A 115,343-nucleotide genomic window follows, 5' to 3' on the forward strand; every position below is an offset into this window, starting at 1 on the left:
GAAAGCACCAGAAGGTGAAGCGACCTTAATTTCTTGGTCAGATGCAGAAACCTATTTCCACGAGTTTGGTCACGCGCTGCATGCGCTTTCATCAAACGTGAAGTACCCAAGTTCAAACTCTGGTGTGCGCGACTACACTGAGTTCCAATCTCAGCTATTGGAGCGTTGGTTGGCAACGGACGAAGTGATCAATCGTTACTTAGTTCACTATAAAACAGGCAAACCTATGCCTAAAGCGCTAATCGAGAAAATCAAGAAGTCAGCAACCTTTAACCAAGGTTTCGCGACGACTGAATACCTTGGTTCGGCTATTATGGATATGCTTTTCCATACCACAGATCCTGACAAGATTGGCGACCCTGTTGCATTCGAAAAGTCTCAGTTAGGTGCGCTAGGCATGCCGGACGAGGTCGTGATGCGTCATCGTACGACTCACTTTGGTCACGTATTCTCAGGTGAAGGTTATTCAGCGGGTTACTACGGTTACCTGTGGGCTGAGGTATTAACTTCTGATGCAGCAGAAGCGTTTGCAGAAGCGCCAGGTGGCTTCTACGACAAAGACGTTGCACAGCGTTTAGTGGATTACCTATTCTCAGTTCGCAACTCAATGGATCCAGCAGAAGCGTATCGCAAGTTTAGAGGCCGTGACGCTGAAGTTGAAGCGCTTATGCGTGATAGAGGCTTTCCGGTAGAGAAGTAAAAAGTTTACTCTGCTATTTGGATAATAAAAAACCCCTGAACCAAGGGGTTTTTTATTAAGCTTTAGCTTTTGGATTTTGTGCCGTCACCAAATAGGGATTTAAGGCCATCGGCAAATTGCTTTATTTGTGCTTTCATTGAGCGCTTTACGCTAATTTCAATGCTACCCAAAATCATTCTACCGTGAACATAAATTCGTGGACGCTGTTTCACCTGCCCTGCAGATGCAAGCGTATTTCTAGTGTTTTCTACTGAACCCATAATATTACGAATATCGGTGACGACATCGACTGTGTCTGGTACGAAGATTTCATCACTGCCTAAAATGCAATCTATATAAATATGTACTTCAGGGTGACTAAAAATTGCGTTGGTAAAATCTAGTTCCAAGCTGCCAAGGTAATTTTTTAGTTGGATCTCTTTAGGTACGATCCACTCGCCACTGCGATGGTTGGAACTAAGTATAGAGGTAATGCTTATCGCCTCAGCACCATCTACGCTTGAGGTAAATTTTGGACCCAAACGAGCGGCTTTTTCGCTGTGATATCTTGCATCCGACTTTAGCGGTAAATCAGCACTAAGTGCTGCAATTTGTTCTTGTTCGTTCAGGTCGTATGCTTTATCCAATCGTCTCTCGAATGCATCAGCCGAAAGCTCACCGTGGCTGTAATTTAGAATTAACTGGTCAATCACCTCTTCCCTAACGGATTCGAGAGGCCTATCTTTTAATGGTACAGACATATGGTTGGTTCCGTTCTCTTGATTTATGCTTATAGAAGCAACAACCAAGCCAACATTAAATCATTTATAAAACAAGTGGTTAGTGTTTTTTAATATCAACTTACTCTATTTATTTACTAATATTTAGTTGTACAAAATAGTATTTGGTCAAAATTACCACTATTAGATGGCAGGCAACGCAGTAGCGCAGGTGTAGTTTGATATTGTCAGTCACTTTGCTATGGTAGTAGGTGTTCGCAAAACAACCAAAGGAGATTAGTTATGGCGAAGAAAAGCGATGTCAAAGCGCTTAAAAAAGAGCTGAAAGCGCGTAAAGCAAAGATTGAAAAGCATGAAGCAAAAATCAAAAAGCTGAAAAAAGCGATTAAAAAGGCTTAAAAGCCAAGTAGCCCTAACGTAAAGGGATAAGCAAGTGAGCGGTAAATATACCGCTCTTTTTGCGATTAAATCGAAAGATGGCTATATAGCAACCAAGTTCCCACACAGATTAAGATCACCCCACCAAAGGTTTCAGCTCGACTACCAAGGAACTTTCCAGCCGAATGCCCAATCATCACACCAATTGTTACCATCATGGTGGTGGCAAGGCCAATGAGCGAAGCGGCGAGCCATATATTCACATCAACAAATGCGAGACTGACACCGACAGCCATTGCATCAATACTGGTACCAAACGCTGTGATAATGGTTTTTAACCAAGGTTGCTTTGCGTGCTGTGCTGGCGCATCGTCATTACCCTTAAGGCTCTCATAAATCATATGAGCGCCAAGTCCTAACAGTAAGATAAAGGCAATCCAGTGATCCCAAGCCTCGACATAGCCAGCTGCAGATTGTCCTATTAACCAGCCAATCAGCGGCGTACAGGCTTCAATAACACCAAAAATGAGGCCGATTTTTATGGCTTCGGTAAGCCGAGGTGATTTTAGGCTGGCGCCTTTACCGATTGCCGCGGCAAACGCATCGGTAGACATGGCGTATGCTAACAGTAGCAGGGTGACGAAATTCATTTACATTGCTCCGGTCGGGCGATTTGAGTCCACGACATATCCACACGCCCGACCACAGGCATGGATATATCGATGGTCTCGCCAACCGAGAGGTGTCCGCACCATGGCATTTTGGCCAATTATGTTGATACGAACTCTTCCGAGCATTGGAAGCAGGCTACTCCCCAACGAGTTGCGATAATATCAAGAATTGTTCTAAATAGAAATCTAAGTTTATAGCTAGCTCTACACGATATGGTGAATGAGTTGGCTCCATTTTTAGTTATTTATCTTATAGCAATACACTAAAGCAGCTCCCTTTTCCTAATTCAGAGGTTGCGCTGATCCGTATGGAAACGGTCACCACTTACTATGGTGATAACAGCTGCTAGCTTGCCTCTCCAAACACTCGATTTTTACCATTCTTTTTAGCTTCATATAGCGCGTTATCTGCTCTTTCTACTAACTCTTCAACAGTTTGATTGATATTATCCTCACTAAGTGAAGCGACACCAGCACTAACCGATACAGCTTTTAGTGGTGAAAGTTTATGTTCAATAGCGGTTTCGAAGAAGGTTTGTACCACTCTTTGCGCGATCTCTAAGGCGAAAGAATAGGGTGTGTTTGGCAGTAAGATGGCAAACTCTTCACCGCCGTACCTGTACAGCGCATCCATAGGTCGACGAATATGATTTTTGGCGGTGCTTACAAAAACCTTCAAGACATCATCACCCATCAAATGACCATATTCGTCGTTATAGAGCTTAAAATAATCAACATCCAACATTACGACACTAAGCGGGCTAATGGAGCGCTTTGCACCGCGATAGTGGCGCTCCAAGTCAGTATCAAATAATCTGCGATTAAACGCTTCAGTAAGCCCGTCAACGTATGAATACTCTCTAAGTTGATCGGCTTGCTTTTTATACTTTAGGTGGGTAAGTACGCGATTAAACAGCGTGCGTGCTACTATTGGTTTACTGATGAAATCGACCGCACCTGCATCCCAGCACATTTCTTGCTGATTTTCTTTAATGTTGGATGTCACAAATATGACAGGAATTCGGGCGGTTATTGGATCTTTTTGAAGCTCTGTACAAGCCTCTATACCCGTTATCCCTTCTAGCATCCAGTCCATTAGGATTAAATCTGGCAATGCAAGTTTTACATATTCCAAGGCCTTCTCAGCACTTTCAAAAGCGACGACTTTGCATATGTCTTCTAAACATGCGCATAGCACCTTTTGAGTGAGTGGCGAATCTTCTACGACTACTATGGTACAGTTATTTAGTTCTACTACATCTTCAAACATGCTATTGCCTTTATTCCTGTTTCAGGCTTAGATTGTGTGCTATGTCTTTATGTTTAAAAAGTCAAAGTGCACTTATGTTGCTATTAACAGGATTAATATTAGGTAAGTATCGCACTGTAAATAAAGCATCTGGCACGAATAATAGTGTAGACATTTTTGTGATGAAGCACACTTGTTATTTAACATTTCCATTACTTTTATCTTGAATAATATCGCTTTCCTACTATAGATCTTATTACCTGTTCCCAATGTAAATTCCTATGACAGACTCAACCCCACTTGAGAAAGCAGACAGATTTGTTGGTGATGATTCTCTTTCCGATTTAATTTTTGACAATATTCCGGACTACGCCTTTATCAAAGATGATCAGCTTAGGATCGTAAAAGCGAACAGTGCTTTTCGCTCCATGTATCCAGAAGAAGCCAGAGAGAAAATTATTGGCTACACCACACTTGACTCTTATCAACCAGAAGAAGTAGAAGAGTTTATCAAAGATGATAAAAAAGCCTTGGAAACAGGGTATGCAGAGTGTTTGGAGATTATCAATTTCCCAGATGGTGGCGTAAGAACATTATTTACTCGCAAAAAGCGATTCTATGATGCCAATGGCGCGACGTTTATTTTAGGACTTTCCAGTGACGTGACCGAAAGGGAGCATCTTGTCGCTCAATTAAAGCGCTCCAATGAAGCCTTAGACGAATTTGCTTATATTGCCTCTCACGATTTAAAAGCGCCACTCAATGCGATTTCCAAGTTGGTAACTTGGATTGATGAAGACTACGGCGATGAGTTACCCGAAGGCGCTAAGGAGAATTTTGATTTAATTCAACAACGTGTATCAAGAATGAGTAAATTGCTCCATGACTTGCTGATTTACTCTCGGGTAAATCGAAAGCATAGCGAAAACGAAACGTTTGAATTCAGCGAGTTTACAAAAGAGATATATGACTCTATTGATATTGAGGCGAAGCTGAAATTGGAATGCACTTCTTTAATTGTCACCTTACCAAAAACTGCACTTGAAGTAGTTACCCGCAATTTAATTAGCAACTCGCTTAAACACCACGACTGTGAAAATGGCTCACTAATAATCCACGTTAAAGAAAGCCCAGAAGAGTATGAAATACATTTTATTGACGATGGACCGGGGATCCCACCTGAGTATAGGGAGAAAGTATTTGAAATGTTCCAAACGCTTAAACCTAGAGATCAACAAGAAGGTAGTGGTATGGGTTTGGCAATCATTAAAAAAGTGCTCAATTTCTATGGCGGCTCGGTCGACATTGTGGATAGCAATGTTGGTACTGAGTTTGTGATCAAGTGGCCAAAAGTAGATACCAGAGTTAACCCAAATTAGGTATTCAGTTTATGCAAAATAATGATATTACAGTGCTGGTCGTCGAGGATGATGACATTGACTATATGACCGTAAAACGCAGTTTTGCAAAGCGTAAGATAATGAACCCTATGGTTCGGGCAATTGATGGCGTTGAAGCGTTAGAATTCTTACAGACTAAAAAAATAGAGTATCCATTTATTGTTCTATTAGATTTAAAAATGCCTCGCATGGGTGGGCTTGAGTTTTTAGGTAAGTTGAGGGATGACCCAGAGTTAAAAGATACGGTTGTGTTCGTACTCACCACTTCGAAAGATGAAGATGATATTCATCATAGTTATGAAAAAAACGTAGCAGGATATTTTTTAAAAGAAGAAGCAAGTAACTCAATGATGAGCCTTGTTGATATGTTGGATGGATATTGGCGAATTGTACAGTTTCCAACTAAGTAATGAGGTTGTAAATGAACATATTGCTCGTTGATGATGATGTGGTTGACCGAAAGATGATCCGCCGTTCCTTAGTGAAAGGCGGGATTGAACATCATTTGACAGAAGTTAGTACAGTAGAAGAAGGAATATTTGCGCTAGAAGAGCTTTGCTTCGACCTATTATTACTGGATTACAATATGCCGTCCAAAAATGGTGTGGACTTACTCATCGAACTTAAGCGTATTAACCATATTAAAGATTTAACCATAGTCATGATCAGCAATTCGCATTCTGAAGAGTTGGTTTTGAAATGTCTAGATTTGGGCGTACAGGACTTTCTACTCAAAGAAGAAGTCACCGCATCGCTCTTGAGCCGGTCTATTATCCAAGCAAGGAAACGCTTTGAGCTAGAAAGTCAACTGCATAAAAGCTACCTGCAAGTAAAGCAGATGGCTGAACGCGACTCATTGACGGGGTTGTATAATCGTTACTATTTTGAAGAAACCTGCCAGCGGCTGATGCAAGCCGATAAAAAGCGCTATAAGTGTGCAGGGATCCTTGTCGTTGATATCGTCGATTTTAAAAAGATAAACGACCGCTTTGGCCATGAAATCGCTGATCAACTTTTACTTGAACTAGGAGCAAGCTTTAAGAGGCATACCAAGCAAGAAGATATTGTCAGTCGTTTTGGTGGAGACGAGTTTGCTTGTTTGATGGTGTCTTGTGACAACCCGCTTCAAATTAAAATAGAAGCTGAAAAGCTTATCCGGTTACTAAGCCGAAGCTATTCAATCTATGAGTTGGACATCTACTGCCAAGTAAGAATGGGAATTTCTCTTTACCCACTTAATGGTAATAATGCTGATGACTTAATACGTTTTGCTGATATTGCACTATTTAGGGCTAAATCTTCCCAAAGTGCGATGGCGTGCATTTTCGAAGATAATATGCAGACTGAGTTCCAAATGAAGTATAACGTGGAGCAAGACTTAAGAGGAGCGATAGAGAGGCAAGAGTTAGAGTTGGCATTTCAGCCGATTGTCGATATTCAGCAGGCCAAAGTCGCGTCTCTCGAAGCGTTGATCCGATGGCCTACTGCAAAATACACAAGTAGTCCTCAAGAGTTTATTACAATAGCTGAAGAGTCAAAGCTCATAGAACCGTTGGGAAAGTGGATTATTGAGCACGCGATCACCACATTGAAGCAGATACAAACAAAGTGCGGATATCCTATTCGTTTAGCAATAAACCTGTCGCCATTACAGCTCGGAGACATTTCTCTACCAGCATTTATCAATGATTGTCTAAAACGAGTCGATATTGATGGTACTTTATTTACCTTTGAGCTAACAGAAACTGCGCTTTTGGATGAAAGTGAACGGGTAACATCAAGCCTAAGCCGCATCAAAGAACTAGGCTGCAAGATTGCGCTAGATGATTTTGGAACGGGCTATTCTTCAATATCACATTTGCTCAATTATCCAATTGATATTGTCAAAGTGGATAAATCGCTTACCGACAGAATTGATGTAGACGATAGAGGGAAAAGGATATTTAAGGGTTTGATTGATATGCTTAAGAGCCTACAATTGAGCATTGTTGTTGAAGGTGTTGAGAACTATCAGCAGTATTATGTGTGCAAAGAAGCACGAGTAGATAAAATTCAGGGGTATTACTTTTCGAGCCCTGTTTCCGAAAAGTCCGTAGTGAAAACGATAAAAGCGGTAAATAGAGAGCTCGCCAGAGAATTTAAAGCAACGTAGTAAAAAGATAAAGCCAGCAGTTACGGCCGGCTCCAGCAATGTTTGTATTAAGCGCCTGGACCACATTCCAAGCAGTGCTTGATAATATCCGGGCCAAACTTCAAGTTTGCATTTAGATTTCGCAGTGCCGTTCTTAGGCCTTCTTCTATCACTGGGTGGTAGAAAGGCATTTCGAGCATTTGTGGCACGGTCATCTTGTTTTGTAGCGCCCAAGCAAGTAAATGCGCCATATGCTCAGCAGCAGGGCCGACAAATTCGGCACCTAAGAATAATCCGGTGCCTTGCTCAGCGTAGACTCGCATATGGCCTTTGTTTTTTAACATCACGCGGCTGCGGCCTTGGTTTTCAAAGCTTACCTCTCCGATGGCAAAGCAGCCACAATTGCCATATTGCTTTTCCAACTCTTTATAACTTGCTCCAACCATGGCAATTTGTGGGTCGCTAAATACCGCCGCAAGCTTTGCACGGCGCAGTCCCACTCTCACATCGGGGAAGCGACCGGCATTTTCACCTGCAATCGTGCCTTGATCTGCGGCTTCATGTAGAAGCGGGATCTGGTTGCTGGCATCACCTGCAATAAAAATGGGGGCGTTACCTGAGCCATCAATACATTGCATGGTATGTGGGTCGGCTAGCGGTACGCCTCGGTCATCAAGCTCTAGCGTGGTATTTTCTAGCCCTAAGTTATCAACATTGGGCACACGACCTGTGGCTGCCAACACATAGTCAAACTGCTCGGTTTGCGGTTTCCCTTGTTTGTCAATGTAGGTAAGCTCGGCTTTGTCACCGACCTGTTTCATATCTGATACTTTGGCATCTGTGTCGAGGTAAAACTCATCACTGAACACAGTGGTAGCATAGTCTTTGACGATTGGATCGGTTAGTGGTCCAAGGCCACCGCCGACACCAAATACTTTGACCTTTACGCCAAGTCGGTGTAGCGCTTGACCTAGTTCTAAGCCAATCACGCCGGGGCCAAATACGGCCACTGAGTCGGGTAAATTGTCCCAGTCAAAAACGTTATCGTTAATGACTAAGCGGTCGCCAAAATTATTAAACACACCGGGGTAGCTAGGTCTTGAACCTGTAGCGATAACAAAACGTTTGGCTGTGATCTGAGTGTGGTCGTCCAACTGTACCGTATGGCTGTTGATAAATTTTGCACTGCCGCGTAGTTTATCTTGCTCAGGTAGTTCGTCGACAGCTTCGACGACAAAGCCAACGAAGCGATCTCGCTCATGCTTTACTCTCGCCATAACCGCTTTACCGTCAATTTCAGCGGGTTTTACATTAATACCAAATTTAGGTGCGACTTCAATTTGATGTGCAGCTTCAGCTGCGGCAATCAGTAACTTGCTCGGCATGCAGCCAACCCGAGCGCACGTTGTGCCGTATACGCCAGACTCAATCATCAGTACTTCTGAGGTATATTTTTTGGCATTTCTATAGGCGCTGAGACCTGCTGTTCCCGCACCAATCACGACTACGTCGGTGTTTATCTTTTTCATTTTTTGCTCCGAAATCAGAAAGTGTAAACCCCCATGACAGCCATTAGCTATTGTGTTTTGTTGTGTTGAGGGGGAACATTTTGACTTGGTGAGCAAGTTCACCAAGTCATGTTGTGGGGGATGAGTGATTAAGCGAAATATTCAGCTAAATCATCTGAACCACCGATGTGTTTACCACCGATAAATACCTGCGGCACGGTTTCGCGACCAGACAGCGCTTTAAGACTGGTTAGCGATGCTTGTTGACCAAGTACCAGCTCTTCATATGCCAGTCCTTTTTCTTTTAGCAAAGCTTTGGCTTTTTCACAGAATGGACAGCCAATCTTGCTAATAACGGTAACCGGCTCTGGTTTGATTTGGCGCGGGTTAATGTACTCCAGCATAGTATCTGCGTCTGATACCTCAAACGGGTCGCCAGGCTTTTCTGGTTCGATAAACATTTTGTCAATCACACCATCTTTTACCAGCATTGAATAACGCCAGCTGCGTTTGCCAAAACCTAAATCGTTTTTATCAACTAACATGCCCATGCCGTCAGTGAATTCGCCGTTACCGTCAGGTAGTAGTGTAATATTCTGCGCTTCTTGGTACTGTGCCCATGCGTTCATTACAAACGTATCATTAACGGATAAACACACGATTTCGTCGACACCATTTTGTTTAAATACGCTAGCAAGCTCGTTATAGCGCGGTAAGTGCGTTGACGAACAAGTTGGTGTAAAGGCACCAGGCAAAGAAAATACAACCACAGTTTTACCTTTAAAAATTTCATCGGTGGTGACGTGCTTCCACTCTTCATTTTCTCTAATTGGGAATGTAACCTGTGGTACGCGTTGACCTTCAATATTCTTTAACATTTTGCTTTCCTTCTTAAGTTGATGGAGCCATTATGCCGCGCGCATTTTGATTTGTATAATTGATAGTTAAGATTAAAGTGTTCAATAAAATTGATTGTTTTCAACTTCAAATATTTGTATTTTTTAACCTAGCCAATGCCGCTAAGTTGAGGTTAGTCAATTTTTACGGGAACAGGGAATATTTAGATGAAAGCAAACTTTGAATTAATGGCGGATTACAATCGCTGGATGAACGAAAGATTATATGAAGCTGTTTCGGGATTGAGCGTCACGGAATTACACCAAGATCGAGGGGCTTTTTTTGGATCCATTATGGGATCGTTAAACCATATTCTTGTTGCCGATATTATTTGGCTTAAGCGCTATACAGAGCATAGCCATCATGCTGAAGCACTGAATGCTGTAGCAACAATGCCTCTGCCGACAAAGCTTGATGCGATGCTGTATGAAGATTTTGCAGCGTTGAGACAGGCAAGGGCGGAAATGGATAAGGTGATTATTGAGTTTGCGAATGAAGTCACTGAGGAGGCGCTTGCAGCCGATTTACACTACAAAAACACACAAGGTAAAACCTTTTCTCGCAAGTTTGGTTTTCTAGTGCATCATTTATTCAATCATCAGACGCACCATAGAGGGCAAATAACGACATTACTCAGCCAGATTGGTATTGATATGGGAGAAACCGATCTATTAGCTCGGATCCCCACATCATTTGGTTAGTGCTCTGGCTGGTTTTACCGCTTCGTTATGTCTAGTGTTTTGTGCTAGCAGCAATGAGAAGGGTTGTAAAGCTAGACATTAGCTCTACAGGCCTTTAAAAACCGTGGTCGGTAAAGCCTGTTAAGAAGAATTTCACTCGCTAACTTTCACAATAACTCTGAATAGAGCTCCTCTAGCCACTCATGAAGGTCCTCTATGGAGTCAAAATCTTCGTCTGTTAGTTCTTCATACTCTGTTAGTGAAATAAGATTTAAGTCTATAGCCTCCCGAAGTTGGGCTCTGACTTTAATCAAGTCATAAGGGTAGTCTTCTCCAATGCCGACAGCTCTTCTCAAAATACTGGGGTCATAGCTTTCAACATGACAATAAGTTTTTAAAATGGTTCTTAAAGGATCTTCAAGTTTATTCATCGTATATTTACTTCTTTAGTTCAGGGTATAATGTGTGCAATTTAATGTTACCATCTTCTATTAGATATATAGCTTTGGCATTTCCGTTTGAAAAATCTGTAACCTCGTATCCAGTGGGGTTTTTCTTGGAACCTAGTCTAGTTATTCCCCGTACAGCACTTCTGTAGTTAGAGCCAAAAATATCTTCAAGTGGTATTTATGCGCTCCTCGTTTATTCCGTTGAAACAACGCTATTGAGCGAATCAAGAAAACGTCGGCCCACGTCACACTGACTCCTCAAACCACAAGCCGAATAGCGTAGTGGGAGGTGGGTTATCCGCCGAGAAGTTATGCTTTTCTGGTGTGGTGTTGACGTCGTCTAGGCGTTTTACCGTGGCTTGCATGCCTTCGATGGCAGCGTCTGGGAGCAGTAGGTCGTAGTGCCAACTGGTAGACATGTCATCAAGTGAATCGCGTAGGCCTTTGACGATGTTTTTAACTTCCGTGGCGGATTGTTTTCCTAGGTCTTGCCAGTTGATGTCTCTTAGGTATTTAACTGGGTCGCCTTTACCGACTTTTCTTTGGGTAAAAAGCCGCAGCACGGCAAGCGCAGCCGAGAGCGATTCTCCAGTATTTTTTAAGATAACCTTGCCCACGCCTTTGACTGCTGAGCCCACTACTGGCACTAAACCAATGCCGGTCAAGGTAAAGGCAAGCCAAGCGTCAGTGTCGTTGGCTTCATCATCGTCAGTCAGTAACATGACATTGGCAATGATATCTCGTAAATCCATGACTTGGTCGATAATTGGTATCATGGAAATCAAGGTACCTACCACGATTTGTGACGTAGAGGGGTTTTGATTAAAGTCGCCTTGCAGTGTGCCCCATAACCAATCACCTGCTTGGGTTGCAATGCCATTGGCTTCTATCAGTGGTGCAGTATTGCCGCTGCGTACCATTTCAGCCGCTCGCGCTGGGGTGATTTTTCCATACAGTGGATTTTTAGGGCGATTATCTTCTGGTAGGTAATCGCGTTTATCCTCACCATATTGCACGGTATATTGACCGGGCGGGGCATTCTCAATTTTTGCTTTACCGCTGTCGTCTAAGTTGCCGGTCAGCGTTGTGCCGTTTGCAAATCGAATGGTATAAGGCGCGCCCATAATTGGGCTGCCATCTTGATAGGTGTAAGACAACTCAATGGTACTGCTCGCCATGGTGGCAATGCCATCGGCGGCAAGTGAGAGTCGAGCATTCTCAGAAAGCGCTTGAATTTGCGGTACACTCGGCATCGTGGCGCTTTGTTTGCTGCCAATATCTTGCTCCATGCTACCGTCAAACACGGTCATGGCTTTGCCTTTTAAGGTCAGTAACTTGTCTGCAAAGATGTTGACGTTACCACTTGAGTCAATGCTGATTTCACTGCCACCATTGGCAAGGGTGAGGTTGCCAGAGCCACTGCCTTTAATCGTGATATTGCCTTGGCTTTGAATGAGTTGACTTCCAGCCGGGGCGGTGATGGTGAGATTGTTGTCTGCCTTGAGGTTGATATCACTTTGGATAACACTGCGATGGCTGCGACCGGCCTTAAGGGTGATATTTTGTGTGGCGCTGACGTCAATTTGGTTGGCGGTGACGTCTAGGTTGGTTGCTGCATCAGCAATCACCGACTTTTTACTATTTAGATGGGAAGGGTTGTAAAGCTAACTACTAGCTTTACAACTCAGTTAGAAAATTAGGAAACGTTAAAGCCTGCTAAGAAGTCAGTAAATGATGGAGCAAGTATATCTACATTTTCATAATCGGGATCGGCACCTTCATCAACTTGCTTATCTTTCCACCATATGAATACTCCTCCTTTCTGCGCGCCATCTACACCAATGCAAATAACATTACCAACACCATCATTACCAATAGGCAGTAGCTCTTCAGGAATCCTATCGCAATAAATAGAGAACATAGTTAACAAATCAAAGCTAGTATCATTTTTACCAATTCCAAATAAAACATTAATGTCAAAGTCAAAAAGTAATTCACCGTCAGAATTTTGTTTAGTAAACTGATTTTTAGTAGGCTGACCACCATTAAACTTTAGAAGAAAATCAACATATTCTTTGGGGAACTGAAGTTCAAGCTCATGACAGAGCTCTTGAATCTCAAGTAAGCTTGTTTTTGGATAACTGTTTTCAAAGTTCATTCTAATTTCCTAAAATGAGTAAGTATTTCGACCGCCAGAGTGACCTACTGTTGAGTGTAAGTCACTTGGAATTAATTGCAGCTTTGTGGAGTTCTCTACATGATGCCAGGTATGTGTCGACGGTTGCTTCCAAGCTGGATCTATATTTTCCATCAATTGATTCGCGTTTCTCATGTCCAGCTGTGAACCTGATGTTCCTCTACCAGATGTAGGGTCTGGGTTTAATTTTTTTATATCAACCTCTACAAGATAACCTTTATACTTCATAATATAAGGTCTGAAATCCGCAAAACCTTTTTCGGTAAAGTTAACACCATCAGGATACTTTTCAGCAAGCTCTTTTAATTTTAACTCTCTGATTTTCCTTTTTCTTGGCTGCATTGCATCTAGCCTTTGTTTCAAGATCGTATTTTTATGTATATCTAAACTGTAGTTTTGTCCTGCAAATTCTGCGTTCCGAGGGGGCTTTCCATCAATAAGTTGTAATTTATTGTCTTTACGGTTAGTTAATTTGGGTTTTGTTTTATCAGTTTGAGTTGTTCCAGCCCCCGGCAACTCATTCCCTTTTGGTGGCTCCAATTCATCGGCCTTGGCTTTGGTGGGCTTATCGGTAACGCCTCGAATTGGTGATTGGCCTTGATATTCATCCAGTGCTTTATTAACTCGCTGCCCGATTTCTTGGGCGGCTTGTTGCATATGCTGGTCGATTTTGGGGGTGACGTCGTCTAGGCGTTTTACCGTGGCTTGCATGCCTTCGATGGCGGCGTCTGGGAGCAGTAGGTCGTAGTGCCAACTGGTAGACATGTCATCGAGTGAATCGCGCAGGCCTTTGACGATGTTTTGAACTTCCGTGGCGGATTGTTTTCCTAGGTCTTGCCAGTTGATGTCTCTTAGGTATTTAACTGGGTCGCCTTTACCGAGCTTGCGTAAAACGGCAAGTGCAGCAGAGAGGGATTCTCCGGTATTTTTTAAGATAACCTTGCCTACGCCTTTGACTGCTGAGCCCACTACTGGCACTAAACCAATACCCGTTAGGGTAAAGGCAAGCCAAGCGTCGGTGTCGTTGGCTTCATCATCGTCGGTCAGTAACATGACATTGGCAATGATATCTCGTAAATCCATGACTTGGTCGATAATCGGTATCATGGAAATCAAGGTGCCTACCACGATTTGTGACGTGGAAGGGTTTTGATTAAAGTCGCCTTGTAGTGTGCCCCACAACCAATCACCTGCTTGGGTTGCAATGCCATTGGCTTCTATCAGTGGTGCGGTATTGCCGCTGCGTACCATTTCAGCCGCTCGCGCTGGGGTGATTTGTCCATACAGTGGATTTTTAGGGCGATTATCTTCTGGCAGGTAATCGCGTTTATCCTCACCATATTGCACGGTATATTGACCGGGCGGGGCATTCTCAATTTTTGCTTTACCGCTGTCGTCTAAGTTGCCGGTCAGCGTTGTGCCGTTTGCAAATCGAATGGTATAAGGCGCGCCCATAATTGGGCTGCCATCTTGATAGGTGTAAGACAACTCAATGGTACTGCTCGCCATGGTGGCAATGCCATCGGCGGCAAGTGAGAGTCGAGCATTCTCAGAAAGCGCTTGAATTTGCGGTACACTCGGCATCGTGGCGCTTTGTTTGCTGCCAATATCTTGCTCCATGCTACCGTCAAACACGGTCATGGCTTTGCCTTTTAAGGTCAGTAACTTGTCTGCAAAGATGTTGACGTTACCACTTGAGTCAATGCTGATTTCACTGCCACCATTGGCAAGGGTGAGGTTGCCAGAGCCACTGCCTTTAATCGTGATATTGCCTTGGCTTTGAATGAGTTGACTTCCAGCCGGGGCGGTGATGGTGAGATTGTTGTCTGCCTTGAGGTTGATATCACTTTGGATAACACTGCGATGGCTGCGACCGGCCTTAAGGGTGATATTTTGTGTGGCGCTGACGTCAATTTGGTTGGCGGTGACGTCTAGGTTGGTTGCTGCATCAGCAATCACCGACTTTTTACTCTCCAGTGCCAGTTGTTGTTTGGCGCTGGCAATAAAGGTTTTATTGGTGAGTAGTCGAATTGCGCTTTTAACACTGCCAAGTTGTATGTCTTTGGCTGCAAAAATGTTCATTGCGCCTAGTTGCGCAAGCCAGTGAATATAAGGCTGCTTTTTATCCCCATGTAACACCAAGTGTTGGTTGCCCGCTAAGGTTTGCAACACAATATGCGGGGTTTTTGGGGTGTCATCAAACATCAACAGGTTTTGGCCGCGAGAGCACAACACGTTTTGGGCGTTATTGGCGCTAGTAACAACAGATGGTTGCGTGTCATTAAGCGCAAACCCTAACAGGTAACTTTGGTCAGGGTCGTTGTTCATACAACCGATGAGCACATTACTGTCTGGCAGCAGTGGAAAGTGTAACCCTGTCGGTTGCTTTTGACCACGACAGGCATATTGTGTGAGGCGCTTTACCGATTCAGTCACCTGACTATCAAAATGTACTTGCGTGGCATATTGCCCTTGTGCATCTAAGTGAGGATTGGCCTTTGACCCCGACAGCGAGCGCACTGTGGCGGTAAACACCATCGGCTTGGGGCTATGCTCTGGGGGCGCGATACGTATTGGCTCACCCCGTGGTACACACACCGACTCGCTATGATGCGCAACTTGCTTAGGGTCATTGGCACTGCCTTGCTTATAAATCTGTTTACTGCGAATACAGGTATAATCGCCACCTTTTGCTGTGCCCAATTTACCATTTAACGAAAACGAATAACCGGCATTGGCTTCGGCTACGTTTCCTACCAGCGTGACTTCATTTTTACCTTGTTGATAGGCAAGCTCGAGATTGCCAGTGCGCTCAAATTGCTCAGCGGGATTTTGTGCAGCAGGCTCAAAATAGCTACGCTGGGCCGAGCTGACCGAGGTTGGTGGATGAGCATTCATATGCACTTGTGAGCCACCCATTTTAAAACGATGGCGGCTTTGGCACTGCGTAAACCCAACAAAGCCGGTTTCATGTTCGTGAACCAGACCATCTTTATCCGTTACCGACAGCAAGCCTCGCTCAATATAGGGGCTTGCAAGATTCCCCTCGGCAATCACTATCGACTCAATAAAGTCATGGCATTCAAACCAATAAATTAAGCCGTACTTTGCTAAGAGTCGGGTGAAAAAGGTGTAGTCGTTTTCTAGTGCTTGTACGCACTGCGGTAGCGTGGGTAAATCTTTAGTGACTCGCCATTTTATCCGGTCTTGTGAATAGCCGGCTTTTTGTATCAGCTTATTGAGGACAGACTGAACATTGGCTTGTACAAAGATTTGGCTTTTTTCAGTTTGCTTAAGTAACTCAAGGCGAGGCTTTAAGACCACCTCTGCACCACAGGTGTGCTCAGACACAAAACCAGATTGGATATCAAACAAAGTACCAGTGAAATATGTTGATATTGCGTCTGGTGACTCAATTTCAAACGTGAGCATATTGCCGACGAGTAATTCATCAGCCAGGTCAAATTGGGATTCTAGGTTCGCTTTGAGTAAAAAGCCGCTATTGATACAGGTCGTGAGCTCAAAATCGACGACATGTACAGGATGGTTAGTACCATACACCACAATCCTTGTTTGCATTTTTTATGTCCACTGTTGTTGGTTAAAGCCGTTCCACCAATACGCAGTACTACTTCCTAGTGTGCTGCGATTGGTTTTTATTTGCGCGCTATTGTTACATAAAAGGCAAGCATTTTTAACTCATTTTTTTATTTAGCATTCGAATGCTTATCTTTTGGCATAACGGGTGGTTTTTAAATCTCAAGCCAAATGAAACGGTGTCAGTTTGCCTTCCATGGCTCGTATCAAAGCGCATCCATGCGCTTCTCGTTCATTCTTTTTAAACGACGAAAAAGAACGAACCAAGAAAACGTCGCCCCAACATCACACTTAATCCTCAAATCCTAAGCCGACATAGTGCAACCGCCTTGTAAGGCACGTCCCTGTGCCAGACAAGACTTAGCCGACATCCTGTCGGCACATTGCATATCGACTGATGCTTTTCGGGTGTGATGGAGGGGGGAATAAGTTGTCTGTTAGCTGTCCACAAAGCCATCAGAAACATAGTTGTTTGCAAGCACCACAAAAACGATCGGTGTGAACTCCTAATTAACAGTCTAAATAGTTTTGTGGGAGGTGATTCACTCGCCGAACAGTTATATTTTCTGGTGTGGTATTGGCCGTGTGCACTAGTTTTTCTCTCAAAAGCAGCTAATTTTCCTGCAAGCACCAAACAAAACTATCAGCGCCTTGTATCTCCCTCATCACACCTGAAAGTAAATTGCCAATGAGTCATTTCAACGCATGGATGCGTGAAAAGCGGTGACAGGGCCAAGGATGGCCCTTACACCGTGGTGACGTTCATATTGGTAATTTACTTGAGGAGTCAGTGTGATGTTGGGAGTGCCTTTTCTTTTGCTACCTTTTCTTTGGGCAAGCAAAGAAAAGATAGTCGTAGCCCATGGATGGGCGTCGAAATCCGTCAGGAGGACATATTAGTCTTACCCTCCATGGCTCGTATCAAAGCGCATCCATGCGCTTCTCGTTCATTCTTTTTAAACGACGAAAAAGAACGAACCAAGAAAACGTCGCCCCAGCATCACACTTAATCCTCAAACCCTAAGCCGATATATAATACTAATTGCACTAAGTCTCCAATCAATTTGAAGGGTGAAATACCATATTAGCGTCGTTAAAAATTTCTCATTTAGAACAACTAAATAGCAAAATTTTTGCCTAGCTACTAAAGCTATTTCTCCGCTTCAAATTGCTCATTTACCTAATACAATTGGTATCGCAACCGTCTTGTAAGGCACGTCCATGATGCCAGACAAGGCTTGACCGACATCCTGTCGGCACATTGCATATCGACTTATGCTTTTCGGTTGTGATGGAGGGGGAATAAGTTGCTTGTGAGATCGTCTACGATTTTAGCGATTAAGCTGCTTTAAAGCATTGTAAAAGCTATCATCGCAGAATGCTTCCTAATTCACAGTGCAAATAGTGTTGTAGGAGATGTATGGACTCCTCCCCCTTAACGGGAGAGTACGGTATAAAGATATTGCAAAACACTTTTACCAAATAAGGAGTCCATACATGACACAGTCTAATTTAATTGCTATCGACTTGGCAAAAAACATTTTCCAAGTAGCACAGCTGAAAGGCAATAAACTCAAGTTTAATAAGCCAATGAAACGCGAACCTATGTTTGAGTTGCTAGCAAAAGCCGAGGGTTCAAAGGTCGTGATGGAAGCTTGCGGTAGCGCCCAGCATATTGCTCGCAAAGCGCTGTCGCTGGGGCATGATGTCATGTTGCTTCCCCCTAAGTTCGTTAAAGCGTTTAGGCAAGGCCAAAAAACCGATGCAAATGATGTACTCGCTATTGCCAGTGCAAGCCAAGCATATAACGTAAAGCCCTGTAAAATCATGACAGTTGAAGAGCAAACGTTGCAGTCATTGAGCCAAGCGAGAACCTTAGTAGATAAACAAAAGACTCAGCTTTCAAATCAAATACGTGGATTGCTATTAGAGTTTGGTATTGTTATTAATCAAGGCGATGCTGCGTTAACACAAGTCGTTCCAGATATTTTAGAAGATGCTGAAAATGCGCTCCCCATCGCATTAAAACAAGCACTCGCGGTGAGTTATGACCTATATAAAACACAATGCGACGCTAAAGCACAGCTACATAAACAAGTTGAAGCGATAACCAAGCAAAATGAGAGCTGCCAGCGTTTAATGGCATTAGAAGGTGTTGGCCCAATTACCGCGATAGAGCTGTTATCCTTTTTAGGCAATACCTCACAATTTAGTAATGCCAGAGGGGCGGCGGCATGTGCTGGTGTAACACCGACACAGCACTCATCAGGCGGAAAAGCCAAGATAGGCCATATCCCCAAAAGACGAGGCAATACATTAAGGAAAAACCTGTTTCTCGGTGCAAGAACGGTAGTCAGTAGGCTAAAACATAAAGAAGCGACCACAGAGAAAGAACGCTGGATAAAAAATCTACTCGCCAAGAAGAGTGTGAAATGTGTTGCCATTGCATTGGCCAACAAAACGGTTAGAACAGCCTATGCCTTACTTAAAAACGGCTCAACATACGAGCCAAAAATCTTAGCGGTGTAGCACTGAGTAACAGAAGAACAAATCAAGATAAATAGAACGTAAAAGCAGAAAGCATACTGAGATTACCCCCAGTATTGAACAAGCCAAGATAGAGCATTAAGCGGTGAGACCCACCCTTGAGAACCTGTTAAACCGCAGGTGTATACAAATACCGCGTGGGAGAGAAGGCACAAGGGCGCGAATACATCAAAGAGGCCGAGGTAGCACCTCATCAAGAGCCCGGATATAAGCACGCAATCACACCAATAATGCTAAAAATGGCTTGTACAATTGGAGGAGTCCATATAAGACGGTTTACCCGCCGAGAAGTTAAGTTTGTTGGGGGATGGGAGAGTGCCTTGTCATTAGGCACCAAAGAAGCCCATGGATGGGCGTCGACACTTGTCAGGAAGACGGGCTGACTTTACACATAGTCTCGAGTTAATGTTGAACTTTACTGACTGTGGAGCAATCGTATATTGCTCCACACTAGAATCATTCAGCAGGCCTAGTCATCTAGTTTTACGGCTCCAGCTATCCTATCTATTTTCACCGAGCCTGAGCCTGATTCGGTAATGGTCAAGGAACCGGCATTTACCACACGAATATTTCCAGCGCCGTCTTCTATTTGAACGTGGCCCTTCACTGCTTCGATATCCGTATTGCCTGAACCATCAACGATAGTGACATCGCCTTGGGCGTGACGAACTCGAATATTACCGGATTCATCATCGATTTTAATATTGCGTCCGCCTTCAACAACCAGTGAGCCAGAGCCATCGATGATATCTGCGTTGCCGCTAAAACCGCGAAGGGTTAGATCGCCAGACTCATCTTCTATTTTTATATCTGTGCCGCCAGCCACATTGATATTACCCGAGCCATCCTCCAACTCCAGTGTATCGACTAATCCCTTTATGGTTATGTCGCCAGAACCATCGTCGATAACAAGTTGCTGGACGTTAGTGATATGGATATTGCCACTGCCGTCATCAATTTCAGCACCTTGAATATCTTCCAACGTGATATTGCCAGAGCCATCATCTAGTTTGATAAAACCTTTGATATTTTTGATGGCTATATCCCCCGAACTGTCATCAAGTGTTAGCGCAAGTTGGCTTGGCATGGTGATGGTTAAGTCAATTCTAGGGCTATTATTGCGATACCATTGTACACCAGAACTTGTATCTGAGTCGGCCACCAATATGGCGGTATCACCTGATTTTTCCAGTGTAAGTTGGTAGTTTTCTGCTTCTGTGGTTAACACGGAGGCTTCCACTTGGATCTCTTGTTGATTGTCGTATCCAATGATCTGGATATTACCCGAGGTGGTATTTGCATCAAGTTTGCTGATGTCTGCAGCGTTGAGTTGCAAAGATTTATGGAGTGTTTTGGTTGCTGCTGCGCTTGGAGAGATATGCACAACACAGCCAGATAAAAGGCTAAGTGCAGCTAAACTGGTGAAGAGCTTTTTCATTGTTGTTATTTTCCATAGTGGTGATGACATGATGTTATCATCCAGCAATAGTTATACCAGAATGAAGATATAAAAAAATCAATAGATTAAGAAGGTAGCGAACTTTTGAGTGGTCAAAATAGCGAAATCAAATAGTGAGCTGAACCAAAAGTTTGCAGATATGACTGTCATGTGGTTGTAAATTCGACAATGTAGTCTGGCACTATTGTTTGTTTATTTTCCTAACAGTGCAATGAAAGACACGACCAAGCTACACGCTGTCAATCCGAAATCATTCGTTGATAGTCACTGTAAACCAGACGCAGCAGTCTTTTTAGGAGTTGGAAGTGCCGCCAGCGCTGCAACTCTCGGGTGCTCTGCCTGTGTATTGACCCATAAAGGCCTACCTTGGTTATTGATAGATTGTGGCTTTGATACGGTGTCGCGTTATAAAAAGCATTTTTCGTCATTACCCGATGCTGTGTTTATCACCCACCTTCATTATGACCATGTTAGTGGATTGGAGCAGCTTTACTTTCAGGCTGCATTGAGTCAGCACCAAATCACGTTATATGCCCCAGCAGAGTTAATCGTTGGGTTGTGTAATATGCTCGCGTACACCGGACTGAGCGAAGGGACTTGCGGCGTATGGCAGGTTTTCCGTTTATATCCAATTTCAGAAAGCTTTCTTCATCGTGGGCAACGTATACATAGTTATGCCGTTCGTCATCATGAGCCCAATAGCGCTTTTTCGTTACATCTCCCAGGTAGCTTGTTTTACAGTGGTGATACCAAAGCTATTCCTGAGCTGCTCCATCATCACGTCAGTAACGGCGAAGTTATTTTTCATGATTGCGGTCTTGCAAACAATCCCAGTCACTGCTCCCTTAATGAGTTGTTGATGAGCTATCGTGAAGACATCATTAAAAATATTTGGGTCTATCACTACCAGCATCAAGAAGATGTTGTGAAGTTCGAACGCGCAGGACTCAAAGCGGTGCTTGCTGAGCAGCCGATTGCGCTTTAATTTTGCGACTGAGAGGTTAAATAGGCTTTTAATTCTCGAACAAACTCGCTGCCGATCTCATGGTGTATCGCTTTTATTTTTTCGGCGCACTCAGTGGTGTTGTTATCAAGTGCCGAATACTCTAACGCCTGTAGATGTTCAGCTAGTACCTCTGCACCCACTGCTTTTGCGGAGGTTTTGAGGTAATGGGCTTCGTCTTTTAACGCTTGAAAGGCACGAGTTTGGTAAGCAGTTTTAATTTTTGCGCAACTAGATTTCGATTGTACTAGAAAGTCGGTGTAAAACTTTTTCGCCGTAGCAAAATCATCACCGATTAAATCGATAAGCACCTGAGGGTTGAGGGTTTTGCTCATTGTGTAAAGTCCATATCTAACCATTTACCTAAGGTGTTTTTAAGCTCTTGTAATCGCACCGGTTTGCTAACATAGTCATTCATGCCACTATCTAAACAAAGCTCTTTATCCCCTTTCATAGCAGCGCCTGTGACGGCAACAATAGGAATGGCGCTGCGCTCTTCTTTGGACTCAAATGCGCGAATTAACTTAGTTAATTCATAGCCATCTATCTCCGGCATATGGCAATCCGTCAACAAAAGCTGATATTGCTGGCTTTTATACATCGCCAAGGCCTCTTTGCCGTTATTGGCGATATCACAGGAAACTCCAAGTCTAGAAAGCTGTTTGACGATGAGTTTTTGGTTAAAGGGGTTGTCCTCGGCAAGGAGTATATGCTGCTTACCACTAGTATCCGATTCATCATCGGTAGGGCTAGATACTTTATCGTCTAGTGAAAGGAGCGCATCTAGTTCACTGAGATCGTTTAATTCACCTAAATCAGTCTCGTCACTTTGCTGACTTACTTTCAGCTTGCTCAATAATTGGCCGATAGCGTATTGAGTCTGCGGTGCAATTGGTTTTGGTGTGGTTAACGCTGTACTGTTCAAGTTAGCAAACGCCTTTTCATCAACAAATACTAACTCTGGAATAGGTGAGCGTATTTGCTCTGCAGAGGGGGCGGCTTGCGTTGTGACAGCACGAACAAGTGCAGTATCGTCAGTCTCTTTGATTTCACTGGGTGACTCGATGACTTTGATCTCATTGCAAAAATGCGTGCAGGCATTGTACAACTGAGTCAGCGCCAACGAACTCTGCCAAGGCGCATCACTTAACCAATAAAGCGTATTAAATATAATATTGGGTTGCTGCTGTGTTCTTGGACGCCAAATAGGAATGGTAATGGTGAAAGTTGAGCCTTCAGCGGATTTGCTTTTTAAGGCGACCTTGCCGCCCATTAAGTCAATAAGCTTGCCACATATTGCAAGCCCTAATCCGGTGCCGCCGTACTTTCTCGTGATAGAGCGTTCGGCTTGTGTAAAGGGGGTAAACAGTTTCTTTTGGACTTCTGGTGCAATGCCAATACCATTGTCTTCTATCTTAAATATCAAGTGAGATAAGGCTACGCCCTCGCACGCCCAGTGCACATTGATGGTGACTTTCGCACCGCCTTCTCTATCTGCAACGCTAAATTTGATGGCATTGCTGACAACGTTAAAGATAATTTGCCGCACTCTATTTTCATCGCCAATCACTTCTAGCGGTAGCTTTATGTCCTCATGCACCGTTAATTTTACTGATTTGTCGCGCGCGTGGGCTTCGAAGGTTTTGATAATGTTATTGAGCATTTTGGAAGGGGAGAATGGGTAGCTTTCAAGCTCCATTTTCCCTTGTTCAACTTTGGCTAAGTCTAAAATGTCGTTCAATATTGAGACTAAATTATTGGCTGAAATAGACGCAGTTTCTAAGAGTTCTTGGTTGTCTTCATCTAGATCTGAGAGCGCCATGAGATCTAAGGAGCCAATAATACCATTCATTGGGGTTCTGAGTTCATGGCTCATCATGGACAAAAAGTCTGATTTAGTGCGATTGGCCTGCTCGGCTTTAATAATCGCGGCTTCAAGATCGGCGGTGCGCTCTGCGACGCGTTGTTCTAACTCTTGATTAATGTGTTGGAGCTTTTTCTGGGCAATATATACATCGGTTTGATCGATAACAACACCATCAATACGTGCTGGCTGACCCTGTTCATCAAGTCCTACAACACCTTTGGCATACACTACAACAATGTCCTGGTCGTTAAGCAGGCCGCGATAGCGCTGTTCAAAGATTTTGCCTGAATTCAATGAGGCTTCTAGCGCTTGCGTAACACGTACTTTATCGTCGGGGTGAAGGCTTGCTTCCCAGAGGTGTAAATTGCCAATATCGTCTTCCGAAAGTTTAAAAATATCATTGGCCTGATGATCCCAATTCCAGATCCATTGATTCGCTACTCGTATTGCTCGCCAAGTACCTATTTTCCCCGCTTGCATCGCAAGTTCTTTACTTTCTTCTGCATCATGTAATGCGACTAACATATCTTTTTCGTGAGTACAGTCAGCTAAAATCCCATAAACACTGTGTGTGCGAATACAATACTTAACTTGTTCTCCCTTAAATTCAAACCAATGAATTGTTCCTCTAACCTCAAGTCGGAACTCAAAATGCAGCATAAGTCCTTGCTCAATATGGTGAGCGAGTAGCTCGGCAAATAGCGGCTGATCTTCTTGGTAAATCATGCTTTTTAAGGTGTCCCAGTCAAGCTCTGCTGAGGCCGGGAGACCTATCAGTGATTTGAACTTAGGAGAAAAATACGCAGTCTTGTTTAGGAGGTCGTAGCACCAAACACCTAGGTTTGCGCTGTTAACGGCGTGGCGCAAAATTCGAGTTTGTTCGTCTTCTAATGGATTTTGACAATAATAAGTAGAGAGCTCGGCAATATGTACAAATATTTCGTTACTGCGAACATCATAAAACGACAGCAAAAATTGTACGTTTGGTGATGTGCGCAACGACACTTGTATCAAAGAACCATCAGCAATCGTCTTTTGCTGTTCTTCTACGCATAAAGGAAAGATGAATAAGTCTTCAAGATGTTTATTGATGACGTTATCGACGGGAGCGAACAGTTTTTCCGCAACGGCGGTTGTGTGACTGACATACCACTCAGATGTAACAATCAAAATTGGCATACTGTCTTTTAGTGCTGTTAGCATCGTATCCCCCCATAATATCCTCATAAAACAATATAGCAGTTCATGATTAACTTGCTGGATTTGTGGTCAATCTAGAGAGGTTTAGGAGAATGTGTAAAGCTTGTAGATCGTAGAAGTTTGAGTCTAAGTACGGTATTCATGAGACCCACAGGCATACCGATGCGCACGGTAATACTGAACTGAGCGAATGGCTTAGAAAGAATCGGCTATAAACGATGACGGATTTCACGTTGAGACTAAGCGATTTGCTATATCAAGTCTATAAACTGTAATATGTCTTTGTACCCCAAAAAGGGTGATATGGTTAAAAATAATAAAAGGATTCCAAGTTGAAACGTTATTTATCAGTGGTCATCGCAGGCTCACTCAACGCACTTACGTATAGTGGCCAAGCTTATGCACAGCAAGACCTGACTAATGAGGAGAATATCACCGCGATTGTTGAGCAACAGGTAGCGGCCTATAACAAGCGAGATATAGATGCATTCGTCGCAACGTATCACGATGATGTAGAAATTCACTACTTTCCTGGTGGAATAGCGTATTCCGGGAAAGAAAAACTGAAGAAAACCTATACACAGCTTTTTAATAGGGTCACTTGCCTGAGCGCCAAAATAAGTAACAGAGAGATCCAAGGGCGCTTTGTTGTAGATACTGAGGTTATAGAGTTTTGTCTAATGCGTGATGGTGAGGAATATAAATCAAATTATAAAGCCATCGCGACCTATGAAGTCGTCGATGGATTGATTAAGAGAGTCTTATTCTTAAAAGAAAAATAGTCAGCAGTGTAAAGCAAGATTTTGCTTTCCTCTAACCGTACGAGTACCACATTACTCAGTGGATTACACCGCCTCTACATTGAGTCTTTCTGCGAGTAGCTGGCGCTGAGTATTTAACCCCCTGTAGTCTCTAAGTCCTGCGATAAGTGCCCTGATTAATACGGTATCGGGGTTTTTACTTTGTAGTTGAGCTTCCAATAGAGCGATTGTGTGGTCTACGATCTCACGCTTTTGTGGTGTGAGTTTTAGCTTCTGAGACTTTTCTTGGAGCTGTATAAAAGCTTGTTGGATTTTTTGTTCGTGGAGTTGTCGTTTTTTGGCTTCGATCTCTTTTTGGGACGGGAAGTCCTGCTCGGTTAATACCGGCAACAGTGCTTGATTTGGTAGCGCTGTACAAATTGAGTCCATACATGAGACTACCCAATTAACCAGCTTTTCAGTGTCGAAATCAATACCTTCGATCACGGGAAGCGAAAGGTAGTTAGCTATAATGCCATCAAGCGTCATCGCGAGATCGGTTTTCCATGGACGAACTTGCTCGCCATAGTTTTCAAGTAAAAAGCCTTCTTGTAGCGTAAGCCACGTTAAGCGAAACTCTTGATAGAACATGATCAAGTTATTTGAAAAGCTCAGTGACTCCTCCTGCAATAAGAGTTGAAACATCGCTTGGTACTGCTGTAAATCTTCGTGCTGGAAGCGGATTTGTTGTTTTAACTTGGCAATTGGAGTCAATTTATCACTTTCTAATATCGCTCTTATTTTATCCAGCAGATCCGCTGTTTGACTCTCAAAAACGGCTAATAGTAGTTCGTCTTTTGACTTAAAGTGTAAGTAGATAGCACCTTTCGAAATGCCCACCTTATCGGCGATAGTTTGCATGCTAAAGGCACTATCGCCCTCAGCTAAAAGTAACTGCTCCGCGCATGCTAGTATTAATTTCCGCTTATCAGACATAGCTCCTCCTGTTCACATTGCAGTATACAGTCAATTTAAAAATGACCAATAGGTCAATTTTAAATTGACTAAGTCCAAAAATAGGTCAATTATTATATTGTCTATTCAACGGGGACATAATAATTATGAACAATACATCATCTTTAATTCAACTAGTCAGGCGTACGCGGCCAAGTCGCCTATTACTATCAACTCTGGTTTTGTTTACACTGATCTCTAGTATTTTAGGTTTATTAGTGCCTTTGCAAACGAAAAATCTGCTGGAAGAACTTGGAGAAAATGGTCATTTTTCAAATGAACAGGTAGTCATATTAATTATGGTATTAGTATTTTCCGCTGTGCTAACAGGGTTGATGACTTATATCATGGGTAAAATTGGCAATGAGCAAAAGCTTAAATTACGCGGAGACCTTTTTCAGCACCTCATTCGTTTGCCTGTTTCTTTCTTTGATAACACAAGGGCTGGGGAGCCGGCGAATCGCATCGTAAAAGACACTGAAATTATTGAAAACCTAGTGAGTGAGCAGTCTGTATCTTTTATATCTGGTGTAGTTTCATTATTTGGTTCTTTTATTATTCTATGGTTTTTAGACTGGCAAATGACACTCGTGATGCTCAGTGCAGTTACGGTTAGTTTTCTGATTATCTTACCGTTTTCCGTAAGACTGACGGATCTGTCTAAGTCATTACAAGATACTGAAGCCTCTATGCTAGGAAGGTTAACCGAGCTGTTTGCTAATATCCGCTTAATAAGAGCACAAGGTGCAGAGAAAACAGAAGCTAAAAATAATAACAATGAATTGAAGTCACTCTATAAAACCGCAATGTCAGAACATACGCTCTTAGCTACCATGGGCGCATTGGTGAATTTAGTGATCATGGCTTCGATAGTGTTAGTACTAGGGTTTGGCGCATCAAGGGTTGCCAACGGTGCGATGACCCTAGGCGCTTTTGTTGCGTTTATTATGTTTTTACTGAACATTGTGTTGCCGATGGGGCAGTTAAGCATGGTGGTAGCCGCTTTTAATAAAGCAAAAGGAGCGGCCGTTCGTATTAATGAGATCTTAGCAACGACACCACCAAATGAAAGTGGTCATACGATTAGCCTGACTGATAAGTCAATTTATTTTCGCAATTTATCTTTTAGTTATGCTAATGATAAACCGGTATTTAAAAGCTTGAGCTGTGAATTCTTAAGTGGAAAAACGACCGCTATAGTTGGGCCATCAGGAGTTGGTAAGTCTACACTCTTTGCTTTGTTGCAGGGCTTTTATCAGGCGCAACGTGGTTACATTGAAATTGCTGGGCTTAATGTTGAAGAGTTAGACCGAGCCAATTTAAGAGCGCAAATTGGCTACGTTGCGCAAGAGAGCCCGCTGTTGTGCGGCACCTTATATGAAAACTTGGTCTACGGTGCTTTTAAGGCAATAGATGATGAACAATTACAGCATGCCATTACCACGGCCGATTTAGCAGAGTTTATAGCGACACTACCTGATGGGTTGAATACTCAAATTGGTGAGCGTGGCATTACTTTGTCTGGCGGACAAAGGCAACGAGTTGCATTAGCGCGAGCACTATTAAAAGACCCTGCATTGCTGCTGTTGGATGAAGCAACGGCAAGCCTTGATTCACAAAGTGAAGCAGCTATTCAAATTGCCCTGAAAAATGCAAAAAAAGGTCGTACTACAATTATCGCCGCGCATCGGCTCAGTACGGTTATGGATGCTGATAATATTATCGTCATTAACAAAGGTGAGATTGAGTCACAGGGAGATCATCAGTATTTGATGCAACACTCTTCGCTTTACCAAAGCTTAGTGAATAAACAGTTCAACCTTCAAGCTGCAAGCTAATAACTTTGGTTGAGGCCCGTTAGTTGGATAGGTGGAAAGTGAATGAACAGTAATGTCATTGGTAAAAGATTGAATTAGGGCCTGTTGACCTTTGCTGTTTGATTTTTGTTCTCCTGAGTGTGTTTTGGTCGCGACGCTCGACTTGCCGCCTAGTAATCTAGGCAAAAGTTGAGCAACAATGAACAAAGCGCACTCAGGTGAACCCAAAGGGCAGCGCTTGATTGGCATTTCTACTGTGTTATCGCCTGACTCACATAGAACAACTATGCTACGCAGGCTCTGCCTTGTATAAATACCAATCAAACTGCTGCAAAAACAAACTTGAAAGATAAACAGGCCCTAATACTTTTTGATGTTTTTTTGAAGTGATATAGCACTAAAAGTTTAGGTGTGATAAAAAGTAATCATATTTAACTAAGTGCTATTTTTGTTTTTGGTTAAAAAGGATTGGTTTTTAGGGAAGGCAAATTAATTTTCGTAGGTTTGTTTATGCCCCATAGAGCATCACACACAAGTTCGCATACCTCTATTCCGCTGATTGTAGCGCTAACAAGCGTGTTGTTATTACTGACTTTACTGAGCTTTCCAAGCAAGAGCAAACAGTCTGTAGAAACCAAAGTAACAATACTTAAGAGCGGCGCGATAAAGCATGATGCTCGCCAGACAGAATAAGAATGAAAAATTCTTATTTACCTAAAAGTATCTAATTCATACCATCACCTTACACTTTGTAACAGTTCAGAGTTCTTATATTTTATTTATTTAAAACAGATTGTTACTTTATTTTTATAGCGATATTATCAAATTTCCGCAGGCATTCAGCCCATCATCTCACCTCGATAATTTGCTTATTATTTCTAACTCGGTATAGTTTGACGTCGGTCAGAATAGTAATAATATTGCTCACGTTTATGGGCGCAGGACAAATTGGCCTTACTTCTCAGAGGCAGGTATGCAATTAATTCAGTTAAAGTCAGATGACCCACAAGTAGTCGCGGTGTTTTCTGAAATCGATAAGCTTATGAACAGCTTATATCCAATCGCAAGTGCACAGTCTTTATCAATAGAAGAAATTAACCAACCTAACGTGTATGCCGTTGGCTTACAAAATGAAGAGGGCATTGTAGCGTGCGGTGCGATTGTAAAGCAGTTTGATAAAACCTTATACGGTGAAATTAAACGCTTATACGTAAAACCTAGCTATCGAGGTAAAGGGCTTTCTAAACGTATTATGCAAATTTTGCTTCACTATGCGGGTGAAGCGCAGATCCCACTTATTCGGCTGGAAACCGGCTCTAAGCAAGCCAGTGCGATAAGTCTTTATGAGAGCTTGGGATTTGAGCGATGTGAACGCTTTGGTATGTACCGCGACAACCCGTTAAGTGTTTTTATGGCGTTATCACTAAAATCTTAATGTAGTAAAATAGGGGTTGTCAGTATCGGCCGAGATACTGGCAATTTCTGTCAGCACCATGGTGACTGGTTGGCTTTCTTGTTCTAAAACTAAACACTCCTGAGCGTCGACTATAGTCGTGTTTTTGCAGCTGCCACGCACAACTTCACCACCTTTCATCTCAATAGTAACCACTAGGCGTTTTAGGCACGCCAGCTCGATATAATCATACTGTTGGCAACTGATCATAGATAAGTTCTTATTTGAATAAAGCCACCTGCTTGTACAGATGGCTTTTCAAGCTTGGCTTATGCTTAAAGAGACTTAATTCCCATATTGTAAAGCGTAAAGCCATAAATATCGGCATACTGTTCAATCGTCTTGCTTATTGGTGTGCCTGCGCCGTGTCCGGCATTGGTTTCGATACGAATAAGCGTCGGATTCGGACCTGTGTGTTTGCTTTGTAGCTCAGCTGCAAACTTGTAAGAGTGTGCAGGTACTACGCGGTCGTCATGGTCACCTGTTGTGATCATGGTTGCTGGATAATCTACGCCAGCCTTTACGTTATGTACAGGTGAATAACCTTTCAGGTACTCAAACATCTCTTTGTTGTCTTCCGCTGTACCATAATCGTAAGCCCAGCCAGCTCCTGCAGTAAAAGTGTGGTAACGCAGCATATCAAGTACCCCAACCGCAGGTACAGCCACTTTGAATAAATCTGGACGTTGCAACATCGTTGCACCTACTAACAAACCACCGTTCGAACCACCGTTAATTGCAAGCTTTTCACTTGAAGTATAATTTTCAGATACTAAGTATTCGCCTGCAGCAATAAAGTCATCAAAGACGTTTTGTTTCTGCATTTGAGTACCTGCTTTGTGCCATTTTTTGCCATATTCGCCACCGCCACGTAAGTTTGCTACAGCATAAACACCACCTAGCTCCAACCACGCTGCACGTGTAGGGCTAAAGTAAGGCTTAAGACTGACATTAAACCCACCATAACCGTACAACAGAGTTGGGTTGTTACCATCCAGTTTCAGCCCTTTTTTATGGGTGATGATCATCGGTACGCGGGTGCCATCTTTCGAGGTGTAAAAAACCTGTTTAGACACGTAAGCATCTGAATCAAAATCTACTTTATCTGAGCTATATAATTCGCTGACGCCAGATTTTGCATCGAAAGCAAAGATAGATCTCGGGGTGTTGTAGTTAGTGAATGAGTAATAAAGTACTTTATCTTCTTCCTCACCGCTAAAGCCACTCACAGTGCCTACACCTGGAAGCGCAATGTCACGGATCAGTTTACCTTTGAAGTCATATTGTTTTACCAATGAAATTGCATCTTTGATGTAAGTCGCAAATAGGTAACCTGAACCTGTTGAAACCGATAGTACATTGTTGGTTTCTGGGATCACATCTTGCCAGTTTTTTGGTTGTGGCTGTTTCGCATTAACTTTAACGATACGACGGTTCGGCGCATCTAAGTTCGTGCTTAGGAACAATGTGTCGCCTTCACTGTGGATCACGCTGGTATCAGAGTTGGTATGATCTAAAATTGTTACCCAGTCACTATCTGGTTTGCTTAAGTCACGAATAAATAGCTTGTTACCTGAGGTAGATACCGCAGCAGAGATCACCAAATATTTTTTATCGTCTGTTACACCACCATAAACATAGCGGTGTTTTTGCGCATCAGTGGCACCAAAAATGACCTTGTCTTGAACTTGAGGTGTTCCAATCTTGTGGTAATACACCTTATGTTGGTCAGTTTTTGCAGAAAGTTCACTGCCTTTAGGTTTGTCATAGCTTGAGTAGTAAAAGCCTTCATTACCAAACCACGAAATACCACTAAACTTAACGTCTACCAGCGTTTCACCAACCTGCTCTTTTGTTTCGGCGTTAAGCACAATCACTTTACGCCAGTCACTTCCACCTTCGGAAATTTGATAAGCCACCAATGAGGCGTCTTTACTAAAACTTAATCCTGCAAGCGATGTTGTGCCATCGTCGCTCATGGTGTTTGGATCTAAAAATACCTCAGCCTCACCACCTTCTTTTTGGCGGTACAAAACACTTTGGTTTTGCAGCCCATCATTTTTGTAGAAATAGGTATAGTTGCCGTGTTTAAAAGGTTGAGAAACACGCTCGTAATCAAGTAGTTCGGTGAGGCGCTTTTCGATGTCTTTACGATATGGAATTTGCGATAAATATGCCTGTGTTGCCTCGTTTTGTGATTTTACCCACGCTGCGGTTTCTGCACTTTTATCGTCTTCTAACCAGCGATATGGATCCGCTACTTGCGTGCCAAAGTAGTTGTCTACAACGGTGCCTGTTTTAGTGATTGGATATTTCACAGATTGTGTCAATGCCGCATTATTGGATTGTTCATTTTCGGTATTAACACATCCGACAAGCGCAAGCGCTACGGCTCCAGCTAGTATCTTCTTTATCATGGTGGGGGTTCCTATTGGTTCTTATTAGCTACGATCTTGCCGCAGTTTCTTGCGCTTTACTCAGCAATAAAACTTTTTGGTGCGGCATTTTTTATTGAGCACTTCTCAGTGTTGGGCACTAGTCGTGCTACGAGAATAGTGTGGATTTTAGTGGAGTCGGTGTATTTGTCTACAAATTGTAGACAAATACACGAGTAAGAAGGTTAAATTGAAGTTGATTTGGCGTAATTATTATTGCCTTTGCATAAATATTGTTACTTCGGCCATCACAATACCAAACTTTTCGATATAAGAGCGGTTCATAAGGGTGGTTTGGTCAAAAGACCACATCCAATCATCAAAGTGTACTTCATAACTGGTATCATCAACGGGTAGGTCCATTCTATACTGCCAATTCATTGCATTGCCGAAGGTTTCGCCTGATGCTGAGTTGAGGATATCGTCGGCGCGGCCGGTATATTTATTGCCTGCAGCTTTTGTAATAGTCCAAACTCGCGTTTGAACCCCGTCGCCGAGCAAATAGTTGAAGGACTCATCTAAAATAAGTTCAGATTTGGTGTTAATAGAGCCCTTGATATCGACAGTAAACTGTTGAACTAAGTTGCCATCTCTGTCTTGGACTATTCCCCACGCTTTTACATCACCAACAAAAAACTCGTAGGGGTCAAATTGCGGTTTAAGTGTAGCGTACTTTTTACCGTCAATCCCGGAGCTGCAAGCCGACAATAAAAGTAAGGTGAGTACTGCAAGAGTGATGCGCATTGTTTTCTCCTTAGGCTTGAGGCCTCTTTGAGTGCTATTGCTTCTATTATGTCTTGTTGAACAAAGTATTGATGTTGAAATTGAGGGAAAAGGAGCATTAATTATTCTCATTTCAGGCCCAAAAGTTCAGCTCGCATGGCAGGTTCGGAGGTTTTTTCACCGAGCCAAATATTGAAAAAGCGGGTCGTAAATTCCGAATCTTTCACTTCGCCAATAAGCTTTTTATCTTGGTAAAACTGCGTAGTTCCCCCAGGTGTTCTTACGCCAAATAGCATTGTGCCTTTAGAGACATTGGGAAAAATTTTTTCCATTTCTGCCAGCCATCGCTCACCTTGACTTGAGTTAGTAAACCCTTGTTTCTCTATTTCTTTCAGTGATCGTTTTGCTATCTCTTTGCCGTCTAGCTCGCGTAAATATCTTAATGCCAACACAAAAGGCTGATCTTGAGAGTAGACTCCTTGGGGGGCATAAAGGCTGGCATCATAAACATCCCAAAACAAATAGGTCATTCGACTTGTTTTGCCGACTTGTTGAGGGTTTTCTATAAATTGATTTACAAGAGTACTGGTGCTTGCGAAACCCTGAGTGCTGAATAGCAACATCAAAAAGGCAAAGATGACCCTTTGCATACTAACCTCGTCCTATAATAAAAATCAGTTGGCTTGTTATACGAACGAGCTGGAGAGTTTGTTCACTTTGCTGCTGCCTGAAAGGTGCTGTCATCCCCCTTTACAATTTGTTAAGCTGACTAAAACCTACATACAGGAGCCATTATGAGCCTTTCAATTCGCCCAGCAGAAGTAGCTGATGCCGCGACGATACTGCACTTTATCAACGAACTTGCAATTTATGAGAAAGAGCCAGATGCCGTGCTCAATACCGTGGAAGAAATAGAACAGAAACTGTTTGGTAAAGAAGCCAGAGCACACAGCGTTATTTGTGAACTAGATGGCGAAGCAATCGGGTTTGCAGTGTATTTCTTTAATTATTCTACTTGGCTTGGCAAGCACGGTCTTTATCTTGAAGACTTATATGTATCACAAGATAAGCGCGGTGTTGGTGCAGGTAAAGGGATCATGAAATACCTCGCAAGACTTGCACTACAAAAGGATTGCGGTCGCTTTGAGTGGGTGGTACTTGACTGGAACAAACCATCAATCGACTTTTATGAAAGCATCGGTGCTAAAGCACAAAACGAGTGGATTATTTATCGCCTAACAGGACAGGAACTCATCGATTTTGCTGAGCAGGTATAGTGAAGTTTATTAGTCTGTTGGCTATACATTATTTGAAGAGAAACCCCCGATCTTTAACAATTGAGCCGAGTAAACATACGTAGAATTTGTACCCAATATTTTTGGTGAAAATTGCAATGGTGATTTTTGTTAATAGAAACAGTGACATATCTTTAGAGTGTTCCCCGTACGCACGGGGCTAAACCGCAATTAAGCCACCAGCCGATTACAAGGAATACGTGTTCCCCGTACGCACGGGGCTAAACCGACATTAAAGAGGTTGCGCCATCTGATGTGAAAGTGTTCCCCGTACGCACGGGGCTAAACCGGTGGTCGCGGAAAAGGCTGCGCCTGTAGTGCGGTGTTCCCCGTACGCACGGGGCTAAACCGTTACTTCAGCAATGATAAGAGTACACATTGGTGTGTTCCCCGTACGCACGGGGCTAAACCGCAATCATTAGCGCCATGAACTTAACCGCTATAGTGTTCCCCGTACGCACGGGGCTAAACCGGTAAACCCCATTCATTTAATACCACCCGAACAGTGTTCCCCGTACGCACGGGGCTAAACCGGGTTGTATATGACTCGCACCGAATTTGTAAACGTGTTCCCCGTACGCACGGGGCTAAACCGCGGGGTTATAATGATTGAAATCAACAAATTAGGTGTTCCCCGTACGCACGGGGCTAAACCGGCATTGATAAATAACAGGAATTAAATTTATTTGTGTTCCCCGTACGCACGGGGCTAAACCGGCGAAATCAGGGGGAATCGTTACAACATTTCTAGTGTTCCCCGTACGCACGGGGCTAAACCTTTTGATTGGTGTAAGCCCTAAGCTCCGTTGATGTGTTCCCCGTACGCACGGGGCTAAACCGTTCAAAAATAGGCGCTGGAGCTTGTTCTTTGGGTGTTCCCCGTACGCACGGGGCTAAACCGCAACTAAATCACGGTAGTTTGAATCCGTAACCGTGTTCCCCGTACGCACGGGGCTAAACCGCAACTAAATCACGGTAGTTTGAATCCGTAACCGTGTTCCCCGTACGCACGGGGCTAAACCGATGTTGTATTGTTGTTGATTTCTCGATATCTAGTGTTCCCCGTACGCACGGGGCTAAACCGCTACCAACGTTTACCGCGATTACGGCCAATGTGTGTTCCCCGTACGCACGGGGCTAAACCGCTTGTATGTTTTATGCCTATTACTTTACAGCGCGTGTTCCCCGTACGCACGGGGCTAAACCGCTTGACCATCATTGCTTATCACGATGGAGAGGGTGTTCCCCGTACGCACGGGGCTAAACCGTTATATTCAAACGGCTTGTGGCACTTGGCATGGTGTTCCCCGTACGCACGGGGCTAAACCGGTTATTGGGTTGGGAACATTTCCTGACACAGAGTGTTCCCCGTACGCACGGGGCTAAACCTAGAGGGGGCGACTGTATGGGTTGGTAACAACTGTGTTCCCCGTACGCACGGGGCTAAACCGGGCAACCCCTAACGCGTCCTGAATTAGCAAAGGTGTTCCCCGTACGCACGGGGCTAAACCGCATTCAGCCAAACTAGAAATAGGCGCATTTGTGTGTTCCCCGTACGCACGGGGCTAAACCGAATATATCGAGCCGCCCACGGCGGGTACTCGCGTGTTCCCCGTACGCACGGGGCTAAACCGGGTGGTTTATGACCAAAAGGCGTACGCTCATAGTGTTCCCCGTACGCACGGGGCTAAACCGTTACCCAGTGGCAACACCGCTGAGCTGTACACGTGTTCCCCGTACGCACGGGGCTAAACCGGTGCAGTTGCACATTGGCGGTTGGGCTGAGTAGTGTTCCCCGTACGCACGGGGCTAAACCGAATCTTGAGGCAACATATTCACTTTTGGTGAAGTGTTCCCCGTACGCACGGGGCTAAACCGGAAATTCTTTCCTGTGGCACTTGTAATAGATTGTGTTCCCCGTACGCACGGGGCTAAACCGAACTGCATTTCTTCTACGCTTGGTTGTTCAAAGTGTTCCCCGTACGCACGGGGCTAAACCGTGGAGTGAAATCGTTTTGCATACTGCTTTGCAGCGTGTTCCCCGTACGCACGGGGCTAAACCGCAACTAAATCACGGTAGTTTGAATCCGTAACCGTGTTCCCCGTACGCACGGGGCTAAACCGTGCACGACCTCTACAAATCCACAGCGACCAAAGTGTTCCCCGTACGCACGGGGCTAAACCGCGGTTTGCGTTGTAACTCTGCAAAATGTCAGGCGTGTTCCCCGTACGCACGGGGCTAAACCGCCGCCAGAACCAACACAAAAGGTAACACGAGAGTGTTCCCCGTACGCACGGGGCTAAACCGTCCAGTGCTCTCACAAATGCACGCTCTCAGTAGTGTTCCCCGTACACACGGGGCTAAACCGCAGCGTGGTAGCTCACTACTTTTCTGCAATCCGTGTTCCCCGTACACACGGGGCTAAACCGCACCTGTTACCACACAGCCGAGACTGCTGGGTGTGTTCCCCGTACACACGGGGCTAAACCGCGTATTTTAGGCGTTGCGTGGGATTCGGTTGTGTGTTCCCCGTACGCACGGGGCTAAACCGCTAGTAAACCTGAAAACATTACTAATTCACGAGTGTTCCCTGTACACACGGGGCTAAACCGACTCGGAACTACTACATAAGGTTTTAATTGAAGTGTTCCCCGTACACACGGGGCTAAACCGCGTAGCGTGTTCAAAACCCAGTATCTCGACCAGTGTTCCCCGTACATACGGGGCTAAACCTGAGTTATTCAGGTCTGAATCATGTGCTGTATTCGTCCGTGAAGCAGCATCCCTCACGCATCCATGCGCTCACCTTAGCAGGCTGCGAAACTGTGTTTTGGTCCTACTTCGCCCCCGTACGCACGGGGCTAACCAGTAGAACATTTTAGTAGGAAAGAGGCGGTGGACAGCTTGGCTGGAAGTGGTGGCAGGGTGAGACTCGAACTCACATCATATATAAACTGCATATAACCGTTACCCATTGGAAACACTGCCGCAATAGTTGATTATTAATCTATCATCAAAAAAATGCTAGCGTGATCTCTCTGTCAGTTTGTCTCAGGTCAATGACTTACTTTGTTTGTTTTGATACATTTATTTTACGAAAATTTTACCAGAGTGTTTTATGCAGGCTAAGGAAGAGCTGTATTTTAGATATATTGAAGCGGTATTGTTTTGGCAGGGAGAAATCCAGACCGGTACTTTCCAGAGCAAATTTAAGCTTTCAAGGCCCAGCGCACGGCGTTATGTCACCGACTTTATTGAGCGTTATCAGATTGCCGCAAGCTATAATGAGTCTGAGAAAGCCTATGTGCTGGCAAGCCCCTTTACACCTAATTATATCTCTCAGGATTTTACTGAGTATACTAGTCTCACAGGGGAACAGTACATACACAATCTGAGTTCCTCAACGATTACTTCGCTGGCATTACCACACAGAAAGCTTAACCCCACCATTTTGCGGCCCATATTGAATGCCTGTCGGCGACAAAGCGTGCTGGATATTCGCTATCAGTCTATAAAAGAAGGCGGTGAAACCGAGCGCGTGATCCGCCCTCACACGCTGATTAACTCTGGACTGCGCTATCATTTGAGAGCCTACTGTGAAAAAGCCAAAGGCTTTAGAGACTTTTCATTATCGCGTATCGTCTCTGCTTCCCCAGAATTTATCAGCAAAGCGCAAAAGTACAAAAAAGACGACGAAGCCTGGCAGCAGGAAGTCACTTTAACCATAATCCCCGACCCAAGACTCAGCGAGTACGCCCAGCAAGTTATCGCTCACGACTTTGATATGCACAATTACCAAAAGCAAATTAAAACCAACGCTGCACTGATCAACTACCTGATCAGCATTTTGAGGTTAGATGTTCAGCACCCACACCCGGAAGCACAGCAAATTGTGATGGAACCAGCCTGCTATAGAGAGCTAAGGGCCAGAAGGTTGTTATGGAACAGTTAAACAAACGCCCCAGACCGGGTAATTTCTTTACTGGTTGCAATTGCAGGATTGTCGGCGTTTTATTCGCGTCGTAAGCTGAGTGTATTGAAAGCAAGGACCAGAGCAATATGACAGATCTAAACAGTTTGATGTTCAAATACTGGGGTAAAGCCAGAAAGCCACTTGAAATTGATTACTGCATGAGTGAGATTAATGGCGAGTCATTACAAGATATTGTTGAACGCCATCCAGGCGTTAATTCTGTCGATCACCTCAAAGCACTTGCGAGCAAAAAAGGGTGGCAAATCGCCAGGCAGGGCGAAACTTTTCACCGTTATCACCTACTTGTATTTCATAGCCTAGATGTGGCGGCGGTTGCACTGACTTATCTGGATTTGAATAAGCAATTTACACAAGATTTGGCCGAGTTTCTGGGGTTAACTATTCCACAGCTTAAGTCTTTGGTCGGATTCTTTGTTGCGATTCACGACTTGGGTAAATTTGCATCCGCTTTTCAAAATCTCGCTGAGTTTTATGACAGCAATCTAAGTCAGGGAAAGTCCAAAGAGCCATATTCTGCAAAAGATGCCCGACATGATGGGTTAGGCCATCATTTCTGGAAAATGTGTCTAAAGCAGCTTAAAGAAAATAATATTTCAGCTGCATTACATGAAGCTTTGAAGAAGCTTGGAACTGTTAGGATCATACTAAATGCTGTGTTTGGCCATCATGGTGATCCTGTTGTGGCCGGAGAGTTTGGTAGAAAAGACAAGGATTATTGTATTGATGAAAATTATTGTGCGTGTATAGAGTTTATCCAGCTTAGTCTAGAGATGTTTGCCAGTAACTTTCCTGTTGAAAAGTTTGCGGATACGTTGTGGCGAAAACACCTTAGATATGCCAGCTGGCATATCAATGGCATATGTATTTTGGCTGACTGGCTGGGGTCCGATACGGAATATTTTGCTTATCAGTCACAATCTATGGCAATTGATGCTTATTGGCAGAAAGCTTTAAAAAAATCACATAATGCTCTTTTAGACAGGCAACTCACAGGAAATGTTGAAGTTTCGCCTTACGATTCTGTTAAAAAGCACTTTGGCTTCGATACACCAACGCCACTACAGGCTTTTGCTGAGCAGGTCCCTGTTGGTTCTTCACCTCAATTATTTATTTTGGAAGACGTGACTGGAGCAGGTAAGACGGAGGCCGCACTGATCCTAATACATCGTTTGATGTATGCAGGTGCTGCTGATGGATTTTATTTTGGCTTACCTACCATGGCCACATCCAGTGCAATGTATCATCGCATTGCAAAGCATTATCTTCAGATGATGTCGATTGATGGTAAAAAGGCGAGTTTGGTTCTGGCACAGGGCGCAAGTATGATGGAAGAAGCTTATCAGGATTCGCTCATATATAATCAGCTTCCTGATATCGAGTATGGTAATTCCGACTCCACAGCGAGTCAGGCCTGTCATGTTTGGTATGCTGACTCTAAAAAGAAAGCGCTGCTTGCTAAGGCGGGCGTTGGCACTATCGATCAGCCGTTGCTTTCCATTTTACCTTCTAAACATAGCGCTCTTCGGGTTCATGGACTGGTGCGAAAAATATTAGTCCTTGATGAGGTACATGCGGCAGATCAATATATGTTTACGATGCTGGAAGATTTATTAAGGGTTCATTTAAGGTTTGGTGGCAGTGTCATACTACTAACGGCGACATTACCCCATGAAAGGCGCAACCGGCTTTGCAATATTTGGCAAGAAGAGCTGGGTCTTGAGCATGTAGAAAACATCCAAAATTCAGAGTTTCCGCTGGTAACCGGAATTGACCAACAAGGCAAACTGAAAGAGCAACCTGTTGGTAGTCTGTCCAGAAATCAGAAATCAGTACGGGTTGACTTCATTCACTCAGAACAGGATTGTATCGACGAGATACTGAAGCGAGCAAAGCGAGGAGAGGCAGTTGTTTGGATCCGTAATACCGTAACGGATGCTCAAAACGCTTATGCTTTACTGGCAGAGCATTATCCACAAGAGCATATCATTCTGTTCCATAGCCGCTTTGCCTTATACGACAGAAAACAAAAGGAAAAACAGGTATTAAGTAAGTTTGGCAAAGAGAGTGGGCCTGAACAAAGAGCTGGGAAGATACTTGTTTCAACTCAGGTATTTCAGGAATCGATCGACGCGGATAGCGACTTTATGATCAGCGATATCTGCCCTATTGATGACTTAATTCAGAGAGCTGGGCGGTTAAAAAGGCATATCCGTGATGCTAATGGTAACTATAACGATAAGCTAAAAGAAGATGAACGGCCTCCTGCATTATTAAAGGTGTTTTGCCCGGAGTGGCAAAATGAACCTGAAACAGACTGGTTACATAAAGGGCATTCTGGTACAGCTGCAGTTTATCGAAGTTCAGCAATTATTTGGCTAACGCAAAAAGTATTAAGAGAAAAAGGGGGTATGTACTTGCCTGAGAAGGCGCGAGATTTGGTTGAGGGGGTTTATAGTCAAATGGCACTTAATACACGCCCAAGTAACTTAGATTGCCACCATAGCGAATATCGGGCGCGGGAACAGACTATGGAAAACACCGCTAAACAGCTAAAGCTGGAATGGGACAAAGGTTACAGCCGTGAAGCGGGAAAAGTGTGGTTAGGTGAGGAGCTGGAAATAAACACGCGTTACAGCGACAGAGTCAATATTCAGGTAGTGATGTTAAAGCTGACCGAAGGGGAAGAGCTAACTTTCTATGCTGATGGTTTGGCTAAAAAGCATTTGTTACAGCACAGTGAAATTCGGGTAGATGAGGAGTCAATAGCTAAGAAGCTAGCGCCAGTTCCAAAAGAGTATAGCGAGCAGCTGGAGAGTCTTTTCGAGCGCTACCCCTCATTGAAATACAAACGGTTCTGGTTACAAGGTAGTGATGAGAATTATCTCTATGAAGATAGTAAAGGTTTGATTCAAAAGGAATCCCCGTGAGCACGGGGAACATAAGTTTCAATGTGCGGAAGATAATCCCCACACCGGGTGAGCTCCAAGCTTTGGAGAACAGTTTATTTTAACTTAGGGATGCAGAAGTGCAAATAAATAATCAAGGTGTGTGGATTTTCGTCGGAACAATGGATTTTTTTAAGGTGTGAGGATTTTCATCTGAACACTGAACAAAGTGCTTGCAATATAAGGATGGCTCAATGACAATGTGTTACAGGTTGTTTTGAAGATGTAACGGGGCTGCATCTGCAAACCCCGTACACCTGTGTGAGAACTTGGATAGTAGCGAGGATGCAACCTGACTTCAACTCAGCCCCAATCTTTCAAAGGAAAAAATATGACTAAGACAAACCAAGAATGTGAATTAGTTTTTCGTTGGGTTAAACGCACTAGTTGTGGAGCTGTTTTAAATGCGGAAGAGTTTCGTCTGAAGATTTGGCCACTCAGCCTCTTCAAGTTGTAATGGATTGATTCACTAATCATGGGGGCTTACCCCCATTTCAATTAGGGAAAATGATATGAGTAATTTAGTACAAGATCCTTGGCTATATTATCGGCTCAAGGATAACTCAATTAGGCAGTTGCCTTTGTCGGCAATAGCAAATCCGGATGTGATGGACTTTGCCTTGCCACGCGCCGATTTTTACGGAGCAGCCTATCAGTTTGCAATTGGGCTATTGCAAACCTGTTGTTCTCCCGAAGAAGAGGAAGACTGGCATGATTGGTATGAATCCCCTCCATCGGAACAGGCATTAACCGAAGCGTTCGATAAAGCGGCACATGCATTTAACTTATTTGGAGAAGGCCCGCTGTTTATGCAGGACTTAGATCCACTGGACGGAGCAAGCACGCAAAATATCAATACGCTATTGATAGAAACACCTGGCGATAACACGCTTAAAAATAATGTGGACCATTTTATAAAACGTGGTAAAGCAGCAGCGCTATCTCCAGATATGGCGGCACTGGCGCTCTTCACATTGCAAATTAACGCCCCAGCTGGTGGTGTTGGCTACAGAACTGGACTACGCGGCGGCGGGCCACTTACTACCTTATTGTTACCCAACGATGAATCTCCCAGCCTGTGGCGCAAGTTGTGGCTAAATGTCTGTATTGAACCCCAAGTGAGTGATGCACAGTTACAAGGTGGTCAGATCTTTCCCTGGCTTGAAAGCACCAAAGTGAGTAAAGGTAAAGGCGCTGAAGTGCTATCAAAAGATGTGCACTTTCTTACGCACTTTTGGGCAATGCCGAGGCGCATACGGTTACAGCCAGAGGAGTCTGCGGGCACTTGCTCACTGACTGGCCATCAATGTGAGGTGTTGGTTAAGTCTTTTGCCACCACGAACTATGGCAACAACTATGCAGGGAGCTGGTGGCATCCGCTCACGCATTACCGCAGTAACCCGAAAAAGCCGAATGAAGATAACCTATCCAGTAAAGGGCAACCCGGTGGCATTCAGTATAAACAATGGCACGCCTTGTGTTTTGCCAATGCAGATGAGGGGAATCACCCAGCCAGAGTGATCCGTGAATTTTACGATATCAAAATGGACTATGTAGATCTGCAGCCGCGACTTTGGGCATTTGGTTTTGATATGGACAATATGAAAGCCAGAGGTTGGTACGATAGCCAGTTTCCTATATTTTTGCTTGATGAAGCAAAGCGTGCGGATGTTATTCACGACTTAAATTATTCGATCCAACTGGCTTTAGAGTTCAGTAGCATGATGCGTATGCAGATTAAAGAAGCGCTGTTTGACAGGCCTAAAGATATAAAAGCAGATTTAGCGCAACATGTGTTGTGCTACTGGCAAAACACAGAACGCGACTTTTTTACTGTCGCTGAAGCTATTTGCATTCAGGGAGAGTTGCAAAGTGAAGATGCCAAACGCTGGTTTTACCGGGCACTCAATGCCGTATTAGATATTTTTGATGAAGTTGTATTAAGTATCTCAATGGATAATCAAGCGATCACCAGAAAAATTGCCGCTAGACAAAAACTGACGGCTTGGTTGCATGGTAAGAAGACCAGTAAAGAATTTAAACAGCGTTATAACATAAAGACTGAAAACAAGGAGGCGCACGCCGATGATGTTTAATTACAAACCGCAAAGCCAGTTGTTTAGATCAACCAGCTGGGATGCCTTCCACTGTGTATACCGTTGGTGGATCTCGATGTCAAATGACGAGGAGAGGCAGTCTGCACATAGAGTGAAGCCTGCGCCGACCGTGTTTCGTGCTCAACTAAAGCGTGCCGCAAGGTTAGATGATGTGTATCTGACGCAGGGGTTTTCCGCACTGTGGCAGGATTTACCGGCTGAGATCCATGACAACCAAAAACATTGGCTGATGCCCTGTTTTGCTGTGATAGCTAAAAGTCTCAGTATGGTTCGAGGGCACCATGACAGTGGCAGTTTTGCCCATGATTTAGGACGAGTCGAAGCGGAAGGAGAGAAGCCCTTAGTCAGTGAGTTGCGATTTCAGAACCTTCAGGCTGCAAAAAACGAGCAGGAATTTGTTACACAATTGAGCCGTCTTCTGGCCCAGTTGAACAATAAAACAAACATTTTAAGCCTAGCAGACGACATCGCCTGCTGGTTTGAAGAACACAATTATCAGGCGCCCAGACGGGCTGACAAGCGGATCGCCGTACGCTGGGCGATGGACTATTACAAAGATGTAGCGAACAAGGCATAAATAAGGAAAATACCATGAGCAAATTTATTCAGATCCACACTCTTACATCATACGCACCTGCAAATCTGAACAGGGAAGAAACCGGTAGACCGAAAACAGCCAAGTTTGGTGGCTTTGAAAGGCTGAGAGTCAGTTCGCAAAGTTCAAAGCGCAATTGGCGGGTGAGTGACGTATTTCAAACGAGCTTAGCTGAACACATTGGTACCCGAACTAAAAAGTTGGGCGTTGAGGTTTTTAACTACCTAACCGAAAAAGAAGTAAAAGAGGAAGACGCCAGAGCTTGGGCAATTGTGATCGCGGGAGTTTTTGGCAAAGGTAAAAAAGACGCGCTGGAGATTGAGCAGTTAGCGCACATTAGCCCCAGTGAAAAAGCAGCGGTATTTGCTCTGGCAGATCAGCTAGCAGCTGAAAATCGCGGGCCGCAAAAAGATGAGTTGCAACTACTTAAAGCAGAAAACCAAGCCGCAGATATAGCCTTATTTGGCCGCATGTTGGCATCGAGCCCAGAGTTTAACGTTGAAGCGGCGTGTCAGGTTGCGCACGCAATCAGTGTTGAAAATGTCACCGTAGAAAGTGACTACTTTACCGCGGTGGACGACCTCAACGCAGGAAAAGGAGATCAAGGTGCTGCGCATATTGGTGACAGCGGTTTTGCTTCTGCGGTGTTGTACAACTATATCTGCATTGATAAAGAGCAGCTGGTAGATAACCTTTCTGGTGATTTAGAGCTTGCCAACAAAACCATCGCCTCATTGCTGGAGTGCATCGCGAAAATCTCGCCAAAAGGCAAACAAAATAGTTTTGCATCTCATGCTTATGCCTCTTACATTCTGGTAGAAAAAGGGGAACAGCAGCCTCGTTCACTTGCAAGTGCTTTTGTAAGCCCTGTAAAGGCCCTTGACGAGAGTGAGAACGTGACGCAAATCGCTGTTCAGCGTTTAGAAAGCCAAATCGAGAACTTTGATTCTGTTTATGAGCCTTGTGCAGATAGTCGTCAGTCTATCAATGTATTAACCGGTGAAGGCAACTTTAAGTCTTTGCAGGCTTTTGCTGCTGATTAATGGGGTCTCTATGAAAACCAGTAATTATTTGGTGATCAGACTATACGGGCCTTTAGCCAGTTGGGGAGACGCGGCTGTGGGCGGCGACCGACCCACCAATATTCGCCCGACACGAGGCGCATTGCTTGGTTTGGTTGCTGCTGCGCTTGGCATTAAGCGTGAAGATAAAGCCGACTTAAATACGTTAAACGAAGCGTTAAGCTGCCATGTTAAACAGTACAATGCGGGTAGCTTGCTCAGAGACTTTCATACAGCGCAAGTACCGAGTGAAGATAAAAAAGTGCGGCTATACACTCGGCGTGACGAACTGGTTAAGTCGAAAAAGGTAAACACCGTACTGTCAAACCGTGATTACCGGGAAAGCGGGCTGTGGGTTGTTGCGCTAGAATCGAGCTCTTCAACGTACTCGTTAGAGGTGATCCGCGCTGCATTGTTACGGCCTAAATATATGTTGTACTTGGGACGTAAATCTTGCCCATTAGCAGCACCGCTGTGCCCGACCTTGGTTGAAAACGTATCGCTAAAAGCGGCATTAGATCATGAGTTCCCACCGATACTAGGTACTGAGCAGGCCGATTCAATTTGGCTTAAACCGGATAAAACCGTGAGTTACTACTGGCAGGGTGACAGGGCAGATCTCATCGCTGAGCAGACAGAGCGAGTTCATACTCAGAGTGTACGGGATAATCCGATAGACAGGAAAGAATGGCTGTTTGACTTGCGCACCGAGCATCAGCTGGTGGTTGAATATCAAAGGTAAGGAGGAGCTAGTGTTTTTAAGTCAGATAAAGTTGTTGGGTAATGCCATGGCCAGAGAGGAGCGTCAAAAACTCGCTGTGAATGGTTGCTACGCCAGCCACCAGTTACTCTGGAAGCTGTTTGCCGGTGAGCAAAAACGCGGTTTTTTATATTGTACCGTCAATGACGCGCTCGATCAGTTTATGGTGCTCTCGGCACAGGAGCCGAAAAACTATAATGAGATATTTGCTATCCAAACCAAGCGATTCAACCCTGTATTATATCAGGGACAAAAGCTCGGCTATCAAATTACACTTAATCCGACGGTGTGTAAAAACAACCGTCGCCACGATGTGGTGATGAACACACAGCAAAGTTTATTGCTAAGCGAGCTTACAAAGTTGGGGGTAGATCCTCAAGTGAGCAAAAAATCTCGGCTTAAAAGCCAATTGTTGGATTTTGCTGATGATGGTGTTGTCGCTAATTGGAAAGCGGAATTGCAACTTTCTGAGCAAATAGCACGCAGCGATCTACTTGAAATGTGGTTAAGGTTTAAAACTGATTTAGTGTTGCGCCAGTGGTGGAGTGAGCGGTTGTTGAGCCTGAGTGCCAGAGCTGAGTTAGCTGATTGCGATATTTTTGCTTATCAGCAACACCAGGTTGCAAAAGGGAAAAACCAGATCCGCTTTTCTACTGTCGATATAGTCGGTCAGCTTGAGGTGACAGACCCCGAAAAGTTTACTGAGGCATTATTCAACGGCATCGGCCGCTCCAAAGCTTTTGGCTGCGGGCTGATGTTGATTAAACCTTTGTAATCTAATCAGTAAGGCGGGGAGACTCGCCTTTTTCTTAGCTAATTTTTTACTTAATTTGGGAGTGCAGGGAATGGCATTTCTTCCTTTAAAACCTATTCCAATTAAAGATCGTAACTCCATGATTTTTATTGGTATGGGGCGTATTGATGTGCGCGACGGTGCATTTGTTGTGATTGATGAAGTAAACGGCGAGCGGATGCTTATTCCGGTGGGTTCTGTGGTGTGCATTATGCTGGAACCGGGTACTCGGGTGAGTCATGCGGCGGTGAAGTTGGCAGCGACCACGGGCACGTTGCTTATTTGGGTGGGAGAAGCGGGAGTCAGGCTCTACTCTGCGGGTCAGCCCGGCGGTGCGCGCTCCGATAAATTGCTCTATCAGGCCAAGCTGGCGTTGGATGAAAACCTGCGACTTAAAGTCGTACGCAAAATGTTTGAGCTACGCTTTGGCGAACCGGCACCGGAGCGACGCTCGGTTGACCAGCTTCGGGGCATTGAAGGCACGCGCGTGCGCAAAACCTATGAGCTGCTTGCCAAACAGTATCAGGTGAGCTGGCAGGGACGACGCTACGACCCTAAGGATTGGGCAAAGGGCGATGTGATCAATCAATGTATCAGCGCCGCTACGTCTTGCTTGTATGGCGTCACCGAAGCAGCAGTGCTGGCCGCTGGCTATGCGCCTGCCATTGGCTTTTTGCATACAGGCAAGCCATTGTCGTTTGTGTATGATATTGCTGACATTATAAAATTCGATACCGTGGTGCCTGTGGCGTTTAAAATTGCCAAACGGCGGCCACAATCCCCCGATCGTGAAGTACGCATCGCCTGTCGCGAAGCGTTCCGTAAAGACAAGGTATTACCACGCCTTATCCCGCTGATTGAAGAAGTATTAGCCGCCGGAGAGGTAACACCGCCCGAGCCCTATGCTGACGCACAACCGCCTGCTATTCCTGAGCCTGAATCCATAGGCGACGAGGGCCATCGCAGCGGAGGGTCACTATGAGTATGTGCATGGTTGTTACTGAGGCGGTGCCACCGAGGTTAAGAGGTCGTCTGGCGGTGTGGCTGCTGGAGATCCGCGCCGGTGTGTATGTAGGTGATGTGAGCAAGCGCATTCGTGAAATGATCTGGTTTCAGGTCAGTGAGCTGGCGGAAGACGGCAATGCGGTTATGGCTTGGGCAACTAATACCGAGTCGGGTTTTGATTTTATCACTTACGGCGAAAACGCCAGAATGCCTGTCGATTTTCAGGGCCTGAGATTGGTGAAGTATACGCCCAGAGCAAATGATAATCCGGGAGCTGATTAGCGAACGCCCCACTTTTTAATTCGATTTAATGCTCTTTAACAAGTTGGTGATTAAGATTTATACCTCATAGTGAGAGGTGCTTTTGTACCTAAAATTTTCGGTAACTTTTACTAGGTGATTTTTCTTTATTAAAAACAAGTATATAATTTTAGAGTGTTCCCCGTACGCACGGGGCTAAACCGTGAGCGAAACACTCGCCATTGATGCTACCGACGTGTTCCCCGTACGCACGGGGCTAAACCGGAGATAGTTTAGCGCGCAATTGTGTTTTTAGAGTGTTCCCCGTACGCACGGGGCTAAACCGCATTCAATACAGTTGCACACTATGCAGTACGTGTGTTCCCCGTACGCACGGGGCTAAACCGATTTATTGAAGTGGAGAGCAACTAGCTATGGCGTGTTCCCCGTACGCACGGGGCTAAACCGTTAAATTTAACTATACTCAAGCGCTGGCGATTGTGTTCCCCGTACGCACGGGGCTAAACCGTCACCACATATACAATTTCATCACCCATTTTGGTGTTCCCCGTACGCACGGGGCTAAACCGCTACAGCTGAGTTTCTTCATATTACTGAGAGGGTGTTCCCCGTACGCACGGGGCTAAACCGGAATTAACATGCAATGCGTCACTATCACCGAGGTGTTCCCCGTACGCACGGGGCTAAACCGTGACCACAACCACCGGAAAGGCAAACATAGGAGTGTTCCCCGTACGCACGGGGCTAAACCGTCATGATTCGGGCATTAAAAGAGGTGTATTGAGTGTTCCCCGTACGCACGGGGCTAAACCGCATCTCAGATTCTTTCAGTGGTGACTTTTCAAGTGTTCCCCGTACGCACGGGGCTAAACCGTGTTTGTTGTGCAGTGAGCCGTCGACATATGTGTGTTCCCCGTACGCACGGGGCTAAACCGTTCTTCAATGTCTTCTGTTTTGAATAAATCATGTGTTCCCCGGTAAGCGTCGCCTGAACCACACCTAGCTACTGAATACGCTCAGCCTATAAAGTACAACTCTGACCTCAATTCGGAGCTGACCATGCCTAAACACAAAACCGCAGAGCAATGGCTGCAACTTATCGAACAACAGGAACTCAGTGGTTTGTCTGTCACTGACTTCTGCACGCAGCACAACCTTAGTACCAAGTCTTTTTATAATCGCCGAAGTAAACTTCGCACTAAAAAACCACCTGAGTCATCTTTTATTGCCGCTAAGCCTGCTGCATCTGAGTCCGTTTCTCTGCCTGAGTTGTTACAGCTCAAGCATGGTCAGAATACGGTGTTGTTGCCATCAAACACAGATGCTCTGTGGTTGGCTGCACTGCTCAGGGCGCTGTCTTGATCTGCTGGCACAATGAGTCTGTTTACTTGCACCGCCAGCCAGTAGACTTTCGTAAATCCATCAATGGCCTCTCGGCGATTGTTGAGCAAGAAATGGCAGCACACGCGATGAGCGGTCAGGTGTTTGCGTTTTGCAATAAAAACAAGGACAAGCTGAAGGTGTTATATTGGGATAAAACCGGCTTTGCCTTGTGGTACAAGCGCCTTGAAAAAGACAAGTTTAAATGGCCCGACAAAGAAGACGATGACGTCATTACACTCAGCGCCGAACAATGGCAGTGGTTATTGTCTGGCTTATCGGTCATTGCCCACAAGCCGCTCAGCTATGGTTATAACGTATGATCATAACAGGGGTTTTTAGATCACGAATTAATCTAAGCTATTAATTTAAAAACAGTTACTCTGTTGATACAGTAGACTGYATGAAAGAAATGAATAAACTGCCTGATGATCCTCAGCAGTTGAAGCAGATCATTGCTCAGCTTCAGGCGCGTAATAACTACCTCGAAGAACAATTCAGACTGGCCCAGCAAAAACGCTTCGGGGCCAGCAGTGAGTCGCACCCTGCACAAGCTGACTTGTTCAATGAAGCCGAAACGCTGGTTGAAGAAGCACCTGAGCAAGACGTGGAAACCATCGAATATCAGCGCAAAAAGCCGACACGTCAGCCACTGCCAAAAGATCTGCCCCGCGAACGTGTTGTGCATGACATCGACAACAAACAATGTGACTGCTGTGGCGGTGAGCTGCACAAAATGGGCGAGGATGTGAGCGAAAAGCTGGAGTTTATCCCGGCCCAGGTCAAAGTCATCGAACATGTCAGACCAAAATACAGCTGCCGGCACTGTGAAAAAACACAAACCCGGGTTGAGATAAAACAAGCCCCAGTCCCACCGAGCCCGGTCCCGAAAGGTATTGCCACGGCCAGTTTGCTGAGCCAGATCATCACCAGTAAATATCAGTATGGCTTACCGCTGTATCGGCAGGAAAGCCTGTTCAAACAATATGGTATCGCACTGAGCAGGCAAACCATGGCGGATTGGGTGATCCGCTGCGCCAGTTTATTCAAGCCGCTCTATGACAGGCTGCACGAAGTGTTGCTACAGCAACCGGTACTGCACGGCGATGAAACCACGGTTAAGGTGGTGAAAGAAGACAAACAGACCGGTTACATGTGGCTGTATTGCAGCGGCACGGACTCGCCTGTGGCAGAGGAAAGCATCCCCAATATTGCCCTGTTCGACTATCAGAATAGTCGTGCGGGTCGCTGTCCTGTGGCATTTTTACAGGGCTACAACGGCTATCTGCAAGTTGACGGCTATGCAGGCTATGAGCAAACGCAGGCGACACTGGTTGGTTGCTGGGCGCACGCAAGACGCAAGTTCAAAGAAGCCGCAGATGCGCAGGCCAAGGGTAAAACTGGTAAAGCGAACTGGGCGCTCAACCATATTCAAAAGTTATATCGAGTTGAGACTGCAAACAAAACAGCAAGCGCAGAGGAGCGGCAGGCTGCACGGGTACAACAAAGCGCACCGCTGCTGGCCCAGTTTAAAACCTGGTTAGATAAATCAGCACAAACGGTGGTACCAAAATCGAAGCTGGGCGAGGCCGTCCACTATACGCTAAGGCAGTGGCCGAAACTCATTCACTACCTCGATGACGGACATCTAAAGATAGACAACAACCGGGCAGAGCGCGCTATCAAACCGTTCGTCATAGGGCGAAAGAACTGGCTGTTTAGCTTCACCACAAGTGGCGCTGAGAGTAGCGCAATCCTCTACAGCGTGATCGAAACAGCCAGAGCAAACGGCCACACCCCATTCGATTATGTGATGCATTGCTTAAACGAATTAGCCCAGCCACAGTACGATATCGACAGTTTACTGCCCTGGCATGTTAGCCTCTAGGTGTAGTTAGCCGTACGCTTACGTTCCCCGTACGCACGGGGCTAAACCGAACTAACCCCGACGGCATTTATGTAATGGGTAGTGTTCCCCGTACGCACGGGGCTAAACCGCGCTTCAGTTTGCTAATGATGCGAGTCGGTCTGTGTTCCCCGTACGCACGGGGCTAAACCGTCTCTTTGACCCAAGCGCAATTACCCAAGCTGGTGTTCCCCGTACGCACGGGGCTAAACCGGGTTTAATGTCATGCAATCACTGCCTGAAAAGGTGTTCCCCGTACGCACGGGGCTAAACCGGCATTCCTCAATGTCTTGTATTTGACCATGAAGTGTTCCCCGTACGCACGGGGCTAAACCGAATTAATTAACGAGCTATCAACTCCACGTAGGGTGTTCCCCGTACGCACGGGGCTAAACCGTGTTGTTTTTAGTTTTTTTTGGTGTTTTTTGGGTGTTCCCCGTACGCACGGGGCTAAACCGGACGGTGAAATGAGTGATTTAATAGAAACGATGTGTTCCCCGTACGCACGGGGCTAAACCGGCAGAAAACCAATGACACTAAACCAAATAGCAGTGTTCCCCGTACGCACGGGGCTAAACCGCGTTAGGCTTAGCTACTAATAGCAAAGTCACAGTGTTCCCCGTACGCACGGGGCTAAACCGTGCATTAAACTCATGCACTCCAAACCTCTCAAGTGTTCCCCGTACGCACGGGGCTAAACCGATGCACCGGTTGAAGATAAGCAAGAAATTAAAGTGTTCCCCGTACGCACGGGGCTAAACCGCGAATCAGGATAACCATAAGCCGCCGAGTCATGTGTTCCCCGTACGCACGGGGCTAAACCGTATGTCTGACAGGGAAAACGGTTTAACTGAACGTGTTCCCCGTACGCACGGGGCTAAACCGTATTCGGCGGTGATGTTTTTGTCAGACCCAGCGTGTTCCCCGTACGCACGGGGCTAAACCGTAACGCGCTTTGTATTTATCGCTGTATCAACAGTGTTCCCCGTACGCACGGGGCTAAACCGCTGTAGCTCAATCTCAGCATAACGTGCAGAGTCGTGTTCCCCGTACGCACGGGGCTAAACCGCACGGTGTTGATGAATGCACGTTCGTTGGCTGGTGTTCCCCGTACGCACGGGGCTAAACCGTTCTGGGTGCTGTTCACTCGCCATAGCTTGCTGTGTTCCCCGTACGCACGGGGCTAAACCGTCGATGATTGAACCAACCATCACCTTTTTTGAGTGTTCCCCGTACGCACGGGGCTAAACCGCTCCCCTAAATTCATACCTTTGCAGCTTTCTTGTGTTCCCCGTACGCACGGGGCTAAACCGTTTTTGATTTGTGCAGGCGTGACACCCTCTAAGTGTTCCCCGTACGCACGGGGCTAAACCGTCACTCTTTTGAATAGCCATTTACTTGCCTCCGTGTTCCCCGTACGCACGGGGCTAAACCGGTAATTTGCTCTTGGCAATCAAACGGAATATTGTGTTCCCCGTACGCACGGGGCTAAACCGCCTTTTAGCGCTTCGCGGCAACGTACACCGCGGTGTTCCCCGTACGCACGGGGCTAAACCGCGATGTTAGTACTAACCCTACTATGGCTATGAGTGTTCCCCGTACGCACGGGGCTAAACCGTACTTCTTGTAGGTCGCCATAGCCACCCCATTCGTGTTCCCCGTACGCACGGGGCTAAACCGTCCTCCAGACTGGATGAGGTAAACGATAAAATGTGTTCCCCGTACGCACGGGGCTAAACCGGGGATTATAGTTCGGCTGATATTACTGACGAAGTGTTCCCCGTACGCACGGGGCTAAACCGTAGCTGTTGGGCTTCGTTCATCTTGGGTGCTCGTGTTCCCCGTACGCACGGGGCTAAACCGATGAAAAAGAGTTTACTCAAATACAAGATGAGAGTGTTCCCCGTACGCACGGGGCTAAACCGATACTTGAGATTGCAGGAACGGGCGTCACAGAGTGTTCCCCGTACGCACGGGGCTAAACCGCACATCGTAATCATAATGGCCTATCCGTGGAGGTGTTCCCCGTACGCACGGGGCTAAACCGCAAAAAGCCGCACTCCTAAAACAGCAAGAAGAGTGTTCCCCGTACGCACGGGGCTAAACCGCTCTCTTCTGTATTCAGCATCTCTCATTGCTTGTGTTCCCCGTACGCACGGGGCTAAACCGCTGGCAAACCATAATGAACTCACCCGTTTTCTGTGTTCCCCGTACGCACGGGGCTAAACCGGCCAGCGCCACCACCAAGGCCCGCGATTCTTAGTGTTCCCCGTACGCACGGGGCTAAACCGTACGTAAGATGCGAGCGCCTGCTCTAATACCGGTGTTCCCCGTACGCACGGGGCTAAACCGATAGTTTCGTAAGTTAGGCCAATCGGTAGACTGTGTTCCCCGTACGCACGGGGCTAAACCGATGGGGGACGATATTTTGCGCTTAATGCGTATGTGTTCCCCGTACGCACGGGGCTAAACCGACATTAACGATATTGTTGAGACGTACAATCCTGTGTTCCCCGTACGCACGGGGCTAAACCGGAAAATCACTATGAAATTAGTATCTAAAATCAGTGTTCCCCGTACGCATGGGGCTAAACCGGAGGCTGTTTTATGTCTATTCCAAACGTGGATGTGTTCCCCGTACGCACGGGGCTAAACCGGCGAGGAAAACAGCGAAACAACGAGCAGCCAAGTGTTCCCCGTACGCACGGGGCTAAACCGCCATGAATGCCGCCGCTCAAATTGGTGAGCAGGTGTTCCCCGTATGCACGGGGCTAAACCGGCCTCGTGATTTCAATTCCGCAACATTCAATCGTGTTCCCCATATGCACGGGGCTAAACCGCGTGTTAATGTTGATGCACGCGACCAGACTAGGTGTTCCCTGTACGCTCGGGGCTAAATCTGAGCGACTCAGGTCTGGACCATGTGCTGGAATTCGTCCGTGAAGCAGCACCAGATGCTCACCTCATTGAGCGGTGAAACAGCGGCGATTCTAGGCTCGCCTGTAATCTCGGGATTAAGTTATAGCCATCATTGTTAGCTAGTTATTTATCCACATGACCTAAATCACGCTCAGGATCTAACAAATCTCTCACCCTTCTTTTGAGCACTTTGGCTTCAGGAAAACCTTCATCCGCCTTTCGGCACCAAATTAACGTATTGTTATAGTAAATTTTGAATACGCCTTTACTTGCTGGCACTAACGCGACTTGTTGTAAATCGTCAGAGAAAGTTGAAAGTAACTCTTGTGCAAGCCAAGTTGCTCGCAACATCCATTGGCAAAGTACGCAGTAATGGATAGTGATGGTCGGTTTTTGCATGAATTTACGTTTTTTTGAAGGCTGTGATGGGATTCTAGCACTGTGATTTATCATATGGCTAGCTTGAAAAAAACGGGGGTCGCCCCCCGAAATTATCCAGGGAGACCTTAATTATAAGGTCAGTCTTAACGTTACGGACTATTTGTATAGTAACAACCCCTTTTGTGGCAAGTTGAAGGGTTGCCGTGACGAAAATTGGGATACTAGTGATCGCTTCTGTATTCACTCAGAGTTGCATTTAAATTGTCAATGAGGTTTTGCCTATTTAAAAACTCTAACTGGATTGCTCGGCGCTGAGTTAATGATAGATCAGGGTGCCAAATGGAGAAAATAAGTACAATCCGATCTCGGTCACTACCGTTGTGCGCTAAATGCAAATAAGAGTCGTCGAATATGGTGAGTTGATGTTCTTGCCATAAAATGCGGTTACCATCGACCTCTAAGTAACAGTCGTGGGGAATATCTATAGCCAAATGTACTGTTAGACTGTGATTGGAAAGGCCATAATGTGGAGTAATAGTTTGGCCTTTTGCTAGCTTAGAGTAAAACACTTCGTATGGGGATGCCGTCAAGCCGTAGTAAGGCACTTTCTCTAAAGCCTTTTTTAGAATAGGAAAGTGCTTTGACACCGAAACGTCTTCGATCCCCTCTTTAAAAATGGATAGTGCTTGCCAGTTGTTGCTGTTTGCAAGCTTTGGGAATACGCTTTCATACTCTTTACCCGATAAATAGGGGGTAAGGTGCGAAGATGCGGTATTAAAAGTAGCGTGAAACTCTTTAATGATGTCGGGGATCATGGTGCTAAAGCTTTCATACCATGAAAATTGCTGTGCCAGCCAGATTGGTTTTGCAGTTAGATTAGGTACGTAAAAAAGATGTGGTGCTTGAGGTGTTTCAAAGGGCTTACTACTGTATTGAACCCAGCGTCCAGACTCAATGCTTGATGCAGTACCAAGGTTTCTTTCCATACATTGCCAAGCTTTTTGAAAACGTTTAAGCGTTTGAGGAGCTGTGCTATTGGCAAGCTGAAGCCGTTTAAAGCTGCCTGTCAGTGTTTCACACAGGGCATAACATGCTAGTGCCGTATTCTCCTCGCTCTTAGTCTCTAGTAAATATCCAAGGTACAAGTAAACTAGATAATTTTTGGGCGCAAGATCAATGCAGTGAAAGTAGGCTTTTTCACTTTCGGCTAACGCCCCAATTTGTTCTAAAATTACAGCTACACGATAGCTTAGCTCTGCACTCTGTGGGTAGGCATCGAGTAACTTTGGTAGTAATAATGGCCAACTATTTTGCGATTCGCATTCTAGGATTGGCTGTAAAAGTGTGTCAATGTTGAGAGGTTGTATCTCTTCGTTTGCCATCAAAATAATATCTCTTGTTAATTATTGATTACGCCAATATCGAGTGGCAACGTCATTCGATAGCTATTGTCTGATGCGTTAAATGGCTGTGTTCCATGCCAAAAATAAGAGGGGAAGATCACGATTTGTCCTCGTTTAGGTTTTACAGTTTTAAATGGTGGAAAATCGTAAGGAGGTGCTAGGGGAGGTCTACCAAATTCAATTACCCCATTGTTGCTATCGTCGTTTGGCGTGTTGATATATAAAACCACACTTATCCAGCCAGCGGGGTGGATATGACTCACGTGGAAGCCTTGCTCTGTTAATTTGACAGACCACGAACCAGTAATTAATTTATCCTTATTTAAATGAGCCAAAAATGGGTGCTCAGGCACTAACTCTAAGTTATTGAGACATTTTTCAATATCTTGCAGTAATTGAGCTCGAGCTTTGGTGATGACTTCGATATCTCTATTAAGCAAGCCACCAGAAATTTGTGAACCATTTACTAAAGTTTGCTCACTTGGTGCTTGCTTACCTTGATGAAGCGTTAGTAAACAAGACTCTAATTCTTTAAGAAAGTCTTCACTATTTTGATAGCCGTTCGGAGTGTCTAAGGTTGTAGTAAGGACAAAGTTTGGGTTGCATAAAGCACGATGCTTTTCTTTGTCCGTGGCTTGATACACTACGCTTAGCCAAGCTAATGCAAGTTGTGAGTTAGGCTGTGCTTGCAACACGTACTCAAGTAGGGATTGTGCGGTACTAAACTCCCCAAGTTGGATTGCAAATTTTGCTTGCTCACAGATCCTGTCATAATTAACGGTTAGCTTATTGGCATCATCTAAATGTTTATAGGCAGTGTTTAGCTCATTGTTCGTGGCTGCCAAACGGCCTCTTAACGCTAGAAGCGTGGCTGATTTGTCTGCATAACCCGACTTCTGTATGCATTGCTCGCATAATGTGTACTGATTGGTGTTCCAGTAAAGTTCGGCTAGACACTCTGTAAGTTGCTGTTGATTATTGGCTGACTCTAGTGCTGTTATTAAACTGCTAGCAAAAAGCTGATGTTGCCCGCTTTGCCAATAAAGTTCGTTCAGTGCTTTATGGACGGTTGGGTTGTGTGGCGCTCGCTTCAGTGCCTGAGTGTAGGCTTGTTGTGCTGGTTCAAACTGACCATTTGCAAAAAAGCAGTCCCCAAGATTATAAAGCGGCTCGTAGTGTTCAGGTGCGCTTTGGTGAACAAACCTAAAGCATTGAATTGCTTGTTCAAATTTAGCTTGTAACTTATAGCAAAGGCCTAAATTGTGTATTGCTCGAAAAGCAACCTGAGAGTGTTGCGGTACTGATTGATAATAGCTGATCGCTTGTTTGAGGTTTCCCTTTGTTTTTTCAATGTCTCCGAGAATTTTGGTGAGTTGCCCAGAAGTATCGAGTGATTGTCCTTTCAAAGCCCACTGATAGGCCATGTCGAGGCGGTTTTGTTCGAGATAAAGAAGCGACAAGTTTTTAAGTAAATCTAGATTCTTTGGCTCAGTATTATACAGCGTAAGGTAATGAGACTCTGCTTGGTGCAAATCACCCGATAGCCAATAACATTTGGCTAAATGAGTTAAGATCTCGGTTTTAAGTGGCGCGAGCTTAGCGGCATCACTTAATGAGTTTATTGCACTTTGCCATTCGGCTAGTGACTTATAGCAAATTCCCAAAAGGTAATGTAGGTCGGGGTGAGGCGAATCAGTATACGGCTGAAGCTTCGTTAACGCTTGTTGATATTGTTTCTGTTGGAGCAATTTGAAAGCATCTTGAACTGCGATATTGATTTCGGATGTTTGCTTCATGTTATTTTTTCTTAAACGGTCAATTAGGCTAAGCTGCATACCCTTTATTTTAGTCAAACTTTATCTAGTTGCGAGCAAAGTGACGCTGCTTGAAGTTTTGTTAGTATTAATCAATCTTTCAGCGAGCTTGATTTAAAACTTAGTAACCTGCTGTGAATAAAAAAGCTATTACACAAATAACTGAAAAGGGAGCCGAAGCTCCCTTGTTTTCTGTATTAGTGGACTAGAACGTGTACACAGCGCTTAAGAAGTAGCGAGGACCTATTACGTCATACAACTCTGGGAATGTATTTGCTTGCTGTTGAGCGTCACCTAGTGGTGTTGGCTCTGTGTCTAACACATTCTTGATACCAAATGTTGCTTGTAGGTGATCTGTGAAGTGGTAGCTCGCACTAAGGTCAAGGTACCATTCTGCTTTAGATATAGGCACAATTTCGTTTTCGCCAGTATCTTCATCAACTTCGCTCATATATCGAACTAGCGCCGCTATGCTCAAATCACCTGAAGTCCATGTAAAGCGGTTATTACTTTGGAACTCAGGACGTGGTATACCACAAGTATTACCAAATTTACCAGCACAGTAATTAGTTTCTGTGAAGCCAACGCTTGGCGTTCTGAAGAACTCATCCAAGATTGTGTTCTTAGAGTTAATGTTCAGTGTTGAACCATTTTCACCGATACCAAAGCCAAGCTCTGTGGTCCAGTTGAAGTTAACGTCATAGCCTTTGGTTCCTAGCGACGCGATGTTCGCGTTTAGCGCTGTAACAAGGTCTACGTTACCGTCAGGACGACGAGTAATTGCTTGACAGTATTCAGAGTTAGGATCTTTAAGTTGGTTGTAACAAACATCCAGAATATTGTTTACGCCACCACCTAGTACATCGATTGCATCATCAATCGTGATATCGAAGTAATCGATTGTCACATCAAAGTTTTCGGTTGGTGTAATAACAAGACCGAGAGTAACGGTTTCTGATGTTTCTTCTTTCAGGTCTGGATTACCACCGAAGCTACCTTCGATTTGCGCATTTGCTTGCTCAAATACGCCAACTTGAGAAGCTGAAACGCCGTGAGCCTCACAAAGAGCTCTATCTGTTTTTCCTTCTACAAAACCGTCTACGCTACATGGATCGGTTGCGCTAGGGAAACCATTTGCTGCGCCTTGGAATAGTTCTGAGATATTAGGCGCACGAACAGATTCTTGGTAACCTGCTCGGAAAGATACGTATTCATTCACTTTCCAGTTTATAGTTGTTGCAAATGAAGATGCATTACCAATGTTTGAATAGTCAGAAAGACGTCCCGCAAACCAAAGTGTAATGTCTTCAGCAAATGCTGCATCAGTTACTAGCGGGATATCAATCTCTGTGAATATTTCATCAACGCTATAACTACCAACTGTTGGCTCGCCAGCGTTAAAGCCCAAAACATCACCGGATGCTAAGAACTCATCAGGGCGGAAGCGTGAATCATCAAAACGGCTTTCGTAGCCAATTACAAAACCAATTGGCATATCAGCAGATGGTACAGTAAATGGTAGCTCACCAGCAAAATCGATGTGGATAATTTCTTGCTTAATGTTTGTTACGTTAGATGCCCCGACGTTGATAAAATCAATCGCTGCTTGTGAAATATTGCCTTCACCGAAGATGTTCAATGGTGCACAGCCACCTGACGTGTCTTGACATGCACTACCATCGTCAGTTACTAAAATAGCTTGTCTGAAGCGCGTTTCAGAAACGTCGTTATTAAGTAGGTTAGAGCGGTCCAGCTCCGAGCGGCTGTAGTAAGCGTTGTATGCCCAGTCACCAATAAAGCCATCAACACCTATCAACACTCGCATCGCATTACGTGTATCAATCGATTGACGTGGACCGTTTTCAACCATACGACGACCGATTGTAGCGAATGTAAAGTTACCATCGGCGTCAAGCTGACTAACCATATTGCCAGTTGGTTCACCGTCATCATCGAGTTCTGGCACCAATGCTTTCATTGCGGCTTGAACGTCTGCACCGAAGTATGGACTGTCAGGGTTAACCACCAAGCCATTTACGAACGCTGGAGTCGGAGCTAGTTGTGATGGCACTTCGTTGCGAATGAAAGATAGTTCACTATATAAGCGTGTGTCATCATTGATGTAATAGTGTGCAAAAGAGTTAAGTGTTAAACGCTCTTGTGGTAGTTGTAGGTAGTTATCAGGGGCATAGTTAAATGCATCGGCTGATGTATATGGTAGGCCTTCACCATTTGGACCAAAACGACCTAGAGTTGTACCATTAGGAAGTGTAGGGCCTGCAAATATTCTTGTCCCAGGAATACCAGATGACCCACCAGGCACTAAACCTGTATCGCCTTCAGTGAGCGTTACGTTAGTAAAGTCTCTGTCGCCTTGGAAGATTGATTCACGTTTAGCGTAACCAAAATAAATAGTGGCGTTGCCTTTACCATCGGCAAAGTTTCCACCCAGGGTGAGGTCTGTGTTGAACTTTTCCCCGTCGCCTTCTTCAGTGATGTCGTATAACGCAGAGATTTCAGCGCCTTCGAAGTCGTCTTTCAATCGAAAGTTTACAACACCTGCTAGTGCATCAGAGCCATATACCGCACCTGCACCACCGGTAATGATGTCTACACCTTCGATAAGAGAAGCAGGAATAGTGTTTAAGTCGACAACACCTGTTTGTGTTGCTGGTACCCAGCGGCGACCATTAACAAGAACAAGGGTACGCTCATCACCTAGACCACGTAAATTTACTCGCGCGGTACCATCACCAGGGTTATTTGAGCTTGGTCCGAAAGAAGGAACTGTTAGTGGTAACTCGGCAAGTTTCTGCTCGACGTTTAAGTTACCAGATATTGCAAATTCAGTACCGTCTAGTTCGATAACAGGTGTTTTTGCCGTTAACGCGACACGCTGAATACGAGAGCCCGTAATAGAAATTCTTTCGACTTCGTCATTAGCACCATCAGCAGCTTCTTCAGCTGATGCTTGAATGCTCAAACTTCCACCGATTAGGCACGCAGAAGTTATAAGCATACTTAACTTAGAACGCTTGAATTGTTTCATGATATCCCCTGATAGGTTTGTTTTGGATACCTTTGGCGAGCTTGCTAACTCATCACAAAGGCTTATTAGTATCACGAGGAGGCTATGTCGGAAGTCGGGAATATGCCAGTTGAGATACGTAAGGTGACGGAAAGTAGTGACGACAGGAGTTAAAAAAAAGATCAAATTTAATTTGCGAATTACACTGTGACAATCTATAACAATTATTTGTTAACTATTGTGAAATGAGATACAAAGTATTAGTATCTTTGTTAACCTGTTGATGTCTTTAAGGTGATGAATGAAAAAAGTGACAATCTTGATTCCCTGCTATTTGTCTGCGCTTGGCGTTGAAATGAGTACAAAGTTAAAGGAAGTCGCTGTTTGTTCCCAGTTTGTTTACTATCAAACATTTGTTGATATTTTGGAAACTATTGAGTCGGGTGAAATAGACTGTTTGTTAATAGATTCTTCGTTTGAAAGTGATCCCAAAAAGCAAGAATTGATCGCGAAAAAGTTCTCATCTGTTTCGACTATAAAGATCACTACAGATACCAAACTCAGTTCTTGTACAGTGATGTCTCTTGAAGGGCGAGATAAGACAGATACGCTTATTGAGAACATACTTCATACCGTATTCTCAAGTCCTCAGGAGCTAACCTCTGAGTACATGCCAAATCAACGACTAATAGTGAAAGACTCCGGGCATATTCATGTTATTAAAGTTGAAGAACTGGCTTGGGTTGGAGGTGCCGGTAATTATGTTGAGCTCCATTTGATAAATAGGCAGCGCTCAATACTTCATCGGGATACCATGTCTGCGATGGAAAAAAATTTAAAGATGTTTGGCTTCTCTAGGATCCACAAGTCTTCACTCGTTAATTTGAATGCAATTAGTGAACTTAAAACAAGAGATAATGGTGATTACGATGTTATTTTGGAAAATGGCGACTCACTTCATCTATCAAGGCGATATAAGCAGAATTTATCTTCTCTTTTACAGTCCAACATAAGCTGACACTTTAAGTCAGCTGATGCCCTTCGCAAAGTTTACAAACTCGTTAAAAATGGAGTCCTTAATCAATCTGTCTGGTGTGAAGGCGTAGTAATTTTGGTATGCACTTTCAATTGTGCCTATAAGGTTTACATCATAATGGCGCTTCAATTCTGATTGTATTGACAGCGGAGCTGGGAAGATACCGAATCCTTGTTGGCCTAATGCTTTCATTAAAGCACTATCATCTACATGACCAGCCACTTTAATTTCTATATTTTGCTCTTGGAGCCAAAATTGAATCGAGTTAGTTACAGGGCTGTGCTTTGCTGGAAGAATGAGCGACTGATCTTGTAACGATTTTGGATAATTTGCACTGAGTTGCTCACTGTTTGAAGCTGAACCATATAAGCCAATTTGACTTTTTCCAATCTCGTGGCAAAAAACATTGAAAGGAAGGTGACTATCAAGTGGCTTATCTGCAAGCACGATATCGAGCTTATGCATGGCCATCTGAGCTAGCAATTCTGATTGTTGACCGTCAATACAATGTAAATTGGCAACTTGCTCATTTTCTATCAGTGGAGCAAGCCACTTTGAAACCAATGATTTTGGAATCGCATCAGAAATACCAACTTTTAATGTACGATGTATAGCTGTTGCGCCATCTTGTGTTGTCTCCAACCACTCTTTTGCAATCGAAAACATATCATCCGCATACTGTTTGGTTAAAATGCCGAAGTCAGTCAATCTGAGACCTCTTCCTTCTCTTATGAATAGAGGTTTCCCAAGGCGTGCTTCCAAACTAGATAGTTGCGCACTAATTGTTTGAGGTGTCAAATGAAGGACTTTGCTTGCACCAGCAATACTGCCTTCATTGCTTACTTGCCAAAAATAGTAAAGGTGATTGAAGTTTATATTCATATTGTTCGTAAAAATCTTACTTTAGGTTAGGTATAATCAGCTTTTCTCTTTTGGTGAACATTAGTAGATTTGATCTCACGGCGCAAGTATAAGTTGAGAGAATGCAGCGAAAACACTTTGATATTCGAGTCATTCTAAGTTTTCAATACAGTAATATTTGATGCGATTGTCTGAGGTAATGATGAAACTGAATCTTGTTGGTGTAAATGAACCTATAGCGGTGTCGAGTAAAGTGGTTTTCACTAAAGCGATAAATGCAGCGTTAAGTGGTTATACAAACAATATTCGAAAGATAAATGTACGAATTGAAAAACAGGTGGATAAGCAGGTTGGCAGGCTTACCTTATGCCAAGTTGAGCTTTTGTTACCTGGATTACCGACGTTAAAGGTTAAGACCAAAGGTAAAACCCTGCTGCAGGCGTTAAACCGTGCATTAAGCAATTGTAAGCAAATCTTAAAACAGAATTATTTTAAGCTCAGTTAGTTTTTGAGGCTGAGTGATTCCATTCCCAAGCACTTGCAGCGGCAAGGATGCCGCGCAATTTTTTACTAAAGATATTCGATAAATTACCGATATGTAGGTCAAAGGAATCATGTTGGCCAAACAACAATGAACGTTAACTTTTTAATTCACTCCCCAATTCAATCAGCTACGAGTCAGAAGGAGCAGGAAGCCAAAGTTGAAGAGACGAACTCGCCCAGACCTCTTAGGTTATCTGAAGAAGATATGTCTAAATTGTCTGGAGAAGAGGTAAAGGAAGAGCAAGAAGAAGCCGCACTGCCTCCGCATATTCAAAAAATGGTTGAAAAGCTCGAAGAGTTAAGAGAAAAAATTAAAGAGGAACAAAAATTACTTGATGAATTAAAGGCAAGTGACTCTTATTCTGATGAAATGAAAGCTGAGTTGGTGACACAAAAACTTGAATTTATACTGCGCATGCAGAGCCAAGTTGTTGAGTTGACGAAAAATATTCAAGAAGCGCTAAAAGAAGCCGGGATCAGCGATCCGGGGGTCTTGTTAAAAGCACTAGCTTAAAAGTCCGACCAATAGGATTTTCCCTTGCGCCATGTTTGGGCGTTGGCAGCATATATCTATCCTCATATTTGAAGCAGTTTTATACAGACGCTTCAATTTAGGAAAAGGTTTAGTGACTAGCTGTAGGGCTTTTACTCTTAGACTTCTTCTTGTTATTCCATCCAAAAACGCATAAGAAGTTGAGTTTAATGCTGAGTGGCAAGCGGTTAACATGTGCTCTGTGATCTGGTGTTGATGAATGGCTTCAAATCCTGCCTGATCTGTTAAATTTCCAGTGGAAGCGGCGAGCACACAAACTGAATACACATCAAATATCCCTATTGCGCGTACCTTCTGACTACTAGGATCCTCGTATGCAACCATGACGCAAGGCAGGTTATCAGGATCATACTCCATTTGATTAATCTGATAGAGCCTCAGTTCAGTGTCGATATGTTTATTCATAAGTTTTTCAAGTTGTCCAACTTGAGGCAAAGGAACGCCTTTGTGCAGAGTATGAATTTCCCTTGTTTTTGAGCTTTCCTCTGCGGCTTTGACCAAGGGCATGATTTTATTGTGGAGGTCATCATCTGCAAATGGTTTAGACAGCACAAATGCCGCTCCGTAATCAAGGGCTAGCTTTATTTGCTCGCGGTCGTCCACAGTGGTTACCATTGCCATGGTCACACCCAGTTGTTTCTGTTTGATAGCTTTAACTAATGCGAGTCCCGAAATATCAGGCATATGCCAGTCAGTTAATACAATATCAGGATGCCAAGAGCCGATAATTTTCAGGGCTTCTTTTGCACTTTGTGCTTTCTTTATCAACAACTTGCGATATCTAAAACGTACTAAACCGCGACGAATAATCTCAAGTGTTGCCGCACTGTCATCCACGAGCAATATCTTCACAAATTACCACTTTATTGAAAAATATAGATTTATTATAGGCACGATTTTTAACCAATACTAAAATGAAAGTAAGAAAATAATGAGTGTGCAATATGTTTCTAGGTAAACTACCAATTGATGTATTTATCTATATGGCGGTGAATATCGGGCTGCTGATATTGGCTTTTTGGTTCTATATTTTGCTGTTAATCCTCCGAGAGTTTAGGCTCTTTGCAAAGGCTGCTGGTGGAGCTGGGACATCCAACCCAGAGCAACAGTATCTACTCCAACATTGTCGCGAAGCGATAAATAAGTCGATGAAGTTTGTTGAAGATAATCAACATACCATTCAAGAGTTGGCTAATTTACAAGTCCATTTAGAGCAGCAATTAGCAGAGGTTAAACGCTCTACACAGGATCATATCTCGACCGAAGAACAAACTCGCATGGACGATTTAAACAGTAAGCTACTTAAATCGCATCGATTAATAAAGAAACTTAGGGGGGATCTGTCGAAGGGTTTAGAGCGACTGAAGCAAACAAGAAGAAAACTTTATGACCAATATGAATCTACAGAGGAATTACAAAAAGAAAATGACACATTAAAGCAGCAGTTGGAAGCTTCTAAAGCGATGGGAGGTACGTCCGAGCAAGAATTGGAGCAATTGGTCGCTACCTTTGAGAAGGAGCGTCAAGATATGTCTCTAACGATTAATGAATACAAACGACAAATAGCCGAACAAAATCAGGCTTTGCAACAGCTAATGGTGCAAGAGCAAGAAGTAGAAGATGGGCCAAAGCTTCAGGCTATCCAAAAAGAGTTGGAACAAACGCGAGAAGCATTAGAGCACTTGTCTAAAGAAAAAAAGTTTATCGAGAGTCGGTACTTAGAGGTTGTCAAAAATCAAACCAAATAGTTAACAAAATGTTTTATTTCTCGTGACATTAGTCTTGGCTTTGTGTAAGGTTTAGGCACTCAGGTTACCAGATTTGTTTTAAGCTTTTGAGGTCTACTTCGCTAGATAATTCATGCTTTGGTATTAAATTGTTGGCTTCTAATAATTAAACGAAGAGATGTGATTGTGGTGGAATAGTTAGTAATAATGCTCCAAAAATACATAGTACTCAATAGCTAAGGCAGTGGTAAAAGGATTATTTCATGGCCTATATTCCAGATACGAGCGCTCAAGACTCGGTGGTTGAAAGACCAAAGAAAAATAGATTATTCATAATAGTAATTGGTATTTTTATATTAATTGCTGTTTTTTTTATGACCCCCATTTTTACACAGTGGGCAAGCGGTCAAACAGCTGTTTCTAGCGATAAAGTTCACATAGCATCAGTGAAGCGAGGTGACTTCATCCGCGATATTTCTGTTCAAGGTAAAGTCGTGGCAGCGCGGCGCCCCACTATATATAGCCCTGCTCAGGGAACGGTTACCTACTTGGTAGAGTCTGGTGACAGTGTGGTGGAAGGACAAGTCCTCGCCGTTCTAGATAGTCCTGAGTTGAAAAGCGAATTTGCACAACATCAAGCACAGTTAAACAAGTTAGAAACGGAACTTCAAAGGCAAATTATTCAAGCCAAAAAGCAAGACTTAGCACAAGAGAATTATTTAGGTAAAGCGACTGTTGTGTTAAATGCAGCAAAGCGGGAGATGCGCCGTTCTGAGAACGGTTTGAAAACGCAAGTTGTAAGTGACATTGACTATCAAAAAGCCAAAGATGATCTCGAAAACGCAGAGCGTGAATATCGCCTAGCAATTAAAGAAGTGGAGTTACAAAAAGAAAGCCAAAAATTTGAGATCCGTACCAAAGAGTTAGAGTTTGAGGCGCAAAAAGTAAAAGTGGTGGAGCTTCAGAGGCAAGTTGCTGCTTTAAAAGTACTGTCGCCGGTAGGTGGATTAGTTGGTAACTTGACGGTAGAGCAAAAAAATACAGTCGCCAAAAATCAGCCATTACTTAGTGTGGTGGATCTCTCAAAGTATGAGATAGAGGTGCAAATCCCAGAAAGCTATTCAGACGACCTTGCGCTGGGAATGTTGGCTGAGGTAAGTCTTAATGGAGAAGTGTATAGCGGAGAAATAGTTGCTATCTCTCCAGAAATTGAAAATGGTCGAGTTGAAGGGAAAATTCGATTTAAAGACGACACCATTCAGGGGTTAAGGCAGAACCAAAGGTTAACGAGTCGAATTGTGATTGAACAAAAGCAAAATATTGCCTACCTACCACACGGGCAATACATAGAAGCCTATAACGGACAGTTTGCTTACGTAGTAAAAGAGGGTTCTGCAATAAAAACACCAATACAAATCGGATTAAGAAGTATTGGGCAAGTAGAAGTACTTTCGGGGCTTAATGTTGGCGATCAGGTGATTACCTCTGACGCGCGAATCTTTAAAGACGCTCCCAGTGTGAAAATAATTCAATAAGGAGCTGTAATATGCTATCCATGCGTCACTTATCCAAAGCTTACTATACCGATACAATAAAAACTCAAGCCTTGCAGCCATTTGACTTACGTATAGAGCAGCGGGAGTTTGTTTCAGTAGTCGGCCCATCGGGTTCAGGAAAAACGACTTTTTTAAACATTACAGGTCTGTTAGAGGATTTTTGTGACGGGAGTTATGAGCTAGATGGCATCAATGTTGAAAAGTTAAGTGACAAAGCTAAATCTAAACTACGTAATGAAAAGATCGGTTTTATTTTCCAGAGCTTTAACTTACTTCCGGACCTCAACCTTTACGACAATGTTGATATGCCTCTTCGCTATCGTAAATTATCTTCAAAAGAACGTCATGAAAGGATCATGGATGCGTTGAATAAGGTGGGCCTTGCCTCACGTAAGGAGCATTACCCATCGCAACTATCAGGAGGTCAACAGCAAAGGGTCGCGATTGCTCGTGCAATAGCTGGTAAACCTTCATTTTTACTTGCTGACGAACCAACGGGTAATTTAGATAGCAAAATGGCAGATAGTATTATGGAATTGCTCATGGATATTAATACACAAGGAACGAGTGTAGTGATGGTAACGCACGATACGCATCAAGCAGCCAAAGCACAGCGCATTATTGAGATCCGTGATGGCGTGATAATTGAGCGTAAACACTGTAACAAAGCGATTGCTTAGGGATAAGTTATGTTTGGCTACTATCTTAAATTGGCACTTATTTCATTGCGAAAAACGCCGTTTTTATCATTTTTAATGGTGGTCACAATTGCCGTTGGAATAGGTGCTGCAATGACGACTTATACGGTTAGTTATTTATTGGCAAAAGACCCTATTCCTTCTAAAAGCGACAAACTGTTTAATGTTCGCCTAAATAGTTATGGACCTGATAAACCTTTCAATATTTCTCAAGGAAAGGAAGTCCCACCTTTTATTCTTAGCTACCAAGATGCGATAAATTTGCAAAATGCTAAACGTGGTGTGAGGCAAACACCTCTTGCTAGTTTCAAGATGATGTCTCGAGCGACCGAGCAGCCTATTACTGATGCAAAGATGACGTTAATAAGAAGTGCTTATCGTGACATGTTCGGTATGTTTGAGGTGCCATTTAAATTTGGAGGTGCATGGGATGAGACTGCTGACAAAGACGGTCTGCAAGTTGCTGTAATAAGCAATGAATTAAATAACAAGTTATTTAATGGAGAAAACTCAATAGGTAAGTCGTTGCTGATAGGTGATTTGCAATACCGCGTCGTTGGAGTGACTGACGATTGGTATCCAGTTCCCAAATTTTTTGACAACAGGACCCGTGCCTTTAATAAACCAAGAGACATTATTATTCCATTTCAGGCACAGATAAATAATCAACATTGGACTAGCTCTGATGTTTCTTACCAGTGTTGGAAAGAACCCGCTGATGACTCTTTTTTGGCTATTTTGGCATCTGAATGTGTTTGGGTCTCATATTGGGTAGAGTTAAGCTCAGCCGCAGCGAGAAATCAATATATGGACTTTTTGGTTAACTATTCGATGGAACAAAGAGAATATGGCCGGTTTTTACGAGAACCTCTGCATCAACTATTCAATGTTAAAGAGCAGCTTATTGAAAGAAAAATCATTAAGGATGATGGCAATGTGGCGATTTGGTTGGCATTTGCATTTCTGATTGTTTGTTTACTGAACTGTATGGCTATGATGGTTGCCAAGTTCCATGCTAGGTCTGGCGAAGTTGGGCTTCGCAGGGCAGTTGGTGCTTCCAAGCAACATATTATCGCTCAATTTACTGTTGAAACCTTCATTATTGGCTTAGTGGGAGGGGTGTTAGGCTTGATATTGGCTCAGATTGGGTTGAGTATAACTGCGCAGTTGTATAGTCACTTATATGCTGAAATGTTGGAAATGACACTAAGTATTGTTGTTATGACGATTGTACTTGCGGTAATAAGTGCGGTTACTTTTGGCTTGCTACCGACGCTACGTGCGGCAAAAGTTCAGCCATCAAGTCAGCTGAAATGCCTGTAGGAGTCTTCCAATGAGAGATTTATTGCCAATTTTAAAAACTTTAAGCAAAAATAAAGCATCGCCATTGTTGCTCGTCCTGCAGATTGCGCTGACATTTACCATTCTAGTAAACACCATATATATGATGGTAATTAAAGAGCAAGAACTGACAAAGCCTACTGGCCTTACGGAGCAGCAGTTGTTTAGTTTTAGCACTAATCTTGAAGGTACTGATGAAGAAAAAAATGCGGCGCTTGATACTGATCTTGCAGACATTCGTGCGTTAGCCAGTGTTGAGAGTGCAAGTACGATTACTAGTATGCCGCTTACTAATTGGGGTCGCTCACTAGATGTTGGTTTCACCCCTGAGGAAGATGAAAGGATAACTCACGCAGGCTACTATGGTTCGGATGACACCATCGTTGATACACTCGGATTGCGTGTCGTAGCAGGAAGAAATTTTAAATATAATGACGTGATACACAAATACTTTGATGGTCACTCTGAGTCCGCAAGTGTTTTAGTCTCGCAAGCTTTAGCGCATAAAATTCGCCCGAATGATTGGCGTAGCGTGGTTGGAGAAACTATTTATGTTGAATCTGTACCGCAAAAGGTTGTGGGTATCGTTGAAACTATGAAGTCTCCTTGGCGGTTCTGGTATGCGTACGATATGACTGTGATTGGATCGATTAGAGAGCATTATGAAGAAACAATTATTGTTGTTAGAGCGAAACCAGACCAGCGAGAAACAGCAATGGCTGAAGTTCAAGCATTATTACTTAAAAAGCCTGGTCGCCAGGTTGATGCGTTTAAGTCCTTTGAACAAATAAAGACAGAGAACTTGCAGGCCGATTATGCAGTGAGCCAAACATTAAAGGCGGTAATTGCCGCGTTGGCATGCGTTACTATATTAGGAATATTTGGTCAGGCAAGATACACCGTTCATAAACGTCGCAAGCAAATCGGTACTCGACGCGCGCTCGGGGCGACTCAGGCCGATATTCTACGCTACTTTATGATTGAAAATGCGGTGGTGTCTTTATTTGGTATTACTCTGGGTATAATCATCGCAATCACTGCGAATATTTACTTGGTTAATTACTTTGGGCTCACCAGTGTACCCGGTGATTATTTGATTGTTGGTGCGATTATTATGCTCGTTGCTGGTCAGTTAGCTGTTACTTACCCCGCAATGGTTGCTGCAAAAGTACCACCTGCTATTGCAACTCGTACAGCATAATCAGTTTTCAGTGCTCGTTGCTGCTATTTCAAGCCTTCAGTTACTTTGCTAAAATGGTAAACGGAGGCTTGAAAAGACTATGCTTAAAATCTCAAATAACGTCACGCTTGCAGAGTGGGAAATCGATATTTCCGCTATTCGCGCACAAGGTGCGGGTGGACAAAACGTCAATAAAGTCTCCAGTGCCATTCATCTTAGGTTTGACATCAACCGCTCAACATTGCCTGATTTTTACAAATCGCGGCTACTTGCACTTAAAGACTCAAGAATTACCAAAGAAGGTGTCATTGTGCTTAAAGCACAGAGCTTTCGCACCCAAGAGCAAAACAAAGAAGATGCCTTGGAGCGGCTAAAAACACTGATCCTCGCGGCCACCAAAGTTGAAAAAACACGCAGAGCCACCAAGCCAACAAAAAGCTCGCAAAAGAAACGCCTGAATCAAAAGACCAAACGGGGCCAAACCAAATCATTGAGGGGGTCGGTCAATTGGTAAGGGTTTAATTGAACTTAGCCTAGTTGTTGAGGATGGTTTTGTTTTTCTTGTATCTAATAAAAGCAAGGTTTGCCATCAAAATTAAAAACCCAATACTTAAATAACCCAAAAACAATATGAAAGTAAATGAGGTGATTTTTAAATCAACACTGGATGCTATTAGTAGAAGTATATTGGAAAGAATACTCGACACAAAGATGGTTACAGCTACTGTATTAGCATGTTTTAATCGCTCAGAAGAGGCTGACAGTGATATTAGCGCTACTATAAACCAATGATAATTTGAAAAGGCTTCCTCTTTCACAACAATGGTGTAAATCATTGTTACGATGAAACCAAGCATCGGTAACAAAGCTACAGAATTTAAAAATTTACTCATAATGTCCTCTTGAGTGTATATCGCTAAGCAGATTGCTCTTCCCCAAAAGTAACACCGTTTGGCGTTTTTACTGGGATCCTAAATCTAAGAATAATACTACAATTATTGGTGCTAATTTGGCAAAACATGTTTTGCCGACAGATCATCTCAATAAATAACCTGAGCTGCGGATAATTAATGCCTTCCTAGTAGCCAGTTTTAGCGCTAACTGCGTAAATTCGCCTTGCCTACAGGAAGTAGGTACCTTAGTGAGAGCAGGACGCAGAAGCGGTGTTATCTCTAAAACTCTCTGGCTAGACAAAGAGGTAAATTAAGTTGTGCGTTAACAGCAATGAGTTAACTCATTCCTTTTCCAAACCTCAGGTTAAATAACCTGAGCTGTGGATAATTAATGCCTTTCTAGCAGCCTGTTTTAGTGCTAACTGCGTTGAATTCACTTCCAATAGCCAGCTATTGGCGCGTAAATTCGCCTTGTTTTCCCTAAAACTCTCTGGCTAGACAAGGAAAAAACTAAGTTGTGCTTTAGCAACAATGAGTTGGAACATTCCTTATCCAAACCTCAGGTTAAATAGATTCATAGTTATTTGTCTCGAAGGGGGTGCTGATTTACTTTGAAGTCGCTCTGAGTGGTCCCCAAGCTCGTTACTTTCCTCCAAAGAAAAATCTATTTTATTGCTTTTTATTTCAATGCAATAGCATATTTCGTCAATGTTTTCATAAAAAGTGTTTGCTTTTTAGTCTGTAATGTTAAAAAGTAACAGTGTAATCTTTATTTTTTGTTAGTAAGTAACATGTGATGTGTTAGGGGCGTTTAGAGCACGTCACTGTGTGGTAGGTTTTTGGGCTGTGGTGCTAGAGATGGCATTGCTGGCTTTTTCACTGGTTTTTAAAAAGAAGAAAGGAACAAAAAAATGTCAAAACTAGTCACCGGTATTGGTAAACATAACCCTAAACGAAGCAAACTGAGCCTTGTGGTTTCATCTGTACTTCTTGGGTTTTCTCCACTTTGGGTTGCCGCCGAAACTGTGGGTCAAAATGACAGCGATGTCAAATCTGCGACTGAGAACGAAGCGGTTGAAGTCATTGAAGTTCGTGGGATCCGAGGCAGTATCAATAGTGCCCAAAACATCAAGCGCTTCGCTGATACGGTCAAAGACGTGATCACGGCGTCAGATATCGGGGCATTACCAGACAAATCGGTGACTGAAGCGCTGCAACGTGTACCGGGTGTTACGATTGAGCGATTTGCATCGTCCGATGACCCTAAACATTATGCTGATGAAGGTACAGGCGTGTTGGTTCGTGGCCTAGACAGGGTTCGCTCTGAGGTGAATGGCAGAGACGCTTTTAGTGCAAATCCGTCAGGCGGTCTGAGCTATGAAGACTTTCCTGCTGAATTGCTAGGTGCGGTAGAAGTGGTTAAAAACCAAACTGCGGATCTTATTTCAGGCGGTATATCTGGCACGGTGAACCTTATCACCCGCAAACCATTTGACTCTGACGACCGGCTTATCTCGTTCAATGCAAAGGCCAACTATGGCGACTTTAGAGAAGAAGTGACGCCTTCGTTTTCAGCGTTGTTTTCCGACAGTTGGGAAACCAGTGCAGGTAAGTTCGGATTCTTAATTGCGGCTTCCTCATCAGAATATCAGACTCGAGGAGATGGTGTTGGCCTTGGCAATTTCCACTCTCGAGGCGATTCCTTTATTCCTACCTTGGATCAATGGGGTGGCATAACCGGTGTTGAACCATCATCGCCTGTGGATGGCCCCGCTTTACCAGGGCAACCAGCTGGCAGTGTATGGCATGTGCCTGTCGCTATCCATATGAGCACGGCAACTAATGACCGTGAACGTACCGGCTTAACCTCTTCACTGCAGTGGGCAAATGCTGATGAGACCATAGTTGCGACATTAGAGCACATTCGCTCAGAAGCGTCTCTTGAGTGGAACGAGCGGCAAATAGGACAAGCAGCTCAAGGGTTTAAAGGTTTTATGGGGTCTTCACAAAATTGGACTGAAAATACGGAAAGTGGCCACCCACTAACTACAGATGATGGTTTTGTGACTTCCGGTATTGCACTTGGCGTGAGCCCCGAAACGCCATTCTTCTATCGTAGTCGCTGGAATTACAACGAAAATACCGTGAAGGACACTTCATTTAAACTAACGTTAAAACCAATAGATAGATTGACGGTCGATTTTGATTACCAGCGGATCGACTCCGACAAAGAAGTGCAAAACTACAGTATGTCGGGTCAAACACGGGGAAACCATGTTCATGTTGTCTCGCCTTATTTCCTCGATATGCGTGGCTCAAGGCCGACAGTAGAGTTTCTCAGTGACAATATTCTAACGGCAGGTTGGTCACCCAATGAAGATTGGAATGGACCTGTGCCTAACCTGTTTTTGGGCAGCGGTATGGAGCAGGTTGAGCGCAATACGGCAGAATCAGACAGCGTTAAACTGGATTTTAAGTATGAGCTAGACGGTCATTTCACGAGTGTCAGTTCCGGTTTTTATATGTCAGATAAAGACCTAACGGTGCGAGATACCGCTTACGAGGGCTGGTCTGCAATTGGCACCCCTTGGATCCAAGATGACCGAAATGCCGCCGCGGCGGTAAATCGTCCAGAATTATTTGAGCGCGTTGATTTTTCAGATTATTACAATGGTCAGGTATTACAGGGGCCAGTCAATAACTTCTTGTTCCCAAGTATGGATCTGGTGAAAAACTACGCCGACTCTTTGCGCCAAGGTTGTCGTGATGGTTGGCACAATGCCACCAACAGTGCGGCAAACAACGGTACATGCTCTGGCACTTATGTACCTTATGCAGACAAACCCAATCGCGTTGAAGGCCCATTCGCCGCACACAATATAAGTTCGACCAACGAGAAGCGTACTGAATTTTACATTCGCGGTGATTTTGACTTCGAGTTTCAAGACATTCCAGTGGTGGGTAACGTTGGCCTGCGCTATGTAAACTATCAACTAGAGTCTACGGGCGCTTTGGTGCAACCCGCCCTCATCAAACGTGGTGAAGAGGGGACATCACTTAATAATGTGATGCAGCAGGCAGAATATAAGCGATATTACGACATTGCAGGGGGAGAGTCCGAACTCAGTACCGTTGATGGCACAGATTATAGCACTTTGCTTCCGAGCTTAAATTTGAGTTTTGGTGTATCAGAAGACGTAGTGGTGCGATTTGGTGCATCAAAAGCGTTGTATTACCCAAGTTTAGTTGATGCCAGAAATATCAGTATTCTTAACTTGGATTACACTCGCGTGCTACAAACTCCCGGCGCTGATTACGACGAGGCAACTAACCCCGTTGTTGGGCTAGACGATATCAGTCTAACGGCGCTTTCTGGGAATCCATATTTAGAGCCTGAAGAAGCAATAAATACTGATTTAACTACCGAATGGTATTTCGCGTCCGCAGGTTATGTGACGGTAGGACTATTTCACAAAAAGCTAGATAATATAATCCGTAGCCGCGCCTTTGATCTTGATGTTTCTTATGGCGGCGAAGATTATGATGTCTCTGCTTATGGCCCTGCTAACACTGGCTCTGGCACCATTCGTGGGATGGAGTTTTCCTACTCACAATTCTACGACATGTTACCGGGTGCATGGAGCGGTTTAGGTTTGCAACTTAACTTTACCTATATCGATCAAGATGGACTTGAAGATCCAAATGAAGTCTCTAAAGGCACGCTTGGTTTCGATGAAAATGGAAACCCGCTAACCGATAATCGTAATACCTTCCGAGTGTTTGGAGGTTTGCCGCTACAAGGTTACTCAGACCAAAACTTTAATATCATCGGTATGTATGAGTACGAGGACATTTCTTTTCGCCTTGCATACACTTGGCGCTCTGAGTATTTGCTCACACTTAGGGAATCTGAAGAGTACGTCCCTGCCTATGCAGAGGCGTCAGGTATGATGGATGCAAGCTTGTATTACACCATCAACGAGCATTGGAAAGTGGGTTTTGAAGCCAGCAATTTATTGGATACGGAAACAAAAACCAAGTATCAGATGGACCAAGCTGGGACAAAAACGCAGGCACTCAACTTTACCACGGATAGACGTTTTGCATTGAGCGTCCGTGCGACTTTCTAATGTCAGCAAAGGCCAAGTGCAGCTTGGCCTGATACCAATCGCAGTAAGTCAATGTACTATTTTGACGTGTGGAACTAATGTTTAAACTCAAGGATTTGAATAAACAATGACAATATTAGCGAAAGGCACTGGTGACCCATTGCAACTAGAAGGTTGCGGCTGGGATATTCTCGCAGAGCAGGTCAGTTTGCCAGTTGCAGTGATAAAGCAAGACGCCATCAGCCACAACGCGAATTGGATGGTGAATTTTGCAAAGGAAAGCCAAGTATTATTGGCACCCCACGGCAAGACGACGATGTCACCAGCGCTATTTACACTACAGCTTGAACATGGCGCATGGGCTATCACGGTAGCGACCGTACCACAAGTTTCCGTAGCCATAGTTGCGGGCGCAAAACGAGTGATCTTAGCGAATCAACTTGTTGGCGAATATCATATGAAGCAAGTTGCTAGCATGCTTACTGATACTGACGTTGAGCTCTATTGTTTTGTTGACTCTATTGCAAATGCCCATGCCTTAGGCACATTTTTTACTCAGCATTCGCTGCGCATTTCCATTTTACTCGAGGTGGGAGTTGAAGGTGGTCGCGCTGGTTGGCGCAATCTTGCAACGATAGTGCAGCTAGTCAATGTATGCCAACAGTATGCTAGTTTAGAGGTAGCTGGCATTGGGTTTTATGAAGGCGTGATCCACGGCCATAACGCCGAGCAAAGGATTGCCACATTCGTTGACTCAGTAATAAAAACGGCGGCAGATTTACGACAAAAAAATGTGTTTTCAAAGGCGTTACCTATTATCACGGGGGCGGGGTCTGCTTGGTACGATGTTGTGACAAAGACACTAAACAAAAGTGAACAGGCTCAGCAATTTCGTTTTGTGATCCGTCCCGGCTGCTACCTTATTCACGATACTGGGATCTATCAGGATGCGCAGCAAGCGGTGTTATCACGGAGCAATCTCGCTTGCGATTTGGGAGAAAGTTTGGTGTCGAGCTTAAGTATATGGGCTTACGTGCTTTCGACTCCAGAGCCGGGTGTCGCGATAATTGGCATGGGTAAAAGGGATGTCGCATTTGATGCTGGCATGCCCACACCAGAGCTGATTTACTCTCCGCCGTCAAAGCAGCTGTGCTCATTAGGCGGCGCGGTAAAGGTCGAAAAAATCATGGATCAACACGCTATGGTAAGTATTGCATTTGGATGCGAGGTGCAGGTTGGCGATATGATCTGCTTTTCGACTTCTCATCCTTGCTTGACCTTTGATAAGTGGCGACAAATTGGTGTTGTCGAGCGGGATTGGGTGATCACCCAAACCATTTCTACCTATTTTTAATTGAGGCGAAGCTGTGGACATTATTAGCAAAATTAAGGAAGGTTTGGGGCATTTTAGCCCAGCGGAAGAAAAAGTCGCTCGGCTTATTTTGGCTGAGCTTAACTTTGCCGCAAGCGCATCCATTAGTGAGTTAGCTGAAAAAGCACAGGTCAGTCATGCCAGCATCACACGGTTAGCGCGTAGCTTAGGCTGCATCAATGTACGTGACCTTAAGTTTCAGCTGACACAATCAGCCGCAATTGGTGAGCGTTTTACAAATCCTGAGCCAATTGAAAAAGAAAAGATTTCTCATGTTTATACCTCTATTCAGGAGATCCTTACGCTCAATGCGGGACTCATCGATGAAGCGGTTGTGGAGCAGGCGAGTGAAGTGATTTGCGCCACACGTCATTGCTTAATTTTTGGGGTTGGTGGTGGTAGCAGCCTGATGGCACAAGAATGTCAAAATCGCTTATTTCGCTTGGACGTACTTAGTAATGCTCACTCCGATCCTATGATGATGCGCATGGTTGCCGCAACCGTGAATAAAGGGGATGTGGTGATTTGTCTCTCGCTTAGTGGTGTTTCTCCTGATGTGAAAGCGGCGGCGCTTATCGCCAAAGAGTATGGTGCTGAGGTTATTGCTATTTGCCCAGTGAGCGACTTGGCGGACATTGCCGATCACCACTTAGCCATCAAAACTCAAGAAAGTGATTACATCTTTAAGCCCAGCGCTGCACGCTATGCCATGATGGCGGCAGTGGATATCTTGTCGAGCGAAGTTGCTATCCGCAATCAAAAGCGCTCAAGAGAAAAGCTTCGACGGCTTAAAACCCAGTTAGATCAGCATCGAGATAAAAACAGCAATATGCCACCTGCCGATAAACGCTTTCCGCTGGGGGATTAATGCTGAGCTCATCTCCTTATGTTGATATCCTCATTCAAGGCGCAACGGTGTATTTTGAACCAGATTCTGAAGCGCAAGTGGTGGATGTCGCGATTAGCAAAGACAAAATTGTTGCGCTTGGCAACTGCAGCCATTTGCAAGCACTGCAATGCATCGATGCCACGGGCTTAGTGCTCGCGCCTGGTTTTATTGACGTACATACCCATGATGATCTTGAAGTTCTGCGAGGCCCACATATGCTGAGCAAAGTGAGCCAAGGTGTCACCACCGTCATTGCCGGTAATTGTGGCATTAGCGCAGTGCCTTATTGTGCAGATCAAGCGCCGCTTGACCCCATTAACTTACTCGGGGAACAGTCAGAATTCGCCTATCGTGAACTACAGGATTATCAACACGCCTTTAGTAAGGCTGCTCCGAGTGTCAATTTAGCCATGTTAGTTGGTCATACAACGCTCAGAGCGCAGGTCATGACGGATTTATCTCAAGCCGCCAATGCGCAAGAACTTGAACAGATGAAAACCTTGCTGCATCAAGCGATGGCGCAGGGGGCGATAGGCTTTAGTACTGGCCTTGCTTATTACAATGCGAAGGGGGCAAGTCAAGCTGAAGTGAATGCGTTGGCCGAGGTTGTTACACCATTTGATGGTATCTATACCACGCATTTACGCACAGAATTTCAAGGAGTCATCCGAGCTATGGATGAAGCCTTTGCTACGGCAGAGCATGCCAAACTGCCGCTGGTTATTTCACATATAAAATGCGCTGGTAGAGAGAATTGGGGCAGAGCGCCTGAGGTATTAGCGCATTTTGAACTGCATAGAAAAACGCATCCAGTGAGCTGCGATTGCTACCCTTACGCCGCGAGCTCAAGCACCTTAGATCTTAATCAAGTGACGGAGGAGACGGACATTTTTATTACTTGGTCGGAGTCTCATCCAGAACTTGCACAGCAAAGCTTGGCAAACATTGCCACGCAATGGCAAGTGTCTCAGCGTGATGCTGCAAAGCGCTTGCAGCCAGCGGGCGCTGTGTATCACTGTATGCTGGAAGATGATGTGCAGCGGTTTGTAAGTTATGAACACAGCATGGTGGGGTCTGATGGTTTGCCGTGCGATCCGCATCCGCATCCGAGACTGTGGGGGACATTTCCGCGGGTGCTTGGACATTACTGTAGAGAACAACAATCGCTGCCGTTGGCATTGGCTATCCACAAAATGACAGCGTTACCAGCAGCGCGCTTTAAGCTGCGGCAACGTGGCAATATTCAAATTGGTTATTTCGCCGATCTGGTGTTATTCGACCCCAACCGGGTGTTAGACCAAGCAAGTTACAGTAATCCAAAACAACTTGCCTCAGGCATTGTGAAGGTTTGGGTGAATGGCAAGCTCAGCTATGTTGAGGGCGCGAATGCAGACACCATTGTCGATTTCGGCCGAGCAGGGCGATTTTTAACGCGTCAAAACTAATAAAAATCAAAAATCATCAAGAGGTTAACATGACAATAAGAAGAATAGGTGCTGAGGGCGGCACGGGCACTGGTGGACAACACTTACCCTTTGCACGAGCGGTTGAAGCTGGCGGTTGGTTAAAGGTCTCGGGGCAAACGCCAATGCGAAATGGTGAAGTGGTTGAGGGTGGCATTGTAGAGCAGTCGCGTCTGGCCATAGAAAACTGTATCGCGATTATGACCGAGGCAGGTTATGGCCTTGAGCATGTTACGCATGTCTCTGTGGTATTAACTGACGCAAGATATTTTCAGTCCTTTAATAAGGTTTTTGCAGAGTATTTTTCAGCGCATCCTCCTGCGCGAATTTGCATGGTTGCCGACTTAGTCGTGGACTGTAAAGTAGAGGTTGATGTCACCTGTTACAAAGGCGAATAGACGTTATACGAACAACAATGTTCACAGGAGGAGAAGCATGACGGATAGTCAGCAAGTGTATTTGCTTATTTTTCTGTTGTATTTGTCTGCCATGATAACGGTGAGTTGGCTGGCATCTCGGTGGCAACGGTCAAATTGTGACTATTTATTAGCTGGGCGAAAAGTACCGTTGATGCTGACACTAGGCACCACCGTTGCCACTATGGTTGGCACTGGCTCGTCGATGGGAGCGGTAGGCTTTGCCTATCAACACGGTTGGGCGGGCACGCTTTATGGCATTGGCGGCGCGCTAGGTATTTTATTGCTAGCTTGGTTGTTTGCACCGGTTAGGGCTGAGCGCTTTGCGACAATGAGCGAAGAGTTAGCAAGCTATGTAGGCAATCATCAAGTCGTTAAAAAGCTCTTAGCAATATTGATTTACGCGGCAAGTGTCGGCTGGCTTGGCGCACATTTGATTGGCGGGGGCATGTATTTAGCTTGGCTCACTGGGTTAGATGAGATCAGTGCAAAACTGATTATTGGACTGGGGCTTGCGGTATACGTAACCTTAGGTGGATATTCGGCGGTAGTCTGGACGGATGCTATTCAGGCCGTTATTTTGTTTTCGGGCTTTTTGTTGATGACCTACTTTGTAGTCGAGGTGGTCGGTGGTTGGCAAACACTAACCAGTGCTTCGGTTGCAGCGGGAGCTGGGCTCTTTTCATATCAAAATATTGGTTTGTTGCCTGCTATTTCAATGGCGCTGGCAGTGCTGGTGGGCGTATTGGCAACACCATCGTTTAGGCAGCGGATCTACTCCGCCAAAAGCATAAGCAGTATTCGTATGTCGTTTATTATCTCGGGATTACTTTATTTAGGGTTTTCATGTATTCCTGCTGTGATTGGTATTGGTGCTTATGCAGTTAACTCGAGTTTAGACAACCCTTCATTTGCTTTTCCCTATTTGGCGTTAACGGCGATGCCGGTGTTGATTGGCGGCTTTATTTTATTGGCGGGTATTTCCGCAACGCTTTCTAGTGCCAGCTCCGATGCCATTGCTGGAGTCAGTGTGTTGGTTGCTGATATTTATCTGACTTGGTGTAAGGGAAATATTGCGCCACACAATCCGCTTTTGGTCTCTCGTATTGCCATGTTGACTACCGTATCGCTGGCATTATTTATGGCGGTGCTGTCGAGCGACATTATCAGCTATATCACCAAAATGATTTCCGTTGTATTAGCGGGGCTTTGTGTGATGGGGTTATTGGGGCGCTTTTGGCAAGGTTATACTTGGCAAGGCAGTTTAGTCACCTTGATGGCAGGTTCAGTGGCTGCCCTACTCGTTGGTATGAACGACGATTGGCAGGCTTATTTTGGTAACCCGATTATTCCTGCGCTGCTCAGTGCTTTGGTGTTTGGTGTATTGACGAGTATCGTGACAAAACCCAGTGTTACCGCATCGTCTGAAAAAACGGAAGTGGCATCATGAAAGGCGCAATAAAACAGTTGCTGTGTTTTGGTGAATGCATGGTGGAGCATAGAGCAGATGGCACTAGCTCGTTTGGCGGTGATACCTTTAACACGGCTTGGTACATGGCTCAGTTACTCAAACAAAGCAACGATAACCACATCGCAGTTAGTTTTGCCAGCGCCATTGGTACGGACAAGGCCAGTACAAACTTGCTTGATATATTGTCAAACACCAACATTAGACAAGACTATATTTCGCTTGAACCACATAGCGCGCTTGGCGAGTACTGGATTACGCTCGATGAGAAAGGAGAGCGACGCTTTACCTTTGCCCGTGAGCACAGCCCTGCAAGGCATTATTTTAAGCGTGATGAGACGTTAACTCAGGCACTTCACAACAAGGAGATTGATGCAATTTATCTCTCTGGAATAAGCCTTGCCATTATATGTGAGTCGCAGAGAAAGCACTTGTTTGAGGCGTTAGCCGCGTTTAAAAACAGAGGTGGGCTCATATTTTTTGATAACAACTATCGCCAAACCCTTTGGCGTAGCGATAACCCAAAATTGAGTTATCAGGCTGTAATGGCGCTGGCGGACATCGCATTTTTAACCGACGAGGACGAATATGCAGTGTATGGCACCGCAAATGTGGACGAAATAATCGCAGAGCATCAAAAGCAAAGATCACAACTCTTAGTTATTCGCCAAGGTGCTCAGCCATGCGTGCTCGCGCCAGCTGATGATTCTTCACCTATTTATATCGCGGCGCAAAACATAGCGCCGCAGCTTATCTTAGATACCTGTGGTGCAGGAGATGCATTTGCGGCAGGGTTTTTAGCACATTGGCTGAAAGGTTGCGATTTGCAAACGGCTGCTTGCTTTGCACACCAAGTTGCCGCCGAGGCTATTCAGCATCACGGCGCGCTGATATCCGCCGACTTTCTGCCAAAGCTTGTTACTCAGGAATAGTGTAATGATGAGAATGTATTTTAGTGTTTTTTTATTCACCGTGTTGTTGCCGATTTTAACTGCAAAAGCAACGCCACTGTCGCTTATGCCCATGCCGCAACAAGTGAGTATGACCGAAGGCTCGCTAGTATTTGATAACGAAATCAAGGTTGCGATACACGGCTTTAGTGCGCAGAGGCAGGCATTTCTGCTCGCCAGAATGCAGCAATACATTGAGCGCATTACTGGAAAACCTATTCCGATACGGGTAGTAAAGCGTGGCAAAGCGGACTTAACCATTCGCGTAGAAAATATCGAAACCGAGTTACAGTTTCCTCAGCTGAATATGCCAGAAGACTACCAGCTTCATATTGAAAAGGGTGGAATAGTGCTTGGCGCAACCTCCGTTTTCGGCGCGCAGCACGGTCTTGCTAGCCTATTACAATTGGCCCAGAGTAATACATCGAGGCAATTCATACTCCCCTATACAACGATCAGCGATAGTCCTCGCTTCCCTTGGCGTGGGCTACTTATTGATAGTGTTCGCCACTTTATGCCAATTGCGACAATAAAGCGCCAACTCGATGGCATGGCCGCGGCAAAGCTAAACGTTTTGCACTGGCACTTAACTGATGACCAAGGCTGGCGAATGGAAAGTAAGGTGTTTCCTAAGCTGACTCAACTGGCTTCAGACGGATTGTATTATCGTCAATCAGAAGTGAAAGAAGTGATTGAGTATGCAAGCCTTTTAGGGATCCGTGTGGTGCCTGAATTTGGTATGCCGGGGCATGCAAGCGCGATTGCCGTCGCTTACCCAGAGCTGATGACTAAATCGCAACCTTATGAGATGGAGCGCCATTGGGGAGTGTTTAAGCCACTGCTCAATATCGCAAGTCCTGATGTGTACATCTTTATCGACGATTTACTGGCTGAGATGACGAGTCTATTTCCAGACGGCTACCTGCATATTGGGGGTGACGAGGTAGAGCCTGAGCATTGGTTGGAAAGCCCTGAAATACAGGGGCTAATGGCAAAACATGCGTTGAAAGACGGTCATGACCTGCAAAATTACTTTAATACTCGTGTACAAAAGATTATCGCTAAGCACCAACGTGTGATGATGGGGTGGGATGAAATTTTTCATCCGGCGTTGCCTAAAGATACTGTCGTGCAGTCTTGGCGTGGTCATGATTCGTTAAATGCAATTGCAGAAGCAGGTTATCAAGGCATTTTATCAACCGGGTTTTATATTGATCAGCCGCAGTATTCATCATTTCATTACCGTAACGACCCACATCCGGTTTTACCGACAGTGTATCTCACTCAACCGCAAGTATTAAGCTTAGCCTTTACGGTCCCACGCCTAAAAGGCAGCGCAGTCAAAGGCGAGCTTGTGGTGTTGGGTGGACAAGTGCTTATAAAGCTTAATAACAACCGCCATCAGCTAGCACAAACAGACAAGCCAATTACTAGCAAGACTCAGCAATTTACCGCAGCCATGGATAGTTGGATGGGACCGTTACAGTTTGAGTTTAATACAGCGCAGCAACAAGGCGCGGTAATGATCGGTAATAGCCGTTATCCGCTCACACTTGAGGCGCTTGAAAAACCACAGCCTGTCGAGGTTTCAACACCGTTAAGCCAAGTAAACGACGGGCGTATTTTAGGTGGTGAGGCGACCATTTGGAGCGAAATGGTCACCGAACATAATCTTGATATCAGAATATGGCCGCGACTTTTTGTGATTGCCGAGCGTTTATGGTCTGCTAAAACGCTTACGGATAGCAAGCAGATGTACGCGCGATTGGATCATATAAGCGATTTTGCACATAACGTCATTGGCTTAGGTCATAAAACGCAGCAACAAGCGGGTTTTAGTAGGCTTATCAGCACAACCTTGGATGAGCCAAAGCGCAAGGCTACGCTTGCATTACTCACTCATCTTGCAGAGCTTGTAGAGCCAAGTCACTATTACACGCGTCATCATATTAAGTTCTTAAACGACGAGTATCACCAGTTTGCAGCGCTTGATAAATTTGTCGACTATGTTGCGGTTGAAAGCCGTCAGGTGAGGCTACTTGAGGAGCGAGTCGCAAGCTATATCGCTGGTGATAACACTGCGTTAGCGCACATTGGCGCGATATTGCAACGTTGGCAATCGGGGCTTGAGGCGTTAACACTGTTACAGCAAAGTCCAAAACTTACAGAAGCACACTCATCGGCGTTAACGGTGACGCAGTTTATTGCATTGAGTCAGCAAGTGCTTGAGGTTTGTAAAGGGGCTTTACAGGCTCCGCACCTAGATAGCCATCTGCTAGCGCTGCAAAATTTAACGGATGAAGTGGTCATAACAGGAATTTATCCAGTTCGAGCGCTTTACCTTCATTGTAAATAGGAAAGTCATGAGAAAGGTCATACTCAGTTTATTTTTGCTACAGAGCAGTGGTTATGTAGCTGCCAACACGGTTGTAGATACACAAGATTGGATAACGGATGGTGTTTTCACGCAAGGTATTGAGGGACCTGCGGTGGATGATGCCGGCGTGTTGTATGCGGTTAATCATCAACAGCAAGGCACTATTGGTAAAGTGATTGCGCAAGGCAGAGCGGAAACCCTGCTGACGTTAAAAAATGGCTCTATTGGTAACGGTATTCGCTTTGATAAGCAAGGCAATATGTATATAGCCGATTACGTCAATCATAACGTGCTTAAAGTCACCAAAGCGGCACTTGCACAAGGTGGTGATTTGTCACAATTCGTGACGGTATTTGCTCACGATAATCGCATGGATCAACCTAATGACCTTGCGATCATGGACAACGGAATTCTTTTCGCCAGCGATCCTAATTGGCAAGCCAGTAGCGGTAAACTTTGGCGTATAAATACAAACGGAGCAGTAACCCTATTAGAAGCGGATATGGGCACCACCAATGGCATTGAAGTTAGCCCTGACAATAAAACACTTTATGTGAATGAAAGCGTGCAGCGTAAAGTATGGCGCTATGAGTTAGACGAACAAGGCAATATTAGTAACAAACAATTATTTATCTCGTTTACCGATTTTGGCTTAGATGGTATGCGCACGGACAACCAAGGCAATCTTTATATCGCCCGTTATGGCGCTGGTGTGGTCGCTGTGGTTTCACCTCAGGGCAAGCTAATTAAAGAAATTAAACTGAAAGGCAAGTACCCGACCAATGTGGCTTTTGGCGGCGAGGAAGGTAAACGCTTATTTATTACCATGCAAAAACGCGGCGCTATCGAGATGGTAGAATTACCTAATGGTGTTTAATTGATATTTATACTTCGAGAAGTATAAATATCAAATCATAAATTTGAAATATGAGCTTTTTGATACTTTAATTACATCATTAAAGTTACAAGGAGTTACATTGTGTCATTGCTAAACCCTAAAGTAGGTCCTGTTATTGGTGTTACTACAGAGCAAACGGTTCGAGTTATGTGTGGTATTCAGTCTGCGGGAAAGGACGCTAAACCTAATTGCGGGTGGATTAGGATAAAACCGGCAGATGGAGATTGGGAGCAGCCAAAGCAGTTCAGGTTTAATCAAAACTTTTTTTATACGGGAGTGATAGAGCTTACCGGTTTAAGGCCAAATACTACTTATTGTTATCAAGTCGGTTATAATCCAACCTTTTCTGAACAGCGCATTGAAAGTGAGTCTAATTGGGCTGATTTACCTGAATATTCTTTCTCAACTCTAGGTAGAGAGGGATTCCGGTTTTGCTTTGGTTCGTGTCTTAGAAATAACGGTGATGAACGTTTTGGAAAAGCGCTTAGAGTAGTGAAAGCCTTTAATGAAGAAAAGCCGTTGGATATGATGCTTTGGTTAGGGGATCAAGTATATAACGACATGTATCTAGGTTTAACAATAAATAACTCAAGTACCAAGGACTTTAAGCGACTTTATCGTAAGTTTTTTGATAATCAATATGTTAAAGATATCTTATGTGCCATGCCTAATTACATGGTTATGGATGATCACGAAGTAGAAGATAGTTTTAAACACGGAGCTATTGACTACCAAGATACTAAAGTCAACTGGTTGACTAAAGATAAAGATAGGCTCATTAACAGCATTAATGCTTTCTATTCTTATCAGGCGTCACATGGGCCAATTTTTGATGTTATACCAAGTGATGTGCCGGGGGTCTCTTACGTTAAAGGGCAGGAGCACAATCAAGTACCTGTTCGCCATTATGCAGCGGTAGATTTTGGCAGCATTGGTCTATTTTTAATGGACTCTCGCAAAGAGCGAAGCTCTCAAGGGCTTATATCAAGAGCTCAAGAAAATGCCCTATTGGATTTTCTTAACTCTCATTATAAAGTTAAGCTAATAGGGACTTCTGTCACTTTTTTGGCTGATAATTATTCCAATGCAGACGCGGCGGATAATTGGAAAAAAGCTGCAGAGCAACGGAAAAGAATTTTAGATCACATGACGAAGAAAAATATTACAAATGTGTTCTTTTTATCTGGAGATGTTCACTCTCACTTCGCTTGTCGGCTTAACTATGAAGGAAAGCCCACTTCAATCCATCAATTAGTTTCTGGCTCATTATTCTGGCCAACTAGCTTTATAATTAACTCTATTCGTTGGTTTAAAGATGATGTTAGGTTTAGCAAAGCCATATATGGAGCCAGTAGATACTCGATATCAGAACCATTATCGACAACAGAATACGACTTTTATGCGAGCAATGGTGTCGCTTATGTTGAAGTTAAAGAGTCCGAGCTTATATTCGAAATAAGAGATACTAAGGGAAACGTGATCATTAGTAATGTGTTTCCCCTTGAGTGATATCTGTAGTGTTTTAAGAAGGTATAGTCCAGATGCCCTCCAAAATCTTGTGGAGGGTACATGATGATATTTTTGCTGTGTCGCAATTTTATCTTATATTTTCCGCATTGTGTCATGCCGAGTTTTATCTTAAAGTCAAAAGGAATCATACAATTGCGCTGCTTTAAAGCTATTTAACCTGAATTCGGGAAAGAAGTTAGTTAAGCTACCAAAATACCAAAGTTTAAAAGTGTAATATCACTCTAGCCAGAAGTTATCCCGAGTTCAGGTTATTTAGTCGACTTTCCTGCAAAATAAGTATCTTTTAGCTTGGTAATGACTTCGGTGCTTACCCAATAAATGTTTGATACATCACCGGGTTCATTATATCTGCCAAAAAACAGGTATTTACCATCGGGTGTAATTCTTGGAACGGTTTCTGAGTAACGGGTATTAACCCCTTCACCTAAATTAATAGGACTAGACCAAGTGCCATCATGCTCCTTAAAATAGACATATAGGTCGTTGTCTTTTCTACTATCATCGCCTCTGTGACGACTATTAACCAATAGGTAATCGTTAGCGGGCGAAATAAAGCCATGAAATCCAAAGTCAATGTCAATGGCTTTGGGAGTCGTAAACGCGCCGTTTTTATTTTCAGCGGTATACATTTTGCGTTCTGACATATTGGAGAAAACAGGTTCGCCATTTGCGCTTTGGTTGAAGTCTGAAAACTTACCCGTATTTATTGCCGAATCGAATCTTTTGGCCTCACTCCAGCCATTTTTGCTACGGGTAACGTACCAAATTCCAGACTCCTTGGGGTCATCTGAACGCGCAGTAAAGTAAATCCGGTTGTCGTTTAAGCTAACGTGGGGAACCAGTTCATAACTCATTCTTCCACGGGTGAAATCTGCGGTTTGAGGTTGAGTCCACTGTCCATTTTCTACCTTTGAATACATGATTTGTGGGCTTGAGTCTACAGTTTCTTGCTCTTTAAAGGCAGTAAAATACACTTCTGTAAGGTCTGGAGAGAACGACACGCCGAATTCATAACGACCATGAATGGAGATGATATTAGGAGCAAAGAGCTGTGCGGTTGACCCTGGTGGTGTCTGACCGAGCCAAGGTCCTTTTAGCCTAGGAAAGGCTTCATTAGCATGGACATCATTGGTGAGCATGATGACTGCAAAAAGCAAAGAGGTGGCGGGCTTTATAAAATTCATCCTGTTCTCCTTAGGCACTTGATAAACCTGCTCACAGTCGCAGGGGGTTAGCGCTTTACATTATTATTTTGAACAGCGAACACTGTATCATCTTTGAACTAACTCCGTGTCTAAAAAAGCTAAGTTGGTTTAAGGGCCTCAGGGCCTTTTTTGTAATGGTTATAACAGCCATTGTGTTTGTCGTTAGATTATTGCACTTTCAACCACAAGCTACCTAAGTCCAGCGCTAGTGCACCAGACTTTTTGCTAGGTTTTCAATCAGTAAGAATTGTTTGGCTATGTCGTCGGCCCAGCTGGGATCGTATTCTTTTTGTAGCTTTTTAGGGCTAAATAGGTTGGCTCCATAGTCAAGAGAGATCAGTATATCGCTACCTTCTATAAACATTTGGGCTTTTACTTCGGGGATTTTTAACCCTTTTGGTAGGTGACTGGATGAGAAGAACGTTTTGACTTGCGACAATTGCGCCATATATTCTGGCGTGAGTACTTCGCGGCAGGTTTCTTCATCTTTAGCATAGACTTGATACTCTTTTTCAAAGTCTTTTTGTTCAAATTTAACTCGCTGTAATCCTTTTAAAGATTGACGTCGATTTATCAGCATGTTCCAAAGCCCCGCATCTTGTAACACTACGATTGGAGTATCTACAGGTTCAGGCATACTCAGTTTTATAACTGCACCATTAAACAAACGTTTGCTGTCATTGTTCTGGTGATGCGTGCGTATATGCACTTCAGTAAAGTAAAAGGGAATGCCATTTACTTCGCCGTTAAATCCATCTTCAGCCACAGCTCGGCCTCCTTTGGCTAATATACCTGCACTGATAGCTTCCTCGCAGATAAGTAAATTACCGCCGACTGAATATTCTAAGTTAAGTGCTGAAGCAATTGGCGCTATCATATAAGCTCTAGTTAACACACCCTTAGTGAAAGACTTAAGAGAATGTTTTAACAAAAAGTAAATAGGAATTATTGAGATTAAGAGAAAAGGCGCAAAAAATAGTAGGGGGATTGCAATACCAACCGCCCACCATTTATAGCGCTTAAACGACTTCAATTTATTGTCAAGATCGCTATCAAAGCTGGATGTGGTTTTATCTAAATTGTAATAGGCCTCTTTTAACTGCATCTCAACGCCAGCTAGGCGTGGATCAATATGATGCAGAGACCTCTGTTCTAATAATGGCATAACTTTTCCTTGTAAGTCGCAATGGAGATTGAGAAAAAATTGTACCTTGTAATACTTTATAAAGTAAGTGATAAGAGTGGTGAATATAATAAAAGGCGAGTTCAACTTTTTACGTGACGTCTTTCACTAGGGCGTTTTGACCTTTGCTGTTTGATTTTTATTCTTCTGAGTGTGTTTTGGTCACGACACTCGACTTGCAGGGCATAAACCAGTTCGTACGCAAGCTTTGGCCTATTTAACTCAAACCCATGTCGAACATAAATTGAGTATCCGAATACCTGAGTGTTGTTTACTATCGTCTCGTCAATAAAACCTCGGGATTCCCCGTTGCTTTTAATGGCTTGTTCGCGATAGGAAATGAGACGGTATCAAGATGAATGACGCAAATTTTTCTGGATGCTTAATCCCTTTTTATTATTATCAATGGTCAAGTGAGGTTTGATTTGGCACTTCGACACAGGCAGCGAAATCTATGATCACAAAAGTATCTGAAAAAGTCATCATCTCACATTGGCATATGGTTCTAAGGTCGTTATTTTCCTTGCCTATTGTTGTTAAAAACACTCTATGGTCAATCTACACCTTATAGAAGCGTCATGGTAAAGGGCCAAAATTTCATAAGGAAATATTAAAAACCCGCATAACTTTAGATGCGTCGGGCTTTTAGTTTATTTATATAAATTGGATAAGATTAAAAATGATAACTGACAAATACCGCGATGTTACTAATACTACTTTTGAAACAAACTAATGGTTGTAGTCAACACTCAAGGCGATAGTGTCGCTCAAATGCCAGTAGGCTATTACTAAAACAATGCACAGCATCCCACCTTGGCTTAGATACACGACTTATTTAACCTCTGGCCTATTGCAACAAATTTAACGCAGTAGAAAGGGATAACAGCTGCTAGAAAACATATTGTTATCCCGAGTTCAGGTTACTTATCAAGGCTGGCAGTCAAATTACCGCTTATTATACAGGTGCATACAGTCTTTTAGTTTGGGTAGTCGTGACTATGGATAACTAACTCATTTATAGCAGCCTGTTTCGGCGCCAACAGCTGAAATTGGTATAACACCTCCGATTTGGTACCTAGACTTTGGCAGGACACGAGAGCGAAACTATCCCTAAAACTCTCTAGTAAAATAAGGAATGCTCTAACTCTTTCCTTATGCAAATCTCTGGTTGAAAATTGTATTTTTTGGAATTTCTTATTGAGAATGATTTTTATTAGTGTTAACTTCTTAGGGAACATAACTCAGAATTTGTTTTTATCGTTTTTCATTTGTTAATATTTTGTTGTTCTGATGCGGTTAATAATGGGTGATGTAATAGATAGCTATATACGACTGAATAACTAAAAGTGAAATTCATTCTTATCTGACTTGTTGATATGGTGAAACATCCGGCTGTTCTCGGTAACTTACATGTTTCTCTAAAGGAAGTATTAGCTACAGATGCCTGAGTGATACGGGGATTGGAAGGGGGGTTAAAAATGACTATGTGTAGTGACATTGAAATAAGTACAGCGAATAAACAGCAGCATATTGATAATGTGGTTGGGCAGAATTTTGTGCAGTTGATGCCAGGGCTTTCTGTGAGCCTATCTTCAGCGCAGGATTTGGGGGCGGCAGATACTAAACATATATTTCCTGGCGATGACCAATATATTCACATTAACAATGTTCTTGCGGGGAAGTTTGAAGCGACGGTCGGTAATACGCTGTTACAATGTGAGTGCGGAGACTTCAATATTGGTTTTTCGGGTGGGGAGAATTTCTGTGCTTACCATAGTAATGATTTTAGTAACTTAGAGATCATGATAAAACCCGAAGTGCTTAATGAGCTTGCTGGTGAAGAGCTCAGTGGGGTAGATCTAGGGAAAAGTATGTCATTCTTTGTGAAGCAAAGTGGCCCCAGTAGAAAAGTCAGCACATGTGCGAACCGTATTCATAAGTTGATAAAAGATCAAGAAGCCAACCCTCTGCTGCTGCATTCCGCTACGTTAGACTATCTATATTGGCATCTCACTGCACTGAAATCAGTTGACACGAGCAACCAACTCCCGCTTCGAGAGAAAAAGCAGCTTATTGCAGCTAGAGATTTTCTATTATCCGATCTTAGTTGCCCACCTACCATTTCAGATGTGGCTAAGGTGGTTGGATTAAACCAGTGTAAGCTAAAAAAAGGCTTCAAGGTGCTATTTAACAATACGGTTTATGGTTGTTTCCAAGAAGAAAGAATGCACAAAGCAATGAACCTATTAAAAGACAATAATGTAACCGAAACAGCCGTCTCGCTGGGTTATAGCAATGTAAGTCATTTTAGCGTGGCTTTTAGAAAACAATTTGGGGTGTTGCCTAAAGAAGCGAGACTGAACCTCGCTCCCAGTATTGTTTGTGGTTAATCATTTTTGAGTGTGTGCCCTGCGGGCTTTGCCCGCAACACATAAATCCATTCTCCGTCGTCTTTTTCTGTTAACCAACGGCCTGAAGCGTTAGCGTTTTACTCAAAGTGATGTCAACAACACCTTCACCTTTAAAGTTCCAAGTTATGTTCAAATTACTCTGACTGGCTAAAAAGACTAGTGCTTCTTGCTCCATTTCTCTCACTATGTCTGCAAGCTCAGGGCAACCGAGCTCTTTAAACATAGCAGCATACGCACAGTCGGTGATAGAAATGCAAATCGTTGAGGAGTCAGCCTTTGATTCGCTTAGTGTAAATAGGCCAAGTTTGGCGTAGTTTCTAAGCCAAGTGAGCCAGTACTCTAAAATCACATTCTCTTTGTTTTCGAATATATTAAAGGATTCAGGATTAGGCCATAGCCAGCGCATTTCCATTTTGCCTGTCTCTAGAAACATGTCACGATATAATCGGTAGGCTTTATCCTGCCCTAGTAGTTTCCTCGCGTTGCCATAACCTGAGCTAAACATACTCATATCTTTAGTGATGGACTTCCAGATTTCGGTATATTCTCCTTGGTGTCTATCGCGCCAGTGCTGTAAGCCTTTATTATCTCGACGCCATGCTAACAGCGTAGAAATTACAAACTTTGCAAAGCTATACCTACTGGTGGCCTCTTTAAGTGCTCGCCATATCTCTGATTTATAGAGATATTCTTGTTGCCTTTTTGCCATTTTTGGATGTTGCTTTGTTACTGTATACCAATTTAACCCCAAATTTCTGAGACTATTGATGTCTGGTGATACGCTGTCTACCCAGCCAAACTCTTGATCTGCTCGATGTGTGTTCTGGGTGTTTGCAGGTTTTGCCGTGACACCATATAAAGCCAATGTTTGCAGTAGCTTTTGGCGCGTTTTATAAGACAAATGCTCTACGGCTTTGACGCCATAGCTGTCAAAGAACACATTGTTTAGCCAACACTCAACCACAACACATGCCATCTTGGCGGTTAGTTCATAAGAAGAAATAACCCCGTGTAACATTAGTCCTGATTGCGGATTATTGTCTGGGTAAACCCATAAACAAGTATCGGGATCTGACTCTTTTTTGGTTTTGAGCTTTTGCCCATTATTAAAAAACATCTTGGAGAAAAATGTATTTTTACGTTCGCCTAAGCGATATTTACTCATAAACTTTGCAAATCTAAGCGTTAGGTGTTGGATGTGATAACGACTATCTAGGTGCTTTATGTCTAGGTCTTCAGCAACATACTCACAACCAAGCCCAGCGACTTCAGGTGTTGCAAATGGAATTAGGTCGGCTGGTTTTTTCAATGCTGGAAAAGTAAATTGATGTTGTGCGTCCTGCCAAGGCGTCTCAACCTGCTTGCGAGTCCCTTCTCGCCAGCAGGTTAAGTGATTGGTAAAGCTTGCTAAAATCGCTTGTGGACTGGTCTCGCCGCCACCATAGGCTGCGCCCATATACAAACGACATTGATAATAGCCCGTTGCAGATGCTTTTTTATGCGCAAGCTCAGTTAACAGTAATGTTGAAATACCAGGGGAGAAGCCCATACCTGTGAGTAGCAAGCGTTGTTTTGATTGGGCCTCAGTATTCAGTGCGTGTATTTGATCTGCAGCCTGTAGGCTGTCATTAATGTCGAGGGCATCTATATTCGCGTTCAAGCACAGTTGATGCGCCTGTAGGGCAAATTTATCCATTGGACCTAAAGCAATCACAGCTAAGTCGAACTTTTTGAGTGTTTCAATGCTTTTGGCTTTGTCATTTATATCAAAAGGAACAAAGTTAATATGCTCTGGCAATATGCCCGCTTTTGGTGTTCGCCGTGCCGCACAGCTTATTTTTAAATCTGAGAGGCGTTCACTGAGTAAGTTGATAATGCGCCTGCCCGACTCACCTGTACCTCCCAAGACGATGATATTTTTACTCATGCAGCCTCCTGCTTGGTGTTGTTGTCTGATTTAGAAAGAATAAGCCCTGCAACGACACCTGCTTGTTCGAGATCTTTTATAAAATGATTGGCATCAACAGCTTCATGTAGCATCATTGGACCTGTTTTGGTGATTTGATTGTTTAATAATTGCTTAGCCGTTATGCCGATGATAAAGCCTGTAGCCTGATAGGTATCTTCTAGAATGATTTGGCCATGGTGTACGCGTTTGTCAGCACATTTAATTTGGACATCGACGGCGTAAATTGGGTCGAGCTTACGCATATCTTTAGCTGAGGCCTTACATAACCATCGCGCCGCACGAGCGATAGTTTTATGGTTTTTGTACATCTTGAATATCTTCGCAATCATGCAAACAAACATAGCGCGGGGCCCTAGATTAGCACCGTAGACTTTAGCTGTTTGTATGTCATGTTCGTTGGCGAGTTGCACAATTTCTTCTGCATAAATCAACATAGTAGATGCGGTGCCTATGGGAGCAGGAAAGTGTGCTTTAGTACCAGCTTTTGAGAACTTTTCACGTTTAACTTGCTGGTTTTCCAAGTAGCAAAAGCCACGTTCGTGACCAAAGTCTCCTAACCCATTTATAATGTCCCATGCCGAATTGTAGCTCCAAGCGTCTCGGCCAACGTATTGCACTTCTAAGGATTTGATGTCCGCTCCACGGCTACATTGTTGAATAAGATAGGCGGGGAATACGCCTGATAAGCCCGGTAGCAAACCGGCGTTGATGATGAGCGGTACTTCACTACTGTGCTTCTTTTCATGCTCGTGGAGAGACGCGTACACTGGATCGTAGCCACCAGCATCAATAATTGGTACGCCTAACTCTTTACAGGCCAATACTATTTGATCGCCAATAATGCCTGAGGGGCCAACACAGGCGACGACCAGATCAGTATTCTCTAACTGAGTTTTTAAATCGTCGGTGTTTTGGACATCAAATTGTACAGTATTTATTCGGTCTTGATGTTGCGAAATTGCACTGGGTAATGAGGCTTTTCTACGTGAAGCAAACGTAAGTGCGGCTTGTGTATGCTCAAGTAAATACTCAGCTGCTTTTAAGCCTACTTGACCTGTACCACCGAGCAATAACACGGATTGAGCTTGCATGGTAACTCCCTTAATAAGCGTATCAACGCATTGATATTATTTATACAACGTCACGGTGGCGCTTAGTGCGTGCGCCACTTTCCACTCGTCATTGGTTTAGAAATTAGTACCTATAGTGAGGCCTATGGTTCTCGGGTTTCCTGCTTCTGCCGTGACACCGAAACCAAAGTTAAATTCAACTTTTGAGTAATATTCATCAAGCGCATTCTTCACCCATAAGTGCGCGTACCAGCTTTCGCTTTCAAGTCCTACTTTGGCATTTAAAAGGTGATATGCAGATTGCTTCATTTGGTTACCTGCATCAAAGTAGTGATCGCCCATATAAATGTTTTCTAACTGTGTGAATAAGGTGAAGTCGCTGTTGAGTTCTGTACGATTGCTAATGGACAGGTTGGCACTGATCTTAGGCGTGTTTGGTAAACGATTATCGGAATAATCTTCTATTGCACCAGTTGCAAAGTTCACACTTTCATACTCGCTATAAGTGGCGTCAACATAACTACTTGAGAAGCCAATGGTCCAATCCGGGTGAGGCTGGTAGCGCGACTCAAATTCAACACCCCGGCTGGTACTTTCGCCTGCGTTATCAGTGATAATAGTTGTGTTTTCTAACATCTGTTGCACTTGTTGGTCGTCTAAAGAAACGTAAAATGCAGTGATTGAAAAGCTCAGTTGGTTTTCTAGCGCTAGTGCTTTATAGGCGATTTCATAGTTATTACTGTATTCAGGCTCAAAGCTAGGCTTGCTTAAGTTGGGATATAAAGTGTCAAATCCTCCTGCTCGGTAACCTTTACTCCAAGACGCGTAAACAAGGTCATTATTGGCAGTTTGATAAGAGAGGGCTAATTTGGGTAGAACTTCGCTGAATTCTTCCTTGCCACCGTGTTGCGAGGTTACTCCAGTGGACTGAGAGTCGATGTTAATATCGGCTTCTCGCTGTTCTTTATGGTAGCGTAACCCTGCAATGACGGTAATATCCTGAGTGATTGCGTAGTCAACCTGGCCAAATACTGCCCAAGCTTGGTCATCTTTCCCGATAATCGAACGATCAATCATGGGTCCACTACCTGGGTACATAGAGGAGAAGTTTAGATCATTTCTTGTCGTACTCTGGGTATCTGATTGATAGGCATAGAACCCGACTAGCCAATGGTAGTCTTCAGTATTTTTAGAGCTCCAACGCATTTCATGGGAGAGCTGATCAAAGTCGTCCTCAGAGTGACTATGGAACTGATATCCTGCGTCATTGCCTGTATCTTGATCCGCGGTGTTCAGGTTATCCCAGTCACGCCAGCTTGTGATCGAGATGAAGTTTACATTGTCACCGCTATAATCCAGTGTAACCGAAGCCCCCAGTGCATCGCGATCGTCAACTCCTTCAAAATCATGTTCTATGTGATCTGGGTTGGCTTTGATACGCTCAAGTTGTCCCATCGCATACGAATCGCCACGAAAACGTTCATAATCCACCACAAAATTGGCTTCAAGATTGTCTGACGCGATCCATCTAAGTTTAGCTCTCGCACTCAGATCGTCGCGTGCACCAAAGTCTTTATCTAAGTAGGTATTTTCAAGATGTCCATCGGTGTTGTATGCCGAAGCTGATAAGCCGAGAAATAGATTATCCGCAGTCAAGGGGGTATTCACACCTAATCTAACCCGCTTTGAGCCAAAGTTATCTGCAGAAAAGGCGCCTTTGAACTCCGGCATTTCGTCTGGTTGTTTGGTGATGATATTAATAACACCAGCCAGAGAATTGCCCCCATATAGTGTGCCTTGAGGGCCCCTTAGGACCTCAATACGCTCTATATCCACAAGGTCCAAATCAAAAATACTATTGCTACTATAATTCACGCCATCGACGTAAAAACCTATGGTGGGTTCGGTGAATAAACCCGGGCCTATGCCACGAATAAATACATTACTGTCTCTTCGGCCACCCCAGCTATAAACGTGAACACTCGGGATCGCTTGTCCAAGATCTGTGATTGAATAGGCTTCAGAGTCGACTAGTTCTTGTCCAAAAATAGCCGTTACGCTAGAAGCAACTTCCATAATATTCACGGTACGCTTTTCAGAAGTAACCTCAATTCGTTCCAAGTCGATATGTTTGGCTTGATCATCAGCAAATACTGCTGAAGAGAAAACGCCTAAACTCATTGCTAACAAGGTACGCGAAATGTGATAGTTGAGTTTAGAAGTGGAGAAGAGAGGTTTGGCCTCAGACGTCAGCTTATAACGAAACATAGTAAATTAGCTCCTAGTAACAACGAATAGTAGAGTAGTTGGGCATTGAGTTATGCTGCGCTAGAAATGGGTTTTTAGGCTTACTTCTCGTCAGCGTTGACCATTTGGTCGGCCCTGTTTTTATTGCCCGTTATTGTCTGAATAAGCAAGGAAAGCCACTACCCGAAAACGGCCATTACCCCTCTGTGCGGTTTTTTTTAAAGGTAGTTAACAAGGCTGATAGTAATTAGGGCGCTTATGTGGCAGCCCTAATCGTTTGTAATGGGGGTTTACAGAGATAGATTTTGCACTTTTGCGTCATGTAGCGTCATTTGGTGAAATAATATATCTAGTTGTTTTTCATGTTTAGGCTGATTTACGGCTTGCAACAGCTTCAGGTACAACTGTTGTGCCGATATGGGCTGTGAAGCACTCTGCACTCGATAATGTGCTAGGGTATCATTGATCACATTGCTAAATTGCTCATTATCAATGAGCTGTGACACTTCATAAACAACAAGCTGCGATTTACTTTTGGCGTATGGTTGGTGCGTCAATGCTAAGGCGTTTTTCTCCACACCGGACTCTTTAGTACGTGCTAATAAGTAGTCATTTTTAATGCTAGCCAATAGTTGTTGTGTTGCTTTGCTACTCAATCTTGATTTGGTCAGCGCAAACCAAGTTGGCACCCCCTCAGACAGTATGGGGTAACCTGCGGTGTTTGCGATTGCGATATTCTGCCACCAAACCTGAGCAACTGCATCGTGTACGGTGTATTCTAACCAGTCGGAACTGGATGGATCATGATAATTGTTTTGCCAAGCGGACATTTCGGGGATAAGCACTAAATTTGCGCTAACCGTTTGTTCTCCCATACCCTGAGGTAACGCTGCTATTTTTAAGCTGTTGTATGGGTAGGTTCCAAATATTGCTTCGCCTTGTTCAAGTGCATGTTTTGCTCGTTGTATCATGGAATTTAGGATGGTTTCATCGGCGTTAAGGTAAAACAGTTCTATGGGAATATCTTGTCCGGTTTTTGCGCTTGTCCATATAGACTGGTGAATTTTGTATCCGGCGCTCACAATGACAGGATCCCAATGACTCGCGGTCATTGTTTGAAATTCATAGCTGTGGCGCTGTCCTTGTGTTTGGTGTTTCTGTAGATCCCCCGGCGCCACAACTACTTGATTGTTGGGGACGTCAATTTTTAGTTTATAGGTGAGCAGATCGGCGTCGTCGTGTTGGTACAAGTCTAGTGTTTGTGATTGGCTGAAAAAGTCTGGTGCCAGCGGGTCGAGGTTAAACTTCTCTCGTAACACGTTGTCTTTGATGATGTTGTTTTTCTCGAACCCAATGGAGGGCCAAAAACTTGCATCAATATAGCTGGCATTTTGTGTCACTTTGCCAATGTAATCAGTTGCGTGATTACTATAGCCTTGATATTTGACTGAAGCCGTAAAACTGAGCTGACTTTGTTGCTCATGAATGAGAGGCGTATTCAAGCCCCAAACCGAGGCATGATGCGCTTTGTCTAAAGCGAGCAGTGAAAGCGCTTGACCAGAAAGTAAGATTTCATCAAAAGCGGTATAGTTGTTGGTGTTGAGTAGCAACTGCTCGATTGCATTCTGGTGTGAATTAACCAGCGTTAAGTTGGCCGTGTATTGTATAGCGCGCTGATTTGGGTGTAGCGATATGGCAATTTCAGCGTGGCGAATTTTAGGCTGCGGTTGTGTATCGAATTGCCGGTATTGGTTTTCGTAGTCGGCTTGCACAGCATAACCATCGGCTTGTGTTTCAAATTGACCGTTAATGATCATCTCTTGATGAATTGAATAGGCTTGATAGCCAAAAACAGTGCCTGACAACAGCATAATAGCCAGTGATCGCGGTGTAACCTTTTGTGGTAAAGCTATTAATCTTTCTTTAAAAGGTGCAAGCACACCTCGTGTCCACAGCCAGCTACTTAATACTAGCAATACACAATAAAAACTGAGCCAGTAGAGCATAAGATTGAGATCTCTGATGATAAATTGCTCGGTAGATGCAATTTCGGAAAGTTGAGCAATAGATGGCCATGCCCATAAATACATAAAGTTCTCTATCGCGTGAGTTTCATTGAATATCGCAGGAGAAATACAGAGCACCACGGCACATACCTGTGCGGCAACTTTAGACTGAAATAGCCCGTAACTAATGATAGCTATAAACACGTAAGCGAGCATTAATGGCAGCAAAACGAGCATACTCAAATGCAATAAACTTTGCCAATCAGGGTCAAAATAACCTTTTATAAATTGTGTACCCAATAAGCCGGAAATAGGCACTAGCATTAATACGACAGCAACAAAAACAGCGCAGATTATATGGCTTAAAGGAGTTTGCCAATCGGGCGTTGGGCACACAGCGACTAGCTGTGCGGTATTTAGCTGGTGGTCTTTGTGGCACTGATCAACTATAAAAAAAGCGGCGGCAAGCATGGTAAAAATCAAACTGGGATAAATTAACACGGGAAGCAGCGTGTGCGTTCTTGGCAAAATAGCTGCGCTGCCCTCTATGCCTGGCAAACGGTAGCTTAAACCAGCGATGATCAGCATCAACGAAAGCGTTAACATTGATAGGTAAAACGCCTTATTAGTAATGATTTGGCGAGCTTGAAGATAACCGGAGTAGGCGCTGAATTTAAGCCAGTAGACTGTGGCTTTATTGGTTATCAAGGTTAATGGGTTCATATTTAGTTTGCTTGAACTGTGCGTGTGTTGTTGCGCTTTTGCAACGGGTTTTGCTGAGGCTTTTTTGTTGTTACTGATTCTAAATTTCGTTAAATCGAAGCGCCACCATGCAAATGCCAGCAAAGACAATGCGAGCGTTAAGTAGAGCAAACGATTGTAAAGTAATGCACTCTCTAAGTTCAAAAACTGGGTCATTCTTTGCTGTGCGGTCCAGTAAAAGATTTGCCCTTCAACTGTAACCTTACCCAATGGATCAACAATTTGCAGCCAAGGAGCTTGTGGTGCGCCATCACCAAACAAAGCGGTGATAATGACAAACGAGCCAACGGCTATCATCATCGCTGCATAAGCTGGTGTAGCGCGTCCAGTGAGTGCCGTGAGCGCAAACGGAATAGCGGTATAAACAATGCAAGCTGGGAGTACCCAAAGCAGTATAGCGTGTAAAATATGGGGCCATGAAGTTGCTATAAAATCACTATCTGGGTAGAGTCCAAAGAGGCTTGAGATCAGAGGTAAAGTCACCATGGCGATGACAACTGAGCTCATGACTAACAGCACAATAGCTAAACTCGCTAAATATTTACCGATAAAATAGTGTTTGCTATTGATATCAAAACTATATAAATAGTCTGCAGTTTTAGAATTAAGATCCCTGAGTAATGTTGGGACTACCAGTGCGCTACCCACCGTGGCAGCCCAAAATGTGTAGTACATAAACAAGTAGTAGATTGCATATGGCGAGTTGCGTGCAACCCTGCCACTTTGCATGAGAGTATCCCATTCACCGCCTAACATTTCTCGGTAGCCCATGGCTATCATGGCTATTAAACAACCCCAAGTGGCTACGGAGCGTAGTCGATATTTTAACTCAAACAAAAAACTGGTGAACATACATGCTCCTTAAACCGCAAGTTCAGGGACGTAGCTGAAGTAAAAGTCTTCTAGGTCCGCAGTGCTTTGAATAAAGTTTGCGGTGGGTGCGGTGTCGCTTTGGATAGTGGCTTGGATGTTGCCTTTAACAATACGTGTCGAAATCACTTTGTAATTGTCTCGTAGTGTTTTCAACTCATTTCTTGATACTGATTTGTGCCAAATCTGGTGCTCTATTGAGGCGACGAGCTCATCGGGCTTGCCGCGTGCTAGTAGAGTTCCTCGGTTGAGGATCCCCATATCATCACAAAGGTTGGTGACGTCTCCTACAATATGTGTGGAGAGGATCACAATGGCACTGTCAGTGAGTTGGTGCAAAATACTATAAAAGCGGTTGCGCTCTGCTGGGTCTAGTCCCGCGGTTGGTTCATCAACAATGATGACCTTAGGGTTGGTCAATAAAACTTGCGCTATACCAAACCGCTGGCGCATGCCACCTGAGTATGTATCTACCGCTTTATGACAATGCTCTGTGAGGTTAACCAGCTCCAACAATTCATTAATTCGACTTTTTCGTTCCTTGGCATTGTGAATACCCTTTAAACGAGCGAAATAGTCCAGCATATCGGTGGCGGATGCATTTGCATAAACACCAAAATCCTGAGGCAAGTAGCCCAGTTGACGACGGAACTCAGCAGGGTTTGTGAAGATATCTTGCCCATCAAAATATATTTTGCCACTGTCGGGCGTTTGTAGGGTGGCAATGGTGCGCATAATACTGCTTTTACCAGCTCCGTTGGGACCAAGCAGGCCGAACATGCCCTTGCTTATGGTTAAATTGATATCTTTTAGTGCGTGAACACCGTTTGCATACGTTTTTGATACGTCACGAATTTCTAATTCCATTTCATTAGCTTCTGTTGTTGATTTTAGATTGCGACACTGCGCAGTGGCGCCGCTGAATTAGAGGTAAATTGATCCTCTGTTCCAAGTGGCAAGCACAGCGGCTTAGTTATCTGGCCATAGCACTGAGACACAATTGCAACATCAATGTTGAACAGCCGTTTAATGATTTGCTCTGTGACGACTTGTTGCGGTGTGCCATCAGCTATTATCGAGCCATTGTTAAGAGCGATAATTCGGTCACTGAATTGACTGGCTTGATTGATATCGTGTAGCACCATCACAATGGTTTTGTGTTCATGAATTTGTAACTGCTTAAGTAATTCTAAAAGCTGAAATTGATGACCTAAGTCTAGATAAGTCGTGGGTTCGTCTAGGAGTAAAATTTCAGATTGCTGTGCCAAGGCCATTGCTAACCATGCTCTTTGGCGCTCACCACCAGATAAATGCTGTAACGGCTTATGTTGCAACGCGTCAAGTTTGGTCTTTTTGAGCGCCCAAGTAATGGCATCCTGATCATGTTGCGATAATGTCTTGAACATTCCCAAATAGGGAAACCGACCATGACCAACAAGCTGTTTAACGAGCATACCACTTGGAGCTTGTGGACTTTGGCCAAGTAATGCGAGTTTCTTTGCTAGCGTTTTAGGGGACCATTGGTGAAGCGGCTGTTGCTCCAAAGAGATAGTCCCTTGCTGCGGTTGAATGAGTCCGCCAAGTAGTTTAAGTAAGGTGGACTTACCACTGCCATTTGGACCAACAATTGCGGTGATCTGATGACGTGCAATAGAGACCGACAAGTCTTTTAGCACCGGCCTATGTTGATAATGTAAGGTTATTTGATCTGCATTTAACATGATAAATCCTAATTTTGGCGGCGGATCAATAACAGCAAGATGGGAATGCCCATCAAGGTGGTTAGCGTGCCTGTGGGGATCTCCAAAGGAGAGATGAGCGTTCGGCTTGCAATGTCTGCCGCCAGCGTTAATGAAGCCCCAGCTAACATACAGACCACCATCAGGTGGGGGAGGCTGGTACCTAAGCCGAGTCGGTTAAGTAGCACTTTGGCAAAGTGTGGCACAATTAAACCAACGAATCCGAGTGGACCCGTGATTGCGGTGGCACTGGCCGCCAGTGCTACCGCAATCAATAAGCTGATTAAACGCCACCTAGTGACGTTTAGCCCTAAAGTTCGTGCGGCATCGCTATCTAATTGCAGTATCGACAAATACTTTAATAATGCGAAGCAAATAAGCACGCCAACAAATGTCCAAGGAAGAAGCAAAAACAATTGGCTAAAGTCCCTGCCATACAGGCTACCTGCTAACCAAATCAAACTGGTTTCTGTACGATTCCCTCCCCATGCCAAAATGGCCCACATAACTAAAGCATTCAATATTGCGCCTATCGCCACTCCGTTAAGTGCCAATTGATTAGGCTGTAGCTGCTGTCGCCAACTAAGTTTCAACACCAAAGCCGTGGCTAGTACCCCACCGAGCAATGCTACAGCGGGAAGCCAAGCAAAGTTAAAATTGAAATCACTGAAGCCGAATACATGAAGTTGAATATAATCCACTACAAGTAAACAAAGTACGATAGCTAAACTCGCGCCACCATTGACTCCCAATATACTAGGGTCGGCAAGAGGATTGCGGATCACGGCCTGTAAAATTAGTCCTGCCAGCGCAAAATGGATCCCAACCACCATGGCTAACAATGAGCGAGGTAAACGCAGCTGCCAAAGAATATTCGAATCACTATTTTGTGGTATTGAGGAAATCAGTATCTGCCAAACAGATTGCATCGACAGTGGTACAGACCCCATACTTAGCGCGGTAAAAAATAAGCAAATAAGTAGCGCGATGAGTGAGATTAATAAACCATAGAAAGGCCAAGGCTTAATTTCTCGGCAAGCGGATATAGTCATTGTTCGATTCATATAGACGCCTGCTGATAGCGAGATTGGATGAGCCAAACTAAGCTTGGTCCGCCAAACAGCACGCATAGTATACCCACAGGGATCTCCTGATAATTTGCCAGTAAGTCGGACATACTGACAAGCACAGCACCGCTTAGCGCGCTGCCAAATAAGACATAGCGGTACTCATAAGCCAAGTGCTTGGGCAGTAAAGTGCGGCACAAGTGAGGAGCAACCAGCCCCACAAAAGCGATGGGGCCCGTAACAGCCACGGTGGCAGATGTTAGCACAACGGCAACGGTGAGCGTTTGAATACGCCAGCGTTTTACACTTCCCCCAATACTGTTTACGACATCGCTATCGAGTTGTAAAACGGTGAGCGGACGGGCTAAAAGTGCACATAAAATAAGACCGAGTAATGCGATAGGAGCTAATAACGAGACATGTTGCCAAGTGCGATTTGCAACGCTGCCAAGCAACCAATAAAACAGCCCTCTAGTGTCAGTGCTTACCGAGATTAATAGCAAAGTTGTTGCGGCGGCGCAAAACAGAGAAACGCATAAACCAGATAGAATAAGATTCACAGGCTCTAGTTTTTGCTTCCAAGAAAGCCATAGTGTGACTGACATCGCTAAAGCACCGCCAAATATACCCGCTATAAATTGGAAGTAGGTACTTAAACCGGTAAAAGTGAGGACCAGTACAATAGCCAATGCGGCTCCAGAAGAGACGCCGACGAGGCTTGGGGATGCGAGCTCATTTTGTGTTACTGCCTGAATAATGGCTCCTGCTATGCCAAGTGTTGTACCTGCAATGATAGCCAATGTTAGACGAGGTAGTCTCAGCTCCCAAACGACAAAACTAGCTTGTGACTTTGACGGGTTAATAAGTACTGACCAAACTTCTTTTAATGTGAGCTGATAGTCGCCGATTGTTAAAGACAGCAGTAGGCTGAGTAGTAACATACATACGCCGATTAGATATAAGCCAGTGGGCGTTGTAGCGAAGCGAGGTCTCTCTGAGTTAATCATAGCGTGCTTACATTACCTGCTATAAATGACCAAATTGCATTGGTGTGGCCCGTGCTTTATTAGCTAGGTCGCTTGGTGGGGCAAATTGGTCAGGGTGCAATAGATGCGCTAATTCTTGTAAGACGAGCCTTCTAGCAATTGGGCCGTGAGGCATCACGTAATGGTCTGCGACTCGGTAGGCGCGGCCATTGGTAACGGCTTTGAGCTGCTTCCAAACTGGATGTGATTTAAAGGGCCCAGATTCGCCTTTGAAGGAAATAATTACATCAGGGTTAAGCTTTAACAACGACTCCATCGAAATCGGGGCGGAATCAAGCTTTTTTAAGTCCGGCTGTGGAGAGGTGCCGACGCTATTTTTACCTTTGAGGGTCGCCATCATTTCAACGGTAAAATGATGGTCGTAAAATGCATAAGGTACATCTGACCAATGCCACAAAAACACCACAGATTGTGCTTTTAGAGGTGCAGTTGCAAAATGCTTGAGCTGCTCTGCAAATACTCGATTTAATTCAGCACCTTCTGCTTCCTTGCCCAGCGCTTTAGCCGCAGAGATTATAGCCCGATCTGAGTCGGATTTGGTGACCAAGTCATAAGCTAAAAAGGGACTGATTTCCTCAAATTTGGCTTCAAATGGCTCGGTGTAGGTACGCAGTCCGATGGTGAGATCGGGTTGTAGCGCAGTCAACACTTCCAAGTTCGTCTCATGAATTTCACCAAGATCTAGCATATGTTTAGTTTGCTCACCGAGGTAGGGTGACATCTGATGATTGAGTGTTGAGATCGCTACAGCTTGCATACCTAGAGCACTGAGTAAATCAGCACCAAATACGGAGACAGCGGCGACCTTTTTGGGTGAAGTGTTAATAGTAACAAGTTTGTCGCGGTCATCTTTCACTACGACAGGAAACTGAGCATTAACGCTGAGAGACGATAATGTTGATAAACATGCACAAAATAGCAATATGAAGCGACGCATTAGCGTTTCCTTGCGAATAATTGAGTTGGTTTAATAGGTACATTTTGCAATGCTTAAAAACCCAGCACTACCCACATCGGATTTGTAATCCCCAAAAGAGATAATTTTAACAGCGCTGGAAGAAGGAGCTGTGGGGCAGCTCCTAGTTTGAACAAACTTTATCCTCAAGGGGGTTGGTTACTAAGGTGCACACAACCATGTTTTTTGCACTGGGAACAGCGTGCCCAAATGGGTCAAAATAGCCTCAACATGATTGGCTAAGTAGAAATGGGCACCTTCATAGACCTCAATGTTGATGGGCTGACTACTCACTTGTTGCCAGGCTTGGGCTTCTTCGTAGGTGAGCTCGGTATCAGTTGACCCGAGCATCACGGTGATTGGAAGCTGCAATTTTGGTGCATTAAGGTTTGGTTGATAAGTCTCAATTAACTGGTAATCATTGCGCAGCAACGGCAACATCATCTCTAGTAGCTCTGGAAGGGCATTGAGATCAACCTTCGTACCATTGAGACGTTTAAGCTCATTAAGCATGACTTCATCAGGGGCCTTGTGTACTTCGGTCGCATGGTGGCAACTAGGTCCTTCAACAGCAGACACCACCAGTTGAGTTGGAGGCGGATAGCGATAGGCCTGAATGCGCATGGCAAGTTCGTAAGCGATACCGCCGCCCATACTATGTCCAAACAAGATATAAGGCTTGTTGAGTATTGCTTTAAGTCCTGTGGCCAAGTTGCCGACCAAACGATCCATGTCCGAAATCAAAGGCTCAGCCATGCGGTTTTCACGACCTGGGTATTGTACAACCACGACTTCTAAATCTGAGTCGGCGATATTAGCCCAGTGACGAAAGTAGCTTGCACTGCCCCCTGCATGAGGCAAAATGATTAACCGTTTAGAGGCATTGGGGCGTGCTTTAAAAATGCGGTAACAGGCACTGTTGTTGGTGTATGTGGTATTAAGCATTGTTGTACTTCTGTGTAAGTGGCTTGAGGTAATCGCGGCTGACCGCAAAGTTTGGGAGGCTGAATTGGGCCAATATGGATTTTAGGTTATCTGTGGCGTATTGGTGGTGACCACCTGAGTCCATACCTTGCTTGAAGTAAAGCTCAACAAAGCTGCGCACAAAGTTGTCATTGAGTTTGTCTTTCCATGTTATAAAATCAAGTGGTTGAATATCGCAACCGAGTTCGTTAAACCAATTATAGATCTGTGCAACATCGGTACTTTGGTCTGACACTAAGTGGAAGTTACTGTTTTGGCCCGTCGCACCTTTCACTATGGCCGTGATGCAGGTTGCCACATAGTCTACGGGAACAATGTTTACCGCCAGCTCGGACGCAGGATAGGCGTGAATATTCAAGCAAGCACGATAAAATTTTAAGAATGCATCATCATTAATAAAGGGTGTTTCTGTGGTTGCCCAAGTGATGGTTCCGGGACGTAAAATATTGACTGGTACGCCGTGTCTTCTCGCTTCAGTAAATAAGGTTTCAGCCATAATTTTTGACTGCTCATACGTTAACTCCACTTCACGCCATGGCACCACTTGGGTATGTTCTACCACAGGCTGAGGTACATCACTTGGTAACGCGTGGTGTACTCCGATAGTAGAAATATAATGCACTGGCTTCACTTGATGCGAGCTTGCTAAGCGGATAATTTCACGGGCGCCTTCGACGTTGGTTGGGTAAAGAGCGGAAAGTGGATCCATGAGGTTAATGATCGATGCATTGTGAACTATCACATCCACTTGTGTACTTAGAGCTTGATAGTCTGTATTGCTTAAACCAAAGTAAGGCTCGGACATCGTACCGCTGATTATCTGAATACGCTCGTGAGGTATAGCTGTAGGCAGGCCTTTTTCTGCAGCGGCCTGCTCTAAACGTGAGAATCCATGCTGAATATCATCACAGCGCATCAAGCATAGAATACGATAATCCGTAGTATCCAATATTTCGCGCAAAACATAGCTACCCAAATACCCCGTGCTGCCAGTCAATAATAGGGTTTTTGGTTCGGAATTCGAATCATACGGTAGGGCATCAGCAAGGCCTTCGAGTGCTTCAGTAGCCATGCTGTTTAAATCAATACTCTCAAGCCATGCTTGTTTTGCTTCATTTGCTTTTGCCAGTGCTTCGGACATTTCGCTGAATACGGCATGATTGAAAATCAGGTCAATATCTGCATCAAAGCCGGCTGCTAGAAATGCGCTTAGCAGGTTGATGGCATTTAAGCTGGTACCACCAAGTTGGAAAAAGTCATCGTGGCGCGATACCTCCGTCACGTTGAGTAAATCACGCCAGATTTGCGCCACGGTTTGCTCAACATGATTGTCAAATGGTGCTTCATATTGTGTTGCCAGTTGCTGCTGTAATTGCGTCAGTTGTACTTTAAGCTGTTTTCTATCAACTTTACTGTTTTGACTAAGAGGAAGTGTGTCTAAGGTAAAGAAATGCGTCGGTAACATGTATTTAGGCAACTTGTCATTAAGTAAGGTGCCCAACTCACTGAACATGATTTCGCTATCGGTTACTTCTTTGACAACCAGTGCCGCAGCTAAGTTACCATCAGTAGATAGATTGACCACCGCGACGTCTTTTACAGCTGGATGTGCGGCAATAGTTGACTCTATTTCACCCAACTCAATACGATGACCATTGATTTTGACTTGGCCATCTTCGCGCCCTTGAATGGCAATGATGCCGTCATCCATAATGCAGCCCAAATCGCCAGAGCGATAAAGCCTTTCACCTGTTTGTGGATGTTTAATAAATAGCTCAGCAGTTTTTTGTTTATCGTTTAAATACCCTAATGCCAAACCATCACCTGCTATATACATTTCGCCGGTGACCCAAGTTGGGCAAGGCTCTAGCCGGTCATTTAAAATGTGGATTTGGTGGTTTGCTAGTGGCTTACCATAGGGTACTGAAGCAGCATCATCCGCGATGTTTTTGACTGTGTGCTGGACACACCAAATCGCGGTTTCAGTAGGGCCGCCTTGGCTGATCAAGTCAACATGAGGCAGTTGTTGGATTACTTGCTTTGCAAGTTGGACAGGGATCCAATCGCCAGAGAGCATGGCTAACCTAAGTGTACTGAGCGTCTGATCTTCCGCCCATGGCAAACTGGTCATCAGCATTTGCATTTGCGCAGGTACGGAATTCCACAGACTGACCTGGTGCTTGGCGATCACTTGATGCCAGTGGTTTGGATCTCCCCGTAGCTCTTGAGCTGGTAATACCAGAGTTGCCCCTGCTGAGAGAGTGCCAAAGATATCCCAAACTGAGAGATCAAAGCCGTAGCTCACCAGTCCTAAGGTTTTATCTTTCGAGTTGACATCATACAGGCGATTAATTTCCAACACGGTATTCAGTGCTGCGCCGTGCGATAGCTGCACCCCTTTTGGCTGACCTGTCGTACCGGAGGTGTATATTACATAAGCTGGGGCTTCGACAAAAATTTGCTGCTGTCGACGTTGTGTGAATATTTCCAATAAACCCTGAAGGTCTTGCTGTGGAATAGCCGGTAGTAATTGATCAAATGCAATAACAGTGACATCAGAGCCAAAGTCTAGGTTAGCATATTGCAACTCTGTGAGTACGATTTTGGCACCTGAGTTAGCGATGATTGATTGCTGACGAGCAAGCGGGTGTTTTGCCTCAATAGGTACATACACACAATCGGCAAACAATACAGCAAACACTGCTGCAATTTGTTGTGTGCTTTTGTCTGATACGATTGCAATATGGTCGTTCGGTTTTACCGAGTCGACAAAGGTGAGCCTGATTTGAAGTGCCAACTGTGCAAGTTGTTGGTAAGTCATTTCGCCGTTTTGGTCGATCACCGCAATTTGATCTGGGGTATCTAGAACATGTCGTGCAAATCCAGAGTGCAAATATCCTTTAGCTTGTTCTGTTTTGGTGTCGTTTAGCGCGGTGATGTGTAGTTGCGTTTGCTTTGGCAAACTCACCGGGCTGGTGGACTGCCATAGTGCTTCATTATTAGCCAGCTCGTGTAATAGTTGACAAAATGCTTGATGTGCTTGCTCAATCACACCGGCTTGGAAAATCCCTTGACGGATATCCCAATCTACGATCAGCTCTCCACTGCGCTCCGTTGCTTGACAATCAAGCCAGACTTGTGGCGTTTGAGTAATTCCGTAACGCAACTGTGCATCATGCATAAATTGGTTGCTGTCTAACTCATCACCTGACAAACCAAGGGTGCTAGTGTAGACAATTGGTACTATGGTATTGCTTTGCTGTATTTGGTTCATAGCTCGTAATACTTCAACGCCAGTAAAGTCACTGTGTTCCAAATCACGCCAAAGTTGTTGCTGTAACTGACTTGCCCGCTTCGCGAAACCTGCTTGCGGATCTGGCGATACCCCTAACACGTTTACTGCGATAAAGTCGCCAACTACGCCACGGACATCTGGGTGTACATTGGCGCGATTCAACATGGTGAGGTTTAAACAAAAATTAGGATGGCGAGACCAGCGTCCAATTACCTCTGTAAATGCGGCTAATACAAGGCTAGAAGGTGTTAGTTTATGCCTTGCCGCTCGCTCGCCAAGGCGCTGCCAAAGGGTGGGGTCTAACTTAAAATGTAAGCGAGAAAACGCGACGCTTTCCTCGTTGCCTGTACTTTTTGCTCTTGGTAGCTCGGGAGGAGCTGGCAGCGTTTTAATGCGTTCTAGCCAATAGGCTTTGTGCTGTTCATAGCGCTGTGCTGTTTTAGGATGTTCTAACAAGGCTTTGCGTGCGATAACAATATCTCGGTACGAAACCCCCAGAGGCGCAAGAGCACGCTCTGGATGGTTATATAATTCACCGAGTTCGGCGAGCATAATTTGAATGCTAGCAAAATCGGCGATAAGCAAGTCGATAGAAAAATGCAGAATTGACCCTTCACCAGTCTGGCTAAGGTGTAAGTCATATTGTGGCCATTTATCTGGTTGATAGTGGCGGTGAGCCAACTGTTCACGCAGGCCTAATAGTTTTTGCTGACGAGTTTGCTGGTCAAGCGCTACAAACTCATGCACGCGGATCGCTTTTGGCGTAACCTGTGCGATAATTTGTTGAGTACCATCAAGGTTGATAATAGCGCGTAGCATATCGTGGCGCTCAACTAACTTGTGCCAAGCCGTTTGCAGGCGTTTTGCATCAATATTCGGTAGGTCCAACTCAATGTAACTATGACAGCCAACACCACCATACTCAACGGCATTGTTACGGCCAACTAAGTAAGCGACCTGTAAATCGGTTAGTGGAAACGGCTGATAGCGGTCTGCATAATTAGGCTCTATAGCTGCCATTACAGGGTCGCTTAAATAGTCGATAAGCGCTGCTTTGTTGTCTTGTAATTGTGTTTTTAGTGCTGCTGTCATTACTCCAGCAGGGGCCTTAAATTTTAAGTTGCCTTGATCGGCCCACAGGTAAACGCCGCGGCTTTCGAAGTCAGCGATAATACTGGCGATTGTCATAATGTACCCTCTTCAAATAGTTCATCTGTGTCAGAGGTTGTGCCGCTTAGGTCACGCCAAGCTTGTGTTATGGCATTAGCGAAGCTGGCAATACTTGGGGCGCTAAATAGTGCTGTAAGTGACACAGATGTTGGAATAATGTGTTGTTGTTGCAGTGTTTGGATAAGCTGTGTTGCGCTCAAGCTATCACCACCTATGGCAAAAAAGTCGTCGTGGCGAGAGAGCTGAGGGCGTTTTAAAAGTGATTGCCAGATTTTTGCAAGCTGTTCTTCAAGCTCACCTTCAGGCGCCTCGAACTCAGCTTGCTTTAGCTCCAATGCCATAAATTCATTGAGCAATTGCTTTCGGTCAATTTTACCGTTGGCGCTTAGCGGTAATGTCTCAAGTTCTAATAAATGGCTGGGCACCATGTATTCTGGAAGTTGCTGTTCCAGTTGTGCAGTAATTACCTGTGTATCTAGCGTGGCTTGGGCTTCCTTAACAAAGGCGGCAACGAGCTTTTTCGGCTCACCAATCGTTAGTGCAACACCGTGACTTAAGCCTTTAACCTGAGCCAAGGCGGCGTCGATTTCACCAAGCTCAATGCGATGTCCGCGAACCTTAACTTGGTGATCAATTCGGCCTAAGAACTCGAGGTTGCCATCCGGCCAGTAACGACCGCGGTCACCCGTGCGGTACCAACGCTTACCATCAGCCATCACAAAGCGCTGAGCTGTAAGTTTTTTGTCTCCTCGATAGGCAGTGGCAAGGCCCATACCGCCGATCCACAGTTCACCTGCAACCCAATCTGGACAATCACGGCCACATGGGTCTACCACACGATATGTTTGGTTCGGGAGCGGTTTACCGTATGGAATAGATGACCAATGTTCAGGCAACTCACCTTTTACCTCACAGCTGTTTGACCAAATGGCTGCTTCAGTGGCACCACCCATGGCAATTAATGGGATCTGTGAGTGAGTCTTGGCTTGTAATCTTGGCGGTAAATCTAGGCCAATCCAATCACCCGATAGCATCACTTGCGAAAATGGCAGTGGGCGTGCATCGTTTTCAGCAACGACCAGTAGCATATCGAGCAATATCGGCACTGAATTCCAAGTAGTGACATGATGTTGATGCACTAGTTCAAGCCACGTAGCTGCGTCTCTACGGCTTGCCTCATTGAGTAATACAACACTGCCGCCAACGCTTAACAAGCCAAATAGATCGTATACCGAGAGATCAAAATCCAATGCAGAAACAGCAAGTACTCGGCTATTGCTGTTGATAGCATAGTGTCGATTTAGCTGGTCAATGGTATTTGCAGTCGCTTGATGACACATTTCGACCCCTTTGGGTTCACCGGTAGAACCTGAGGTAAAGATCACATATGCGGGTGCATCTGTTGCTACTGTCAAGGGGGTTGCCAGTGGCGTAAAGTCCTCTGCATCCGTTACATTGAAGCGAGTGACACCCTGCTCAACGTCTTGGTTGATGTGTGCTTCGTTCGTAAGTATCCAACGGATCCCCGCAGTGCGATGAATTTTCGCTTGACGGCTGGTGGGTTGATGAATACCAATTGGCACATAGCAGCCTCCAGCGGCCATAATGCCAAATACGGCAGCAACCTGATCTACCCCTCTTGGCAAGCTCACTGCCACCGCTTCACTTAGCGATAATCCTCGTTGAGTAAGTAAGTGGGCGATACGCAGTGCTTTATCTGCCAATTGGCCATAGGTTACTATTTGCTCATCAGCTATCAGCGCAACGGTATCGGGGTGCTGACGGGCATAGTCAAACATAGCCTGGTGTAAAGTACGAGGCGTTTGTTCAGCGTAGGTGCTGTTTACTCGGTCTCGCACCAACTGTTGAGATTTGGGTAATGCGTGGCTAAATGCTGTATCCGTTGAAATAGATACTTCGTCCAGTAATGTTAAGAAACGGCTAAACATATTGTCTAGCAACTCAGCTGGAAACAGTGCATCGACGGCATCCCAAGATAGAATGAGCTCACCTCTGAACTCATACATTTGATGATCAAGCCAAACCTGTGGGGTTGCTGACAATCCGCCATCGGTAAATTGTGGTAAATCTTCGTTGAAAGAGTCTGCCAGTAAGTCGTCAGCCATCCCTAACGTACTGGTAAAGACAATGGGCAATGCAGCTGCGGTGCGCCCCATAGTTCGGCTACGCTCTCTTTGCACCCACACTGATGAAACTGCTCGGTGATCAAGTACATCAGCAAGTTGCTCTTGCAGTTGTTTTGCATGTTGAGCAATTGTGATGTGCTCATCAGGGTGGTAAGCAAGGGGGGCCAGAGACGTAAAATCACCAACAATACTGCCAACTTCAGGATGTACATTTTGACGATCAAATAGAGTTACATTTAAGGTATGTGGATGGCCACCACTGTACTGACCGAGTACTTCCGCATAGGCACTCAGCACTAAAATACTTGGTGTTACATTTTGCGAGCGAGCCGCTTGTTTAATGGCTTGCCACTTGGCTTTTGGCAATCTTGCACTGCGGCGAGAGAATTCGCTGTGTTCAATTTGCAGTGGATCTTGTGCCAGTGGTAGTGCCGCAGCATCCGGCAAGGTAGATAAACGTTCTTGCCAGTATGCTTGGGCTTCATCTATGGCTTGCTGGCTATGTTGAACTTGGGTGACATAGTCTCTAAAGGTTAAGGAAAGTGGCGTTAGTTCAGTATCTGGCGCTTGGTATAAAGCAGCGAATTCGCGCAATAACAACATGATGCTATAGCCGTCTAGTGTCATGTAGTTAAACATCAAAGCAAGACGCGTACGCTCAGTTTCACCCGCTTGATATCTTGCAACTTTAATCGTTATCGCATCATGTAAATGTTGGCTATTTTTAGTTTGCCACCATGCGTGAATTTGCGTTCGTGCTTGGTCTAAACAGGTGTAAGTCATTGGATCGATATCCAATTTTGGTATGCCGCTTTGCTGCAACACAACCTGTTGGTTATTATCGCTCACTTGGGCGCGCAACATATCATGGCGTGCATACAGCTTTTTCCATGCGAACATCATTCGCTCGGTATCAAGCGTTAAACTATCGAGTTCGAGTAAGTAGTGAGTGCCGCAATTAAGCGGGAAGCCCGGGGTTTGGCCTAACCAATAAGCACTTTGTACTTCAGTCAGTGCAAATGGTTCAAACTGATGTTCGGGTCTAGCTACAATTTGCTTGCACTGTGTGGCTTCATGCATCTCAAGTGTTGCTGCAAATGCACCAAGCGTTGGGCTGGCAAACAAAGTGCGTAAAGGTTGCTTGGTCGACAACCCTTGTTGGGCGAGCTGAGTTAGGAATTGGGTCGCGACCAGCGAATCGCCACCGAGTGCAAAAAAGCTGCTTTCTAGGCCAACATTGGCAACCCCAAGTAAGTCTTTCCAAAGCTGTGCAACTTGAAGTTCGTTATCTGTTTGTGGCGCTGTTACAGCCACTTCAACGCTAAGTTGGTCGTCAAGCTGGGTAGCAAGTTGTTTTCTATCTACTTTCCCATTAGCGCTTAGTGGCAGTGCATTTAAGGCTAAGAAGTGACTCGGTACCATATAATCTGGCAAAGAAAGAGCAAGTTCTGTTTTTACTGCATCGAGATCCAGTTCCGTGCTTTCATCCATTACCAGTGCAGCAACCAACATTTTAGGCTCGCTAATGGTTAATGCCACTCCACGAGAAATGCCTTTAATACGGGCGAGAGCCGTATCAATTTCACCCAGTTCAATACGATGACCGCGTACTTTCACTTGGTGATCTATACGCCCTAAGAACTCAAGGTTGCCATCTGGCCAGTATCTACCTCTATCGCCGGTACGATACCAACGAGTAGCTTCGTGGTTGACAAAGCGCTCAGCTGTGAGCTTTTGATCTCCCCGATACGCACTAGCAAGGCCTGCACCACCTATCCATAGCTCACCTGCAACCCAATCTGGGCAGTCGCGTCCGTAGGCATCGACGACACGGTAGGTTTGGTTCGGTAGTGGTTTACCGTAAGGAATGGAGTTCCAGTGAGCTGGAATGTCGCCCTTTACCTCACAGAAATTCGACCAAATAGCTGCTTCTGTTGCGCCACCCATAGCGATAAGTGGAACTTCGGCTTTATTTTTGGCTTGTAAACGCGGTGGAATATCTAGGCCAATCCAATCACCTGACAACATCACTTGTTTGAAAGGCAGTTGCCTGTCATCTTGCTCTGCAACGATGAGCAACATATCCAGCAGGACGGGTACAGAGTTCCAGACAGTGATATTATGTTGGTGCACGAGCTGTAACCATTCGCTGGCATCGCGGCGGTTTTCATCACTGAGCAACACAACTTGGCCCCCCACACCGAGTAAGCCAAAGATATCGTATACCGACAAGTCGAAATCCACTGCAGACACTGCTAATACACAGCTATGTTTATCAATTTTATAGAGTTGATTGATTTGATCTATGGTGTTTGCGGTTGCCTGATGGCACATTTCCACCCCTTTTGGTTCACCAGTCGAGCCCGAGGTAAAAATAATGTATGCAGGTTGTTCTGGTGATACTTCTATAGGCATTGCTTGTGGTGTACTTGCTGTAGCCACGTCCAACCTTATCACTGACTCGATGGATTCGACTTCTAAGTGATCACTGTCAGTAAGCACTAATCGGATCCCTGCTATACGATGTATTTTTGCCTGACGGCTCGCAGGCTGATGGATCCCGATTGGCACGTAACAACCGCCCGCAGCCATAACTCCCAAAATAGCCGCAATTTGATCTATGCCACGTGGCAAAGTGACTGCAACAGGTTCTGCTGGTTCGAGCTGATGTTGCTGCAATAGCGCTGCAATACAGAGCGCTTGCTCACATAGCTGTGCATAACTGACATGCGAGTTTTCAAATACCAGTGCCGTGTCGCCGGGGTTTTGCTGTGCGTGCGCAAAAATAGCATGGTGCAAAGTGCGTGGTGTTTGTGGGCGTTCGGTGTGATTTACCGCGAGACGTGTATGCGCTTGTGCATCAGG

Annotated in this window: 81 protein-coding genes, 1 pseudogene, 3 CRISPR repeat arrays and 1 riboswitch (2 of these 86 cut by a window edge); of the genes and pseudogenes, 43 read left to right on the forward strand and 39 right to left on the reverse strand. The window is 44.4% G+C overall.

Annotation, left to right across the window (positions count from 1 at the left end):
- A protein-coding gene (locus tag PNC201_RS20195; protein ID WP_102058202.1) for a M3 family metallopeptidase crosses the window boundary here: on the forward strand, positions 1-700 show its end. It extends 1,466 nt beyond the left edge of the window; 700 of the gene's 2,166 nt are visible here — the last part of the coding sequence; its start codon lies beyond the left edge, outside the window; it ends in the stop codon at positions 698-700.
- A gap of 62 nt (positions 701-762) precedes the next feature.
- On the opposite strand, the gene PNC201_RS20200 is transcribed toward PNC201_RS20195, so the two are convergent.
- The 3 genes from PNC201_RS20200 to PNC201_RS20210 all read right to left on the reverse strand — a co-directional run bounded on the left by PNC201_RS20200 (position 763) and on the right by PNC201_RS20210 (position 3,738).
- Complete coding sequence (locus tag PNC201_RS20200) at positions 763-1,440, reverse strand: LiaF domain-containing protein (RefSeq protein WP_102058203.1); 678 nt, start codon at positions 1,438-1,440, stop codon at positions 763-765.
- A 443-nt stretch (positions 1,441-1,883) separates the two neighbouring features.
- Positions 1,884-2,447 (reverse strand): manganese efflux pump MntP, encoded by a 564-nt coding sequence (locus PNC201_RS20205; protein ID WP_010605615.1) that lies wholly within the window; start codon positions 2,445-2,447, stop codon positions 1,884-1,886.
- Between the two features lie 7 nt (positions 2,448-2,454).
- A riboswitch (yybP-ykoY riboswitch) is annotated at positions 2,455-2,625 on the reverse strand.
- 189 nt (positions 2,626-2,814) lie between these two features.
- Entirely contained in the window at positions 2,815-3,738 is a 924-nt protein-coding gene (locus PNC201_RS20210) for a GGDEF domain-containing response regulator (protein WP_102058204.1), read from the reverse strand.
- Between the two features lie 260 nt (positions 3,739-3,998).
- Between PNC201_RS20210 and PNC201_RS20215 the strand changes: the two genes are divergently transcribed.
- From PNC201_RS20215 to PNC201_RS20225, 3 genes are read left to right on the forward strand one after another with little or no spacing between them, the layout of a single operon-like run.
- The gene (locus tag PNC201_RS20215; protein ID WP_102058205.1) at positions 3,999-5,096 is read left to right on the forward strand and encodes a sensor histidine kinase; all 1,098 of its coding nucleotides are present in this window, start codon (positions 3,999-4,001) and stop codon (positions 5,094-5,096) included.
- Between the two features lie 11 nt (positions 5,097-5,107).
- A complete protein-coding gene (locus tag PNC201_RS20220) occupies positions 5,108-5,527 on the forward strand; it encodes a response regulator (protein ID WP_102058206.1) in 420 nt (139 codons plus the stop codon).
- A gap of 11 nt (positions 5,528-5,538) precedes the next feature.
- Entirely contained in the window at positions 5,539-7,269 is a 1,731-nt protein-coding gene (locus PNC201_RS20225) for a two-component system response regulator (protein WP_102058207.1), read from the forward strand.
- Between the two features lie 47 nt (positions 7,270-7,316).
- On the opposite strand, the gene PNC201_RS20230 is transcribed toward PNC201_RS20225, so the two are convergent.
- Both PNC201_RS20230 and PNC201_RS20235 read right to left on the reverse strand, forming a co-directional pair.
- Positions 7,317-8,777 carry a dihydrolipoyl dehydrogenase gene (locus PNC201_RS20230; protein WP_102058208.1) on the reverse strand — a complete coding sequence of 487 codons (1,461 nt, stop codon included), beginning with the start codon at positions 8,775-8,777 and terminating at the stop codon, positions 7,317-7,319.
- A 128-nt stretch (positions 8,778-8,905) separates the two neighbouring features.
- Positions 8,906-9,634 (reverse strand): glutathione peroxidase, encoded by a 729-nt coding sequence (locus PNC201_RS20235; RefSeq protein ID WP_010605622.1) that lies wholly within the window; start codon positions 9,632-9,634, stop codon positions 8,906-8,908.
- A gap of 186 nt (positions 9,635-9,820) precedes the next feature.
- Between PNC201_RS20235 and PNC201_RS20240 the strand changes: the two genes are divergently transcribed.
- Positions 9,821-10,354, forward strand: a complete 534-nt coding sequence (locus PNC201_RS20240; RefSeq protein WP_102058209.1) for a DinB family protein — start codon at positions 9,821-9,823, stop codon at positions 10,352-10,354.
- Positions 10,355-10,500: 146 nt separating this feature from the next.
- Here the strand turns inward: PNC201_RS20240 and PNC201_RS20245 are convergent, their stop codons facing one another.
- The 4 genes from PNC201_RS20245 to PNC201_RS23565 all read right to left on the reverse strand — a co-directional run bounded on the left by PNC201_RS20245 (position 10,501) and on the right by PNC201_RS23565 (position 16,558).
- Positions 10,501-10,764: a hypothetical protein gene (locus PNC201_RS20245; protein WP_095727608.1), complete on the reverse strand. Its 264-nt coding sequence runs from the start codon at positions 10,762-10,764 to the stop codon at positions 10,501-10,503.
- Between the two features lie 263 nt (positions 10,765-11,027).
- Positions 11,028-12,410: a hypothetical protein gene (locus PNC201_RS23560; protein WP_233525296.1), complete on the reverse strand. Its 1,383-nt coding sequence runs from the start codon at positions 12,408-12,410 to the stop codon at positions 11,028-11,030.
- A gap of 68 nt (positions 12,411-12,478) precedes the next feature.
- Positions 12,479-12,940, reverse strand: coding sequence for an SMI1/KNR4 family protein (locus PNC201_RS20260; protein WP_102058210.1), 462 nt, complete (start codon positions 12,938-12,940; stop codon positions 12,479-12,481).
- A gap of 9 nt (positions 12,941-12,949) precedes the next feature.
- On the reverse strand, positions 12,950-16,558 hold the full coding sequence (locus PNC201_RS23565; RefSeq protein WP_233525297.1) for a contractile injection system protein, VgrG/Pvc8 family: 3,609 nt from the start codon (positions 16,556-16,558) through the stop codon (positions 12,950-12,952).
- Between the two features lie 1,515 nt (positions 16,559-18,073).
- On the opposite strand from PNC201_RS23565, the gene PNC201_RS20280 reads away from it, so the two are divergent.
- On the forward strand, positions 18,074-19,105 hold the full coding sequence (locus PNC201_RS20280) for an IS110 family transposase (RefSeq protein ID WP_158299146.1): 1,032 nt from the start codon (positions 18,074-18,076) through the stop codon (positions 19,103-19,105).
- A 487-nt stretch (positions 19,106-19,592) separates the two neighbouring features.
- On the opposite strand, the gene PNC201_RS20290 is transcribed toward PNC201_RS20280, so the two are convergent.
- Entirely contained in the window at positions 19,593-20,561 is a 969-nt protein-coding gene (locus tag PNC201_RS20290; protein ID WP_102058213.1) for a hypothetical protein, read from the reverse strand.
- A gap of 232 nt (positions 20,562-20,793) precedes the next feature.
- Between PNC201_RS20290 and PNC201_RS20295 the strand changes: the two genes are divergently transcribed.
- Positions 20,794-21,567: an MBL fold metallo-hydrolase gene (locus PNC201_RS20295; protein WP_102058214.1), complete on the forward strand. Its 774-nt coding sequence runs from the start codon at positions 20,794-20,796 to the stop codon at positions 21,565-21,567.
- On the opposite strand, the gene PNC201_RS20300 is transcribed toward PNC201_RS20295, so the two are convergent.
- Both PNC201_RS20300 and PNC201_RS20305 read right to left on the reverse strand, forming a co-directional pair.
- Positions 21,564-21,920, reverse strand: a complete 357-nt coding sequence (locus PNC201_RS20300; RefSeq protein WP_010603970.1) for an Hpt domain-containing protein — start codon at positions 21,918-21,920, stop codon at positions 21,564-21,566. The genes PNC201_RS20295 and PNC201_RS20300 overlap by 4 nt on opposite strands.
- Positions 21,917-24,655 carry an ATP-binding protein gene (locus tag PNC201_RS20305; protein ID WP_102058215.1) on the reverse strand — a complete coding sequence of 913 codons (2,739 nt, stop codon included), beginning with the start codon at positions 24,653-24,655 and terminating at the stop codon, positions 21,917-21,919. The genes PNC201_RS20300 and PNC201_RS20305 overlap by 4 nt, the downstream gene beginning before the upstream one ends.
- A gap of 329 nt (positions 24,656-24,984) precedes the next feature.
- Here PNC201_RS20305 and PNC201_RS20310 point away from each other — a divergent pair, with 329 nt between their 5' ends.
- A complete protein-coding gene (locus PNC201_RS20310; protein WP_206471703.1) occupies positions 24,985-25,434 on the forward strand; it encodes a nuclear transport factor 2 family protein in 450 nt (149 codons plus the stop codon).
- A gap of 63 nt (positions 25,435-25,497) precedes the next feature.
- Here PNC201_RS20310 and PNC201_RS20315 read toward each other — a convergent pair whose 3' ends face one another.
- Complete coding sequence (locus PNC201_RS20315; RefSeq protein WP_102058216.1) at positions 25,498-26,388, reverse strand: TetR/AcrR family transcriptional regulator; 891 nt, start codon at positions 26,386-26,388, stop codon at positions 25,498-25,500.
- Positions 26,389-26,513: 125 nt separating this feature from the next.
- On the opposite strand from PNC201_RS20315, the gene PNC201_RS20320 reads away from it, so the two are divergent.
- Positions 26,514-28,244 (forward strand): ABC transporter ATP-binding protein, encoded by a 1,731-nt coding sequence (locus tag PNC201_RS20320; RefSeq protein WP_102058217.1) that lies wholly within the window; start codon positions 26,514-26,516, stop codon positions 28,242-28,244.
- Between the two features lie 952 nt (positions 28,245-29,196).
- On the forward strand, positions 29,197-29,658 hold the full coding sequence (locus PNC201_RS20340; protein WP_010603965.1) for a GNAT family N-acetyltransferase: 462 nt from the start codon (positions 29,197-29,199) through the stop codon (positions 29,656-29,658).
- Here PNC201_RS20340 and PNC201_RS20345 read toward each other — a convergent pair.
- From PNC201_RS20345 to PNC201_RS20360, 4 genes are all read right to left on the reverse strand, one after another.
- Positions 29,647-29,886 (reverse strand): Rho-binding antiterminator, encoded by a 240-nt coding sequence (locus PNC201_RS20345; RefSeq protein WP_102058219.1) that lies wholly within the window; start codon positions 29,884-29,886, stop codon positions 29,647-29,649. The genes PNC201_RS20340 and PNC201_RS20345 overlap by 12 nt on opposite strands.
- Positions 29,887-29,951: 65 nt before the next feature.
- Complete coding sequence (locus tag PNC201_RS20350; protein ID WP_102058220.1) at positions 29,952-32,093, reverse strand: prolyl oligopeptidase family serine peptidase; 2,142 nt, start codon at positions 32,091-32,093, stop codon at positions 29,952-29,954.
- 231 nt (positions 32,094-32,324) lie between these two features.
- Positions 32,325-32,855 carry a DUF3833 domain-containing protein gene (locus tag PNC201_RS20355; RefSeq protein WP_010603962.1) on the reverse strand — a complete coding sequence of 177 codons (531 nt, stop codon included), beginning with the start codon at positions 32,853-32,855 and terminating at the stop codon, positions 32,325-32,327.
- 107 nt (positions 32,856-32,962) lie between these two features.
- The gene (locus PNC201_RS20360; RefSeq protein ID WP_102058221.1) at positions 32,963-33,484 is read right to left on the reverse strand and encodes a chalcone isomerase family protein; all 522 of its coding nucleotides are present in this window, start codon (positions 33,482-33,484) and stop codon (positions 32,963-32,965) included.
- A gap of 144 nt (positions 33,485-33,628) precedes the next feature.
- Between PNC201_RS20360 and PNC201_RS20365 the strand changes: the two genes are divergently transcribed.
- From PNC201_RS20365 to tnpC, 13 genes are all read left to right on the forward strand, one after another.
- The gene (locus PNC201_RS20365) at positions 33,629-34,111 is read left to right on the forward strand and encodes a GNAT family N-acetyltransferase (RefSeq protein ID WP_010603960.1); all 483 of its coding nucleotides are present in this window, start codon (positions 33,629-33,631) and stop codon (positions 34,109-34,111) included.
- 157 nt (positions 34,112-34,268) lie between these two features.
- A CRISPR array of direct repeats spans positions 34,269-36,864; the repeat unit is 29 nt; unit sequence GTGTTCCCCGTACGCACGGGGCTAAACCG.
- Between the two features lie 384 nt (positions 36,865-37,248).
- A complete protein-coding gene (locus PNC201_RS20370; RefSeq protein ID WP_102058222.1) occupies positions 37,249-38,082 on the forward strand; it encodes a transcriptional regulator in 834 nt (277 codons plus the stop codon).
- A 107-nt stretch (positions 38,083-38,189) separates the two neighbouring features.
- Positions 38,190-41,051, forward strand: coding sequence for a CRISPR-associated helicase/endonuclease Cas3 (locus tag PNC201_RS20375; RefSeq protein ID WP_102058223.1), 2,862 nt, complete (start codon positions 38,190-38,192; stop codon positions 41,049-41,051).
- A gap of 530 nt (positions 41,052-41,581) precedes the next feature.
- The gene (gene casA / locus PNC201_RS20380; RefSeq protein WP_102058224.1) at positions 41,582-43,165 is read left to right on the forward strand and encodes a type I-E CRISPR-associated protein Cse1/CasA; all 1,584 of its coding nucleotides are present in this window, start codon (positions 41,582-41,584) and stop codon (positions 43,163-43,165) included.
- Entirely contained in the window at positions 43,155-43,763 is a 609-nt protein-coding gene (gene casB, locus PNC201_RS20385) for a type I-E CRISPR-associated protein Cse2/CasB (RefSeq protein ID WP_102058225.1), read from the forward strand. Before casA ends, casB begins: the two co-directional genes overlap by 11 nt.
- Positions 43,764-43,777: 14 nt before the next feature.
- Positions 43,778-44,824: a type I-E CRISPR-associated protein Cas7/Cse4/CasC gene (gene cas7e, locus PNC201_RS20390; protein WP_102058226.1), complete on the forward strand. Its 1,047-nt coding sequence runs from the start codon at positions 43,778-43,780 to the stop codon at positions 44,822-44,824.
- A 10-nt stretch (positions 44,825-44,834) separates the two neighbouring features.
- Entirely contained in the window at positions 44,835-45,584 is a 750-nt protein-coding gene (gene cas5e, locus PNC201_RS20395; RefSeq protein ID WP_102058227.1) for a type I-E CRISPR-associated protein Cas5/CasD, read from the forward strand.
- 10 nt (positions 45,585-45,594) lie between these two features.
- The gene (cas6e, locus tag PNC201_RS20400) at positions 45,595-46,377 is read left to right on the forward strand and encodes a type I-E CRISPR-associated protein Cas6/Cse3/CasE (RefSeq protein WP_102058228.1); all 783 of its coding nucleotides are present in this window, start codon (positions 45,595-45,597) and stop codon (positions 46,375-46,377) included.
- Between the two features lie 70 nt (positions 46,378-46,447).
- The gene (gene cas1e, locus PNC201_RS20405; protein WP_102058229.1) at positions 46,448-47,377 is read left to right on the forward strand and encodes a type I-E CRISPR-associated endonuclease Cas1e; all 930 of its coding nucleotides are present in this window, start codon (positions 46,448-46,450) and stop codon (positions 47,375-47,377) included.
- Positions 47,374-47,682, forward strand: coding sequence for a type I-E CRISPR-associated endoribonuclease Cas2e (gene cas2e, locus PNC201_RS20410; protein WP_095727294.1), 309 nt, complete (start codon positions 47,374-47,376; stop codon positions 47,680-47,682). The genes cas1e and cas2e overlap by 4 nt, the downstream gene beginning before the upstream one ends.
- Positions 47,683-47,835: 153 nt before the next feature.
- Positions 47,836-48,596: direct repeats of the CRISPR family, unit length 29 nt; unit sequence GTGTTCCCCGTACGCACGGGGCTAAACCG.
- Between the two features lie 124 nt (positions 48,597-48,720).
- Complete coding sequence (gene tnpA / locus PNC201_RS20415) at positions 48,721-49,023, forward strand: IS66 family insertion sequence element accessory protein TnpA (protein WP_102056524.1); 303 nt, start codon at positions 48,721-48,723, stop codon at positions 49,021-49,023.
- Positions 49,020-49,364 (forward strand): IS66 family insertion sequence element accessory protein TnpB, encoded by a 345-nt coding sequence (gene tnpB / locus PNC201_RS20420; RefSeq protein ID WP_102056525.1) that lies wholly within the window; start codon positions 49,020-49,022, stop codon positions 49,362-49,364. Before tnpA ends, tnpB begins: the two co-directional genes overlap by 4 nt.
- 89 nt (positions 49,365-49,453) lie before the next feature.
- Entirely contained in the window at positions 49,454-50,929 is a 1,476-nt protein-coding gene (gene tnpC / locus PNC201_RS20425) for an IS66 family transposase (protein ID WP_102057852.1), read from the forward strand.
- Positions 50,930-50,949: 20 nt separating this feature from the next.
- Positions 50,950-53,848: a CRISPR direct-repeat array (repeat unit 29 nt; unit sequence GTGTTCCCCGTACGCACGGGGCTAAACCG).
- 141 nt (positions 53,849-53,989) lie between these two features.
- Here tnpC and PNC201_RS20430 read toward each other — a convergent pair.
- The 4 genes from PNC201_RS20430 to PNC201_RS20445 form a co-directional block, all read right to left on the reverse strand.
- Positions 53,990-54,265: a SelT/SelW/SelH family protein gene (locus PNC201_RS20430; RefSeq protein ID WP_010603951.1), complete on the reverse strand. Its 276-nt coding sequence runs from the start codon at positions 54,263-54,265 to the stop codon at positions 53,990-53,992.
- A 203-nt stretch (positions 54,266-54,468) separates the two neighbouring features.
- Positions 54,469-55,629 (reverse strand): aspartyl/asparaginyl beta-hydroxylase domain-containing protein, encoded by a 1,161-nt coding sequence (locus PNC201_RS20435; RefSeq protein WP_010603950.1) that lies wholly within the window; start codon positions 55,627-55,629, stop codon positions 54,469-54,471.
- 17 nt (positions 55,630-55,646) lie between these two features.
- Positions 55,647-57,446 carry a tetratricopeptide repeat protein gene (locus PNC201_RS20440; RefSeq protein WP_102058230.1) on the reverse strand — a complete coding sequence of 600 codons (1,800 nt, stop codon included), beginning with the start codon at positions 57,444-57,446 and terminating at the stop codon, positions 55,647-55,649.
- 223 nt (positions 57,447-57,669) lie between these two features.
- A complete protein-coding gene (locus PNC201_RS20445; protein ID WP_102058231.1) occupies positions 57,670-60,513 on the reverse strand; it encodes a TonB-dependent receptor domain-containing protein in 2,844 nt (947 codons plus the stop codon).
- A gap of 280 nt (positions 60,514-60,793) precedes the next feature.
- On the opposite strand from PNC201_RS20445, the gene PNC201_RS20450 reads away from it, so the two are divergent.
- Positions 60,794-61,510, forward strand: a complete 717-nt coding sequence (locus PNC201_RS20450; protein WP_010603947.1) for a LytR/AlgR family response regulator transcription factor — start codon at positions 60,794-60,796, stop codon at positions 61,508-61,510.
- A 9-nt stretch (positions 61,511-61,519) separates the two neighbouring features.
- Here PNC201_RS20450 and nhaR read toward each other — a convergent pair whose 3' ends face one another.
- Positions 61,520-62,410: a transcriptional activator NhaR gene (gene nhaR, locus PNC201_RS20455; RefSeq protein ID WP_010603946.1), complete on the reverse strand. Its 891-nt coding sequence runs from the start codon at positions 62,408-62,410 to the stop codon at positions 61,520-61,522.
- Between the two features lie 178 nt (positions 62,411-62,588).
- Between nhaR and PNC201_RS20460 the strand changes: the two genes are divergently transcribed.
- Entirely contained in the window at positions 62,589-62,894 is a 306-nt protein-coding gene (locus tag PNC201_RS20460) for a hypothetical protein (RefSeq protein WP_227388010.1), read from the forward strand.
- 126 nt (positions 62,895-63,020) lie between these two features.
- Positions 63,021-63,446 carry a hypothetical protein gene (locus PNC201_RS20465; protein WP_102058233.1) on the forward strand — a complete coding sequence of 142 codons (426 nt, stop codon included), beginning with the start codon at positions 63,021-63,023 and terminating at the stop codon, positions 63,444-63,446.
- On the opposite strand, the gene PNC201_RS20470 is transcribed toward PNC201_RS20465, so the two are convergent.
- A complete protein-coding gene (locus PNC201_RS20470; RefSeq protein WP_010603943.1) occupies positions 63,438-64,337 on the reverse strand; it encodes a response regulator in 900 nt (299 codons plus the stop codon). The two genes, PNC201_RS20465 and PNC201_RS20470, sit on opposite strands and share 9 nt — an antisense overlap.
- A gap of 92 nt (positions 64,338-64,429) precedes the next feature.
- Here PNC201_RS20470 and PNC201_RS20475 point away from each other — a divergent pair, with 92 nt between their 5' ends.
- From PNC201_RS20475 to arfB, 6 genes are all read left to right on the forward strand, one after another.
- Entirely contained in the window at positions 64,430-65,233 is an 804-nt protein-coding gene (locus PNC201_RS20475) for a chromosome partitioning protein ParA (RefSeq protein ID WP_102058234.1), read from the forward strand.
- Positions 65,234-65,475: 242 nt separating this feature from the next.
- Complete coding sequence (locus PNC201_RS20480) at positions 65,476-66,747, forward strand: efflux RND transporter periplasmic adaptor subunit (RefSeq protein WP_102058235.1); 1,272 nt, start codon at positions 65,476-65,478, stop codon at positions 66,745-66,747.
- Positions 66,748-66,758: 11 nt separating this feature from the next.
- Positions 66,759-67,448: an ABC transporter ATP-binding protein gene (locus PNC201_RS20485; protein WP_102058236.1), complete on the forward strand. Its 690-nt coding sequence runs from the start codon at positions 66,759-66,761 to the stop codon at positions 67,446-67,448.
- A 9-nt stretch (positions 67,449-67,457) separates the two neighbouring features.
- Complete coding sequence (locus PNC201_RS20490) at positions 67,458-68,789, forward strand: ABC transporter permease (protein WP_102058237.1); 1,332 nt, start codon at positions 67,458-67,460, stop codon at positions 68,787-68,789.
- A gap of 10 nt (positions 68,790-68,799) precedes the next feature.
- The gene (locus tag PNC201_RS20495) at positions 68,800-70,008 is read left to right on the forward strand and encodes an ABC transporter permease (protein WP_102058238.1); all 1,209 of its coding nucleotides are present in this window, start codon (positions 68,800-68,802) and stop codon (positions 70,006-70,008) included.
- 79 nt (positions 70,009-70,087) lie between these two features.
- Positions 70,088-70,501, forward strand: a complete 414-nt coding sequence (gene arfB, locus PNC201_RS20500) for an alternative ribosome rescue aminoacyl-tRNA hydrolase ArfB (RefSeq protein ID WP_102058239.1) — start codon at positions 70,088-70,090, stop codon at positions 70,499-70,501.
- Between the two features lie 19 nt (positions 70,502-70,520).
- Here arfB and PNC201_RS20505 read toward each other — a convergent pair whose 3' ends face one another.
- Entirely contained in the window at positions 70,521-70,880 is a 360-nt protein-coding gene (locus PNC201_RS20505) for a hypothetical protein (RefSeq protein ID WP_010603927.1), read from the reverse strand.
- 911 nt (positions 70,881-71,791) lie between these two features.
- Between PNC201_RS20505 and PNC201_RS20510 the strand changes: the two genes are divergently transcribed.
- The 10 genes from PNC201_RS20510 (at position 71,792) to PNC201_RS20555 (ending at position 86,331) form a co-directional block, all read left to right on the forward strand.
- Positions 71,792-75,010, forward strand: a complete 3,219-nt coding sequence (locus PNC201_RS20510) for a TonB-dependent receptor (protein WP_102058240.1) — start codon at positions 71,792-71,794, stop codon at positions 75,008-75,010.
- A gap of 106 nt (positions 75,011-75,116) precedes the next feature.
- Positions 75,117-76,343, forward strand: a complete 1,227-nt coding sequence (locus PNC201_RS20515; protein WP_102058241.1) for an alanine racemase — start codon at positions 75,117-75,119, stop codon at positions 76,341-76,343.
- Positions 76,344-76,356: 13 nt separating this feature from the next.
- Entirely contained in the window at positions 76,357-77,229 is an 873-nt protein-coding gene (locus tag PNC201_RS20520) for a MurR/RpiR family transcriptional regulator (protein WP_102058242.1), read from the forward strand.
- Positions 77,229-78,695 (forward strand): N-acyl-D-amino-acid deacylase family protein, encoded by a 1,467-nt coding sequence (locus tag PNC201_RS20525; RefSeq protein ID WP_102058243.1) that lies wholly within the window; start codon positions 77,229-77,231, stop codon positions 78,693-78,695. The genes PNC201_RS20520 and PNC201_RS20525 overlap by 1 nt, the downstream gene beginning before the upstream one ends.
- A 29-nt stretch (positions 78,696-78,724) precedes the next feature.
- Positions 78,725-79,111 carry a RidA family protein gene (locus PNC201_RS20530; RefSeq protein WP_102058244.1) on the forward strand — a complete coding sequence of 129 codons (387 nt, stop codon included), beginning with the start codon at positions 78,725-78,727 and terminating at the stop codon, positions 79,109-79,111.
- A 37-nt stretch (positions 79,112-79,148) separates the two neighbouring features.
- Positions 79,149-80,579 (forward strand): sodium:solute symporter family protein, encoded by a 1,431-nt coding sequence (locus PNC201_RS20535; protein WP_102058245.1) that lies wholly within the window; start codon positions 79,149-79,151, stop codon positions 80,577-80,579.
- Positions 80,576-81,529, forward strand: a complete 954-nt coding sequence (locus PNC201_RS20540) for a sugar kinase (RefSeq protein ID WP_102058246.1) — start codon at positions 80,576-80,578, stop codon at positions 81,527-81,529. The genes PNC201_RS20535 and PNC201_RS20540 overlap by 4 nt, the downstream gene beginning before the upstream one ends.
- 4 nt (positions 81,530-81,533) lie before the next feature.
- Complete coding sequence (locus tag PNC201_RS20545; protein ID WP_233525300.1) at positions 81,534-83,903, forward strand: family 20 glycosylhydrolase; 2,370 nt, start codon at positions 81,534-81,536, stop codon at positions 83,901-83,903.
- 7 nt (positions 83,904-83,910) lie between these two features.
- Entirely contained in the window at positions 83,911-84,801 is an 891-nt protein-coding gene (locus PNC201_RS20550) for an SMP-30/gluconolactonase/LRE family protein (RefSeq protein WP_102058247.1), read from the forward strand.
- 102 nt (positions 84,802-84,903) lie between these two features.
- Positions 84,904-86,331 carry an alkaline phosphatase D family protein gene (locus tag PNC201_RS20555; RefSeq protein ID WP_102058248.1) on the forward strand — a complete coding sequence of 476 codons (1,428 nt, stop codon included), beginning with the start codon at positions 84,904-84,906 and terminating at the stop codon, positions 86,329-86,331.
- A gap of 269 nt (positions 86,332-86,600) precedes the next feature.
- Here the strand turns inward: PNC201_RS20555 and PNC201_RS20560 are convergent, their stop codons facing one another.
- The 3 genes and pseudogenes from PNC201_RS20560 to PNC201_RS23570 all read right to left on the reverse strand — a co-directional run.
- Positions 86,601-87,536, reverse strand: a complete 936-nt coding sequence (locus PNC201_RS20560) for a hypothetical protein (protein WP_102058249.1) — start codon at positions 87,534-87,536, stop codon at positions 86,601-86,603.
- A gap of 226 nt (positions 87,537-87,762) precedes the next feature.
- Positions 87,763-88,722 carry a DUF3137 domain-containing protein gene (locus PNC201_RS20565; protein WP_102058250.1) on the reverse strand — a complete coding sequence of 320 codons (960 nt, stop codon included), beginning with the start codon at positions 88,720-88,722 and terminating at the stop codon, positions 87,763-87,765.
- A gap of 109 nt (positions 88,723-88,831) precedes the next feature.
- Positions 88,832-88,918: pseudogene (locus PNC201_RS23570) on the reverse strand (GNAT family N-acetyltransferase); the annotation flags it as partial.
- Between the two features lie 1,300 nt (positions 88,919-90,218).
- Between PNC201_RS23570 and PNC201_RS20575 the strand changes: the two are divergent.
- Positions 90,219-91,130: an AraC family transcriptional regulator gene (locus tag PNC201_RS20575; RefSeq protein ID WP_102058252.1), complete on the forward strand. Its 912-nt coding sequence runs from the start codon at positions 90,219-90,221 to the stop codon at positions 91,128-91,130.
- 70 nt (positions 91,131-91,200) lie between these two features.
- Here PNC201_RS20575 and PNC201_RS20580 read toward each other — a convergent pair whose 3' ends face one another.
- The 12 genes from PNC201_RS20580 to PNC201_RS20635 all read right to left on the reverse strand — a co-directional run.
- A complete protein-coding gene (locus tag PNC201_RS20580; RefSeq protein ID WP_102058253.1) occupies positions 91,201-93,078 on the reverse strand; it encodes a saccharopine dehydrogenase in 1,878 nt (625 codons plus the stop codon).
- On the reverse strand, positions 93,075-94,211 hold the full coding sequence (locus PNC201_RS20585; protein WP_102058254.1) for a saccharopine dehydrogenase NADP-binding domain-containing protein: 1,137 nt from the start codon (positions 94,209-94,211) through the stop codon (positions 93,075-93,077). The genes PNC201_RS20580 and PNC201_RS20585 overlap by 4 nt, the downstream gene beginning before the upstream one ends.
- A 96-nt stretch (positions 94,212-94,307) precedes the next feature.
- On the reverse strand, positions 94,308-96,458 hold the full coding sequence (locus PNC201_RS20590; RefSeq protein WP_102058255.1) for a TonB-dependent receptor: 2,151 nt from the start codon (positions 96,456-96,458) through the stop codon (positions 94,308-94,310).
- A 269-nt stretch (positions 96,459-96,727) separates the two neighbouring features.
- Entirely contained in the window at positions 96,728-100,057 is a 3,330-nt protein-coding gene (locus tag PNC201_RS20595) for a hypothetical protein (RefSeq protein ID WP_102058256.1), read from the reverse strand.
- A 9-nt stretch (positions 100,058-100,066) separates the two neighbouring features.
- Positions 100,067-100,942 carry an ABC transporter ATP-binding protein gene (locus PNC201_RS20600; protein ID WP_102058257.1) on the reverse strand — a complete coding sequence of 292 codons (876 nt, stop codon included), beginning with the start codon at positions 100,940-100,942 and terminating at the stop codon, positions 100,067-100,069.
- A 23-nt stretch (positions 100,943-100,965) separates the two neighbouring features.
- Positions 100,966-101,796: an ABC transporter ATP-binding protein gene (locus PNC201_RS20605; protein WP_206471746.1), complete on the reverse strand. Its 831-nt coding sequence runs from the start codon at positions 101,794-101,796 to the stop codon at positions 100,966-100,968.
- An 8-nt stretch (positions 101,797-101,804) separates the two neighbouring features.
- Positions 101,805-102,878 (reverse strand): FecCD family ABC transporter permease, encoded by a 1,074-nt coding sequence (locus PNC201_RS20610; RefSeq protein WP_233525301.1) that lies wholly within the window; start codon positions 102,876-102,878, stop codon positions 101,805-101,807.
- A complete protein-coding gene (locus PNC201_RS20615; protein ID WP_102058259.1) occupies positions 102,875-103,888 on the reverse strand; it encodes a FecCD family ABC transporter permease in 1,014 nt (337 codons plus the stop codon). The genes PNC201_RS20610 and PNC201_RS20615 overlap by 4 nt, the downstream gene beginning before the upstream one ends.
- Before the next feature lie 19 nt (positions 103,889-103,907).
- Positions 103,908-104,864 (reverse strand): ABC transporter substrate-binding protein, encoded by a 957-nt coding sequence (locus PNC201_RS20620; RefSeq protein ID WP_102058260.1) that lies wholly within the window; start codon positions 104,862-104,864, stop codon positions 103,908-103,910.
- 180 nt (positions 104,865-105,044) lie between these two features.
- Positions 105,045-105,827: a thioesterase II family protein gene (locus PNC201_RS20625; RefSeq protein ID WP_102058261.1), complete on the reverse strand. Its 783-nt coding sequence runs from the start codon at positions 105,825-105,827 to the stop codon at positions 105,045-105,047.
- Positions 105,820-110,349, reverse strand: a complete 4,530-nt coding sequence (locus tag PNC201_RS20630; protein ID WP_102058262.1) for a non-ribosomal peptide synthetase — start codon at positions 110,347-110,349, stop codon at positions 105,820-105,822. Before PNC201_RS20630 ends, PNC201_RS20625 begins: the two co-directional genes overlap by 8 nt.
- Positions 110,346-115,343, reverse strand: partial view of a non-ribosomal peptide synthetase gene (locus PNC201_RS20635; RefSeq protein ID WP_102058263.1) — the 3' portion only. 4,755 nt of this gene lie beyond the right edge of the window; only the last 4,998 of its 9,753 coding nucleotides appear in the window; its start codon lies beyond the right edge, outside the window; it ends in the stop codon at positions 110,346-110,348. The genes PNC201_RS20630 and PNC201_RS20635 overlap by 4 nt, the downstream gene beginning before the upstream one ends.

Origin of the sequence: Pseudoalteromonas sp. NC201 (assembly GCF_002850255.1) — a bacterium.
Taxonomy (GTDB): Bacteria; Pseudomonadota; Gammaproteobacteria; order Enterobacterales; family Alteromonadaceae; genus Pseudoalteromonas.

Bases quoted from the DNA above. Each gene is read 5' to 3' on its own strand.
- PNC201_RS20280 (WP_158299146.1), top strand. From the start codon at position 18,074: ATGACACAGTCTAATTTAATTGCTATCGACTTGGCAAAAAACATTTTC.
- casB (WP_102058225.1), top strand. From the start codon at position 43,155: ATGATGTTTAATTACAAACCGCAAAGCCAGTTGTTTAGATCAACCAGC.
- PNC201_RS20530 (WP_102058244.1), top strand. From the start codon at position 78,725: ATGACAATAAGAAGAATAGGTGCTGAGGGCGGCACGGGCACTGGTGGA.
- PNC201_RS20475 (WP_102058234.1), top strand. From the start codon at position 64,430: ATGTTTCTAGGTAAACTACCAATTGATGTATTTATCTATATGGCGGTG.
- PNC201_RS20615 (WP_102058259.1), bottom strand. From the start codon at position 103,888: ATGATTAACTCAGAGAGACCTCGCTTCGCTACAACGCCCACTGGCTTA.
- nhaR (WP_010603946.1), bottom strand. From the start codon at position 62,410: ATGAATATAAACTTCAATCACCTTTACTATTTTTGGCAAGTAAGCAAT.
- PNC201_RS20440 (WP_102058230.1), bottom strand. From the start codon at position 57,446: ATGAAGCAAACATCCGAAATCAATATCGCAGTTCAAGATGCTTTCAAA.
- PNC201_RS20430 (WP_010603951.1), bottom strand. From the start codon at position 54,265: ATGCAAAAACCGACCATCACTATCCATTACTGCGTACTTTGCCAATGG.
- PNC201_RS20340 (WP_010603965.1), top strand. From the start codon at position 29,197: ATGCAATTAATTCAGTTAAAGTCAGATGACCCACAAGTAGTCGCGGTG.
- PNC201_RS20290 (WP_102058213.1), bottom strand. From the start codon at position 20,561: ATGAAAAAGCTCTTCACCAGTTTAGCTGCACTTAGCCTTTTATCTGGC.
- PNC201_RS20375 (WP_102058223.1), top strand. From the start codon at position 38,190: ATGACAGATCTAAACAGTTTGATGTTCAAATACTGGGGTAAAGCCAGA.
- PNC201_RS20450 (WP_010603947.1), top strand. From the start codon at position 60,794: ATGAAAAAAGTGACAATCTTGATTCCCTGCTATTTGTCTGCGCTTGGC.
- PNC201_RS20305 (WP_102058215.1), bottom strand. From the start codon at position 24,655: ATGCTAACAGCACTAAAAGACAGTATGCCAATTTTGATTGTTACATCT.
- PNC201_RS20225 (WP_102058207.1), top strand. From the start codon at position 5,539: ATGAACATATTGCTCGTTGATGATGATGTGGTTGACCGAAAGATGATC.
- PNC201_RS20590 (WP_102058255.1), bottom strand. From the start codon at position 96,458: ATGTTTCGTTATAAGCTGACGTCTGAGGCCAAACCTCTCTTCTCCACT.
- PNC201_RS20445 (WP_102058231.1), bottom strand. From the start codon at position 60,513: ATGAAACAATTCAAGCGTTCTAAGTTAAGTATGCTTATAACTTCTGCG.
- cas5e (WP_102058227.1), top strand. From the start codon at position 44,835: ATGAAAACCAGTAATTATTTGGTGATCAGACTATACGGGCCTTTAGCC.
- PNC201_RS20510 (WP_102058240.1), top strand. From the start codon at position 71,792: ATGTCAAAACTAGTCACCGGTATTGGTAAACATAACCCTAAACGAAGC.
- PNC201_RS20485 (WP_102058236.1), top strand. From the start codon at position 66,759: ATGCTATCCATGCGTCACTTATCCAAAGCTTACTATACCGATACAATA.
- PNC201_RS20620 (WP_102058260.1), bottom strand. From the start codon at position 104,864: ATGCGTCGCTTCATATTGCTATTTTGTGCATGTTTATCAACATTATCG.
- PNC201_RS20355 (WP_010603962.1), bottom strand. From the start codon at position 32,855: ATGCGCATCACTCTTGCAGTACTCACCTTACTTTTATTGTCGGCTTGC.
- PNC201_RS20315 (WP_102058216.1), bottom strand. From the start codon at position 26,388: ATGTCTGATAAGCGGAAATTAATACTAGCATGCGCGGAGCAGTTACTT.
- PNC201_RS20240 (WP_102058209.1), top strand. From the start codon at position 9,821: ATGAAAGCAAACTTTGAATTAATGGCGGATTACAATCGCTGGATGAAC.
- PNC201_RS20210 (WP_102058204.1), bottom strand. From the start codon at position 3,738: ATGTTTGAAGATGTAGTAGAACTAAATAACTGTACCATAGTAGTCGTA.
- PNC201_RS20460 (WP_227388010.1), top strand. From the start codon at position 62,589: ATGATGAAACTGAATCTTGTTGGTGTAAATGAACCTATAGCGGTGTCG.
- PNC201_RS20235 (WP_010605622.1), bottom strand. From the start codon at position 9,634: ATGTTAAAGAATATTGAAGGTCAACGCGTACCACAGGTTACATTCCCA.
- PNC201_RS20220 (WP_102058206.1), top strand. From the start codon at position 5,108: ATGCAAAATAATGATATTACAGTGCTGGTCGTCGAGGATGATGACATT.
- PNC201_RS20535 (WP_102058245.1), top strand. From the start codon at position 79,149: ATGACGGATAGTCAGCAAGTGTATTTGCTTATTTTTCTGTTGTATTTG.
- PNC201_RS20580 (WP_102058253.1), bottom strand. From the start codon at position 93,078: ATGAGTAAAAATATCATCGTCTTGGGAGGTACAGGTGAGTCGGGCAGG.
- PNC201_RS20480 (WP_102058235.1), top strand. From the start codon at position 65,476: ATGGCCTATATTCCAGATACGAGCGCTCAAGACTCGGTGGTTGAAAGA.
- PNC201_RS20600 (WP_102058257.1), bottom strand. From the start codon at position 100,942: ATGGAATTAGAAATTCGTGACGTATCAAAAACGTATGCAAACGGTGTT.
- PNC201_RS23565 (WP_233525297.1), bottom strand. From the start codon at position 16,558: ATGCAAACAAGGATTGTGGTGTATGGTACTAACCATCCTGTACATGTC.
- PNC201_RS20245 (WP_095727608.1), bottom strand. From the start codon at position 10,764: ATGAATAAACTTGAAGATCCTTTAAGAACCATTTTAAAAACTTATTGT.
- PNC201_RS20550 (WP_102058247.1), top strand. From the start codon at position 83,911: ATGAGAAAGGTCATACTCAGTTTATTTTTGCTACAGAGCAGTGGTTAT.
- PNC201_RS20575 (WP_102058252.1), top strand. From the start codon at position 90,219: ATGACTATGTGTAGTGACATTGAAATAAGTACAGCGAATAAACAGCAG.
- PNC201_RS20360 (WP_102058221.1), bottom strand. From the start codon at position 33,484: ATGCAAAGGGTCATCTTTGCCTTTTTGATGTTGCTATTCAGCACTCAG.
- casA (WP_102058224.1), top strand. From the start codon at position 41,582: ATGAGTAATTTAGTACAAGATCCTTGGCTATATTATCGGCTCAAGGAT.
- PNC201_RS20515 (WP_102058241.1), top strand. From the start codon at position 75,117: ATGACAATATTAGCGAAAGGCACTGGTGACCCATTGCAACTAGAAGGT.
- PNC201_RS20565 (WP_102058250.1), bottom strand. From the start codon at position 88,722: ATGCCATTATTAGAACAGAGGTCTCTGCATCATATTGATCCACGCCTA.
- PNC201_RS20495 (WP_102058238.1), top strand. From the start codon at position 68,800: ATGAGAGATTTATTGCCAATTTTAAAAACTTTAAGCAAAAATAAAGCA.
- PNC201_RS20230 (WP_102058208.1), bottom strand. From the start codon at position 8,777: ATGAAAAAGATAAACACCGACGTAGTCGTGATTGGTGCGGGAACAGCA.
- PNC201_RS20320 (WP_102058217.1), top strand. From the start codon at position 26,514: ATGAACAATACATCATCTTTAATTCAACTAGTCAGGCGTACGCGGCCA.
- cas7e (WP_102058226.1), top strand. From the start codon at position 43,778: ATGAGCAAATTTATTCAGATCCACACTCTTACATCATACGCACCTGCA.
- cas1e (WP_102058229.1), top strand. From the start codon at position 46,448: ATGGCATTTCTTCCTTTAAAACCTATTCCAATTAAAGATCGTAACTCC.
- PNC201_RS20295 (WP_102058214.1), top strand. From the start codon at position 20,794: ATGAAAGACACGACCAAGCTACACGCTGTCAATCCGAAATCATTCGTT.
- PNC201_RS20625 (WP_102058261.1), bottom strand. From the start codon at position 105,827: ATGCTTAATACCACATACACCAACAACAGTGCCTGTTACCGCATTTTT.
- PNC201_RS20525 (WP_102058243.1), top strand. From the start codon at position 77,229: ATGCTGAGCTCATCTCCTTATGTTGATATCCTCATTCAAGGCGCAACG.
- PNC201_RS20300 (WP_010603970.1), bottom strand. From the start codon at position 21,920: ATGAGCAAAACCCTCAACCCTCAGGTGCTTATCGATTTAATCGGTGAT.
- PNC201_RS20370 (WP_102058222.1), top strand. From the start codon at position 37,249: ATGCAGGCTAAGGAAGAGCTGTATTTTAGATATATTGAAGCGGTATTG.
- PNC201_RS20630 (WP_102058262.1), bottom strand. From the start codon at position 110,349: ATGACAATCGCCAGTATTATCGCTGACTTCGAAAGCCGCGGCGTTTAC.
- PNC201_RS20585 (WP_102058254.1), bottom strand. From the start codon at position 94,211: ATGCAAGCTCAATCCGTGTTATTGCTCGGTGGTACAGGTCAAGTAGGC.
- PNC201_RS20200 (WP_102058203.1), bottom strand. From the start codon at position 1,440: ATGTCTGTACCATTAAAAGATAGGCCTCTCGAATCCGTTAGGGAAGAG.
- PNC201_RS20540 (WP_102058246.1), top strand. From the start codon at position 80,576: ATGAAAGGCGCAATAAAACAGTTGCTGTGTTTTGGTGAATGCATGGTG.
- PNC201_RS20350 (WP_102058220.1), bottom strand. From the start codon at position 32,093: ATGATAAAGAAGATACTAGCTGGAGCCGTAGCGCTTGCGCTTGTCGGA.
- PNC201_RS20560 (WP_102058249.1), bottom strand. From the start codon at position 87,536: ATGAATTTTATAAAGCCCGCCACCTCTTTGCTTTTTGCAGTCATCATG.
- PNC201_RS20215 (WP_102058205.1), top strand. From the start codon at position 3,999: ATGACAGACTCAACCCCACTTGAGAAAGCAGACAGATTTGTTGGTGAT.
- PNC201_RS20465 (WP_102058233.1), top strand. From the start codon at position 63,021: ATGAACGTTAACTTTTTAATTCACTCCCCAATTCAATCAGCTACGAGT.
- PNC201_RS20260 (WP_102058210.1), bottom strand. From the start codon at position 12,940: ATGAACTTTGAAAACAGTTATCCAAAAACAAGCTTACTTGAGATTCAA.
- PNC201_RS20435 (WP_010603950.1), bottom strand. From the start codon at position 55,629: ATGGCAAACGAAGAGATACAACCTCTCAACATTGACACACTTTTACAG.
- PNC201_RS20205 (WP_010605615.1), bottom strand. From the start codon at position 2,447: ATGAATTTCGTCACCCTGCTACTGTTAGCATACGCCATGTCTACCGAT.
- PNC201_RS20365 (WP_010603960.1), top strand. From the start codon at position 33,629: ATGAGCCTTTCAATTCGCCCAGCAGAAGTAGCTGATGCCGCGACGATA.
- PNC201_RS20610 (WP_233525301.1), bottom strand. From the start codon at position 102,878: ATGAATCGAACAATGACTATATCCGCTTGCCGAGAAATTAAGCCTTGG.
- tnpA (WP_102056524.1), top strand. From the start codon at position 48,721: ATGCCTAAACACAAAACCGCAGAGCAATGGCTGCAACTTATCGAACAA.
- cas2e (WP_095727294.1), top strand. From the start codon at position 47,374: ATGAGTATGTGCATGGTTGTTACTGAGGCGGTGCCACCGAGGTTAAGA.
- PNC201_RS20545 (WP_233525300.1), top strand. From the start codon at position 81,534: ATGATGAGAATGTATTTTAGTGTTTTTTTATTCACCGTGTTGTTGCCG.
- tnpC (WP_102057852.1), top strand. From the start codon at position 49,454: ATGAATAAACTGCCTGATGATCCTCAGCAGTTGAAGCAGATCATTGCT.
- PNC201_RS20345 (WP_102058219.1), bottom strand. From the start codon at position 29,886: ATGATCAGTTGCCAACAGTATGATTATATCGAGCTGGCGTGCCTAAAA.
- PNC201_RS20505 (WP_010603927.1), bottom strand. From the start codon at position 70,880: ATGAGTAAATTTTTAAATTCTGTAGCTTTGTTACCGATGCTTGGTTTC.
- PNC201_RS20605 (WP_206471746.1), bottom strand. From the start codon at position 101,796: ATGTTAAATGCAGATCAAATAACCTTACATTATCAACATAGGCCGGTG.
- PNC201_RS20595 (WP_102058256.1), bottom strand. From the start codon at position 100,057: ATGTTCACCAGTTTTTTGTTTGAGTTAAAATATCGACTACGCTCCGTA.
- PNC201_RS20490 (WP_102058237.1), top strand. From the start codon at position 67,458: ATGTTTGGCTACTATCTTAAATTGGCACTTATTTCATTGCGAAAAACG.
- arfB (WP_102058239.1), top strand. From the start codon at position 70,088: ATGCTTAAAATCTCAAATAACGTCACGCTTGCAGAGTGGGAAATCGAT.